The sequence below is a fragment of the Marinactinospora rubrisoli genome, assembly GCF_042664915.1.
GTDB lineage: Bacteria > Actinomycetota > Actinomycetes > Streptosporangiales > Streptosporangiaceae > Marinitenerispora > Marinitenerispora rubrisoli.
The window spans coordinates 399,977-513,898 of the sequence record NZ_JBHTBH010000002.1; the positions used below are offsets into that span (position 1 = coordinate 399,977).

A 113,922-nucleotide genomic window follows, 5' to 3' on the forward strand; every position below is an offset into this window, starting at 1 on the left:
CACCGCGCCGTTCGTCCGCCGCCTGCTGGCCGACGGGCTGGCCCGCCCCAACCACCTCGGCCTCGGCCTGGACACCTGTCCACGGGGCGCCCTGGTCACCCCCTCGGGCCGGGTGAGTCGCCGGCTCTTCGCCCTGGGGCCGATCCGCCGCGGCCAGCTCTACGAGACCACCGCGATCCCCGAGATCCGCGCGCAGGCCGAGCAGCTGGCGCAGCGCGTCGCCGACACCGTGCTGCGCGACCGCGTGGTCGAGCCGACCGTCATCCCCTAGCCAGTGTCCTGAGTCGTTGATTCGATGGTGATCAGGATGCGATGCCCGCATGGGACATTGCGGCCCTGCGAAACCACCATTGTTGATCAGTGACAACGACCGTCGCGCACGTCAGCGGATCGCACGACGGCGGACCTACGCGCGGGTCGTGGCGCGCGCGGATCAGCCCGCGCTGCTGCGATGGCGGATCCGATGCGCGGGCCGCCCGGGAGCCGTATCCGGCCACAGACGGTACGCACGTGGCGCGGCCGCTATCTCGACGGCGGCCTGCACGCCCTCTCCGGATCCAGGCCCTGAACCGGTCGGCGCCGGTCCCGCGAGGTCGCGACGAAAAAGCCGGGACGTGATCCGGGCGACGCTGGAAAAGCCGCCACCCGACGGTGGAACGGCACTGGCCGGCACCGATGGTGGCCGCCCGGTCCGGGCTCGGCCGGACCGCCGCCTGCGGTGATGGATCGACGGCTGGAATGGGGATCCCAGGCCGTTCGGATGGGTGCAGACCGCCGAAGAGATCTTCGAGACCAGCACCGCCCATCTTCGTCGAATCAACGACTCGGAACACTAGATGATCGAGTCCCATGTCTTCAGTGGTCATGGGCGAAGAGCGAGCGTTCGGCCGGGGCGCCGGTCTCCCGGTTGTGCCGGATCGCGGCGGCCGGGGCCAAGAGCCGCTGCCCGGTGCGGGCGAACACTCCCGCCTCAGCGCGCCCACCTTGGGATTCCAGGCCGAGCCGGCCTTTCCATGTGTCGATGACCGCCTCGATCCACGGCGGGACCTGCGCCGTGGCCGGGCACAGCGGTTCGGCGTCGCCGGGTTCGGGCGGGACTCCGATCCTGCGGGGTTCGACTGACGTGGTCGTCGCGGCACACGTGGCAAGCGGTCGGAAGGGTGTCCAGGTCTCGTCTCACCGCAAGATCTTCGGCCCCCTAAGCCGTGTCCGCGACGACGGAGCGCTTGGCCGGGGCCGCGGTCTCCCGGTCGTCCCAGCGCCGGGCACCAGGTGACGGGCACGCCCTCGGCGGTGGTGACCAGGTAGCGGCGGCCCCGGAGGAACCGGGAGGGGGAGCGGCGGTAGCCGTATCCGCGCCAGGGCCGAGTGCTCGACCAGGTCGCGTGCGGCCGTGCACAGCGGCGGGGTGCGGTCGAACAGCCGGAGGTCGTTCAGGCCGGGACGGGCCTGGGCGGGGTCCCGATTCCGCGCGGTGTGGTGACGTGGTCGTCGCGGAGCACCTGGAGTTCGGTCGGAAATGCGTCCAGGTCTCGTCTCACAGCGAGCTCTTCGGGAGCCCGCTTCGCCCACGACCTCCTCGGGCATCGGACTCGGTCGTCCGGCCACCACCGGTCGCCCACCGCGATCGGCGCCCGCCCCATCCCGCGTCACCGGCCCCACGGGACGGAACACCCGGATCCCACCGCCGCGGCCGCCTTCCGGCCACCGCTGGCGCGGCAAACCCGCACCGCGTGGACGGATCGTCAAGAATCCGGCGTCTCCTCGCCGAGGACCCCGCCGCCGGGGCCGTGACATCCTGGCGGCGTCGGCGTGAGATGAGGGCCCTCGCCGCACCGCCCGGGGAGCGCGGACACCTCGCTGGGCGGCCGGCCGGTGCCCGCCGCGGCGGGCACCGGCCGGCTCACCGGGCGCGGCGGGCCGCCGCGCGCAGCTGGAAAGGCCGCAGCGCGGACTCCAGCTGGACGGCGAGGTCCATCTTGCTGGCGCCTTCCTGCCGGTCCTCGAAGTGGATCGGGATCTCCAGCATCTTCTGGCCGCGGCGGTAGGCGCGGAAATGCATCTCGACCTGGAAGCTGTACCCGCTGCTGTGGATGCTGGGGAGGTCGAGCGCCTCCAGAGCCGAGCGGCGCCACAGCTTGTACCCGGCGGTCACGTCGCGGATCGGCATCGCGAGGATCGCCTTCACATAGGTGTTGGCCCAGCTGCTCAGCAGCCGCCGCTGGACGCTCCACTGGTCGGAGAGGCTGCCGCCGGCCACGTAGCGGCTGCCGATGACCACGCCCGCGTTCGTGGACAGCGCGGTGCCGAGCAACTGGGGCAGGTAGCCCGGCGGATGGCTGAGGTCGGCGTCCATCTGGGCGACGAACTCGGCCCCGTCCTGGAGTGCACGGGTCATGCCGGCCACGTAGGCGCGCCCCAGGCCGTCCTTGGCGGTGCGGTGCAGCACGGTGATCCGGTTCCGGCCCGGGCCGGTCCCGTCGCCCGCGTGCTCGGCCGCGAGCTTGTCGGCGACGTCGCCGGTCCCATCCGGGGAATTGTCGTCCACGATGACCAGCCGCAGGTTCGGCAGCCCGAGCCCGAGCACCCGGTCGACGAGCACGGGCAGATTCGCCGCCTCGTTGTAGGTCGGGACCACCACGCTCACCGCGGACCGCGACCAGGGCTCGGGCAGTGTGACCGGGGTGGACATGTGGTGGCCTCCAGGGAAGTCGTCGATCGGCCTCTCGGCTCAGCGGGCAGCGTACGCCCCCGGGCGCGATCCCGGCGGCACTTCCGATTGTCCGGACTGCCCGACATCAGGACGATATGCCATCAGGGCGGTGGGGGATGGTCGTTCCACCGACGCCACCGGCGCCCCGGCTACTCGCCCCGGTCGACCTCAAGGACGGCGACGTGCACGGCCGTCCCCATGTCCTCCAGGGTCATCAGGACCTCGGGGTCGGCGTGGTTGTCGGTGATGAGGTGCGCGATGTGGTCGGACGGCACCGTCTGCACCATCGTGTCCGCACCGATCTTGGTGTGGTCGGCGAGCACGACGACCTCCTGCGCGCAGGCCACCAGCGCCCGGTCCACGCTGGCCACCGCCGGGTTGGGCGTGCTCAGCCCGCGCTCGGCGGTGACGCCGTTGCCCGAGACGAAGGCCCGGTGCACCCGCAGGCCGGCGAGCGACTGCTCGGCCGCGCTGCCCACCAGGGCCAGGATCGATCCGCGCAGCGATCCCCCGGTCATCACGACGTCGACGCCGGGCGCCGCGGCCAGCACTTGGGCGACCAGCAGCGAGTTGGTCACCACGGTCAGGCTCTGCCGGTTGACGAGCTCGCGGGCGAGCGCCTCCGTGGTGCTGCCGGCGCCCAGCACGATGGCGTCGTCGTCCTCCACCAGCCGGGCGGCGGCTTTGGCGATGGCGAGCTTCTCCGGCGCCGCCTGCCGGGCCTTCTGCGCGTAGCTCTGCTCGTTGCCGAGCCGGCCGGGCAGCGCGGCCCCGCCGCGCCGGCGGTCGATCAGGCCCTCGGCCTCCAGCGCCCGCACGTCGCGGCGCACCGTGACCTCCGAGGCGCGGACCTGGGAGGCGATGTCGCGCAGGGCCATGGCCCCGTTCGCGCGTACGAGCTCCAGGATCCGCTCCCGGCGCTCGGCCGCGAACGCCGGCTTGCCCTCGTCCATCGTGCATCCCCTCCGGACCCGCGACCGGCCGCGCACCGGACCGGACCGTGCAGGGGCGGTCCGGCCCCTGCACGATCGATCATAATCGGTCACGTGTCGCCCGGACGCCCCGAAGCCGGGGATCGACGGCGAAACGGGACGAGTCAGCCGGCGCGGAGCCCGCGCGCGGCAAGAGCCTCATCGACGGCGTCGTCGTCGGCCGGCTCCTCGGCCGTGGGCGCCGCGGCGCCCACGGCCAGCGTGGTGATGAACAGTGCGGAGAGAACGGTGAGCGCGACGAGGGTCGCCGCGCCGAACATGGCCATGAGTGACACGCGAAAGCTCCCTCGGCTCGGGGGGGACCCGCTCCCTGTCCGACCCTCCGGACCCGGTGATCCGGAAGATCACTTGACGCATGCCCCGCGCGGCACCCGATTACACCCCGGCGGCCCGCCGGATCCGGCCGCCCGAAGCCGCCGCGCCGTTCGGTCCCCTACGCCACCGGGCACGGAATCGGCCGCACCCGTTGTGGGGGTACGGCCGTTCCGCCGGCCCGCGGGCGCCTCGGCCGGGAGGCGCCCCGGCCCCGCTCAGGTGACGGCGAGGTCGGCCCGCCGCACGGTGTCCGCCGCGCCGAGCCGCCCGGCCGACAGCGCGATGACCAGGGCGAGCATCACCGGGATGGCCAGCGCCACCGGAAGGCTGCTGGAGTGCGCCACCGCGCCGATCGCGACCGGTCCGCTGAGCAGCCCGGTGTACCCCATCGCCGCCGTGAATCCGAGGTTGCGCCCGGCCCGGCGCGGGTCGTGGGTGGTGGCCGCCGTGAAGACCTGCGGGATGACGCAGGACAGTCCGGCGCCCATGAGCCCGAAGCCGACCACCCCGACGAGGGCGGAGGGCACCACCAGCCCCGCGCCGAGCCCGACGGCGGCGGCGAGCGCGCCGACGCGGACGATCCGCACGGCGCCGAACCGGCCCGCCAGCCGGTCGCCCACCAGCCGCCCGCAGGCCATCATGCCCGAGAACACCGAGAATCCGGCGGCGGCGAGTGCCCCGGAGGCGTCCCGGTTGTCGTGCAGGAAGACGGTCGCCCAGTCGGTGGCCGACCCCTCGGCGAGCATGCAGCAGAACGCGATCGTCCCGAACAGCACGACTCGCGGCGGGACGTCCGGCCGCAGCCGCCTTCTGCGCCCGGGCCGTTGCGCGGCGGTGTCGGCCTCGGTTTCGGTTCCGGTGTCCCGGCCGGGCAGCAGGCCGCGCCGCACCGCGAGCGACAGCAGCGCGAGCGCGACCGCCACGATCCAGAAGGTCGTGGCGGCGCTCAGGTCGACGTAGGCGGCGAACCCGCCGATGCCGGCGCCGACGAACCCGCCGATGGGGAACGCCGCGTGGAATGACGCCATGATCGGACGACCGTAGCTGCGCTGGATCCGGGCGGCGTGCACGTTGATCGGGACGTCGATCATGCCGTGTCCGAACCCGACCGCGAACAGCGCGACGAACAGGAACGGGAGCGAGTTGGCGTAGCCGGGGGCGATCAGCGCGAGGCTGCCGAAGAACGCGGCGGGCAGCACGTTGGCCGCGCTGCCGAAGCGGTCGACCATCCGGCCGGCGACCTGCATGGCCGCCAGCGCCCCCAGGGCGAGCCCCAGCAGGGCGATGCTCAGCTCGCCGTCGTTGAGACCGGCCTGTGCCTTGACCGCCGGAACGCGCGCCGCCCAGGCCGCCATGATCATCCCGGAGATGAAGAAGTAGATCCACACGGCGACGCGCGCTCTGCGCATCCGCGGTGTGGGTGAGGAGGGGTCCGGGAGCTGTTCGGACGAGGAGGACTGGATCTCAGACACGTAGTACCGCCACTCCGGAAGCTTGGATTTCGGTCACGTTGTCGTCGGGAGCGTCGGTGTCGGTGACCCGGGGTCCGATCGGGCCGGACGGGCCGGTCCGGCCCGGGTCACCTGGCCGCGCTTGCTGGAACCCGCCGCCACGCCGGCGCGGCGCGCCGGTCTCGTCGCGGCGCGGGTGACGGCGGTCCCGCCCGGGATCCGGGCGGGGCCGCCGTCCCGGACCGACGGCCCGCGGCGGCCGGGCACGACGGTGCCGGGCGGAGCGGAGACGGCCCGTGGGGGCGGCGACGGAAGGGCCCGCGCCGGGCCGCCCGCCGCGTCCTCGACCCGCCGCGGCGCCGCCTCGCCCGCCGGCCGGCCGAGGCCCGGACCGGCGGCCGGTGCGCAGCGCCCGGCGCGCTCCGCCAGGTCCGGCCCGTCCGCCTCGCCGAGGCGGACGGCGGTCGCGTCGACCCGTGCCGCGCTGTCCATGTCACCATTCAAACACGGATCCTGTTCGTTTTGCTTTCGAATTCACGAAAGTTATGTTCGGCCGAACATCGACACCGCACGAACGTGCCACCTCCGGCCCGCCGGAGCGGAGGCGGCGCCGCCGGTCCACAATGGAGCGGTGACGCGACCCTCGACCCCCGTCCGCTGCGACGTCTGGTGGGCGCCGCCCACTCTGGCCCGCCCCGGGCTCCTCGCCGTGCTCGACGACGGCGAGCGCCGGCGGCACGCCCGCTACCGAATCCCCGCCGACCGCGACCGCTACGCCGTGGCACACGCGCTCGCCCGGATCGTGTGCGCCAACGCGGCCGGCTGCGCCCCGCAGGACGTGGCGTTCACGCTGCACTGCCCGCGCTGCGCCGCCGAGGGCGAGAACCGGAAGGAACCGCACGGCAAGCCGGTGCCGGCCGGTCCGGCGCTCGGGCTGGAGATGTCCATCAGTCACTCCGGCGACCGGGTGGCGGTGGCGGTGACGAGCGGGGTCCCGGTGGGGGTGGACGTCGAGTTCGTCCGGGAGGACCGCGACATCGACGGCCTGCTCGACTACGCACTGACCGAGGCCGAGCGCGCGGACCTGGCCGCCGCGGGCCCCGAGCACCGGACCGCCGGGTTCTACACCTACTGGGCCCGCAAGGAGGCCCTGCTCAAGGCCACGGGCGAGGGCCTGTCCGGCGGACTGGCCTCGATCAGCGTGACCGCCCCGGCCGCCCCCGCGGACGTGCTGGCCTGGGACTCCCCGGCCGCTCCCCCGCACGTGCGGCTCGCCGACCTCGCGGCGGGTGCCGACTACCGCGCGGCCCTCGCCGCACTGACCGCCGCCCCGCTGGACGTGCGGGTCCACGACGCCGCTCCGCTGCTCACCGCCGTCACCCACTGAGCCCGTGCTCCGGCGCCGGGACGGCCGGAACCCGGATCCCGGCCGTTCCGGCACGGTGGGCCGCCCGCCGCCGTCGGTGGTGGGCACGGCGAGCCGCCTCGCGCGCCGCGCCGGAAGGAGCGGACCTCGGCGCTGCGCACGCGGGTCTCGACGCCGGCCGGCGTCGAGACCGGCGCCCCGGAAGCCTGCCGCCCGCCCCGGATCCCCCCGGCTCTTCCCGGTCCCCGGCCCGTGCCCGCGGCGCCCGGCCGTGGCCGCGCACGACCCGGGTGCGCCGCCGCCAAACGTTACCTGTTCGCCATATCTGTGGGCTTATGGGTAATGAACCAGCACCTTGACCGGTTTCGAAGATCGCCTGAAGGATGTGATCCGTGCGAGACCGCCCAGCCGCCCCCACCCGTCACCGTCGCCACCGGACCGACCGCCGGGTCCGGGACCGGCGCGGAGGCGTCTCCTGGTGAGTTCCCGGCCCCCGGGCGAGATCACCGCACCCGGGACGGCCGAGGGAGGCGGTGCGGCCGTGGAGATCCTCCACGGCCGGCGGGTGCCCGACCCGTTCCGCTGGCTGGAGGAGCCGGACAGCCCCGCGACGGCCGCATGGCTGGCCGAGCGCGAGCGGGAGTTCGCCGCCGCGGCGCGTTCCTGGCCGCTGCGCACCCGGCTGGCCGAGGACATCCGCACGCACCTGCGCACCGACCTGTGGTCACCGCCGGAGATTCGCGACGGGACCGTGTTCAGCACCCTGCGCCCCGCCGATGGCGAGCATCCGCGGCTGCTGGCGCTGTCCCCCTCCGCGTCCGGAGAGCGCACCGTCTTCGACCCCGCCGTGTTCGATCCCACCGGCCGGACCACGCTGGACGCCTGGGAGCCGAGCCCCGACGGACGGCTGGTCGCGGTGCAGACCTCCCGCGACGGGACCGAGCGCGGCTCCCTGCGGGTGCTGGACGCCCGGTCCGGGCTGCCGGTCGAGGAGCCGCTGCACGGGCTGCGCTACACGCACGTCGCCTGGCTGCCGGCCAGCTCCCCGCCCGCCTTCTACTACGTGCGCCGCGACGACCACGACGGCCGGCGCGGCGTGTGGCTGCACCGCGTCCACGGCGCCGGCCCGCGGCGCGACGTCCTCGTGCACGCCTGCGCGGCACCGCGCACCGTTCCCGGGGTGCGGCTGCGGCACGGGCGCTGGCTGCTCATCACCGAGAGCCACGGCACGGGGCACCGCAACGACGTCTGGATCGCCGACCTCGCCGGCCGCTCACCGGAGCGCCCGCCGCTGGTGCCGGTGCACGTCGGCCTGGAGGCGGAGTCCGAGGCCGACGTCGGTCCGGACGGCACGCTGTACCTGCGCACCACCCTCGACGCGCCACGCCGCCGGCTGTGCGCCACCACGCCGGACGCCCCCAGCCCGGCGCACTGGCGGGAGGTGCTTTCCGAAGACCCCGCGACCACACTGGACGGCTTCGCGGTGACCGGTGCCGCCGGGGGCGGGACCGGCGCGCTGCTCGCGTTGCGCACCCGCCTGGGCATCAGCGAACTGTCGGCGCACGACCCCGGAGACGGGCGGCTGCTGCACCGGCTGCCGCTGCCCGGAGAGGGCATGGTGACCCGCCTGGAGCCCACGGCGGACGGCGGCGCGAACCTGTGCTACGCCGACGTCACCACCCAGCAGGTCGTGCTGCGCTACCGCCCCGGAGACTCCGCGCCGACCCCGTGGCCGGGCCCCGGCACGGCACGCCGTCCGGGCCGGTGCGCCACGGTCCCGCCGGACCCCCGCGCGGTGCCCCCGGCCGAAGACGGCCCGCGACCGGGCGCGCGGGTGGCGCGCCGGGTCCTGTGGTGCCGTTCCGTGGACGGCACGCGAGTGCCGGTCACCGTGCTGTCCCTGGACGGCCGCGGCGGGCCCGGCCCGACGATCCTGCACGGCTACGGCGGGTTCGGCCGCCCCCGCCAGTTCGGGTTCAGCGCCACCGTTCTGGCGTGGCTGCGCGCCGGTGGCCGCTACGCGGTGGCGCACGTCCGCGGCGGCGGCGACGCCGGGCGCGACTGGCACCTGCGCGGGGCACGGCGGGCCAAGATCCGGGCGGTGCAGGACTTCACGGCGGCCGCCGACCGGCTGGTGGCCGACGGCGTGTGCCGGCGCGACCAGCTCTGCCTGTCCGGGGGCTCGGCCGGCGGGCTCCTGGTGCTCGCGGCCGCCGCGCTCCGCCCCGACCTGTGCGCCGCCGTCATCGCGTCGGCCCCGTTGGCGGACATGGTGCGGTTCGAACGACTCGGTCTGGGAGCCATGTGGACCCGCGAGTTCGGCACCGCCGACGATCCCGGCGACTTCGCGGCGCTGCTCTCCTACTCCCCGTACCACCTCGCGCTCGCGGCCGACCGCCCCCGGTGGCCGGCCGTCCTGCTCACCGGCTTCCACGGTGACACCCGCACCGACGCCGCGCATCCCCGCAAGATGTGCGCGGCCCTGCTGGCGACCGGCTCCGGCCCGCGCCCGATCCTGCTGCGCTACGAGCGCGGCGTGGGGCATGGTCCCCGCGCCGTCACCCGCGCCATCGACCTGGCGGCCGACGCGCACGCGTTCGCGGCCGCCGAGACGGGGCTGTCGCCGCGGCGCTGACCCCGGCGGCGGCTCACTCCCCACAGGAAGAGAGGTGAACGCACATGGAGCCGATCGAGATCGAGGTCGAGGACCTCACCGAGGTCACCTCGCGGGACATCACCGCGGGTGGCGACAACGACGGCACGGACTCCAGCTCCGACTTCATCTAGCGACCCCGAGCGGCCGCCGGGGACACCCGCTCCCCGGCGGCCGGCCCGCCCCGTCTCGCGCCCCCGCCGCCCGCAGTCGTTTCGCCGCGCATGTCATCCGGCCAGCAACCGTGGAGGATCACCGCTCGTGACCGATCGCCTGTTCACCGAGACGCTGCGCGCCGCCGTCGGCGAGGACCTGCTCGCGACCCGGCTCTCGTCGGACGTCATCTTCGCCGACCTCGGCGCGGAGACCGTGCGTCCGCTGCTCACCTTCGAGGCCCTCAGCGACCTGCTGACCACCCGCCCGCTGGCGCCGCCGCGGCTGCGGCTGCACCGCCGGGGCGCCCCCGTGCCGCCCGCACGTTACACCGAGACCGGCGAGTCCTCCCGCGCCGCCCGGACGCTGATCCGCCCCGACGCCCTCTATCGCGAGCTACGGGAGGGCGCCAGCCTGGTGCTGGACGCCATCGACCGGCTGCATCCGCCGATCGGCGCGGCGACCGACGACCTGATGCGCCTGGTGCGCGAGCGCGCCCAGGTGAACCTCTACCTGATCTGGGGCGACTCGCACGGCTTCGACACCCACTGGGACGACCACGACACGTTCATCGTGCAGGTCGCCGGGACCAAGTCGTGGCAGGTGCACGGGCCCGGCAGCCGGCGGTATCCGATGAAGGTGGACGCCGACCACACGCACACCCCGCCGGAGGGGACGCTCTGGGAGGGCGTGCTGCGTCCGGGGCAGGTGCTGCACGTGCCGCGCGGCTGGTGGCACACGGTGAAGGGCACCGGGGACGTCAGCATGCACCTGACGTTCGGGTTCACTCGCGCCACCGGGATCGACTGGGCGCGCTCGCTCCTGGACCGGCTGCACGAGGTGGAATCGTTCCGGCGCGACCTGCCGCGGTTCGCGACTCCCGACGAGCGCCGCAAGCACCACGACGAGCTGGTCCGCCTGCTGGCCGAGTCCGCCGAGGGCCACGACCTCGACGCGTTCCTCGCCGAGCGCGACGCCCGTTTCCCGCGACGGCAGTCCTTCGCCCTGCCGTGGGCGGTGGACGACGCCGAACCCACGGCCGACACGGTGGTGGAGTTCGTGCCGATTCTCCCACCGGCGCTGGAGCACGCCGAGGACGGTGCCGGTGTGGCGCTGACGGTGTCCGGGCGGCGGTACCGGCTGCCGGCGGTGGCCGAGCCCGTGCTGGCCGAGCTGGCCGCGGAACGGACGCTGACGGTCGGCGAGCTGGCCGAGCGGTCCGGCACTCCGGCGGCCACCACCGCGCAGGTGCTGCGCGCCCTGGTCCGGCACCACCTGGTGCTGCTCCGGCCGGGGCGGGCCGGCACCTGACCCGGACGGGACCACCGGGACCACACCCTCGCACGGGCGGCCGGCCGCGTTCCGGCCCGCCGCCTGTGCGGTGTCATGCCTGATTGCCGCCCACTTCCGGTTAGGGTAGCCTCAACTAAGAGATCATGGCGCCGGGGCGGTGTCGCCATCGCCGTACCGCCCGTCGCGGCGCCGGTCGATCCGCGTCGCCGGTCGCTTCGGGGCGCGGCACCTCATCCAGTGGCTGAAAGGGCGGACTCCCGCATGGAACGTACGCCGCACCCCCTCCAGACGGTGGTCGAGGCGTGCACGCCGCTGAAGTTCGCGCCACTGCCCGACATCCGCACGCCGGAGGTCCGCTCGGTCCGGGAGCACCCGGGCACCGAGCACTGGTACCGGGCCGACCTCATGGTCGCCGAGGGCATCCTGCCGACGCTCTTCGACCAGATCACCGCGCACCACGGCCCGAACCACAAGCTGCCCGCGGCCACGCACTTCATGCGGGCGCTGCTGCGCGAGCCGATCTTCATGGTGGCCGCCGGCACCTACCTCACCGGCCGCGCTCCCCTGGTCGACGGCGCGCACCTGTGGTTCCCGTGGCGGTCGAACGCCAGCTTCGGCGCGCCGACCGTCACCCGTACCCGGGTCGCCGTGCTGCCCGGCGACGCCTGCGCCGGTCATCCCGATGCCGTCGTGGTCCGCGACGAGGCCGGGCTGGACCGGCTCGCCGCCGAGAGCATGGTCGCGGCGTTCTCCCCCATCCTGGCCGCGCTGCACCGGCACACCCGGGTGGGCCTGCGCACGCTGTGGGGGTGGGTGATGGACACCATGCACTTCTACATGCTCAACCCGGCGCGGTTCCTCGGCCGCGACGCCGAGGCCGCCTGGGAGCGCGCCAGCCGGCTGGGCGACGCGCTGGTGCTCGCCGGCGCCACCACCCGCGCCCGGCCGCGGCTGTTCCCGTTCTGCGAGAACCACCCGCGCGGCACCTGGGCGGTGCGCGGCACCTGCTGCTTCGACTACAAGGGCGACCCCGAGCACGGCTTCTGCACCACGTGCCCGCTCAAGGAGGACGACGAGCGCCGCGCGGAGCTACGGCAGTGGATCCGCAATCCGGCCCTGGCCCCGTGAGGCCACGGAGTCAGCGGCGGCCGTACCGCCACCGCAGAAAGCCGTAACGGCGCTCCACCTCCCGCATCTCCGCGTACAGTCCGTCGGGTTCCTGGGCGGAGACGACGGTGCCGCCGGGCGGCACCGGCCAGCAGGCGAACGCCCAGAACCGCCGGGTGTAGGGACCCCACAGCACCACCCAGGTGCCCTGCTTCTGCCACTCGATGTGCGCCGCCATGCGGCGGCGGTCCGGGTCGATGCCGCGATCCTCGGGCGTCCCGTACGCCGCGGCGTCATCGGTCATCGCGTTCGCCACCGCGCGCTGGAGCGCCGGACGACCGGACAGCGCGCCAGTACCAGCTCGACCAGGCTCACCGGCGTTCCTTCCAGCTTCGGGGCCGCTGAAGAGGCACTGCCTGGGCGCGCCGCCGGCCGCATTGGCGGTGACGATCCGCCCGACAGGTGCATACCCGAAATCGCGGGCGTGATCGGGCCAGAACCGGCCACCGGGCGGCGGGCGGCGCGTCCCTGTTCCCCGCCACCGGCGTCACCGCTCGTCGGCGTGCCTGCGCCGCGACCCCGGTCCGCCGCCGTGCGCGGGCGCCCCGCGCCGTCGGCCGTCCGCCTCTTGACGGCGACCTACCGGCGATCTTCGCGCGGGACACGGACGGCCGTGCCGCCCGGCACGCCGCGGCCGGTTACCGCACCACGGTGCCCGGAACCTGGCCGGAGCCGGGGACCGGCTCGGCGGGGTCGGCGCCGAGGGCGACGATCCGGTTGGCCGCGTCGACGTGCACGACCCTCGGCCGGTGCCGCGCGCGCTCGACCTCGTCGAGCTGGGCGTAGGACATGATGATCACCAGGTCGCCCGGGCGGACGAGGTGGGCCGCCGCTCCGTTGATCCCGATCACGCCGCTGCCGGCCTCGCCGGTGATCGCGTAGGTGACCAGCCGGTTGCCGTTGTCGATGTCGACGACGTGCACCTGCTCGCCCTCGACGATGTCGGCCGCCGCCATCAGGTCGGCGTCGATGGTGATCGAGCCCACGTAGTGCAGGTCGGCCTGGGTGACCGTGGCTCGGTGGATCTTTCCGTTGATCAGAGTGCGCAGCACGTTCCTCATCCTCGGTGCTCGTGTCCTCGAAGGCCCCGTCGGGCTCCCCGGGCGTTGGCCCACCCACCAGGATGCAGTGTCGCCACCGCGGCGGTCCCGGCCGGGGTGCGCTTTCGGTCCCGTGGGCGCCCGCGACGGGACGGCGGCGGGCGCCCACAGGACCGCGGGGTCACCGCCCGCGCCACTCCGGGCGGCGCTTCTCCGCGAAGGCCCGGACGGCCTGCTGGAAGTCCTCGCTGCCGAACGCCGCGGACACGAGGTCGTCGCCGGTCGGCACCCCGGCGCGCCGGAGCCGGTGCACCGCGCGCTTGGTGGCCCACATGGTGATCGGCGCGTGCCCGAGCAGCCGCTGGATCGCGCGGCCGAGGACGGCGTCCAGTTCGGCCGGTTCGGCGAGTTCCGCCACGAAACCGGCGGCGTGCGCCTCGGACCCGGAGTACAGCCGGGCGTTGAGCAGCAGATCGAGGGTCCGCGCCGGTCCGAGGTGGAACACCAGGAGGTTGTAGGTGTTCATCGACAGGCAGTTGCCGAGCGTGCGGGCGATCGGCACCCCGAACCGGGAGCCGGGGGTGGCGATCCGCAGGTCGCAGGCGGCCGCGATCGCCAGTCCGCCGCCCACGCAGACGCCGCGCACCGCGGCGACGGTGGGGACCGTGACGTCGGCGATGCGCTCGATCACCCGCTCGATGCGGCGCTCGTACTCGACGCCGTCGAAGCCGCCCGCGAAGTCGGCGAACTGCCCGATGTCGGTCCCCGCGACGAACGCCTGCTCACCCGCGCCGCGCAGCACCATCGCCCGGATGCCGGGGTCGGCGTCGGCGCGCTCGCAGGCGGCGTACAGGCCGTCGTACATGTCCCACGTCATGGCGTTGCGCTGCTCCGGCCGGTTGAAGGTCACGGTCAGCACCGGCCCCTCGGCCACGGTGATCAGTTCGTCGGTACCGCGCTCACTGGTCATGTCGGTGGTCCCCGTCCTGCCGTCGCATCCGGTCCGCCGCGATCATACGGACGCCGCGGTTCCCGGCGCTCGGCACCCCCGCACGAACGAAAACGATTATCGTTTCCGGTAGAGTGACGGTCCGATCCGACCACGTCCCCACAGGAGGACCCCATGTCCCGCGTCTGCCAGGTGACGGGCCGCGCGCCCGCCTTCGGCAACAGCGTCTCGCACTCCCACCGGCGCACCCGGCGCCGCTGGGACCCCAACGTCCAGAACAAGCGGTACTGGCTGCCCAGCGAGCGGCGGTACGTGCGGCTGCGCGTCAGCGTCAAGGGCATGCGGGTGATCGACCGGCGCGGCATCGAGCGCGTCGTCGCCGACATCCGGGCGCGCGGAGAGCGGGTCTGACCGATGGCGAAGAAGAGCAAGATCGCCCGTAACGAGCAGCGGGCGCTCGTCGTCGCCCGGTACGCCGAGCGCCGCGCCGAGCTGAAGCGCGTGATCAGCCATCCCGGCACCCCGGCCGACGTGCGCGACGCGGCCGTGCGCGAACTGGCCCGGCAGCCGAGGGACGCCAGCCGTACCCGGCTGCGCAACCGTGACGCGGTGGACGGCCGGCCGCGCGGCCACCTGCGCAAGTTCGGCCTGTCGCGGATCCGGTTCCGCGAGATGGCGCACCGGGGTGAGCTCCCGGGCATCACCAAGTCCAGCTGGTAGTCGTAACGGGCGCGGCGGCCGTCGGCGCGCCGGCACACCGGTGCCGGGTGCCGACGGCCGCCGTTGTGTCAGGGGGCGTCAGTCGCGTCCCCCGCCGCGCGGGGTCCCGCGCTCCTGATTCGGGTACGGCAGCAGCGCCATCTCGCGGGCGGTCTTGATCGCTCGCGCGAGGAGTCGCTGCTGGCGTGCGGTGACCCGGGTGACCCGGCGGCTGCGGATCTTGCCCCGGTCGGAGATGAAGGTGCGGAGCAGCCGCACGTCCTTGTAGTCGACGTGGTCGACTCCGTGCAGCGGGTTAGCGAACCGGCGGGTGGATGCCGCCGGGCGCGGGCGTGGAGACATGACGGTGTCCTTTCGGGTCGGGACGGGTCGTGACGCGGGGGTAGGGGCGGCGGGTCCGCTCAGGACGCGATGTCCAGGACCTCGGCGAACGGGTCGTCGGCGCGGGTCCACCGGCGGGACTCGTCGGCCATCTCCTCCTCGGTCAGCAGGCAGGAGTCCAGAATCCCGACCAGGCGGTCCACGTCGAGCCCGACGCCGGTGAACGAGAGGCACTGGCAGCGGTCCCCACTGACCGGGTGCCAGTCGAGATCGGCCGCGGCGCGGCGCTGTTCGGTGACCATGTCCCAGGCGGCGTCGGGCAGCGCGGCCAGCCACGGGCCGGCCGGCTCCAGTGCGAGCGAGGAGCCCGCGGCGTCCCACACCAGCATCGTGTCGGGGTGGCTGGCCAGCCAGAACCGCCCGCGGCTGCGCAGGCCGGCGGCGACCACGTCGTCCAGCGCCGCGTGCAGCCGGGCCGGATGCAGCGGGCGGAACCGCCGCCAGGTGACGGTGCGCACCTCGCCGGCCTCGCACCGCTCGGGCGGCTGGGCCGTGGTGGGGTCGGTACGGGCGGCGGCCGCCGCGACGTCGAAGTGGCCGGCCAGGAGCGGAACCAGCGCGCCGCGCTCGGCGGGCACGACGAGGGCCGCCGGGTTCAGCTGGGAGAGCACGGCCGTGCAGCGCTCCCGCTCGGCCGCGTCCGCCCCCTCGGCGCCGTGCACGGCGAGCGCGGTGGGGTACTCGACCTGCCGCGCGAGCACCTCGGCGACGGTGCGGTCGTCCTCGCTCGCGATGGCCAGCCGCCGGTCGGTCATGTCGTCGGTCGTGGCGAGGTCGGCGACCAGCCGCTCGGCGGCGACCGCGGTGATGACCGCCCCGACGCGCAGCCAGGTGGACACCGGCCGTCCGTTCACCAGCGTGCGGGTCAGCGCCTCGGCGATCTGGCGGGGCTCCACGCCGTCCCAGGACTCCACCACGAACAGCCGGTCCTCCCCCCGTTCGGCGAGGTCGAGCAGGAGCGGCACCAGATCCTCCCGCAGCGTGCAGGAGACGCAGGCGTGCACCAGATCCACCCGGGAGCGGTCACGCTCTCCCCAACGGTCGCGCAGCACCCGCCGGACGACTCCACCGGCGACGTCGCTGAGGTCGTGGTGGACGGCGAGCGCCCCGGGGACCGCGTGCAGCAGTTCCTCGACGACGTGCGCTCGGGCCGCCGCGTGCAGGCCGGAGACGACCACCACCCGGGCGGGCAGGCCTTGGGACATCGGACTCCTCGACTTCCATGGATGAAAATGATTTTCATTTTAACATCGTCCCCACCACCGGCGCCCCTGAGGTCCGGCGGCACGTCCGGACCCGCGCCCCCTCGCCGTGCGTGACGGAGGGTGGGCCGGCCGCACGGAGAACCCGTCCCCCCACCCCGCCGGCCGCCACGCGCCCAGGGAGGGCGGGCGGACCTCCTCGCCACGGCCGGGGGGACTCACCACCGAGCGCACGGCCGGAGCGATCCCGCCGGGCCAGGGACTCGCGACCCGCGCCCGCCGCCGCCTCGGCGCCCGGCAAAAGTCCGGCCAGCAAACCCCAAGAACCCCCGACAAACGACGTTCCGTCACGGTTTAATGACCCGCAGTGGCGAAGGCGGGCACCCGTCCGTCCGAGTGAGGAGAGGGAGAGATCGTGCGGAAACGAGAGCTGGGCGCCCTGATGGCGGCGGTGGCGGTGTCGGCCGTGACCTCGGTGAGCGCCCTGGCGGCACCGGCCGCCGCGGCGGAGCCGACGGCGCGGCTGGAGCTGACCATCACCCCGGAGAACGGCGAGAACCAGCGCAGCGTGGTCCTGGAGTGCGGTCCCGCCGGCGGCAGCCATCCGCGGGCGGCCGACGCGTGCGCCACACTGGCCAGAGCGGACGGCGACTTCGGGCAGGTCCGCGCCCACTCGGGCGCGTGCACGATGGAGTTCGACCCGGGCGTGCTGCGGGCCACCGGCCACTGGAACGGAACTCCGGTGGACTACCGCAAGGACTTCACCAACCCGTGCGTGGCCGGGAACGAGACCGGCGGCGTGTTCGCGTTCTGACGCGCCGGCCCGGTCCGCCCGTGCCGTCCGCAGCGGGCGGCACGGGCCGGCGCCCACCGGGGCGGACGGTCACTCGTAGGGGTCGGGCGGGTTCTCGACCTCGACCATCTCGCTCACCGAGAACCGGTGGTCGCGGATCGCCTGGATGTCCCCTTCCGGTTCCACCCACGTGCCGTCCACCCGCCACCAGCTGTCCTTGGGCGGCTCGGGCTCGTCGGTGATGAGGACCCGGTTGACGATGGCGTCCGCGGCGCAGCACGCCATCTGCAGCCGGGCGAGATACCAGCCCTCGCCCTCGGGGTTGGGCACCACGAAGCCGGTGAGGCGCACCGTCCGCCCGGCCATCGTGCGCTCCTGGTCGGTCCACGCCCGCATCACGAACTCCTGGAGTTCCATCTCGCGCGGCCGGGAGGGGTCGCCCCACTCCTCCTCGTCCAGATCGTCCAGCGACGCGGCGGACTCCCGCGGCGGCCCGGAGGCGGCGCCCGACGCCGTGTAGGCGCCCAGCGCCGGTGGGCTGACGACGAACACCGCGATCACCGGGAGCAGCAGCAGCCAGGCCACCCTCGGGGCGCCGTGCCCGTGACCGTCGTGACCGGCCGCGGCGTGGCCCGCGTGGTCGTGCCCCGGTTCCGCCGCCGGGTCCGGCGTGCGCGCCGAGCGCAGGTCCACCGCGATCGCGACGACGCCGAGCACGAGGAGCACCACGCCGGCCGCGGCCAGGAACGGGCGGAACGCCGACTGCACGTAGTTGAGGTACAGGTCGGAGACGACGGTGCAGCTCAGCGCGGCGGCGCCGAGCAGCACGAGCACGATGCCCTGGGCGATCCGGTTCACAGCAGCAGCCCTCCGACGGCGAAACTGAACAGCAGGGTGAGCAGCAGGGTCAGCGGGACGAACCGCCGCACGAACGCCCAGCCGAACGTGCCGGCCTGCATGGCGATCAGCTTCAGGTCGACCATGGGGCCCACCACGAGGAACGCGAGCTGGGCGGTACCGCTGAACTCGCTCAGGCTCGCGGCGACGAACGCGTCGGCCTCGGAACAGATGGACAGCAGCACGGCCAGCGCGGCCAGGACCAGAACCGAGACCACCGGCAGGTCGGCGACCGCGGCCACCCAGTCACGGGGGACCAGCACGTTCAGGGTCGCCGCCGCGAGCGCGCCCACGACGAGGAAGCCGCCCGCGTGCATGAGGTCGTGCTGCATCGACTCGCGGAACACCGTCCACGGCGACGCGTCGGGGTCGTGGTGCGCGCGGGGCGGACGCAGCCAGGCGCTCCGGCCGAAGCGCGCCCACAGCCAGCCGACGACGACCGCCGCCCCCAGCGAGGCGACCAGCCGGGCGACCACCATCTCGGGCCGGTTCGGGAAGGCCACGGCGGTGGCGATCAGCACCACCGGGTTGATCGCCGGTGCGGCCAGCAGGAAGGTCAGCGCGGCGGCGGGCGCCACCCCGCGCCGGATGAGGCTCCCGGCGATCGGCACCGACGCGCACTCGCAGCCGGGCAGCACGGCGCCCGCCGCGCCCGCCACCGGCACCGCCGCGGCCGGATGGCGCGGTATCGCCCGCTGCCACACCGAGGCCGGGACGAACGCCGTCAGCGCGGCCGACAGGGCGACGCCGAACACCAGGAACGGCATCGCCTGCAGGCTGATGGCGGTGAAGATCGTGGCCCAGGCCAGGAACGCCTCGTGAGTGAGCCGGTCCGAGAGCCAGGCGTTGCCCAGGCCGAGAAGTGCGATGAACGCGGCGAACAGCCACACGGTGGCGGTGCGCCGCGGGCCGGTGGGGCGGCCCCAGTCGGGAGGCGGGAGGTCGTCGTCGCGGTCACTCCACCCGTCGGCGATGCTGTCGCCCAGTGAGGAGGAACGGACCGGGGATCCCGCTGACCTGTCCGGCACGGAAGCGTCCTTGTCGTCGTTCGGCGGTGGGTCCGCTCCGCATAGTACCGAGAATCGTTTTCAGTGCGGGCCGAAACGTCCGGCGCCCGGTACGGCCGCGCGGCCCCGCCCGGCCGCCGGGCTGTCAGGGCGGGCCCTGCGGGACCGGCCCGCTGGTCCCCCGCACCACGAGTTTCGGGTCCAGCACCGCCTCCCGGGGCGGCAGCTCCGGGTCCTCCAGCCGTTCCACGGCGAACCGCACCGCGCGCTCCGCCATGAGCCGGGCGTCCTGGCGGACGGTGGTCAGGCCGACCGGCATCAGGTGGGAGAGGTGACTGTCGTCGTAGCCGACGACGGACATGTCGCGCGGAACCTCCACGCCGCCCCGTGTCAGGGCCATCAGCAGGCCCAGCGCGCACCGGTCGTTGCCCGCGAGGACCGCCGTCGGCAGCCGCAGTCCCCGCTCGCGTTCCGCCAGGAGCAGGCGGCCGGTCTCGATACCGGACTCCTCGGTGTGCCGTCCGGGGATCACCCGCAGTTCGGACTCCAGTCCGTGCCGGCGCATGGCGGCCCGGTAGGCGCGCCGCCGCGCGGCCGAGCCCGGCCCCCGGCCGCCGTCGACGTGCACGATCCGGCGGTGGCCCAGTTCGGCCAGGTGGTCCATGGCCTGCCGGACGCCCTTGCCCTCGGCCGTGTGCACGCTGTCGACGCGGGCGCCGGGCATCGGGCGGCCCACGGAGACGGCGACCGTGCGTTCTCCCAGCGCGCCGAGTTCCGCGAGGTCGGTGTCGGGACCGAGCAGGATGACTCCCTCGCAGCGGTGGGCGAGCAGCGCCTCGACCGCCTTGCGCTCGCCCCGGCCCTGGACGGTGGCGGAGAGCAGGACATCGTAACCGAGCCGCTCGGCCTCGGGATAGATTCCCTCGACGAGATCGGCGTGGAAGGTCTGGTGCGCCGAGAACAGCACGCCGAGCGTGCGGCTGCGCCCGCGGGCGAGCAGCCGGGCCGCGCTGTCGGGCCGGTAGCCGATCTCGTCGGCGACCCGCAGCACGCGGTCCCGGGTCGCACCACTGGCTCCCGGCTGGTTGCGGAACACCACGGAGACCAGCGCCCGGGACACGCCCGCCTTCGCGGCGACGTCCGCCATTGTGGGGCGCTGCCTGCCCGACACATCCACTTTTGAAGCCACCTCCGGCCCCGCCCACCCTAGCGGGCCGCCGCTCGGTCTCCCGACGACCCGCTATTGACAGGACATTCGGACAGATGCAGAGTGATGCCAGTCACTATAGCGCGCTCTAGTAGAGCGCTCCAGCTTCCTGTCGCCCACCGGCCGCACCCCCGATCCGCTCCCTGCCCGGAGGACACGCCGTGTCAACGTCGCCATCCCCGATCCGCACCGTCGCAGGCAACCTCTGCCTGGGCTCCGCCCCCGACTCCTGGGGCGTCTGGTTCCCCGAGGACGAACACCAGGTCCCCTACTCCCGCTTCCTCGACGAGCTCGACGAGGCCGGCTACCGGTGGCTGGAGCTGGGCCCGTACGGCTACCTGCCCACCGATCCGCAACGCCTCAGGGCGGAACTGGACGCCCGAGGACTCCAGGTCTCCGGCGGCACCGCGTTCGGCGCGCTGCACCGCCCGGAGGCATGGCCCGAGACGCTCGACCACGTCCGCCGGGTCGCCGCCCTGACCGCGGCCGCGGGCGCCCACCACCTCGTCCTCATCCCGCCGATGTACCGGGACGAGAAGACCGGCGCGCACACCGAGTCCCCCGAGCTGACACCCGCGCAGTGGGCGGACCTCGGCCGGACGGCCGACCGCCTGGGCCGGCTGCTCCTTGAGGAGTACGACGTCCGGCTGGTCGTCCACCCGCACGCCGACAGCCACGTGCAGACCCAGCCGGAGATCGAGCGGCTGCTCAACGAGTCCGACGGCCGCTACACCAACCTCTGCCTCGACACCGGGCACGTGGCCTACGGCGGCGGCGACAACCTCGACCTGATCCGGCGCTTCGGCGAGCGCGTCGGCTACGTTCACATCAAGCAGATGGCACCCGAGATCCTCGCCCAGGTCGCCGCGGAGAACCTCTCCTTCGGCGAGGCCGTACGGCGCGGCGTGTGCGTGACCCCACCGGCGGGCGTGCCCGACGCGGCCGAGGTGGTGGCCGCGCTCGCCCGCCTCGACGCCGAGCTGTTCGTCATCGTGGAGCAGGACCTGTATCCGTGCGCCCCCGAGGTGCCACTGCCCATCGCGGTGCGCACCCGCGCTCACCTGGCCGACTGCGGCCTCAGCGGCACCCGGCGCCCCGGCGCCGGCCGGTAGGGGGCGGCGATGGACGTCAGGGACGACGCGGCGGGCCACGCCGCCACACCGTCCGGCGCGGACGCGACCCCGCGCGCGGTCTCCCGGCGGCTGCGGGTCATCACCGTGATCGCCACCTTCGGCGGCCTCCTCTTCGGCTACGACACCGGCGTCATCAACGGCGCCCTGCCCTACATGACCGACGACCTGGGGCTGACCCCGGTGACCGAGGGCATGGTCACCAGCTCACTGCTGCTCGGGGCCGCTCTGGGCGCGGTCGCCGGGGGCCGGCTGTCCGACGCCCGGGGACGGCGGCGCACCATCCTCGCCCTCGCCGTGCTGTTCTTCGCCGGGGCGCTGGCGTGCGCGCTCGCGCCGACCACCGCGGTCATGGTCGCGGCGCGGTTCGCGCTCGGCCTCGCGGTCGGCGGTGCGTCGGTGACCGTGCCCGTCTTCCTCGCCGAGATCTCCCCCGCGGAGCGGCGCGGCGCACTGGTGACCCGCAACGAGCTCATGATCGTCAGCGGCCAGTTGCTGGCCTTCTCCACCAACGCGTTCATCGGCCATGTCGGGGGCGAGGCCGACGGGGTCTGGCGCTGGATGCTCGTGGTCGCCACCCTTCCGGCCGTGGTGCTGTGGTTCGGCATGCTGGTGATGCCGGAGAGCCCGCGCTGGCTCGCCGCACGGGGCCGGCTCGACGACGCCCTGGCGGTGCTCCGGCAGGTGCGTTCCCGGCAGCGCGCCGCGGCCGAACTGGCCGAGGTGGCCACGCTGGCCGCCGACGACGAGCGCGAGCGGCTCGGCGGCTGGCGGGACATGCGGGCCGTGCCCTGGCTGCGCCGGCTGATGTTCGTCGGCTTCGGCATCGCGATCGTGCAGCAGATCACCGGCGTCAACACGATCATGTATTACGGCACGCGGATCCTCACCGACGCGGGTTTCACCTCCGACGCCGCGCTGACGGCGAACATCGCCAACGGGGTGATCTCCGTACTGGCCACCTTCGTCGGCATCTGGCTGCTCGGCCGGGTCGACCGGCGCCCGATGCTGATGACCGGCCTGGCCGGCACCACGAGCGCCCTGGCGCTGATCGGCGTCTTCTCCCTGGTGCTGCCGGCGGGCGAGATCCGGGCCTTCGCCGTACTCGCCATGACCGTGGCGTTCCTCGCCTTCCAGCAGGGCGCGATCTCGCCGGTGACCTGGCTGATGCTCTCCGAGGTCTTCCCGATGCGGATGCGCGGCTTCGGGATGGGCGTGGCGGCCGTGGTCCTGTGGCTGACCAACTTCGTGATCGGCCTGGTCTTCCCGTCCCTGGTCGCCGGCATCGACATCTCCAACACCTTCTTCCTCTTCGTGGTGGCGGGCCTGCTCTCCCTCGTCTTCGTCCGGCGGCACGCCCCCGAGACCCGCGGCCGCACGCTCGAAGTCCTGGAGGCCGAGCTGCGCGCCCGCTACTCCTGACCACCCCTCTCCCGCCCTCCTCGGCCCCGGCCCGGCGAGGACCCGGGGACCGCCGCAGAAAGGAGCACCGCCCATGACCGTGCGGGTAGGCGTCATCGGCGCCGGAATGATCGGCCAGGACCATATACGGCGCCTCACCGAAGTCGTCGCCGGGGCCGCCGTCACCGCGGTGACCGACATCGACGGCCCCCGCGCCGCGGAGGCCGCCTCCCGGGTCGGCGCCGCGGTCCTGCCCAGTGGCCGCGACCTGATCGGCTCCCCGGAGGTCGACGCCGTCCTCGTCGCCTCGTGGGGCCCCAGCCACGCCGAGCACGTCCTGAACGCGATCGCGGCCGGCAAACCGGTGTTCTGCGAGAAGCCGCTCGCCACCACCGCCGCGGACTGTCTGCGCATCGTCGACGCCGAACGCGCCCACGGGCGCCGCCTCGTCCAGGTCGGCTTCATGCGCCGCTTCGACGCCGGGTACCGCCGGATGAAGGACGTCCTGGCCTCCGGGGCCCTCGGGGCCCCGCTCATGGTGCACTGCGCCCACCGCAACGCGACCGTGCCGGAGTCCTACACGTCCGTCATGGCCGCCCAGGACACCGCCGTGCACGAGATCGACGTCCTGCGCTGGCTCCTCGATGACGAGATCGTCTCCGCCCAGGTGATCACCCCGCGCCGCACCAGCCGGCGGTTCGAGCACCTTCGGGACCCGCAGATCATGCTGTTCGAGACCGCGAACGGCGTCCGCGTCGATCTCGAAATCTTCGTCAACTGCCAGTACGGCTACGACATCCAGTGCGAGGTCGTCGGCGAGGCGGGCCTGGTCCGGCTGCCCGACCCGGCCGCCGCCGGTGTCCGTACCGCGGGCCGGCACGGCACCGCCGTGCCGCAGGACTGGAAGGAGCGCTTCGGCGACGCCTTCGACGCCGAGTTCCGGGCGTGGACCGCCTCGGTGGCCTCAGGTGCCGAGCCCTGCGGCCCCTCCGCCTGGGACGGCTACGCCGCCGCCGTCATCACCGACGCCGCCGTCCGGTCCCTGGAGTCCGGCGGCGAGGTCGTCGCCGTCGGCCTGAAGCCCCGTCCCGCCTGTTATGGAGGAGCCGCCGCGTGAAGATCGCCCTCGACCCGTACATGTTCCGCGCGCTGCCGATGGACGAGATGGTGCGGACGGTCGCCGAGCTCGGCTACGAGTACATCGAACTCTCGCCGCGCGCGGACTTCATCCCGTTCTTCGTGCACCCGAGGGCCGATGACGAGCGCGTCGCGGCGCTGAAGCGGTCCCTGCGGACGCACGGCGTGCGGCTGTCCTCCGTCCTGCCGCTGTACCGGTGGTCCGCACCGGAGGAGACCGAGCGGCAGGCCGCCGTCCGCTACTGGAAGCGGACGATCGAGATCGCCGCCGAACTCGAATGCCCGTTGATCAACTCGGAGTTCAACGGCCGGCCGGAACGCGCCGCGGAGAGCGAGGCGGCCTTCTGGCGCTCGCTGGAGGAACTGCTGCCGCTGTTCGAACGCGAAGGCATCGCCCTCAACCTGGAGGCGCACCCCGACGACTTCTGCGAGGAGAACACGGCGGCGGTCGACCTCGTCCGCGCGATCAACCGGCCCTGGGTCAACTACCTGTACTGCGCCCCGCACACCTTCCACCTGTCCGGTGCCGACCCGGCGGCGGACGTCGCGGCGATGCTGCGGTACGCCGGTGACAAGCTCCGGCACGTGCACATCGCCGATTCCTTCGACCACAAGGGGTCCTCCGGCCTGCGCTACATCCTCAACCCGCCCGGCACGCCGGCGCGCGTCCACCAGCACCTCGATATCGGGCAGGGCGAGGTCGACTGGGCCGCGTTCTTCGGCACCCTCCGCGAGCTGGGCTTCGACGGCGTCGCCACGGCGTGCGTGTTCGCCTGGGAGGAACGGGCCCGCGAGTCCTCGGCGTTCATGCTGGACCGCATCAGCACGGAGCTGGCCGGGTAGCGAGGGGCCGCACCGCGCACGGGGCGTGAGCCGGGGCCGGCTCACGCCCCGTCCGGCCGCCCGGCACCATGGCCGGTCGCCGCAGGCCGGCCCGCCACGGGTGGTTCCGGCGCACACCGGCCGGCCGCCACATGTGTGCCGCCGCACTATGGGCCAGGTCACAGCGACGGCCTACCGTGACCGGCATGTTCGCCGACTCTTCCGTTCCCGCTCCCGCCGCCGTCGCCCTCGACCTGACCGGCCGCAGTGCGCTCGTCACCGGTGCCGCCGGAGGCATCGGCCGCGCCTGCGCGGTGCGGCTCGCCGCCGCCGGCGCCCGGGTGCACCTGGTGGACGTCGACGCCGGCGCCCTGGCGGCGGTCGCCGACGCCACCGGGGGGACCTGCCACGTGGCCGACCTCACCGACGAGGCCGCGGTCGCCGGCCTGCCCGCCGACGTGGACGTGCTCGTCAACAACGCGGGGACGCAGCACGTCGCCCCGATCGAGGACTTTCCGCCCGAGACGTTCCGCCGCATGCACGCGCTGATGGTCCTGGCCCCGTTCCTGCTGCTGCGGCGCGTCCTGCCGCACATGTACGCGCGCGGATGGGGCCGGGTGGTCAACGTCTCCTCGGTGCACGGGCTGCGCGCCAGCGCCTACAAGTCCGCCTACGTCTCCGCCAAGCACGCGCTGGAGGGCCTGAGCAAGGTGACCGCCGTCGAGGCGGCCCCGTACGGGGTGACCAGCACCTGCGTCTGCCCCGGCTACGTGCGCACGCCGCTGGTGTCCCGGCAGATCGCGGCGCAAGCGGCCGCCCACGGCCTGCCCGAGGAGGAGGTGACCGAGCGGGTGCTGCTCGACCGGCCGGCGCTCAAGCGGCTCATCGAGCCCGAGGAGGTGGCCGAGGCGGTCGCGTGGCTGTGCACGCCGCAGGCCGGCTACCTCACCGGCTCCTCGCTGTGCCTGGACGGCGCCTGGACCGCCACCTGACCGGCCCCACCGGCTCCGCCGGTTCCGTCCGCTCCCCCGTCCCCCGCATCCGTCGAACGAAACGGTGAAGTCAGTGTCCCAGTCCCGCACCCCACCGCCCAACCGGTCCATCGGCAAGGTCGTCGTCGCCAGCCTGATCGGCACGACCATCGAGTGGTACGACTTCTTCCTCTACGGATCGGCCGCCGCGCTGGTCTTCAATCAGGTCTTCTTCCCCGAATCCGAGGCGCTGGTCGGCACCCTGCTGGCGTTCACCACCTACGCCGTGGGTTTCGTGGCGCGCCCCCTCGGCGGCCTGGTGTTCGGCCACTACGGGGACCGGATCGGCCGCAAACGGCTGCTCGTGATCAGCCTGCTGCTCATGGGCGGCGCCACGTTCGCCATCGGCCTGCTGCCGACCTACGCCGCGATCGGCGTCGCCGCGCCGCTGCTGCTCACCGCGCTGCGGGTGGTGCAGGGCTTCGCCCTGGGCGGCGAGTGGGGCGGCGCGGTCCTCATCGTCTCCGAGCACGGCGACGGCCGGAACCGCGGGTTCTGGGCTTCGTGGCCGCAGGCCGGTGTGCCGTGCGGCAACCTGCTGGCCACGGCGGTGCTTGCCGTGCTGGCCGTGGCGATGCCGGACCCCGTCTTCCTGGCGTGGGGCTGGCGGGTGCCGTTCCTGCTGTCCGGGGTGCTGGTGCTGGTCGGCCTGTGGATCCGGCTGGCGGTCGCGGAGTCGCCGGTGTTCCGGGAGGCGGCGGAGCGCGCGGAGGCCACCGGGACCCCGGAGCGCGCCCCGATCCTCGACGTGCTGACCCGGCACTGGCGCGAGGTGCTGGTCGCCATGGGCGTGCGGTTCGCGGAGAACATCTCCTACTACGTGCTGACCGCCTTCATCCTGGTCTACGCGACCGAGCACGCCGGGCTGGCCAACTCCACGGTGCTCAACGCGGTGCTGGTCGCCTCGGCGGCGCACCTCGTGACCATCCCGCTGTGGGGCGCGCTCTCCGACCGGATCGGCCGGCGTCCGGTGATCGCGCTCGGCGCTGCCGGCGTGGCGGGCTGGAGCTTCGCGTTCTTCCCGCTGATCGATGCCGGCACGTTCGGCGCGGTCGCGCTCGCCGCGACCGTGGGGCTGGTGCTGCACGGAGCCATGTACGGCCCGCAGGCCGCGTTCTTCTCCGAGCTGTTCGGCACCCGGGTCCGCTACTCCGGAGCCTCCGTCGGCTACCAGCTCGCCTCCATCTTCGCCGGTGGGGTGGCGCCGCTGGTCGCCACCGGGCTGCTCGCCTCCTTCGGCACGGCGCTGCCGGTGTCGGTCTACGTCACGGCGGCCGGGGTGCTGACGATCGTGGCGGTGTGGGCGTCGCGCGAGACGCGGGGCCGCGACCTCGCCGAGGTCCCGGCCGGGCGGCTCGGCGCGTCCGGCGCGGAGCGGTGACGGGCGGGCCGGGCCGCCGCCCGTGGCCGGTGGTGGTTCCGGTACCGCCCCGGCGGGTGCGACGATCCCCGGTATGAGTTCGCCCGCCCTCACCGCGATGCGCCGCCTGCTCGATCTCCTGGCGGAGAACGGGCCGGTGGCGGAGTTCGGGGCGCCGACCGCGGAGTTGCGCGCGGCCGGCGCCTCGTCCGAGGAGGTCGCCGAGGTGGAGGCGGCGACCCTGGTCGCGCTGCGGGTGCACGGCGCGCTGGCGGGGCACCAGCGGCGCGAGAGCCGGTTGACCGCGCTGCTGGAGACGTCACAGGACCTCGCCGCCTCCCGGAACCTCGACACCGTGCTGCGGGCGATCGTGCGGCGCGCCCGGCAGTTGCTCAGCACCGACACGGCCTACATGACGCTGGAGGACGAGGAGCGCGGCGACACGTTCATGCGGGTCACCGACGGGTCGGTGTCGCCGTTGTTCCAGCGGCTGCGGCTGGGCTACGGCGAGGGGCTGGGCGGCCTGGTGGCCGAGACCGCCGAGCCGTACGCGAGCGCCGACTATCTCAGCGACCCGCGGTTCGCGCACACCGGGACGATCGACCGCGGTGTCGGCGACGAGGGGCTGGTGGCCATCCTCGGTGTGCCACTGCTGCTCGGCGACCGGGTGATCGGCGTGCTGTTCGCGGCCGATCGCGCGCCCCGCACCTTCGGCCCGGACGAGGTGGCGCTGCTGTGCTCGCTGGCCGCGCACGCCGCGATCGCCATCGACAACACCAAGCTGCTCGCCGAGACGCGCGCGGCGCTCGTCGAGCGCAACGCCGCGCACGCGAAGCTGCACGCCCGCACCGTCGCGGGCCGCCGCGCGGAGGAGGCGCACGACCGGCTGACCGGGCTGGTGCTGGGCGGCGCCGGCCTGGCGGAGGTGGGCAGCGCCGTGGCGGCGCTGCTGGGCGGAGGGATCACCGTCACCGACGGCGGCGGCGCCGTGCTGGCCCGGGTCGGTACCCCGGCGGACATCGGGCCCGGCCTGGCGGAGGCGGTCGCCGAGTCCCGAGCGCGGCGCCGGGCGGTGCGGCGTTCAGGGGTGTGGGTGTGCGCGGTGCTGGCCGGCACGGAGCTGCTGGGCGGCCTGGTGCTCACCGGCCGCCCCGACCTGGAGGAGGCGGACCGCCGGCTGTTCGAGCGCGCCGGGGTGGTCACCGCCCTGTCGCTGCTGCTGCGGCGCTCGGCGGCCGAGGCCGAGGACCGGCTGCGCGGCGAACTCGTGGGCGACCTGCTGACCGGCGCCGGCCGCGACCCCGCCGCGCTGGCGGCGCGGGCGCGCCGGCTCGGCGTGGACCTCGGCCGGCCGCACACCGTGCTGCTGGCCTGGGCGGAACGCCGGCCGCGCCGCCGGCTCCTCGAGGTCGCCCGCCGGGTGGCGGCCGGGGCCGGCGGGATCAGCGGCGAGGACCGGGACCGGGCCGTCCTGCTGCTGCCGGAGAACCGCGCGGGAGCGGCGGCCCGCCGGATGGCCGCCGAACTGTCGCGGGCGCTCGGCGCCGAGGTGACGGTGGCGGCGGGCGGGCCGGCCACCGGTGCGGGCGGGCTGCCGGCGGCGCACGCGGAGGCCGAGCGGTGCCTGCGCGCCATGCGCGCGCTGGGCCTCACCGGCCGGGCCGCGGCCATGGACGACCTCGGCTTCGCGGGGCTGCTGCTCGGCGACCGCGGCGGTATCGAGGATTACGTGCGCGGCGTGCTCGGGCCGGTGCTGGACTACGACGCTCGGCGCGGCACGGAGCTGCGCCGCACCCTGGAGAGCTACTTCGCCGAGGGGCGCAGCCCCCGCCGGGCCGGGATCGCGCTGCACGTGCACGCCAACACGGTCGCGCAACGGCTGGACCGGGTGGCCGACCTGCTCGGCGCTGACTGGAACCGGCCGGAGCGCGAACTGGAAGTGCAGCTCGCGCTCCGGCTGTACCGGCTGCGCGGGTGAGCCTCAGTCGCGGGCCGTTCCGGCCTCCTCGCGGACGGGCTCGGGGTCCCAGCACTGCACGCCGCCGATGTCGGGCAGCCGGTCCCGGGTGAAGACCGGCTCGGCTCCGGCGCGCCGCTGCAGGGTGTAGTCCTTGAGCAGCCGGAACGCGATGCCGCCCAGCGGCGCGATGGCCGCGAGGTTGATCAGCGCCATGATGCCCATGGTCAGGTCGGCGAGGCTCCACACCACCTGGACCGAGCCGATGGCGCCGAGGAACACCATGAGACACACCAGGGCGCGGTAGCCGGTGAGCACGCCGGGCGAGGCCGACAGGAACCCGAGGTTGGACTCGCCGTAGTAGTAGTTGCCGAGCACGGAGGTGAACGCGAGCAGGAACAGGATGACGGTCAGCGCGTGGATCGACCAGCCGCCGAGGTTGGCCTCCAGCGCCTCCTGCGTCATGCTCGGTCCGCGGTTCTCACCGTAGACGGGGTCGGAGAGCAGGACGATGAACGCGGTGGTCGAGCAGACGATGAGCGTGTCGAAGTAGACGCCCAGCGTCTGGACGAGCCCCTGCTTGACCGGGTGGCTGACCGACGCGGTGGCGCCCGCGTTGGGTGCCGAGCCGAGGCCGGCCTCGTTGGAGAACATGCCGCGCCGCATGCCCTGCATGATCGCGGTGCCGACCCCGCCGGCGACGATCTCACCCAGGCCGAACGCGCTGGTGACGATCTGCACGATGACGCCGGGCACTTCCTGGATGTTCATGGCGACGACCACCAGGCCGAGCACGATGTAGAGCAGCGCCATGAAGGGCACCAGGGCCTGGGCCACGTGCGCGATCCGGCGGACGCCGCCGAAGATCACCAGACCGGTGACCACGGCCAGCGCCAGGCCGATGACGACGCTCAGCATCGGGCCGGTGCTCTGCACGCCCACCGCCTCGACGGAGCTCGTGATCGCGTCGGCGATGCTGTTGGCCTGCACCGTGTTGAACACGAAGCCGAACGTCAGCGTGATGACGACGGCGAACAGCACGCCCATCCACCTGCTGCGCAGGCCGTACTGCATGTAGTACGCCGGGCCGCCGCGGAAGCCGGTCCGGTCGCGCACCTTGTACAGCTGGGCCAGCGTCGACTCCACGAAGCTGGCGGCGCCGACGACGAGCGCCATCATCCACATCCAGAACACCGCGCCGGGCCCGCCGAGGGCGATGGCGGTGGCCACGCCGACGATGTTCCCGGTGCCGACCCGCGCCGCGGCGGAGATGGCGAACGCCTGGAAGGACGAGATGGCCTTCTTGCCGTCGGGCGCGGTCTCGGCCGGGTTGCCCAGCACCCGGAACATCTCCGGCAGGAGCCGCAGCTGCACCAGGCCGGAGCGCACGGTGAAGTACACCGAGACCACGACCAGCAGGGGGATGAGCAGGTAGCTCCAGTACACGTCGCCGACGGCGACGATGCCGTCGTTCACGGCGTCCACGTGATGACCAACTCCTCGGGGTGGGGCGCGGTGGGGGCGACCGCGGGCATGGGGATGGGATCGGGATAGCCGGAGCGGCCGGCGCGGTCGACACCGCTGACACTGACACCGCCCGCAGAGCGCGGCTAATGCCAATACAGCCGATACAGTCGACAATCACCGAAAGAGCGCGACTTTTCCCAACGAGGCAGGATACTTCGCTCCGCGCGTGGCCGTCACACGGCGGTCACCGAACGCGCACGCCCGAGAAGACGGAATGCCGACCGAAATGGCCACCGCGCAAAGCAGGATTCCACTGCGACATCGGCGGCATAACGGTCCGGAATCGATTTCCGGCGGCGCCGAATGCGGTGAACCGACGGCGTGAGCAGGATCGCGACCGCGCCACGGGATACGGCGAGCCGTTTCCGGGACCGCCGGGATTCGCCTCCCCGGCCGCTTTTCCGGCGTTCCCACCGACGCGCGTGGAGAATGACGCGCCGGGCACACGGCCGGAGCGCACACCGGTACGGCCGGAATCACCGTCCGCCACGAATCCCGGCCATCCGGGGAAACCGGGTCACCACACGGGCCGCCGCCGGCGCGGCGGCGCCCGGGCGTCAGGAGGTCCGGACGAGCATCTTGCCGATGTTGCCGCCGCGCAGCATCGAGATGAACGCCTCCGGGGCACGCTCCAGTCCGTCGACGACCGTCTCCCGGAAGGTGATCCGCCCCTCGGCCACCGCCGGGGCGACGTCACGGTGGAACTCCCCGGCCAGTTCCGGGTCGTCGGAGACGATGAACCCGCGCAGGGTCAGCCGCTTGGTCACGATGAGGCCGAGGTTGCGCGGACCGGACCGCGGGCCGGTCGCGTTGTAGCCGGAGATCGCGCCGCACAGGGCGAACCGGGCGAAGTCCTTCGCCGCCCCGATCGCCGCCTCCAGGTGCTCCCCGCCGACGTTGTCGAAGTAGACGTCGACGCCGTCCGGCGCGGCCTTCGCGAGCTGGTCGGCCACCGGGCCGTCGTGGTAGTCGAACGCGGCGTCGAAGCCCAGCTCACGGGTGACGTAGCGGACCTTCTCCGCCGTTCCCGCGCTGCCCACCACGCGCTCGGCGCCCCACAGCCGCGCCAGTTGACCGACGATGCCGCCCACCGCGCCGGCCGCGCCGGACACGAAGACGGTGTCGCCCTCGCGCAGGCCGGCCTTGTGCAGCAGGCCGACGTACGCGGTGAGCCCGGGCATCCCCAGCACCCCGAGGTAGGCGGTGGCGGGGGTGGCGTCGGTGACGTTCACCGGCCGCACGCCGGCGGCCGGCACGATCGCGTGCTCGCGCCATCCGGCGTTGTGCACGACCACCGCGTTCTCGGGGAACGACGCGTCCCCGGAGGTCTCCACGACCCCGACCGCCGCGCCCTCCATCGGTGCGTGCAGGTCGTAGGGGTCGGTGTAGGTGCGGATGCCGGTCATCTTCCCGCGCATGTAGGGGTCGACCGAGATCGCGAGGTTGCGGACGAGCAGCTCGCCGTCCCGCGGGTCGGGCAGCCGCCGCTCGACGAGCGCGAAGTCGCTCGGTTTCGGCTCGCCCTCGGGCCGCGCGACCAGGTGGATCTCCCGGGTGGTGACTGGCATGGCTCGCCTCTCCCGCCGTAACCTCTCGGCCGCGTGCCCGGCCGCCCTCTGTGAGTGGCCCTGCCCGATCCCGCGCCGGTCACACCGCCCCGGGCACGCCGCCGCCCTCCTGGGGCGCGAACTGGGTCCGGTACAGGTGGGCGTACAGCCCACCGGCCGCGAGCAGTTCGTCATGGCGGCCCTGCTCGACGATCCGGCCGCCGTCCAGCACGAGGATGCGGTCGGCCTCGCGCACCGTGGACAGCCGGTGCGCGATGACCAGCGAGGTGCGGCCGCGCAGCGCCACCGCGAGCGCCTCCTGGACGGCCGCCTCGGAGCCGGAGTCCAGGTGCGCGGTGGCCTCGTCCAGCACCACCACCGCGGGCGCCTTGAGCAGCAGCCGCGCGATGGCCAGGCGCTGCCGCTCCCCGCCGGACAGCCGGTGGCCGCGGTCACCGACCACGGTGTCCAGGCCGTCGGGCAGCTCGGTGAGCAGGTGCTCCAGACGCGCCGCGCGCAGCACCGCCCGGAGGTCGGCCTCCTCGGCTCCGGGCCGGGCGTACCGCAGGTTGGCGGCGATGCTGTCGTGGAACAGGTGCGCGTCCTGGGTGACCACGCCGACCGTGTCGCGCAGGGAGGCGGCGGTGGCCTCGCGCAGGTCGGTGCCGCCGATCCGTACCGTGCCCTCCACCGGGTCGTACAGCCGGGTCACCAGGTGGGTGAGGGTGGTCTTGCCGGCGCCGGACGGGCCGACCAGCGCGACCATCTCGCCCGGCTCGGCGCGCAGCGTCACCTCCCGAAGCACCCACGCGTCGTCCGCCGGGCCGTCCCCACGGGAGGCGGCCGGCACGGCGGCCGTGGACTCCAGCGAAGCCGGCGCCACCTGCGAGGCCCGGGGGTAGCGGAACGAGACCGCATCGAGTTCCACGCCGACCGCGCCCGCCGGAAGCGGGCGGGCGTCCGGCCGCTCGGTGACGGTGGGCTCCAGGTCGAGCACCTCGAAGACCCGGTCGAAGCTGACCAGCGCGGTCATGACGTCCACGTGCACGTTGGACAGCGCGGTCAGCGGGCCGTACAGCCGGGTCAGCAGCGTGGCCAGCGCCACCAGCGTGCCCAGCTCCACCGCGCCGCCCACGGCGAGCCAGCCGCCCACCCCGTACACGACCGCGGTGGCCAGCGCCGCCACCAGGGTGAGGCCGGTGAAGAAGATCCGGCTGTACATCGCCGAGGTGACGCCGATGTCGCGCACCCGCGCCGCCCGGGCCGCGAACTCCGCGGCCTCCTCTTCCGGGCGGCCGTACAGCTTGACGAGCATGGCGCCACCGACGCCGAAGCGCTCGGTCATGAGCGAGCTCATCTCGGCGTCCAGGCTCATCCGTTCCCGCGTGATGCCGGCGAGCCGCCGGCCGAACGCCTTGGCGGGCAGCACGAACAGCGGCAGCAGCGCCAGCACGAGCAGCGTGATCTGCCAGGACAGCACGAGCATGGTCCCCAGGACCAGGGACAGGCTGACGATGTTGGACACCAGCGAGGACAGCGTGGTGGTCAGCGCGCGCTGCGCCCCGATCACGTCGGTGTTCAGCCGGCTGATCAGCGCGCCGGTCTGGGTCCGGGTGAAGAAGGCGATGGACATGCGCTGCACGTGCTCGAAGACCCGGGTGCGCAGGTCGTAGATGAGCCCCTCGCCGATGCGGGCCGAGTACCACCGCTGGGCGAGGGTGAGAACGGCCTCCACGAGCGCGAGCGCGGCGATGCCCGCGGCCAGCCAGGCCACCCGCCGCACGTCACCGGGGACGACGCCCTCGTCGATGACCGCCTTCATCAGCAGCGGGGTCGCCACGACGATGCCGCCGCCGAGCGCGGTCAGGGTGAGGAAGAGCACCAGCGCGCGCAGGTGCGGGCGGGCGTGGCCGGCGATCCGCCGGAGCGTGCCGGGACGCAGCCGGTGGGCGGTGACCCTACGGTCCCGGGAGAAGCTCCGGAAGGTCGCGGTCATTGATGAGGTGGCTCCAGGCGCCTGCATGCGCGTTCCTTCGTCCCGGTGCGGCCGGAGGGGCCGCGGTGCTCGTCCACACCGGTCATACCAGGACACGGCCCCCGTGTTTCACCGGCCCCCGGACGGGAAGGGCGTGCGAGGAGGTGACCGTATGAGCTCAGCCGACGATCGGCCCATCCTGGGCGCGCAGTCCGAAGGCGGCCGCCTGGCCCCGCGCCGTTCCCACCGTGGCCGGTGGACGTCGTGGGCGGCGGTGGTCGTCATGATCGCGGGGTTCACGGCGGCCGGTCTGGGCCTGACGCTCGGACCGTCGTGGGCGCTCGTCGCGGGCGGCACGGCGGTGTTCCTGGCGGGCGGGGCCGGGGCGCTGGCCCTGGGCATCCTGCGCGACGTCGTCCTCGACGAGCCCCGCGCCGAGCGTGAGGAGCCGCACGGCACGCCGTGGCCCCGCCACCAGCACGCCAATCCGGCACGGACCCGCCCGCAGCCCCCGCGCTGACCCCGGTACGCGCCGACGGCCGGGCCCCGGAAGGGGCCCGGCCGTCGGCCGCGACGGGGCGTCAGTGCCGGGAAGTACCCGGACGCTGCCGCTCGCCGTTGCGCTGGTACGGCTTGCGGCCGCCGCCGCGGCGGTCCTCGCCGCGCCACGGCCGGTCCTCACGAGGCGGCCGCCGCTCGCCGCGCTGGCCGTGCTCCGCGTGCTGCCCGTACTCACCGCGGGGGGAACGCCCGCGGCGGTCCTCGGACTCGCGCCGGTCGCCGCGCGGGCGGCCGTAGCCGCCACGCCGGTGGCGGGGTCCGCCCCGGCCGCGCCGGGGGCGCTCCGGCTCCGGCGGCTCCACCCACGGCTCCCAGGACGGCTCGCGGGCACCGGTGACCTCGGCGAGCAGCTCGTCGCCGGGGTTGACCAGGTGCTGCTTGGCGTCGACCCCGGCGTCGCTGAGCAGCCGCCGCGCCTGACGGCGCTGGTTGGGCGCCACGATCGAGACCACGCGGCCCGACTCCCCGGCCCGCGCGGTGCGGCCGCCGCGGTGCAGGTAGTCCTTGTGGCCGGTGGGCAGGTCGACGTTGACCACCAGATCGATGCCGTCCACGTGGATGCCGCGCGCGGCCACGTCGGTGGCGACCAGGGCCTGGATCCGGCCCTCGCGGAACTTGGCGAGCGTCTTGGTGCGCACGCTCTGGGTCTTGCCGCCGTGCAGCGACGCGGCCGGCACGCCGGCGTTCACCAGCTGCTCGCTGATGGTGTCGGCGCGGTGCTTGCTGCGCACGAACAGGATGGTGCGGCCGTCGCGCGCCGCGATCTGGGTGATGATCCGGGTCTTGTCGCGGGGCAGCACCTTGAGCAGGTGGTGCTCCATCGTGGCGACCTGCGAGACCGGCGGGTCGACCGAGTGCGTCTTGGGGTCGGTCATGTAGCGGCGGACCAGCTTGTCGACGTCGCCGTCGAGGGTGGCGGAGAACAGCAGGGTCTGCCCGCCCTCGCGCACCTGGTCCAGCAGCTCGCTGACCTGCGGCATGAAGCCCATGTCGCACATCTGGTCGGCCTCGTCCAGCACCGAGACGACGACGTCGTCCAGTTCGCAGGCGCCCTGCTCGATGAGGTCGCTGAGCCGGCCGGGCGTGGCGACGAGCACGTCGACGCCGCGGCGCAGCTCGTTGATCTGCCGGGTGTAGGAGCTGCCCCCGACGACGTCGCCGACCCGCACACCGAGCGTGTGGGCGTAGGGCTCCAGGGCGTCACGCACCTGGTGGGCGAGCTCGCGGGTCGGGACCAGCACGAGAGCGCGGGGGCGGCGCGCGGCGGCGCGCCGCTCGGCGGCGCGGACCAGCACCGGCAGGCCGAACGCCAGCGTCTTGCCGGAGCCGGTGCGCCCGCAGCCGAGCACGTCGCGGCCGGCGATGGCGTCGGGGATGGTGGCGGCCTGGATGGGGAACGGAATGGTGACACCGTTCTGCGCCAGCTTGTCGACGATCTTCGCGGGCAGCCCGAGGTCATCGAAAGTTGGACATGCGACAGTGTCGATAGCGTCCGTCAAGTGACGTAAACCTTCCTCGTCATCGGCAGCGTTTCGAGGAAGGCTCCGGGAGCACGAGGGCACCACGGAGAGATCGCACAAACGCGCCGGGGTAAACGCGACACGGGGGTCAGCTGAGACCTTCCCCGTCGCCAGGCGGCCCGGCGCGCCGGATGCGCGCAGCACGAGATGACCGCCTGCAGAAGACTACTAGACAACCCGTCATAACCGGTAAGCGGCGTCGGATCCGGCGCGCTACCTGGGACGGCGCACCGCCACGCCGGCCGCCGGGAGGTCCCGGCGGCCGGCGTGGCGCCGGATACGTCCGAGGGTCGCCGGGTCGGCACGGCCCCCAGTGGCAGGGGTACCGGGGGCCGGCGGGAGCGGGGGCCACGGCCGGACGGCCGCCCCCGCACCGACAATCACAACAATACGGACAGATGACTGCAAGCTATGGCCAATGTGGGCCAGCGCGGTCCTGGCGCGGCCGTTGGGGAGCCGCACACCGTCCTCGCCCCGCGCCGGCATGGTGACCGCGGCGACCTCCCGCGGCGCGGTGAGGGCCGTCGCCACCGTGGCACGGGGACGCCTGGCCGGGGTCGCCACCCGGCCGGCCGCGGATCCGCCGCCGGCTGCTCCATCGTGGGGGGTTGGCGCCCGCACCGGGTCCCGGGCCGCCTGCCGTGCTCTTCCCGTCCGCGCCACCGCGCACCCCGTGGTGTCCCGCCGCGTTCTCCGACGCGGGCGGCGCACCGCCGCGGTGAACGGACACCTGGGGGACGACGGCCGGTGTCCGGCCGTGCTCGGGGCGATTCGCTGATCAGTTCTGTGTCCTGCGCGTGGCTCCGCCGCGGCCACGCAGACTCACCCCCGCTTCGGTGAGCAGACGGTGCACGAACCCATAGGAACGGCCTGTCGAGGCGGCCAGGGACCGGATGCTCTCGCCGTCGTCGTACCGCTTCTTCAGCTCGGTTGCGAGCTGCGAACGCTCGGTTCCTGTCACGCGGGTGCCCTTTCTCAGGGTCTCGGCCACGAGTACCTCCTGTGCTCTTGGCGACCGAAGCGACATTGCTGCCAATGATCAGCCATGGCGGGGCGGCTGGCTACCCACTGAGACCGGAAAGGCCGCGTGTCGAGGGTTTCGGGCGTGGCCAATAACGGACCGAAACCAGGAGGCTGTCAACGGATGGACCGGGTCGGGCGTCCCCCCGGTCCGCGCCGGCGAACCGGCAGGTCAGGCGAGTGCGATCAAATCGGCGAACTCCGCGTTCCAGACGTCCTCCACCCCGTCGGGCAGCAGAATGACCCGTTCTGGCTGCAGCGCCTCCACCGCCCCCTCGTCGTGAGTGACCAGCACAATGGCGCCACGGTAGTTACGGAGCGCGCTGAGGATCTCCTCGCGGCTGGCCGGGTCGAGGTTGTTCGTCGGCTCGTCCAGCAGCAGCACGTTGGCGCTGGAGACCACCAGCGTGGCCAGCGCCAGCCGGGTCTTCTCACCACCGGAGAGAACGCCCGCCGGCTTGTCGACGTCGTCCCCGGTGAACAGGAACGAGCCGAGGGTGCGCCGCGCCTCGACCTCGGGCAGGTCAGGGGCCGCGGACATCATGTTCTGCAGCACGGAGCGCTCCAGGTCGAGCGTCTCGTGCTCCTGCGCGTAGTAGCCGAGCCGCAGCCCGTGCCCGGGAACGACCTCACCGGTGTCGGGGGACTCAACGCCGGCGAGCATCCGCAGCAGCGTCGTCTTGCCCGCGCCGTTCAGGCCGAGGATGACCACCCGGCTGCCGCGGTCGATGGCGAGGTCGACACCGGAGAACACCTCCAGCGAGCCGTAGGACTTGGACAGTCCGGTGGCCATCAGCGGCGTCCGGCCGCTGGGCGCCGGGTCAGGGAAGCGCAGCTTGGCGACCCGGTCGCTCTGGCGCAGGCCGGAGACCGAGCCGAGGATCCGCTCGGCGCGCTGTTCCATCTGCTGGGCGGCCTTGGCCTTGGTCGCCTTGGCCCGGAACCGGTCGGCCTGCTTCTGCAGCGCCGCCGCCTGCTTCTCGGCGTTGGCCTGCTCGCGCCGGCGGCGGCGCTCGTCGGCCTCGCGCTGGGTGAGGTAGGCGCGCCATCCCATGTTGTACACGTCGATGCAGGAGCGGTTGGCGTCGAGGTAGAAGACCTTGTTGACGACGTGCTCCACCAGTTCGACATCGTGGCTGATGACGATGAGCCCGCCCTGGTGCGAGCGGAGGAAGTCGCGCAGCCACACGATCGAGTCGCCGTCGAGGTGGTTCGTCGGCTCGTCCAGCAGCAGGGTGTCCGCTCCGCTGAACAGGATGCGCGCCAGCTCCACGCGGCGACGCTGCCCGCCCGAAAGGGTGCGCAGCGGCTGGCCGAGGATCCGGTCCGGCAGCCCCAGGCTGGTGGCGATCGAGGCGGCCTCGGCCTCGGCGGCGTATCCGCCCAGCACGTGCAGCCGGTCCTCCATCCGGCTGTAGGCCCGCACCCCCTGGTCACGGATCCGCGGATCGTCGCTGGACATCTTCTCTTCGGCGATACGCATGCGGCGCAGCACGTCGTCGATGCCGCGGGCCGACAGCACGCGGTCGCGGGCGATGACGTCGAGGTCGCCGGTGCGCGGATCCTGCGGAAGGTAGCCGATGGTCCCGCCGTTGGTGACCGTGCCGGACGCCGGCAGCCCCTCCCCCGCGAGCACCTTGGTGAGCGTGGTCTTGCCGGCGCCGTTGCGGCCGACCAGCCCGATGCGGTCACCCGCGGCGACGCGCAGGGTGGTGGGCTGCAGCAACTGCCGCGCGCCCACCCGGATTTCCAGATCGGAGGCGATGAGCATGAAGGGAGACTTTCTCGCGAGAGCGTGTGCGGGAGAGGGCATCGGGCGCCGGGGAGGCCCGCGCCGGCCCGGGCGCCACCGTCGGGGCGGCTGCGGATCAGGGCCGGCCCCGGCGGCTGCGGGGCGCGGGAGCGGGCGGACGCCCGGCGCGCGGGGGCGGAGGTTCTAGTCCGGAGTCACACACACGCCGTCCAGCCTAACCGTTCCGGCCACGGCACGTGCGTACCCGGGCCCACCGTGCGCGGCGCGCGGCGCGCACGGCGCCGGGAACGCGGGCGGGCCGCCGGAGGGTGACCGGCGGCCCGCCACGGTGCCCGGAAATCCGGACCGGTTCCGGCGCGGATCTAGGCGCCGCGCTCGCCGTTGCCGGCCGGCCGGCCGTTGTCGCGCGCGGGCTCCGCGCCATCGGCCGGTGGCGCGGGCCGTGCCGCCGTCCCTTCCACGGCGGGCCGGGCTCCGCCGCGGGCCGGCGCCACGGGCCGTCCTTCGGCCGGCGCACCGCCCGCCGCGGGCCGGGCTTCCTGCTGCTCCACCTGTTCCTCGGCCTGCACCGCGCCGAAGGGCCGGTTGCGCAGCAGCGCGGCGACCACGGCGGCGATCGGGGTGGCCAGGAAGGTGCCGATGATGCCGCCGATGATGGAGCCGATCGCGATGGCCAGCAGCACCACCGCCGACGGCAGGTCGAGCGCCTTGCCGTACACCCGAGGGGCGAACAGGTGGCTTTCGAGCTGCTGTACCAGCACCACGGCGCCGAGCACGACGAGCGCGATGATCCATCCCTCGGCGACGAAGGCCACGAGCGTCGACAGCAGCCCGGAGGCGAACGCGCCGACCACGGGCAGGAAGGCGCCGATGAAGGTCAGCACGATCAGCGGGATCGCCAGGTTGGTGTCCAGCACGATGAGCAGCACGATGCCGATGAACACCGCGTCGAACAGCCCGACGAGCGCCACCCCGCGCACGTACCGGCCCATCACGTCGTAGGTGAGGCGGCCCGCCGCGTTCAGCGCCCGGCGGGTTCCGCGCGGGAAGAGCTCGATCATCCACTGCGCGAGCTGGTCCCCGGAGTGCACGAAGTACACGGTCAGGACCAGTGACAGCACGACCGCGACGAGCACCTCGCCGACCACCAGCGCGCCGGCCCAGGCGCCGCTGACGAGCTGGCTGCTGTTGTTCTGGACCTCCGCCCAGAGCTGGTCCGTGAGCTGGTTCAGCGTGGGGGTGTCCAGGCCGACCGCGGCCGCCACGCCCTCCAGCTGGGTGAGGGCCTGGGAGACGCTGTCCACGAGGTCGGACACGCCGGCGATGGCCGGCTGCACGACGAGGGTGATGGCCCCGCCGACCACGACCAGCCCGAAGATCACGGAGATGCTCGTGGAGGAGCCGCGGCCGAGCCCCTTGCGGCGCAGCCAGTTGGCGAGCGGCATCAGCAGGGCGGTGAGGAACACCGCGAAGATCACCGGGATCACCACGACGCCGATGTAGGCCATGCCCCACAACAGCAGCGCGATGGCCGCGACCAGCACGAGGAGCCGCCAGGCGGCGTCGCTCAGCCTGCGCAGCAGGTCGTCCTGCGGCGGCTCCTGGGGCGGCGGCGCCTCGGGAGTGGGTGGGGCGGCTGCTGGTGCCATCTTCCGTCTCCTCAGGAACGACCATTGGCTTGGCCGGGTCACTCGCGTGCCGGGTCTCATTCCCCCACTACCTTTCCGCTCCTCCGACCGTCCGGCGGTCCCGGCCGGCTCACGGCGCGCCGACCGGGCTGGTCAGGGCCAGCAGTCTAGGGCTTGGCCGCCGGCCGCGGCCGTCGCGCGCGGCGCGTCCGCTGTGGAGGGTATGCGCGGCCGTGCCCGGCACGGCCGCTCCCGACACAGGGAACAACGGGCGACGGCCCCATGGTGTTTCCGGATGCCCCGGCGCTCCGCCGCCCCGCCCTCCGGGCGCCGCCACGGTCAGATCTGCCACGGCTCCCGGCGGTTCTCGCTGGAGACGATCTCGTTGCCGAAGGGGGCGAGGGCCACCGGGATCATCTTCAGTGACGCCCATGCCATGGGGATGCCGACGATGGTGACGGCCAGGCCGAGCGCCGTCGCGATGTGGCCGATGGTCAGCCACCACCCGGCCACGATGATCCAGATGACGTTGCCCACCTTACTCGCGGCGCCCGCGTCCGGCCGGCGCACGAGTTCGCGGCCGAACGGCCAGAATGCGTAGTTGGCCATCCGGAACGAGGCGACCCCGAACGGGATCGTGACGATCAGGATGCAGCAGATGAGACCGGCGAAGGCGTAGCCGACGGCCAACCAGAATCCGGCCACGAAGAGCCAGATGACGTTCAGAATGAGGCGCAGCAGGGCCACTGTGGTCTGTACTCCTTCTGTCGCGGCGCTCTCGCCGCCGCGGTCGCGATCGTGCACTGTCGTCGCCGGTCCGGCCGGCGCACTCGCTCAGACGCCCGGCCGGGCCCGGTCGTTCCGGACGGCCACCCGCATTCCTCCCCTAGGGGAACCGGTCCACACTCCGCGGTCGCGGACCGGAATCCGCGCCCCGGACCGGAAATCCGGCCGGCTCCGGTGTGGCGTCCGGCCGCCCGGGGCAGGCCCTCTGCCGTGGAGACGACCCGAGATTCCGAGTCCCCCCGCCCCCGGTGCCCCGCCGAAAGCCCTCCGGCGCACCGCACCGTCCCCCTGGACTCCGTGGACGCCGCGACCATGGACGAGCTGCTGCGCCGCGTGCGGCGGCGCGGGAGCCCTGCCGGGCGGGCGGCCGGGGAGCCGCGCCGCGAGGTTAGGGTGGGCGGGGAGCCGGTCGGCGGCGCAGCCGTCCGGCGGACGGACTAGCCGGCGCGGCGAGCGCACGGGATCGGGGGAGGCGGCACCATGCGGATCACCAAACACGGGCACTCCTGCGTGCGGCTGGAGCATGACGGAGCGGTCCTCGTGATCGATCCGGGCGGGTTCAGCGAGCCCGACGCCGCGGTGGGAGCCGACGCGATCGCCGTGACGCACGAACACGCCGACCACCTCGCGCCGGACCGGCTGCTGGCCGCGGCAGAGGCCAGGCCCGGACTGCGCGTCTACACGCACGCCGGCATCGCGGCCGGGCTCGGCGAGCTTCGCGACCGCGGCGTGCGCATCACGACGGTCGCGCACGGCGACGCGCTGGACGTGCTGGGGTTCGACGTGCACGTGTACGGCGAACGGCACGCGGTGATCCACCCCGACATCCCGGTCATCGCCAACGTCGGTTTCCGGGTGGCGGCCGGCGGCGCGTCGGTGTTCCACCCGGGCGACGCCCTCACGGTGCCGGAGGACGGGGTGGACACCCTCCTGGTTCCGGTGAACGCGCCGTGGTCGAAGGTGGCCGAGGTGATCGACTACGCCCGCGAGGTGGGCGCGCCGCGGGCGATTCCCGTGCACGACGGGCTGCTGAACGAGACCGGCCTCGGGGTGTACCGCAGGATGGCCGCGCTGGGCCTGCCGGAGGGCGGGTTCGTTCCGCTCGCGCCCGGTGAGTCGCGGGACCTGTGATCTCCTGGCCCGGGCCGTGAGCCGGCCGCGGGATCGCCGGCCTTTTACTACGCGCGGGCCGTGCGCCGCAAGCCGACACTCGCGCCCCGGCGGCCGCAATCGGTGGTTCCGGTCGGCGCACATCGCCTCGGCCGCGTGGTGCGGCCCGGCCGCGCGGGCCGCGCGTCGCGCACCGGTGTGACCCGTCCGGCAGGCTCGTGCACTGGCCGCGACCGGAAAACCGGCATACCATAGCCCATATCCGACGTAACCGTCGGACCTCCGATTCCACCGAAAACCCGGACAGATACCCCGAGAAGGGGCCGGAAAACCAGGATTTCGGTAACGGTTGAGCGAGTAATTTCCCCACCCCCCGTGCGCGATCGGGAGTGGGGATGGCATGATTACTTACCGGCCGCCAGGGAGAGCGACTGCAACACCGCTCCCGCGGCCTATCGCGTGAGCGCCCGCCGTCTTCGGCGGATCTGCGCCGCCGTGGTCTCAGCCACACCGGGGAACACCGAAGCATCGCATGGCGTTGGCGTCATGCGGGGTAGCTCACGCTGCACGACCTTGTTTGTAACTCGGCTTCCAACAGCTTACTAGCGATTTCAGTAGAGGTGGTTCAACCATGTCTCAGGTACGTCGGCAGGCCGCGCTGCGCCCCCGCCCGAGCTGGGGGTGGCAGGATGCCGCCGCGTGCCGGGGCGAGGACCTTGTGCTCTTCTTCGGCCCGGATGGCGAGCGCCAGCCGGAGCGGGAGATCCGCGAGCGCAAGGCGAAGGAGATCTGCGCTCAGTGCCCTGTCCGCACCGAATGTCTCGACTACGCGATCTCGCGTCCCGAGAAGTACGGCACGTGGGGTGGCCTGAACGAGGACGAGCGCGCGTCCGAGCGGCGTCGCCGCATGCGTCGCGCCAACGCAGCCTGACCCTGATCTGCCGCCCGCCCCGGGCAGAACCGCGGCGTTCACGTAATCCGTGACCCCCTCCCAGCGGCCCTCCCGTCCGCTTCCCGCGGCGCCGCCGACGGCCCCATCCGGCCGTCGGCGGCGCCGCGGTTCTGTATCGGGGGCCCGCTCTCACCGGCGGGGCGGTGCTCACAGGTACCGGCCGAACCACTCGGCCGCGGCGGCGCTCGCCTCGCGCGCCCCCTCGGGACGGCCCAGCAGTCCCTCGGCACCCGGCACCACGCGGATCTCGTGCCGCGCGCCGATCCGGCCGAGCGCCCACTCCGCCAGTTCGCGGAGGAACGACTCGCCGCTCTGCAGCAGGACCAGCGTCGGCGCGCGCACGCCGGGCAGCGCGGTGTCCGCGAGGTCGATCCGGCCGCCGTACGTCACGACGGCCGCGACGTCCTCCGCCCGGTCGGCGGCGGTGATCAGGGCCGGCGCGGCCCCGGCGCCGGCACCGAACAGCCCCACGGGCCGGCTCGCGGTGACCGCCGCCCGGCGCAGCCAGCGCACCGCGGCCTCCAGCCGCTCGGCGAGCACCGCGGTCCGCGGGCCGTCACCGCCCGGCTCCTCCTCGTCGGGTTCCTCGGTATCGGTGAGCAGGTCGAGCAGCAGCGTGGCGTAGCCCGCCCGCCGCATGGCCGCGGCGACCGCGCGGATCCGCGCGCCCGCCCGGCCGCGCCCAAGGGCGAAGACGACCGTGCCGCGTGAGGTGGCGGGGATGACCAGGTCGCCGTCGAGGTGGACGTCGCGCGCCCGCACTCGCACGGCACGCTCGGACTCCGCGCCCGGGCCGAGATCGTGCAGCTCGGCGAGGAGCGCGGTGACCTGGTCGTCGGTGAGCCGGTCGGCGCTGCGGTACCACTCCTCCACCGCGCGGAAGGTGTCCGGGGCGGTCAGCACGACGAGGTGGTCGACCTCCGCGCGAAGCCGCTCCACCGCCGGCTGCGACGCGACCGGGACCGCCAGAACGAGCCGCGCCGGGTGCTGCCGCCGCGCCATGCGGACCGCCGCCCGCGCGGCGCCGCCGGTGGCCGCACCGTCGTCGACCACGATCACGTCGCGCCCGGCCAGCCGGGGAGCCGGGCGTCCCGCGCGGTAGATCGCGAGCCCGCGGGCGAGTTCGGCGCGCTCGGACTCCACCGCGGCGGCGAACCGCTCGCGGGCGACTCCCAGCCGGGCGAGGATCGCGTCGTCGAAGCAGGCGTGGCCGTCCTCCGCGACGGCACCGACGCCGAGTTCGGGGTGCCCCGGCAGCCCGATCTCGCGGACCACGAGAACATCGAGCGGCACCCGGAGGCGGCGGGCGACCTCGGCACCGACGGAGACCCCGCCGCGGGGCAGCGCGACCACGATCGGGTCCGTGACGGCGAGCGCCCGCAGCCGCTCGGCGAGCCGACGGCCGGCCTCGGCTCGGTCGGTGAAAGGCAGCGATACGGGTACCGGGTTCACGGCGTCCTACTGCACGTTTCGGCGCGCGGCCTGCGGATGCGGGATGCCTAGCGGCATACCCGCGCCCGGGAACCCGCCAACCTCGCGAATCCGCAAAAATCAGCCCACGAACCGGTCGCCGGCCGCGGAGCGATCAGCCCACGGCCTTGCGGAAGTCGTGCTCCAGCGCCGCCATCAGCAGCGCGTCGTGCCGGCGCCCCTCCCAGAGCAGGGCGTCGCGCAGCCGTCCCTCCACACTGAAACCGCAGGCGCGGTAGGTGGCGATCGCGCGCATGTTGAACGCGTACACCTCCAGCCAGACCCGGTGCAGCCGGACCCGCTCGAAGGCGTACTGCAGCACCAGACGGGTGGCCTCCTTGCCGAGCCCCTGGCCGGTGAACTCGATCGCCGACAGCGCGATGCGGTATGCGGCGCTCTCGTTCGCGGTGTCGACCTCCATGAGCGACAGGTCGCCGACGAACCGGCCGTCCGGGCGGCTCGTGATCGCCAGATCCAGGCGGTCGGGCTGCTCGGCGCGTTCCCGGCACCACCTGCGCACCTCCTCCCGGCTCCACCGGCGGTGCGTCCCGGTGAGCCGGCGGATCTCGTCGTCGCGCGTCGACGCCAAGAGCGCGTCGGCGTGCTCCTCGGCCAGCGGTACGAGACGGACGCGGTCGCCGCTCAACGTCGGCTTGTCGCGCAGGGCGGTCGGGTCGATCATCGGTGGGGGCTCCGGTCATCGGGCGATGGTCGAGCGGGGTCGATCGCGGGCGGCGTGCCGTGCGACGGCTCCAGGATCATAAGTAGCCCGGACCGTGGGTGCGCAACCCTGTGCGCGGCCCGGAGCGCACCGATTCGGCCGGTCGTGTGCGGTTCCGTTTCCGGGAGCCGTTGACGGGCGCCCCCGAAGCTCCGGGAGCGCTCCCAATGGCCGACCGGCGCCCCCGGCCGCCGGGGGCGCCGCGCCGTCAGCCGCAGGTGTCGAGCATGCCGCTCAGAGCGTCGCGGTCCTCGGTGGCGAGGGCGAGGCCGTACCGGTCGGTGACGTCGATGTAGGCCATCGCGTATGAGCACTGGAAACCGGCGTAGGGCTGCCAGTCGGCCGGGCCGGAGTCGCTCTTCTGCCCGTTGGCCGGGCCGTCGGCGGCCAGCAGGTTGCCGAAGTCGTTGGCGAACTCCACCCGCCGGTCCCGGTCCCACTCGTCGGCGCCCATCCGCCAGGCGAGCGACAGCGGCACGACGTGGTCGATCTGCACCGCCTGCGGATCGTCGCTGGAGAACTCGATACGGTCGCCGGTGTAGGGGTCGTCCAGTACCCCGGCGACCACCCGGCAGTCGCTCTCCACGACGGCGTCGTCGAGGTCCCGGGCGAGCACGTCGTTGCGGGTCGAACAGCCGTTGTCGTCGGTGTCCACCCACCCGCTGCCGAACTCATCGCGTTCGTAGTCGCCGCGCGGCCGGGGTTCGGCGATCTCGATCCCGGCCAGTTGCTCACGCGCCCGGGCGGCGTCGGCCGGGTCGGCGGAATCGCCCGGCTGCTGAGAGGGGGCGGCCGTGCCGCTCTCCGGCGCGGCGCCGGTGAGGTCGCGCAGGCTGGCGAAGAAGTCGCGGCCGCTCAGGGCGGAGATGAGCGCGGCCAGCGCGATCACCGCGACGACCGAGGCGAACACCCCGGCCAGACGCCCCCGGTCGGACGGTCTGGCGGAGGGACGGAAGGAGCGTGGCATGTGGTCTCACCTGGCCGGCGCGGGGGGGGGGGGGGGGGGGGGGGGGGGCGCGCCGGCCCTTCGAGGATGCCGGACCGCGGTGAGAAGTGCCTACTGACGGCCCGGTGCTTCTGCTCTCACTCGCCCCGGCGCGGCGGCGCGGCACCGTCGTCGTCGGCGCCGTCATCGGGCGGTGCTCCCCCGCTGACCGGCGGGTTCGCCGCGCCGCCGGACGCCGGGGCATCGCCCCCCTGGCTCTCGGGGGGCATTGCGGGCGCCGTGGATCCGGGGGAACCGGGCCGGTCCTCCGGCCGCTCCCCCGCCGATTCGGACGGCCGCCGGTCCGGACTCCGGCCGGACCGTTCCGCCGGCGGCTCAGGCGCGGCGTCCGCTTCGGCGACCGTGCGCAGGGCCTCCTCGCGCCGCTGCACCTGCCGGGCGGCGTGGCTGTGCCGGCGGTTCGCCACCTCGGCCCGCGCGGCGGCGGTGGCGGGCGTCGGCCAGGCCGCGTCGATTTCGGCGTTCAGCAGCGCGCCGACGAGCAGCGCGAGCGCCACGACGTAGAACCAGGCGAGGACCGCGATCGGCGCGGCCAGCGAGCCGTAGATCGTGAACCGGCCGAAGGACGCCTCAAGGTAGCCGCGCAGCGCCGCCGACCCCAGCACGAGGACCAGGACGGCGAGCACCGCTCCGGGCAGGTGCCGCCACACGGGGGTGCGCACGGGGACGCTCAGCGCGAACAGCACCGTCACGCACACCAGGCAGACGAGCCCGACCACCGGCCAGTAGGCCAGGTGCAGCAGCGAGGGCACGATGCCGAGGACGCCGGTCGGGGGCAGCAGGTCGCGGACCACGTCCGGCCCGGCGACCAGCACCGGCAGCACCACGAGCGCGAAGAGCAGCCCGCCGAGGTAGCCGACGAAGGCCAGCACCCGCTGGCGGAGGTAGCCGCGCAGCCCCTCCAGCCCGTAGGCGATGGTGATGGCGTCGATGAACACGCTCATCGCGCGCGAGCCCGACCAGAGCGAGACGAGGAAGGTCACCGACAGCACACCGCCCCGCGCGCCCCGGACGAACTCGTCCACCAGCGGGGCGACCACCGATTCGACGACGTCGGCGGTCAGCACCTGGGCGGCGAGGTTCAGCAGCCAGGAGCGGATCTCCCGGACCGTGCCGTCGCCGAGCACCGGCACCAGGTGGCCGAGCGTGCCGACGAGGCCGAGCAGCAGCGCCGGCAGCGACAGCAGCGAGAAGAAGGCGGCCTCGGCGGCGAGGCCGACGACGCGGACCCGCAGTCCCGAGCGGACCGCGCGCACCACGACGGTGGCCGCGGCGCCCGCGGTGGGGTGGGCGTCCCGCCACTCCAGCGCGGCGCGGCGCCGCCGTTCGGTCCAGGCTCGCGCCCGCGGCGCCCAGAGCCGCCAGGGCCGGTTGTCGTCGTCGCGCACGGCGCCACTCTCGCGTCGTTGAAGTCGGGCGCGACCGGTCGGCGCGGGGCGCCCGCGCGGTCGCGCCGGTCGCGGCGAGCGCCCCTTTCATGCCGACCCTAGCGCCAGGCGGCGCCGAGCGTGGCTCGCGCGCGCCCCGCCACCCGGCGGTCCGCCCGGCCTTCTGGTGACGCGGGTCACTCGCGGCCCCCGATCGCCGCGCCTGGACAAAACTCCGCGGCGCGTGTCATTGTCGTTGCTATGGCTGCTGCCCTGGACCCGATGCTCTGCGTGCGCCGGCACGTGGACTTCCTTCGGGTCCGCAGCGCCATCTGTCGTAACGTCGGATAGCCCCGCCGCTGTATCTGATCCGCCCGCCTTCTGGGGCGCCCGCGGCGCCGACGTTCTCCTGAGCACTCGCAGTCCCCGGTCACCGGCACAGTGTCGTGCGCGGCGCGGGGTCCATCGGGGTGCCGTCGGCCGGCACGCCCCGCTACCCGCTCGGAGGACCCCGCGATGCCTCCTGCATCCGCATCGACCGGCCGAACGACCTCCCGACCGCGCCGTGGCGAGGGCCAGTGGGCCCTCGGCTACCGGGAACCGCTGAACAAGAACGAAGAGAACAAGAAGAACGACGACGGGCTCAACGTCCGCCAGCGCATCATCGACGTCTACTCACGGGCCGGGTTCGACTCGATCGACCCGGCCGACCTGCGCGGGCGCTTCCGCTGGTACGGGCTCTACACCCAGCGGGCGCCGGGCATCGACGGTGGCAAGACCGCCGTCCTGGAGCCCGAGGAACTGGACGACCGCTACTTCATGCTCCGGGTGCGCATCGACGGCGGACAGCTCACCGTCGCCCAGCTCCGCGCCATCGCCGAGGTGTCCACGGCCTACGGTCGCGACACCGCCGACATCACCGACCGGCAGAACGTCCAGCTGCACTGGGTGCGGATCGAGGACGTCCCCGCCATCTGGGACCGGCTGGAGGCCGTCGGCCTGTCCACCACCGAGGCGTGCGGCGACACGCCCCGGGTCATCATGGGCTGTCCGCTGGCCGGGATCGCCGAGGACGAGGTCCTCGACGCCTCCGACCAGATCCGCCAGGTCTATGACGAGCACATCGGCAGCCCGCTGTTCTCCAACCTGCCGCGCAAGTTCAAGACCTCGATCTCCGGCTGCTCCACGTACTGCACCAACCATGAGATCAACGACGTCGCGTTCGCCGGGGTGATCGGGCCCGACGGCACCCCGGGCTACGACCTGTTCGTCGGCGGCGGCCTGTCCACGAACCCGATGTTCGCCCAGCGGCTGGGCGCTTTCGTGCGTCCGGACCAGGTCAGCGAGGTGTGGGCCGGCGTCTGCGGCATCTTCCGCGATTACGGCTACCGCCGGCTGCGGCACCGTGCCCGGATCAAGTTCCTGATCAAGGACTGGGGCGCGGCGAAGTTCCGGGAGGTGCTGGAGAAGGACTACCTCGGTTACGCGCTGCCCGATGGCCCGGCCGTCGAGCTCGACCCCGGCACCCGGCGGGACCACGTGGGGGTGCACCGCCAGCGCGACGGACGCTACTACGTGGGCTTCGCGCCGATGGTGGGCCGCGTCTCCGGCACCCGGCTGAGCCGGATCGCCGACATCGCCGAGGCGCACGGCTCGGACCGGATCCGCACCACAGCGGACCAGAAGCTGGTGATCCTGGACGTCGCCGAGGACCGGGTGGACTCGATCACCGCCGCCCTGGAGGCCGAGGGCCTGCGGGTCCGGCCGAGCGTCTTCCGGCGCCAGACCATGGCCTGCACCGGGATCGAGTTCTGCAAGCTGGCCATCGTCGAGACCAAGGCGCGCGGCGCGTCGCTGGTCGAGGAGCTGGAGCGGCGGCTCCCGGACTTCCCCGAGCCGGTGACGATCAACCTCAACGGCTGCCCGAACTCCTGCGCCCGGATCCAGGTCGCCGACATCGGGCTGAAGGGGCAGCTCGTCACCGACGCCGACGGCCGGCAGGTCGAGGGCTACCAGGTGCACCTGGGCGGCGGACTCGGCCTGAACTCTTCGTTCGGCCGCAAGGTGCGCGGGCTGAAGACCACCGCCGAGGAGCTGCCCGACTACGTGGAGCGGGTGCTGCGCCGCTACCTGGACCAGCGGGCCGAGGGCGAGGCGTTCGCCGCCTGGGCGTCCCGCGCCGGAGAGGCGGACCTGCGATGAGCGAACGAGCCGCACCGTACTACTGCCCCTACTGCGGGGACGAGGATCTGGAGCCGCACGAGGCCACCGGCGAGCACGGCGCGGGGTACGCGTGGGCCTGCCGGGCGTGCGCGCGGGTGTTCCAGGTGAGATTCGCCGGACTGCGCGCCGCCGCGGTGGCAGGCGCCGAGGGCACAGGGACGGGTGAGGACGCATGAACGTGACCACGGACGGCGAGGCCCTGGCGGTTCGCGCCGCACAGGAGCTGGAGGAGGCCACCGCCCAGGAGATCATCCGGTGGGCGGCGGACACCTTCGGCGACCGGTTGTGCCTGACCTCGTCGATGGCCGACGCGCTCATGGTGGACCTCGTCTCCCGGGAGCGCCCGGGGGTCGACGTGATCTTCCTGGACACCGGGTACCACTTCGCCGAGACGATCGGCACCCGCGACGCGGTCGCCGCCGTGTACCCGATCAACCTGGTCAACGTGCGCCCGGAGCGCACCGTGGCCGAACAGGACCGCGACCTCGGTCCCCGGCTGCACGGCCGCAACCCCGACATCTGCTGCCACCTGCGCAAGGTGGAGCCGCTGCGCCGCGCGCTCGACCCGTACGACGCCTGGATCAGCGGGCTGCGCCGGGACGAGGCGCGCACCCGGCGCCAGGTCGGCGTGGTGCAGTGGGACCCGCGTCGCAAGATGGTGAAGGTCAACCCGATCGCCCGGTGGACGCAGGACGACGTGGACGCCTACATGGCCGAGCACGGCGTGCTCGTCAACCCGCTGCAGTACGACGGGTACCCGTCGATCGGCTGCGCGCCGTGCACCCGCCGGGTGGAGCCGGGCGCCGACCCGCGCAGCGGCCGGTGGGCCGGCACCGGCAAGACCGAGTGCGGAATCCACCTGTGACGGGCGCCGTGGCGGGCCGGCCGGACGCCGGTCCGCCGCCGCGCCGCGTGCCGCTGGTCGCGGTCGCGCACGGCAGCCGCGACCCGCGGTCGGCGCGCGCGGTCGAGGAGCTGTTCGGCCACGTGCGGGCGCTGCGTTCCGGCCTGGACGTCCGGGTCGCCTACCTCGACTTCGTCCAGCCCGACCCGCGCGCCGCGATCGGCGCGCTGGCGGCGGAGGGCGCGGGTGAGGTGGTAGTGCTGCCGGCGCTGCTCACAGCGGCCTACCACAGCAAGGTGGACCTGCCGGGCGTGCTGCGCACGGTCCGGACCGGCTACCCGTGGCTGCGGGTGCGCTACGGTGGCACGCTCGGCCCGCACCCGCTGCTACTGGACACGGTGCTGCGGCGGCTGGCCGAGGCGGGCGTGCGGGCCGCCCCGGACACCGCGCTGGTGCTGGCCGCCGCCGGCTCCAGCGATCCCGGGGCGAACGCGGTCATCGAGGAGGCGGCGGCCCACCTGGCTGCGCGCGGTCCGTGGCTGCGGGTGCGCGCCGCCTACGCCTCGGCCGCCGCGCCGACGCCGGGCGCCGCGGTCGCGGCGCTGCGCGCGGAGGGTGCGCGGCGGGTCGCGGTGGCCGGTTACCTGCTGGCGCCGGGCTTCTTCGCCGACCGCGTCGCCGAGCAGTCGCTGGCCGCGGGGGCCGAGGCGGTGGTCCCGGCCCTCGGCGCCGCGCCCGAGCTGGCACGGCTGGTGCTGCACCGCTACGACACGGCGCTGCGCGCGGTGCCGGACCGGGAGGTGCCGACCGGACGCCGCTGAACCGGCCGGACCGCTGCGCCGCGGAACACGGGCGCCGGTGCCCGGCACGGGGCACCGGCGCCCGCGTGACGGGATGCCCGTGCCCGGCCGTCTCCACGCCTCACCGACTCGCAGCCGCCGCGCCCGGCCACGGCCCAGACCCTGGCCCGGCTTCACCGGCCGCCTCCGGCACCGGCTTCCGGCACGGCACCGTGCGGATCACCGACTCCACCCCGGTAGAGTGCGGTCGCTTTCGCCCCACGGTGGAAACCCTCCCGCCCGGCCGGACCGGCCGCACACGGCTTACTGCCCCCCACTCGCGTCACCAGGTCCTTGATCGCCTACGACCACCAACCACAAAACAGCCACTCGTCTAGGCTGGGCCCCGCCATACCGAATCCGGTTCGGAACAGAAGGGTCGCGCGATGCCCCCGACGCACGAGGTGGTCAACCAGCCGTCCCCGCTGGAGGACAGCGGGGATTACAACGTCGCCGGCGAGCCCGCGCTGCGCGAGGGACTGGAGCGCGAGGGGGCCGGCTGGGCGGCGCAGGCGCTGGACGAGCTGGGCCGGCTGGCCGGCACGGCTCGAGCGCGTGGGTGGGCCGAGCAGGCCGACGCCAACACGCCGGTGCTGAGGACGCACGATCGCTACGGCCACCGGATCGACGAGGTCGACTTCCACCCGGCCTGGCACGTGCTGCTCGACACCGCCGTCGGGCACGGCCTGCACGCCGCGCCGTGGGCGGAGCAGCGGGCCGGGGCGCACGTCGCGCGGGCGGCCGGGTTCTACGTGTGGTCGCAGGTCGAGGCCGGCCACGGCTGCCCGGTGTCCATGACGTATGCGGCGGTGCCCGCGCTGCGGCACGCGCCCGGCCTCGCCGCCCGCTTCGAACCGCTGCTGACCGCCCGCACCTACGATGTCGGGCTGCGGCCGCCGCAGACCAAGCGCGGCCTGCTGGCGGGGATGTCGATGACCGAGAAGCAGGGCGGCTCCGACGTGCGCGCCAACACCACCCGCGCCGTTCCGGGCCCCGACGGCGGATTCCGGCTGACCGGGCACAAGTGGTTCACCTCCGCCCCGATGAGCGACCTCTTCCTCACCCTCGCCCAGGGACCGGAGGGGTTGTCCTGCTTCCTCGTGCCGCGGGTGCTGCCCGACGGCTCCCGCAACGCGCTGTTCCTCCAGCGGCTCAAGAACAAGCTCGGCAACCGGTCCAACGCTTCGGCCGAGATCGAGTACGAGGGCGCGTTCGCCTGGCCGGTGGGCGAGCCGGGGCGCGGGGTGCGCACCATCGTCGAGATGGTCAACCTGACCCGGCTGGACTGCGTCCTCGGCTCGGCGGCGGGCATGCGGGCGGCGCTCGTGCAGGCGGTGCACCACGCCACCGAGCGGCGGGCGTTCGGGGCGCTGCTCGTGGACCAGCCGCTGATGCGCAACGTGCTCGCCGATCTGGCCCTGGAGTCCGAGGCCGCGACGGCGCTGGCGCTCCGCCTGGCCGGTGCGGTCGACCGCGCCGTGCGGGGCGACGCCGAGGAGCGCGCGTTCCGCCGGATCGCGGTGGCGGTCGGCAAGTTCTGGGTCACCAAGCGCCAGCCGGCGCACGTCGCCGAGGCTCTGGAGTGCCTGGGCGGCAACGGCTACGTGGAGGAATCCGGGATGCCGCGGCTGTTCCGCGAGTCGCCGCTCAACTCGATCTGGGAGGGGTCGGGGAACGTGGCCGCACTCGACGTGCTGCGCGTGCTCTCCCGGGAGCCCGACGCCGCGGCGGCGTTCTTCGCCGAGCTGGACCGCGCCGCCGGGGCCGACGCCCGGCTGGACGCCGCGGTCCGTCGGCTGCGCGGCGAGCTGGCCGATCCCGAAGGCGCCGAGTACCGGGCGCGCGCCGTGGTCGGGCTCATGGCGCTCTGCCTGCAGGCCGCGCTGCTGGTCCGGCACGCCCCCGCCGCGGTGGCCGACGCCTTCACCGCCTCCCGGCTGGACGGCGAGTGGGGGCACGTGTTCGGCACCCTGCCGCGCGCGGTGGACGGCAACGCCGTCGACACGGCCGCGATCCTGGACCGCGCCCGGCCGGGGCTGGATCGTTGACGGGAGTTCGCCGCACCGGATAGCAGGTGCCGCCGCGCCGTATCGCGAACAGCGCGCTGACCCGGTGGCGGGCCAGGTGGAGAAGGGCCTGCGTGTGGGTCTTCCCGCAGGCCCGGCCCCGTGCATCGCAGGCGCGGCAGGCGGGATGGTGCGGGGCGGCGAACGCCGACCGGAACATCGCCCGGTCAAGTCGCCGTTCGCCGCCTCGTGGTGCGTGTTCGCCGTGGGTCCAGGCCCCGCGGAGATTTCGTGGCCGGGGCGAGACCGGCGCGGGAAGCCGGGTGGGCGGCGGTGGGACAGCCGGAAGCGGCGCGTCACCGGCCGTCCGGGGTCCGGGGCGGCAGAAAGCCTCGGGCGTGCCCGGCCTGCTCCGTCGCCGCGCGGGCGCGGGGCGACACGCATCGACGCCACCGACTCGGCACCGATCGCCCCCGGTCGAACGGCATTCCGGACACGCCCCGTCCCGGGCGCGGCTCCGGCGCCCGGCCCTGGCGGGGGTGGCCGCCCGGCCACGATCCGGTGTCGTCTCGTTCGGCGAGGAATACTCTGCGGGGCGGGACGGAAGAACCAGGGGCAGGATGCCGGGCGCCGGTACGGCGCACGAGCGCGGCGGAGGGGGAACGCGCACATGGTGGACGTCTGGCCCGGTGCCGCGTACCCGCTCGGCGCGACCTTTGACGGGTCGGGCACGAACTTCTCGCTGTTCTCGGAGGCCGCCGAGCGGGTGGAGCTGTGCCTGTTCGACGACGCCGGTATCGAGCGGCGCCTCACGCTCGCCGAGAACGACGGCTTCGTGCACCACGGCTACCTGCCGGGAGTGGGCCCCGGTCAGCGGTACGGCTTCCGGGTGCACGGGCCGCACGACCCGGCGAACGGGCTGCGGTGCAACCCGGCCAAGCTGCTCGTCGACCCCTACGCCAAGGCGGTCGACGGCGGCGTCGCCTGGCACGAGTCGGTGTTCGACTACCACTTCGACGACCCGGCGCGGCGCAACGACGGCGACAGCGCGCCGCACGTGCCCAAGTGCGTGGTGGTGAGCCCGTTCTTCGACTGGGGCAACGAGAGCCGCCCGAACACCCCCTACCACGAGACGGTGATCTACGAGACGCACGTGCGCGGGCTGACGATCCGGCACCCGGACGTCCCGGAGGCCGAGCGGGGCAGCTACGCCGCCCTCGCCCACCCCGCGGTGCTCGACCACCTGTCCTCGCTCGGCGTCACCGCGGTGGAGCTGATGCCGGTGCACCACCACGTGGCCGAGCACTCGCTGGTCGCGCGCGGCCTGACGAACTACTGGGGGTACAACACGCTGGCGTTCCTCGCCCCGCACAGCGGCTACGCCGCGGCCGGCTCCCGGGGCGAGCAGGTGCAGGAGTTCAAGTCGATGGTGAAGTCGCTGCACGAGGCCGGCATCGAGGTGATCCTGGACGTGGTGTACAACCACACGGCCGAGGGCGACCACATGGGGCCGACGCTGTCCATGCGCGGCATCGACAACCTGAGCTACTACCGGGTGCGCGACGACGACCGGCGCTACTACCTCGACTACACCGGGTGCGGCAACAGCCTCAACGTCCGGCACCCGCACGCTCTGCAGCTCATCATGGACTCGCTGCGCTACTGGGTGCTGGAGATGCACGTCGACGGCTTCCGGTTCGACCTCGCCGCCGCGCTGGCGCGGGAGTTCCACGACGTGGACCGGCTCAGCACCTTCTTCGACATCGTCCAGCAGGACCCGGTGATCTCCCAGGTCAAGCTGATCGCCGAGCCGTGGGACGTCGGCCCGGGCGGTTACCAGGTCGGTAACTTCCCGCCGCTGTGGACGGAGTGGAACGGCAAGTACCGCGACACGGTGCGCGACTTCTGGCGCGGCCGGCCGGTCGTGCCGGAACTGGCGTCCCGGCTCGCCGGTTCCAGCGACCTGTACCAGGACGACGGCCGCCGCCCGTACGCCTCGGTCAACTTCGTCACCTGCCACGACGGGTTCACCCTCGCCGACCTCGTCGCCTACGAGCGCAAGCACAACGCGGCCAACGGTGAGGAGAACCGGGACGGCACCGACGACAACCGGTCGTGGAACTGCGGGGTCGAGGGGCCGACCGATGACCCCGGCGTCCTCGCGCTGCGCCGCCGCCAGGTCCGTAACCTGCTCGGCACGCTCTTCTGCTCCCAGGGCGTCGTGATGCTGTCGCACGGCGACGAGATCGGCCGCACCCAGCGGGGCAACAACAACGCCTACTGCCAGGACAACGAGGTCGCGTGGGTGGACTGGAGCCGCCTGGGCGAGGAACAGGAGTCGCTGGAGTTCCTCCGCGCCCTGGCCCGGCTGCGGCGGGAGCACCCGGTGTTCCGCCGTCGCCGGTTCTTCCAGGGCGGCTCCCGGCGCGACGGCGAGCTGCCGGACATCGCCTGGCTGCGCACGGACGGCACGCCGCTGTCCGACGGCGACTGGCAGCACGCCGGCCTGCGGCTGGGGGTGTTCCTCAACGGCGACGCCATCACGGAGCCGGACCCGCGCGGCCGGCCGGTCCAGGACGACTCCTTTCTGCTGCTGCTCAACGCCGCCGCGGATCCGGCCGACTTCACGCTCCCGGGCGCCTGCTACGGCGGCGCGTGGCGGCCCGTGCTGGACACTGCGGAGCCGGACGTCACCGGCCGGGCGCCGGTCCCGGCCGGTGGCACCGTGCCGGTCATCGGGCACGCGCTGACACTGCTGTGCCGTGTGGAGCCGGCCCCCTAGCCGGGGCGGTTCGCGCACGGGCGGGCCGCCACGCGCGCCCGGGTCGCGGGCGGCGGCCCGGCAGGCCGTACCCTCGGTGATCATGAGTCCCGCACACACCGTCCCGATCTTCCGCCGCCTGCTGCCCGCCGCCGCAGACGCCGTGGACGGCGGTGACGCCGTCGACCTCGCCGCCGCCTACGCCTACCCCGCCGACCTGGATCGCCCGTGGGTGCGGGCCAACATGGTGGCGAGCGCCGACGGTGGGGCGTGGGGGCCGTCCGGGCGGACGCGTGAGCTGTCCTCGCCGGCCGACCGCGCCGTGATGGGGGTCCTGCGCGGCCTGGCCGACGTCGTGCTCGCCGGTGCCGGGACCGCGCGCATCGAGGGGTACCGGCCGATCCGGCCGCGCCCGGCGTGGCGGGAGCTGCGCGCCGGCCGTCCGGCGGCGCCACCGGTGGCCGTGGTGACCCGGACCCTCGACCTGCAGCCGGGCCTGCTGGCCGAGGCGCCCGGCGGTTCCCGGACGATCGTGCTCACCACGGAGTCGGCGCCGGCGCACCGCCGGGCGGCGGCGGCCGAACACGCCGAGGTGGTCGTGGTGGGCCGGGAGGCCGTGCGGGCCGAGGCGGCGCTGGCCGCGCTGGCCGAGCGCGGGCTGTACCGGGTGCTCACCGAGGGCGGCCCGCACCTGCTGGCGGAGCTGGCCGCGGCGGGCCGCACCGACGAGCTGTGCCTGACCCTCAGCCCGCGGCTGCTCGGCCCGGCCAGCGGGCGGATCGTCGCGGGCGGTGTGCCGTCCCACCCCCAGGACCTGCGGCTGGGCCACGTTCTGGAATCGGACGGCTCACTTTTCCTCCGTTATGTGCGCGAGCCGGAACCGGAGGCGACGGCGACCGGATCAGGCCACCGGAGGTGACTCGGCGCTGACCTCCGGGTATCGGACCGACGGACGCGCCGCCGCGCTGCGCACCTGATTCGGAGCCACCTGGGGTACGCATAACTCTCCCTACAACCGGACATACCCCGTGTGTCAATCGAACGATGGCGCGCGGCGCACGGGGGTACAACCGTCGAGACCGCCCCTCGTCCCCCGGGGCGGACCGTGATCGCGGACGCGTGGCTCCGCGGAACGGCGTGGGCGACGCGGCCACGCAGTCCGGGCGAGAGGATGAACCCAGTGCCGACGTCCGAAAACAGCTCCCCGCCGGTCTACCGAGAAATCGCCGACGCGCTGCGCTCGGCGATCGCCACCGGAGAGCTCTCCGACGGCGACCGGGTGCCCGGTGAGAACGACCTCATGAAGCGGTACGGAGTCGCCCGCGCCACGGCCCGCCAGGCCCTCGCGGTACTGATCAACGAGGGGATCGCGGTGCCGATCCGCGGATCGGGCGTCTACGTGCGGACGTTCCGGCCGGTGCGGCGGCACGGGGCGCGGCGGCTCTCCCGGGACCGGTGGGGCAGTGGACGTGCCATCTGGCAGACCGACGCCGGGGACCGGCCGTTCGAGACCGATGGCGTGGAGGTGGGCGAGGTGCCGGCGCCGGACTTCGTGGCGCGCGCTCTCGGTGTCGGTACGGGCGCGCCCGTGGTGCGGCGCCGGCGGCGCTACCGGCTGGACGGCCGGCCCATCCAGCTCGCCGTGTCCTACCTTCCGGCGGACCTCGTGGCGGGCAGCCGCATCGCCGAGCGGGACACCGGCCCGGGCGGCGTGTACGCCCGGCTCGCGGAACTGGGGCACGCCCCCGCGCGGTTCACCGAGGAGATCCGGGTACGGATGCCCGCCCCTGAGGAGATGGACCGGCTGGAGCTGCGCCCGGGGACGCCGGTCCTGGACGTGATGCGGACCGCGATCACCGACCAGGACCGCGCCGTGGAGCTGAACGAGATGACCCTGGACGGTTCCGCCTACGTCCTGCAGTACGACTTCGACGCCTGAGCGTTCGCGAGCCGGTGCCCGTTGCGTCTAGCATTGCCCCCCATACACCGTGTCATGTCCCGTTCTCCGCGAATCTCCACGCTGCCGGCGTACCGGATCGCCGGACCTGTCCGACGTGATGGGCAGAGCGGGCTTCCGGCGTTCGGTCCCGGATCGAGGTAGCGTCACTGGTATGGACGATGCGAGGTCGCCGGTCGAGAAGACCGAGCGGGAATGGCGGGCGGAGCTCAGCCCGGAGGAGTTCGCGGTGCTGCGTCAGGCGGCGACCGAGCGGCCGTGGAGCGGCGAGTACGTCTCCACCACGACCGTCGGCGTCTACCACTGCCGGGCGTGCGACGCGGAACTGTTCCGCTCCACCGAGAAGTTCGAGTCGCACTGCGGCTGGCCGAGTTTCTATGATCCGGCCGACAGCTCCGCGGTAACCCTGCACGAGGACCGGTCGCTTGGCATGATTCGTACCGAAGTGCGATGTGCCCGCTGCGACTCCCACCTCGGCCACGTGTTCCGTGGCGAGGGGTATCCGACGCCGACGGACGAGCGCTACTGCATCAATTCCGTGGCTCTCCGGCTGGAAGCCGACGACTCGGTGGCATAACATCCTGCTTCAATCACCCCCTGGCCTGATTTCCGGCCTCCCGCCATTCGGCTTTTTCGACGAAAGCTCCCAATGACCGACGACTATCAATCTGTCGCCCCTTTTGCCACGTTTTCGCTGCCACGCATGGCGAGGGGGTCGGCCCCCTGGCTGCTGCCGGCCTGCGCGGTCGCCACGGGCGCCGTACTCGCCGGCCGCCGCTCCCGCACCGCCCGGGCGCTCGCCGTTCCCGCGGTCGGGCTGGCGACCGGCATGGCGTGGTTCTTCCGGGACCCCGACCGCGGTCCCTCGAGCGGGCGGATGCTGTGCGCCGCCGACGGCGTCGTGCAGACCGTCGACACCACGGCGGACGGACGCACCCGCGTCGCCGTGTTCATGAACCCGCTCAACGTGCACGTCAACCGTGCGCCGGTCGCCGGTGTGGTGACCGGGGTTGAGCACCGCCCTGGGGGCTTTCGACCGGCATTCGACAAGGACAGCGAGCACAATGAGCGGGTCATCTGGACCTTCGAGACCGAAATCGGCGAGGTCACGGTCATTCAGATCGCGGGTGCGATGGTCCGGCGGATCGTCCCGTACTTCACGGTCGGGCAGAAGGTGGAGCAGGGCGAGAGGATCGGCCTCATCCGATTCGGCTCCCGCGTCGACGTCTACCTACCTGCCGGAATCGCCCCGGGCGTCGAGGTGGGCCAGAAGGTCAGGGCGGGAGAGACGCGCCTTGACCGCGATTAGGGAGGCGCTTCCGCAGGCCCCCCGCCCGCAGACCGCTCCTCCCGTGCGGCTGGCGCTCGCCGACTACCTCACCCTGGGCAACGCGCTGTGCGGGTTCATGGCGGTCTGGCAGCTCGCCTCGGCCCAGGTCGGCCAGTTGGCGGCCGGTGTGCCCGGCCCCCTGGAGCGGCACGACGTGACGGCTGCGGTCACGCTGCTGCTGATCGCCGCGGTCTGCGACCTGTTCGACGGCCGGGTGGCCCGCAAGCTCGGGGGCAGCGACATGGGCGCCGAGCTGGACAACCTCGCCGACGTGATCAGCTTCGGGTTCGCCCCGGCCTTCTTCGTCGTGGTCTGGGGCAGCACCACCGACGCCGGCCTGCTGCCGATCGGCGCGGCGGCCGCCGTGCTGCTCGCGGTGGTCGTCCGGCTGGCCCGGTTCTCCTGCCAGGCGCCCGGCTCGCGGTACTTCACCGGCCTGCCGAGCCCGCTCGGCGCCGTGGCGGTCATCACCGTCGTCCTGCTGGACCCGCCGGGCTACCTGGGCACCGCCGCCGTCCTGCTGGTGGCCTGGCTGATGGTGAGCCGGGTGGAGTACCCCAAGCCGCAGGGGCGGGTGGCCTACGGGCTGCTCGCGGCGATCCTGGCCGGCGTGGGCTGCCTGAGCGCGTGGGCGGTCGACGCCCCGGCCGGGACGGCGCTGCTGTACTCCGGCTGCGCGCTGCTCCTGCTGGTGGTCCTCACCGTCCCGTTCTACGTGCTGCTGACCCGGCGTGCCGTCCCCCAGGACGACGCGCCGGCCGTGGCGGTGCCGCCCACGCGGGAGGGCTGAGCGCTCGGCGAACCGGCCGCACACGCACAATGAAAAAAAGGGGGCGCGCCCGTCCGGGCGCGCCCCCCTTCGTGCACGGACCGCCGCGGCGGCTCCGCGTCCGGCGTCAGTCCAGCGGCCCCCGGCTCTCGCCCGCGGTCGGCACCGGAGCCGCCGGGCCCTGCCCACCGTCGCGGCGGCGGCGCAGCAACTTGCGCACCCGCACGGCGACGAACCAGAGGAACAGCAGGGCGATGATCACCAGCACCACGTTGCTGATGACGCCGCTCCACTCCTCCAGCACCGGCTTGATCGCGGGGCCGAAGGCGAAGCCCAGGCCGATCCACAGGCTGTTCCAGATGGCGCTGCCGACGAAGGTGTAGACCGAGAACTTCCACAGCGGCATCCGCTCGATACCGGCGGGCACCGAGATGAAGCTGCGCACCAGCGGGACGCACCGGCCGACGAGGACGGCGATGCCGCCCCACCGCTGGAAGAACCGCTCGGCCTTGTAGAAGTCCTCAACCTCCATCAGCGGCATCTTCTCCACGAGCCACCGGGTGCGCTCGCGGCCGAGCAGCGCGCCGATGGCGTAGAAGCCCCACGCCCCGACCAGCGCGCCGAGCGTCGCCGCCAGGATGGCCAGCCACACGTTCATCCGGCCCTCAAAGGCGAGGAAACCGGCGCCGGGCAGCACCGCCTCGCTCGGCATCGGCGGGAAGAACGTCTCGATGAGCAGCGCCAGACCGACGCCGACCTCACCGAGCGTCGTCATGAGGCTGAGCACCCAGCCGATGAAGCCCTCGTATCCGGCGGAGGGGTCGACGCTCTCGGGGGTCGTGGCGGCGAGCGCCGGCCAGTTCACAGGTCCCATTGTCCTCATTGATCTCTCGGGGGACGGTCGCGATCCTCCAGCACGGGATCGCGGGTAACAGCGGGTGTCCGGCCGCCGGAACTGCCCGGGGGCGTCGCCTGCGGCGGATGCGGAGCGCGGCGCCGAGGGGACCGGGACCGCCGCGCGCCACGGAAACGTGGCCGGAGTCCCCGCCGTCCGACAAGTGCGGGCCGCCGACACAATGGCGACCCCGGCATCGCCGCGACCGCGCTGCCGAGGCCGGGCAACGGCCGGAGCCGCCTTCGTGAGCCGGATTCAGTTATACCGTGAATACCGTCGGCTTCGGGGCGGGACCCGCCGATCCGTTGGGATTTGCGCCCCTGTTCGGTGCGTTACGGAAGCGCCTCGACCAACTCAACGGGGCTCTTGCGGCGGCCGGTGTAGAAGGGCACCTCCAGCCGGGTGTGCCGGCGCGCCTCGGCGCCGCGCAGGTGGCGCATGAGGTCGACGATACGGTGCAGCTCGTCGGCCTCGAACGCGAGCAGCCACTCGTAGTCGCTGAGCGCGAACGAGGAGACCGTGTTGGCGCGCACGTCCGGGAACGGCGCCGCCATCCGGCCGTGCTCGGCCAGCATGGCACGCCGCTCGTCGTCGGGGAGCAGGTACCACTCGTAGGAGCGCACGAACGGGTACACGCAGAGGTGGTCGCGCGGCTCCTCCCCCGCCAGGAAGGCCGGCACGTGGCCACGGTTGAACTCGGCCGGCCGGTGCAGGCCCACGGCCGACCAGACCGGCGTGCCGGCCCGCCCGAGCTGGGTGCGCCGGAACGCGGCGTACATCTCCTGCAGCGCCTCGGAGCTATCGGCGATCCACCAGAACATCACGTCGGCGTCGGCGCGGAAGCCCTGGACGTCGTAGCAGCCGCGGGTGGTCACGCCCTTCTCCGCGGCACCGTCGAGCAGCCGCGCAAGCTCGTCGCCGGCGGCCACCCGGTCCACCGCGGTGAGGTCACCGACCCGGAAGACCGCCCACATCGTGTAGCGGATCAGCTTGTTGAGCTCCTCGGCGGCCGTGGCCGCGGAGGTGTCGTGCCCGGTGGTCACGTCGGACTCCTTTGTCGGTCGGTCGGGTGTGCAACGGTGTGCGGCGAAAGACGCCCGCGGTCCGGCGCCGGTCGCGGTCAGTCGGCCGTGAGCCGCGCGGCGGCCTCCGTGCCGCTGGCGACGCAGGCGGGGATGCCGACCCCGTCGTAGGCGGCGCCGCACAGCGCGAGACCGGGCAGTCCGGCCAGGGCGTCGCGGGCGCGGGCCACGCGGGCCGCATGGCCCACAGCATATTGCGGCAGGCCGCGCTCCCACCGGGTGATCCGCTGGTCGACCGGCGGCTCGCCGGTGCCGCAGATGACGGCGAGATCGGCGGCGGCGAGACCGGCGAGTTCGGCATCGGAGCGGCGCAGCACCGCCTGCCCGCCGGTGTCGTCGCCGAACCGGCCGATCGAGCAGCGCACGACCAGCAGGTCCTCATCGGGCCGCGCGGCGCGCAGCGCGTCGGCCAGCCAGGGCCACTTGACGCTGCTGAAGGTGGCGGCCTTGATCGTACGGCCCTCTCCTGCCGGGACGAGGAAGCCGCTCTCGGCCGGCGGCATGGGGAAGGCCGCGGTCCGGTACACCAGCGTCACGATGGCGAGGCCGGCGTAGTCGATACCGGCGAGCTCACCCGCCGCCTCCGGGGCACTGGCGCGCAGCAGCCGCGCGGCTGCGGGGGCGGGGCAGGCGAGCACCACGGCGTCGGCGGTCAGCCGCTCGGGGGAGCTCTCGGGGCCGACGGCGAGCCGCCAGCCGTCCCCGTCGCGGTGCAGCTCGCGGACCGGGGCGGAGGTACGGATCTCGGCGCCGCCGCGCTTGGCGAGGGCGTCGATGAGCTGGACGAGGCCGCCGCGCAGGCCGGCGAAGACGGGTCCGGGCGGGCCGGAGTCGGCCGGTGCCTGCCGGGCGCGAACGGTGCGCACCGCTGCCGCGAGCGAACGTTCGGTGCGGGCGAGCGGCGCGAGCTGCGGCAGCGTCTCGTCCAGTGAGAGCCGGTCGGCGCGGCCGGCGTAGACCCCACCGAGCATCGGCTCGACCAGGCGGTCGACCACCTCCTCCCCCATCCGGAGGCCCACGTAGGTGGCCACCGGAACGTCGGCGCGCACCGGCGTGCGCTGCCAGACCAGGTCCCGGGCGGCGCGCACGAGCCCGGCGGGGGACAGCACCCCGCTGCGGGCCAGCGCGGCGAGGTCGCCGGGGACGCCCATGACGTGGCCGTCGGGGAGGGGGCGCAGCGCGCCACGGCTGTAGACGCGTGGTGCGGCGCCGCTGGGGTGCACGATCTGGTCGGCGAGTCCGAGTTCTCGCATCAGCTCGACCGCCTCGGGACGGCGGGCGAGCACGGACTCGGCTCCGGAGTCCACCGGGACGCCGGCCACGGCGGAGGCGTCCAGCTTGCCGCCGAGCCGGGGGGCGCCCTCCAGCACGGTGACCGGGTGCCCGGCCCGCGACAGGCGGTAGGCGGCCGTGAGCCCGGCCACTCCGCCGCCGACCACTGCGACGTGCGGTTTCGTCTGCATGTCCCCAGCTTCCCAGATGTCCACGCGGGGGCCGCTCCGGCCCCGTGATCGCGAACCGTGACGGCCTCGTGATGGGCCGGCCGCAACGCGGGTCCGCCGGGCGGCGTCGGAGAGGCATGCATCCTTCACGCACGGCCCGGGGCCTGGCGGCTCCGGTGGTCGCATCATTGCTGGCCGGCACGCTGCTGGCGGGCTGCTCGGGAGGCCTCCTGGCGGACCGGGCGTCGCTGCCGGAGAGCGTACCGGCGCCGGCGGAGCAGTCCGCCGCCCGGGACGGGGCCGCGGCGGGCGGTGTCGGCACCGACGTCGATGTGAGCGAACGCACCGTGGCGCACACCGCGGACGTGGGCGTGCGCGTGCCGGACGTGGACGCGGCCGCGGACGAGGCGCGGGCGTGGGTCGCCGCGGCGGACGGGTACGTGGCCTCGGAGTCGCTCGGCGGTGACGGCGGGCCGGAGACCGCCACGTTGTCGCTGCGGGTACCGGTGGACCGCTACGAGGAGGCGCTGGAGATCTTCGGCGGACTCGGCGAGCGGCTCCGGCTGTCCCGCAGCGCCGACGACATGACCGAGGAGGTCGCCGACGTCGAGAGCCGGGTCGCCTCGGCCGAGGCGAGCCTGGAGCGGCTGCGCGCGCTGCTGGAGGACGCCCGCAGCGTCGAGGAGGTCCTGGCGGTGGAGACCGAGATCAGCGGCCGCCAGGCGGACCTGGAGGCGCTCCAGGCCCGGCGGCAGGCGCTGGCGGGTCAGACGGCCTACGGCACCGTGAACCTGGAGCTGGTGCCGCCGCGCACGGCCGCCGGCCGGGACGGCTCGGGGGGCTTCGTCGACGGGGTGCTGGCCGGATGGGCGGCCCTCCTGGCGGTGCTGCGGGGCGGCGCGACCGCGGCCGGCTGGCTGCTGCCGTTCGTCGCCGCCGCGGCGGTGCCGGGGGTCCCCGCCTGGTGGCTGTGGCGCCGCCGCAGGGCCCGTGCGGGCGGAGCCGCCGAGGCGCCGCGAGCCGCGGAGGCCGGGCCCGGCGGCGGGCAGGACGCGGCGGGAGCCGCGGAGGCTGGCGCTCCCCCGCAGGGTCCGGACGCCACGGAGACGGCCACCGCGGACCGGCCGCCGTCCTGACCGCGGAACCGGAGCACCCCCGGGCGGCCCCGGAACGGATTCTCCGGTCCCGCCACGGGGGCGCTCCCCCTCCAGTCAGCCGGTGCGGGCGCTCTGCTCGTGCACGAAGTCGGTCAGCCGGGCCAGCACGTCGGGGTCGGTCGTGGGCAGCACCCCGTGCCCGAGGTTGAACACGTGCCCCTCGGCCGCGCGGCCCCGGGCCAGCACGTCGCGGGTGCGGTCGGCCACCACGTTCCACGGCGCGAACAGGGCCGCGGGGTCGAGGTTGCCCTGCAGTGCCCGGCCGGGCCCCACCCGCCGGGCCGCCTCGTCCAGCGGTACCCGCCAGTCGACGCCGACCACGTCCGCGCCCGCCTCGCCGAGCAGGCCGAGCAGCTCGCCGGTGCCCACGCCGAAGTGGATGCGCGGCACGCCGAGCTCGCCGAGCCGCTCGAAGATCCACGACGTGTACGGCAGCACGCTGGCGCGGTAGTCCTCGGCGCTGAGCGCCCCCACCCAGGAGTCGAAGAGCTGCACGGCGCTGGCGCCCGCGGCGATCTGGACTCGCAGGAACTCCAGCGTCACCGCCGACAGGCGGCGCATGAGCGCGTCCCACAGGTCCGGCGCGCCGTACATCATGGCCTTGGTGTTCTCGTGGTTCTTGGACGGCCCGCCCTCGATCAGGTAGGAGGCGAGGGTGAAGGGGGCGCCCGCGAACCCGATGAGCGGGCGCTCGCCCAGCTCGCCGACCAGTTCACCGACCGCCTCGGTCACGAACGCGACGTCATCTGGCTCCAGGTCGCGGATCCGCCGCACGCCCTCGGCGTCGCGGATCGGGTCGGCGACCACCGGGCCGACGCCGGACTTGATGTCGAGGTCCAGGCCGATCGCCTTGAGGGGCACCACGATGTCGCTGAAGTAGATCGCGGCGTCCACCCCGTACCGGCGCACCGGTTGCAGGGTGATCTCGACGATCATGTCGGGACGCGCGCAGGCGTCCAGCATGGGAACGCCGGCGCGCACCCGGCGGTACTCGGGCAGCGAGCGGCCCGCCTGACGCATGAACCACACCGGCGTGTGCGGCACCGGAAGGCGGCGGCAGGCGCGTAGAAATGGAGAGTCGTGCAACGTCACACCCTCGATCGTGCCATGCGCCGCGGGCTCGTCCGGCCCGCCCTCGACTCCGGCGGCGGTAACGGCTCCATGACGTCACACATCCCAAGATCATCACAAAACACCGACACGCCGGAAAAGCTCCGCAGGGTCGGCCGTGACTCGTGCCACCGTCGAGGGGCGCCCGCCGGTTCTCCGCGACCGGCGGCGCGAAGTGGCGATTCCAAGATTAAGGCTGACGTTTCCATCATGCCCCCTGTCGGAAGGGTCGATGACGCGCCTCCCGCGTTCCAGCGAGCGGTCGAGAGCCTGCGCAGAACGGCCGTACGGCCCGAGGTGAAGGTCGAGGACATCCCGGCCCCGCAGCGGCTCGCCCCGCACGCCGTCGCGATGTCGGCGACCGTCCACGTGGAGGACGACGACGTCGCCTTCGGCCGGCTGATCGTGCTGTACGACCCGGAGGGCACCCGCGAGTGGCCGGGGCCGTTCCGGGTGGTCGCCTATGTCGGTGCGGAGCTGGAGCCGGAGATCTCGGTGGACCCGCTGCTGGGGCAGGTCGCGTGGAGCTGGCTGACGGAGGCGCTCGCCGGCCACGACGCGGGCCACCACGCCCTGAGCGGCACCGTGACCAGGGCCACCACCGAGGGCTTCGGGACCAAGTCGGACCAGCCGACCTCCACCGAGCTGGAGCTGCGCGCCTCGTGGTCTCCCGCGGGCGAGGACCTGTCCGGGCACATGGCGGCGTGGCTGGAGCTGCTGGCGTCGGCCGCCGGGCTCCCGCCGGTGGACGTCACCGACATCTCGCAGCGCCGGCCGCGCCCGGAGAGCTGACGGCTCGGCGGCGGCGCGCCGCGCGAGCCGTCCGGGAGGGTGCCGGGGCGTCGTCCCGTGGCCGGGAGCGCATACCGTAGTGCTGTGGCGAACGTGCTGAACTCGAAGACAGGTGATCCGGAACCCGAATCCCAGGACGGGCGCGACGCCGAGCCGGCGCCTCTCCTACGGGAGCCACGCGAGGGCCTGCCACCGGTCGTCGGCGACGCCGCGCATCTCGCCCGCGTCACCGCGGCGTTCGCCGCCGGGACCGGCCCGGTCGCGGTGGACGCCGAGCGCGCTTCGGGTTACCGCTACGGGCAGCGCGCCTACCTCGTCCAGTTGCGGCGGGCCGGTGCGGGCTCGGCGCTGATCGACCCGATCGCCTGTCCCGACCTGGCCGAGCTGAACACCGCCCTGGCCGGCACCGAGATGGTGCTGCACGCGGCGCACCAGGACCTGCCGTGCCTGACCGAGGTGAACCTGCGCCCCACCCGGCTGTTCGACACCGAGCTGGCTGGCCGGCTGCTCGGCTACCAGCGGGTCGGGCTGGGCTCCATGGTGGAGAGCGTGCTGGGGCTGCGGCTCGCCAAGGAGCACTCCGCGGTGGACTGGTCGGTGCGGCCGCTGCCCGAGGACTGGCTGCGTTACGCCGCCCTGGACGTGGAGATCCTGGTGGAGCTGCGCGACGCTCTGGAGGCCCAGCTCGCGACCGCCGGGAAGCTCGGCTGGGCTCGCGAGGAGTTCGCCGCGGTGCTGTCCACCCCGCCCAAGGAGCCGCGGCCGGATCCGTGGCGGCGCACCTCGGGCATCCACCGGGTGCGCAACCAGCGCGCGCTGGGCGTGGTCCGGGAGCTGTGGCTGGAGCGGGACCGTGTCGCCCGCGAACGCGACCTCTCCCCCGGCCGGGTGCTGGCCGACGCCGCCATCATCGAGGCGGCCCTGGCCATGCCGCGCACCGCGGCGGATCTGACCGCGATCAAGCCGTTCTCGGTCCGGCTGGCCCGCCGGTACGTGTCCACCTGGCTGAAGGCGGTGAACCGGGTCCGCGACCTGGATCCGGCCGAACTGCCGCAGCCGAGCGCCCCCGGCGACGGCCCGCCGCCCACCAACCGCTGGGCGGACCGCGACCCGGCGGCGGCCCACCGGCTGGAGGCCACCCGGGCCGCGGTGAGCGCCATCGCCGAGCGCGTCACGATGCCCACCGAGAACCTGTTGCAGCCGGACGCGGTGCGCCGGCTGGCCTGGACGCCGCCGGCCGAGCCCACCGAGGCGGCGGTGGCCGACCGCCTGCGCGGGCACAACGCCCGCGAGTGGCAGATCGGCCTCACCTCCGGTGCCCTGGCCGAGGCGCTGCGGCGGACGATGGAGTAGCCGGGAAGGTCGTCCGGCGGGAGCGAGGGGCCTCCGGCGGCGGCGGGACGCGGACGTCCGCCGCACGCCGGGGGCCGTCGCGTTTCGTTCTGCTGCGGGGCCGGTCTCCTTCCGGAATCCGGCCGCGCAGTCGTCGCGCGCCACCGGCCTGATCGAGGACGAGCCCGGACACGACGCCGTCGACGTCATCGCCGTCCACCGCGCTGCCGAGATCACGGTCGGCGACCGCACTTTCGCCACGGCCGGGAACCGCGCGCCGGACCGCAACCCCGCGACACGCCTCCCTGCGTCGCCGGACCGCCGGTGGCGGTCTCCGGCGGCGTGGTCCCGCCCTCGTGCCCCGCACCATCGGCGGACTTCTCACCTTCGGCCGCCGGAAGGGGCCGCAGCGACGCTGCGGGCGCATGCCCGTCGCCGGTGCTTCGGGCGGCCGCTGGGCGACGCTGTGACCTGCGCGGTCGCGGGAGCGGGGCGCCGGGCGTGAGCGGCATAAGCACATCCGGAACCCGGGGTACCGGCCCGCCGTAAAAAAGTGAGCGAACTCACCGAGGGTGAAGAGCGAGTAATCGCTTCCAGCACCGCCGAACGCCGACTAATTTACGGAATCGTGTTGTTGTTGATGCGGAACAGCAAGGTGCGGTGGCGAGGTGCGCTCGTGCGCGTCGGGACGGTGAGTGCTGTGTCGCTGTGGCGTTCGCTGCGTCGCCTGGGCGGTGTCGGTGGTCCGCGGACCTCCGGTCCGCACCCGCCGCATCCTCCGGCGGCGGCGCCCGCCGTCGACTCCGGCGCCGGCGAGACCCCGGCGCAGCGCGCGGCGTGGCTGGAGCGGACCCTGCGCGAGTACGTGGAGACCCTCGGGGCCGACCACCCGCGCAGCATCGCCGCACGCAACAACCTGGCCAGCAAGTACGCCCAGATCGGCCGCCGCGAGGCCGCCGTGGAGCAGTTCGAGCGCGCGCTCGCGGACGCGGTCGCGGCGCTGGGCGAGGAGCACTCGCAGACCGACGTCATCCGCGAGAACCTGGCGCTGTGCTATGAGGACGCCCGCAGGTTCGACGAGGCCGGCGCCCAGTGGGAGGTGCTGCTGCAGCAGCGCCAGCACCGGCTGGGGGCCACGGCCGCCGAGACCGTCACGGCGCGCTCGCGGCTGGCGCACGCGTACCGCAGGACCGGGCGCCCCGACGCCGCGGTCGCCCACTACGAACGCGCGATCGAGGACTCCACCGGCGCGCCCGCCGAAGAGCTGGAGAACCTGCGCATCGGGCTCGGCCGCGCCTACCGGTCCGCGGGCCGCCTCGACGACACGGTGCAGCAGTTGCGCATGGTGCTGGCGCAGCGCCGCCGCCGGCTCGGTGCCCGGCACCACGACTCCCTGGTCGTGCACCACCGGCTCGCCCGCGCCTACCGGGAGGCCGGCCGCTTCGCGGAGGGGATCGAGGAACTGGAGGCGGCCTACCGGCACTGCCTGGCGGCCGCCGGCGACCCGGAGGTGCGGATGCTGGCGATGCGGGTCCGCCGGGACCTGGCCGGCGCCTACCGCGCCGCCGGGCGCCCGCGCGACGCCGCCGCGCTGTACTGACCCGCCCGAGCCCGATGCCGCGCGGTGCCCGGGTGGGCATGCCCGTCCGGGCGGACCGGAACGCGTCCGGGCCGGACGGCGGGCACGTCCGCGCGCGGGCGCCGCGGGTTCGCCTTGGCCGCCACCGCCAGCACAGCCTCACCAAATTGCCCGTTTTGCGACTAAGAGGGTTATCCGCGCGATCCATGTGGAATGTTACGCATCGGTTATTCAGCCAACGCGGGACGGAGCACCGTGGAGCGGGTCAGACTGGTCCGGTCAGCCGGGCAGATCGTGGTGGCCGCCGTCCTGGCGGGCGCGCTGTGGTCGGAGGGGCATCCGGTGGCCGCGCTCGCGCTATTCCTGCTGTTCGCCGCGGGCTTCCCGGCCGCGTCCTGGTGGCTGTTCGAGCGGCCCCGGCGTGAGACCGGGTCCTCCGCGCTGCGGCGCCGGCTCGACGCGGACGCGTGCACGCTGGCGTACCACGCCGCACTGCTCGGCCCGGCGCACCCCGCCACCCTGGCCAGCCACGACGACCTGGCCCGGGACCACCTGCTCGCCGGCCGGCCGGAGCGGGCCATCGCGCATTACCAGGTGGCGCTGACCTACGCCATCCACGCCACCGGTGCCGACCATTCCGAGGCGCTGCGCATCCGGCGCGGGCTGGCCGACGCGCACCGCGCCGCCGGCGACCTGCCGGAGGCGATCGCCCATCTGCGCCGCGCCTGCGCCGACGCCGCGCGCCGCTACGGACCGGAGCACCGCACCACGTCGTGCTGCCGGGCGCATCTGGCCGAGATGCGCGCCACCGCGACCGGCGTCCCCGTGCGCACCGGCGGCCACCTCCGTTAACCCGCGCGGCCGCTCCCCGATCCGCTCCCCTGCCCACCCCGGTGACGGTCCCGGGTCCGGACGTGCCGCCGATGTCGCTCGCCCCATTGGTTACTCGCGAGTAGCATGAGGGGAGGATGACCACCGTCACACCCACTGTCCGCTTGAGTGAAGGAGGGCGATCGTGCCGCGAACTGCCCGAGACGTCGTTTTTGTCGACGGGGTGCGCACCCCGTTCGGCAAGGCCGGCAAGGGCCTGTACGCCGAGACGCGCGCCGACGACCTCGTCGTCCGCGTCATCCGCGAACTGCTGCGCCGCAACCCCGGACTGCCGCCGGAGCGGGTCGACGAGGTCGCCATCGCGGCGACCACCCAGATCGGCGACCAGGGCCTGACGATCGGCCGGAGCGCCGCCCTGCTGGCCGGGCTGCCGCGCAGTGTCCCGGGCTTCGCCATCGACCGGATGTGCGCCGGCGCGATGACCGCGGTGACCACCACGTCGGCCGGCATCTCCTTCGGCGCCTATGACGTCGTCATCGCCGGCGGCGTCGAGCACATGGGCCGGCATCCGATGGGCGAGGGCGTGGACCCCAACCCCCGCTTCCTGTCGGAGAAGCTCGTCGACCCCTCCGCGCTCGTCATGGGCAGCACCGCGGAGAACCTGCACGACCGGTTCCCCGGCATCACCCGGGAGCGCGCCGACGCCTACGCGGTGCGCAGCCAGGAGAAGGTCGCCAAGGCCTACGCCGACGGCAAGCTGCAGCCCGACCTGGTGGAGGTCCTCGTCCGCTCGGCCGAACTCGGCTACGGGCTGGCCACCGCCGACGAACCGCCCCGCCCCGGCACCACCATGGCGGGCCTGGCCGGCCTGAAGACGCCGTTCCGCCCGCACGGCAACGTGACCGCGGGCAACTCCGCCGGCCTGAACGACGGCGCCACCGGCGCCCTCCTCGCCGCGGAGGAGGTGGCCGGCGAGCTGGGGCTGACCGCCCGGATGCGGCTGGTGGACTTCTCCTTCGCCGGTGTGGAGCCGGAGGTCATGGGGGTCGGCCCGGTGCCCGCCACCGAGCGGCTGCTCGACCGCCAGAACCTGACGATGGCCGACATCGGGCTGATCGAGATCAACGAGGCGTTCGCCGTGCAGGTGCTGGCGTTCCTGGAGCACTTCGGGCTCGCCGACGACGATCCGCGCGTCAACCCGTGGGGCGGCGCGATCGCCCTCGGCCACCCGCTCGCCTCCTCGGGCGTGCGCCTCATGATGCAGCTCGCCCGGCTGTTCGCCGAGCGCCCGGACGTCCGCTACGGGCTCACCACGATGTGCGTGGGCATGGGCATGGGCGGCACGGTCCTGTGGGAGAACACGAACTGGGAGGGGAACGCCAAGTGAGCAGCCCGATCGACCAGGCCCGCGCGCTGTTCGGCGACGAGGTCGTCACCAGGGCACTCGCCCGGGACGTCGAACTGCCCTACGGCGCGGGCACCGCGGTCCTCATCACCCTGGACAACGGACACGACCACACCCGGCCCAACACGTTCGGGCCGGGCGGGCTGCTCAGCCTGCAGGCGGCCATCGACGCCGCCGCAGCGCGCAGCGACATCGCGGCCGTCGCCGTCACCGGAAAACCGTTCATCTTCGCGGTCGGCGCCGACCTGAACGGGGTCCCCCGGATCGAGAACCGCGACCAGGCCCACGCCATCGCCAAGCTCGGTCACGACGTACTGCGGCGGCTCGGCGAGCTCGACGTGCCGACCTTCGCGTTCGTCAACGGCGCCGCCATGGGCGGCGGTGTCGAGGTGGCGCTGCACTGCACCTACCGCACGGTCTCCTCCGGCGTCCCCGCGTTCGCGCTGCCCGAGACGTTCCTCGGCCTGGTCCCCGGCTGGGGCGGCACCTACCTGCTCCCGAACCTGATCGGCGCCGAGCGGGCCCTCAAGCTGATCATCGACAACCCGCTCGCCCAGAACCGGACGATCAAGGGCCCCGAGGTCTTCGAACTTGGCATCGCCGACGCCATGTTCGAGCCGGCCGACTTCGTCGAGGAGTCGCTGCGCTGGGCGGCGCGGGTCATCAAGGGCGACGTCACCGTGCAGCGCCCCGAGGTGGACCGCGGCGAGGCGTGGGACCGGGCCGTCGCCGGTGCCCGGTTCGCGGTCGAGGGGAGGCTGCACGGCGCGGCTCCGGCGCCGGTGCGGGCGCTGGACCTGGTCGCCGCGGCCAAGGAGCGCACCCGCGACGAGGCGTTCGCCGCCGAGGACGAGGCACTGGCGGACCTGCTCCGCAGCGACGAGCTGCGGGCCGGTCTGTACGCCTTCGACCTCAACCAGAAGCGCGCCCGCCGCCCCGCCGGCGCCCCGGACAAGGCGCTGGCCCGCCCGGTCACCAAGGTGGGCGTCGTCGGCGCCGGGCTGATGGCCGGCCAGCTCGCGCTGCTGTTCGCACGGCGGCTGGAGGTCCCGGTCGTGCTCACCGACCTCGACCAGGAGCGGCTGGACCGCGGGGTCGGATACGTACACGGCGAGATCGACCGGCTGCTGGCCAAGGGGCGGATCTCGCCCGACAAGGCCGCCCGGCTGAAGGGCCTGGTCACCGGTTCGCTGTCCTACGACGCCTTCGCCGATGCCGACTTCGTCATCGAGGCGGTCTTCGAGGAGATGGCGGTCAAGAAGCAGGTGTTCGCCCAGGTCGAGGCGGCGGTCTCCGACGAGGCGGTCCTGGCCACCAACACCTCCTCCCTCTCCATCACCGAGATGGCCGCCGGGCTGCGCCGCCCGGAGCGGGTCGTGGGCTTCCACTTCTTCAACCCGGTCGCGGTGCTCCCGCTGCTGGAGATCATCCGCGGCGAGCGGACCGACGACGCCACCCTCGCCACGGCCTTCGCCACCGCCAAGGGGCTGAAGAAGAGCGCGGTGCTGGTCAAGGACGCGCCCGCGTTCGTGGTGAACCGGCTGCTCACCCTGTTCATGGGCGAGGTGCTGGCCGCCGTGGAGGAGGGCACCGACCTGGAGACCGCGGACCGCGCGGTGGCGCCGCTCGGGCTGCCGATGTCGCCGCTGCTGCTGCTCCAGCTGGTCGGGCCGGCCGTGGCGCTGCACGTGGCGGAGACGCTCGCCGCCGCGTTCCCGGACCGGTTCCGGGTGTCCGCGCAGCACCGCGCGCTGGTCGAGGCCGGAAAGACGGCGATCTACGGCCCGGACTTCCAGATCGACCCGGAGGTGCGGGCGCTGTTCACCGGCGGCGACCGGCCGTCCGCCGAGCCGGAGATCCTTAACCGGGCACTGGAAGCGCTGGCCCGGGAGATCCGGATCATGCTCGACGAGGGAGTCGTGGCCGAGCCCGCCGACATCGACCTGTGCCTGATCGCCGGGGCCGGGTGGCCGTTCCACCTCGGTGGGATCACCCCGTACCTGGACCGCACCGGCATCGCCGAGAAGGTGAACGGCGCCAGGTTCCACCCTGACGGCCTGAAGGCCGGCTAGCCGCCGGTCAACGGAGACGAGCGCGGGCCCGGCCACCACGGAGGTGGCCGGGCCCGTTGCGGTGCGCGGGCGGTGCCGGGCCGGACTCGTGAGCGGAAGCGCCGCCGCGGACGGCGCTCCCCGGGTTGGCGGACGGCTCAGCGCACGGAGGTGACCCGGTCCTCCGCCGGCCGGTCGCTGCCGGCGGTTTCGCCGCCGGACTCCCCCTCGGTGATGCCGACGCGGTCGTGCAACCGGCGCAGTGGCCGCGGCAGCCACCAGTTGGCCCGGCCGAGCAGCCGCATCGTGGCCGGCACCAGCAGCGCGCGGACCAGAGTGGCGTCGACCGCCACCGCCACCGCCAGGCCGACACCGATGATCTTGAGGAAGAGCAATTGTGAGGACCCCATCGCGGCGAGCACCACGACCAGCAGCAGCGCAGCGCTCGTGATGATCCCGCCGGTCCGCTGCAGCCCCACCGCGACCGCGCGCGTGTTGTCGCCGGTGGCCAGGTACTCCTCCCGGACCCGGCTGAGCAGGAACAGCTCATAGTCCATGGCCAGGCCGAACGCCACGATGAGGATGAGCACCAGATAGGTGGGGTCGATGGTGCCCACGGCGTCGAACCCCAGGACCCCCGCGAGGTGGCCCTCCTGGAAGCCCCAGATCACCACGCCCAGCGAGGCGCCGAGGGACAGAAAGCCCATCAGGACGGCCTTCAGCGGCAGCACGAGGGAGCCGAACGCCAGGAAGAGCAGCATAAGGGTGACCGCGATGACGAACACCAGGGTCCAGGGGACGGCGCCGACGATCGCGGCGACGCTGTCGATCTGCTCGGCCGCCGCGCCGCCGACCAGGACCTCCTCCGCGCCGCTGGGCTCCGGTTCGGCACGCACGTCGCGCACCAGGTCGGCCGTCGCCGGGTCGTCGGCCTCGCCCTCGTAGCCGACGGTGACGTGCGCGACGTCGCCCTCCGCGCGCGCCACCGTGGCGCCGGTCGCGCCGTCCAGGGCGTCGAGCCGTTCCAGGTAGTCGGCCATGTCGGCGTCGCCGACCGAGCCGGAGACCGCGACGTCGATCGTGCCGGTGCCCCCGCCGTAGAAGTCCTCGCGCAGCGCCGTCATCGCGGCCCGGCTGTCGGAGTCCTCGGAGAGGTACCGGTGGTCGGTCATGCCGAGCTGGCTGGACAGCAGCGCGGAGGCGGAGACGAGGAGCAGCGCGCCGACGGCCAGTACGTAGCGGACGGGGCGCCGCATCACATTGTGCGCCAGCCGCGCCCACGGGCCGTTGCCGTCGGCGGCCTCGGTGGCGGACGGGGTGCGCGCGCCGGTCCGCGACCGCCGCGGCCAGGGCAGCCGCAGCGCGTCGATCCGCCGCCCGATCACCGCGAGCAGGGCGGGGAGGACCACGAGGGCGGCGACGAGGTCGAAAAGCACCACGGCGATGCCGCCGAGCCCGATGGAGCGCAGCATCGGCTGCGGGAAGAACAGCAGGCCGCCGAAGGCGATGAGCACCGTGACACCGGAGAAGGCGACGGTGCGGCCGGCGGTCGCGAGGGTGACGGGCAGCGCCGCCGCCGGATCACCGCTGCGGGACAGCTCCTCGCGGAACCGGTTCACCATGAACAGCCCGTAGTCGATGGCCAGCCCGAGGCCGAGGATCGTGGCGACGTTCACCGCGAACACCGAGACCTCGGTGACGTAGGTGAGCGCGCGCAGCAGGACGAGGGAGCCGAAGATGGCGAGTCCGCCGACGGCGAGGGGCATGAGGGCGGCGACCACGCCGCCGAAGATCGCCACCAGCAGCACGAGCAGGATCGGCAGCGAGATCAGTTCGGCGCGCACGACGTCGCTCTCGGCGCTGGCCGACAGCTCGCTCTCGATCGCGACCGGGCCGGCCAACCGGGTGTCGAGTTCCCCGGCGTCCAGGTCCTCGTGGATCTCTTCGAAGTTGGCCATCCGTTCCTCGCGGGTGTCCCCGGCCAGGGTGATGGCGACGTAGGTGGCGTGCTGGTCCTTGGAGACCAGGGCGCCGAGTTCGCGTTCGGAGAGTCCTTCGTCGAGGTAGCTGGTGATGGAGGTGGTCGCGTCGTCGGGGATGCGGTCCAGCGCGCGCTGCACGGCCGTGGCGAAGGTGGGGTTGTCGACCGTGATCTCGGAACTGCGGTAGACGGCGATGACGTCGACGGCGTCGTGTCCGAGTTCGTCCTCGATCAGGTCGGTGGCGCGCGACGACTCGGCGGCCGGATCCCGGAAGCCGCCGTCGCTGACCGCTCCGAAGAGCCCGCTGCCCCACCAGACGGCGAACGCCGTGAACAGGACCGTTCCGGCGAGCACCCACACGCGAGCGCGGTAGCCGAAGGCGCCCAGCGCGGAGAACATGGATGTGCCTCCCGGGTGTTAGGTTAGTGAATGGGCGTCATATAAGTAAACGCCGTTAGCATACGGCGTTCACCGGCGTCTGGACACCGACCGAGGGAGGGTCGCGTGCGCCCCGGCCGGGCGGCTCGCGACGGCAGTGAAGGACGGAACGTGGCTGATCAGGCGGCACCGGCCGAGGAGGAGGCGGGCCCGCCCCGCGGCATGTCCCGGCGGGAACGTGTGCGGGAGACCACACTCGCCGAGATCAGGACGATCGCCCGCCGGCACCTCGCCGAGCACGGACCGTCCGGGGTCTCACTCCGGGGCATCGCGCGCGACATGGGCATGACCGCGCCCGGGTTGTACCGCTACTTCGCGAGCCTGGACGACCTCATGCTGGCCCTGCAGGCCGACTTCTTCGCCGAACTCGCCGACGCCGTGCGCGGGGCCGGCGCGGCCGTCCCCGAGGACGACCTCGACGGCCGGATCCACGCCGCGCTGCGCGCCTTCCGCGCCTGGGCGGTCGCCAACACCAGCGAGTTCACGCTGCTGTTCGGGCCCCCGGGTCCCGCACACGTCGGCTGCCCGAACGAGGGCGAGGCGATGGCCGCCGGCCAGGCCTTCGCCGGGATGTTCTTCGCGCTGTTCGACCGGCTGGTGGCGGAGGAACGGTTCCCGGTGCCGGCCGAGAGCGAATTGTCGCCGGAACTGTCCGAACGGCTGCTCGCCTTCGCCGAGCACACCGGCTTCCGGTCCCCGAACGCCTCGCCCGGCGCGCTGTACGTACTCGTCGCCTGCTGGGTGCGGCTCTACGGCCTGGTCTGCATGGAGGTCTTCCAGCAGCTGGCGTTCGTCATGGGCGACATGCGGCCGATGTTCGAGGCGGAGCTGCGCGGCATCCTCGCCACCGTCGGAGTGCGCTACCGGCCGCCGGACGACCGGCCGGTCTGATCGGCGCGCGGAGCGTCAGGTCCGCGGCGCGCGGCGTCGCGTTCGGCGACGAGGTCGGCGACGTCGTCCAGGGTGAACAGCGACCGCGTCGCGTCGGCCACCCGCCAGCCGCTCGCCTCCGGCTCCCAGAACACCTGGACCTCCAGGCCCTCGTGCGGGTCGCCGCCCACGGTGGAGTCCTGGGCGGTCGTGACCCGGACGTCCTCCACCCGGATCCGCCACCCGCTGGAAGCCACCTCGACCACCACCGGCGTGGTGTCGGCGAGGCCGGCGAGGTGGTCACGAAGCGCGCCTACGGTGAGCACGGCCGCAGTATCGCACGGATGCCGCGGACGGCCGCGTGCCGCGGCCACTCTCCCGGCTCCGCGCCGCATTCCGGATCTGGTCAGGGGCTCCGCCGGCGTTCTGCGGCGAATAGAGTGTGAGGCACCCTTCTCCCTGCTCGTGCAGAAAGATCCCCTCCTGTGGACACCCCCCTTGCGGCTCCGCCGGGTCCCGAGCCTGGGGCGGAGCGACCGTCCGCGCCGCCCCCCGTCCCCCGGCCGCGCACCCCGGCGCCGGTCCTGATCGCCGCCGGTGGCTCCGCGGTGGCCGCGCTGGTGGCGCTGGTCATCTGCGTGGCGCTCGTCATCTCCTCGCTCAACACACCGGCGGCCAGCGCCGCGTACAAGCCGAGCGGCGCCATACCGCACCATCCGCACCCCCGCCCGGCCGCGCAGGTGGTCCTGGACGAGCATCCCGTCTACGAACTGCCCGGGCCCCGCAGCACCACCTGCGCCGACCCGCGGCTGGACCCGGACTCCGCTGCCTCCTGGGAGGACTTCAACGCCGAGATCGGCGACTGCCTGGACGAGGCGTGGTTCCCGACCCTGAGCGACCTCGGCGTGCGCCCCGCCTCCCCCACCCTCGTCGTCCTCGACGAGAACGACGTGGACAGCGAGGACGAGGAGGGCATGACCCTCGCCTACTACGACGACGCGGACCAGACGATCAACGTGCTGCTGCCCAGCGTCAGCGAGATGTCGGAGGGCGTGCCGGGCGCCGAGGACGAGGGCGTGTGGGTGGCGCTGCTCGCCCACGAGTACGGCCACCACGTGCAGGCGCAGGTGGGGATCCTCGACCGCTCCTACGTGGAGGAGGAGAAGGCCGAGAGCGAGGAGGCCGGTCTGGAGATGCTGCGGCGCACCGAACTCCAGGCCGAGTGCTTCGGCGGCGCCGCTCTGCGCGCGCTCGGCCTGTTCACCGACCGGGAGGCCGACGCCATCAACGAGGTGTTCAACGGCGGCTCCGACCTGGAGACGCACGGCACGGAGGACAACCGCATGTACTGGTTCCTCCAGGGGTGGAACGGCAGCACCGTGGAGGACTGCAACACCTACGGCGCGGACGAGCGGCTGGTGAAGTGACGGTGGCGGGCGCGGACCGCCGCCGTCTGGTGCGCCGGTCGAGGTTCCTCGCCCGGGTGCTCCGGCACGAGCCCGAACTCCTCGGCCTCACGCTCGACCCGGCGGGATGGGTCGCGGTCGAGGATCTGCTGGCGGCCTGCCGGCGCGCCGGTGTCGGGCTGACCCGCGCCGAACTCGACGAGGTGGTGGCGGGCAACGACAAGCGCCGGTTCGCCTTCAGCGCCGACCGGCGGCGGATCCGCGCCCAGCAGGGGCACAGCGTCCCGGTACGCCTGGACCTGCCGCCGTCGGCACCGCCCGCCGTCCTCTACCACGGCACGGTCGGCCGCTCACTGCCCGCCATCTTCACCGAGGGGCTGCGGCCGATGACCCGGCACGACGTCCACCTCTCCCCCGACCCCCAGACGGCCCGCCGGGTCGGCGCCCGGCGCGGTTCCCCGGTGGTTCTGCGGGTGGCCGCCGGCCGCATGCACGCCGACGGCCACACCTTCCGGGTCACCGGCAACGGCGTGTGGCTGGTGGCAGCGGTGCCCACGACGTACCTGGACGTCCTGCCGGAGGATGCCGTCCAGGGTTTCGGCGGCGACGGCGGACCTTGATGACTCTGCTGCTGACCCGGTCCGAGATCACCCGGCTGCTCGACCCCACCGCCGTCCTGGCCACGCTGCGCGCCGGCTTCCGCGCCACCGCCGCGGACATCGCGCCGCTGCGGTCGCGCACGGACCTTCCCGGTCCGGGGACCGCCACGGCGCTGCTGCCCGGACTCGTCGCGGAGATCCCCGCCTACACGGTGAAGGTCAACGCGAAGTTCCCCGGCGCCGCTCCGGCCCTGCGCGGCCTGGTCCATCTCCACGATCTCGCGGACGGACACCGGGCGTGCCGAGGCGTTCGCCCGCGAGCACGCCGCGCCGCTCGGCGTGCCCGTCGAGACGGTCGGCACGGCGCGCGCGGCGGCCGCCCGCGCGGCCATCGTCGTGCTGGCCACGTGGTCGCGCCGGCCGCTCATCCACGCCGCGGATCTGCGCCCCGGTACGCATTTCACGGCGCTCGGCGCCGACGAGCCCGGCAAGATCGAACTGGCCGGCGACGTGCTGAGGGCCGCCCGGACGGTCGACGACGACATCGGGCTGAGCCTGGACGCCGGCGCGCTCGCCGCCGCGGGGCTGAGGGCGGACGCCGTGCACGCGACCATGGGCGAGATCCTGCGGGGCGAGCGGCCCGGTCGCGTGCGCGCCGACGAGATCACCGTGTACGCGCCGGTCGGCCTGCCCTGGCAGGATCTCGCCCTGGCCTGGCCGGTGTACCGGGCCGCGGTCGCGGCCGGCGCCGGTGTGGAGATCGACTTCCTGTCCTGAGGCCGCCCGCCGCCGGACGGGGGCGCCGTCGGTGCGCTGCGGCCCGCCGCACGCCGACGGCCTGGACGTGGCCCCGCCGCCTGAACGCCCCCGGCCCCGCCGCGGCCGGCGCGTGGCCGGGGGCCGGGGGGCTCGGCGGCGTCAGAGCAGGGTGTGGCCACCGTCCACGGTGATCACCTGGCCGGTCACATAGTTGTTCGCCATGAGGAACAGCGCGGACGCGCCCGCCTCGGCGGGGTCGCCCAACCGGCCGAGCAGGGTCTTCGCACCGTGCTCGGCGGCAGCGGTGTCGCTGTCGAGTTCGAGCCTGTCCCGCAGCAGCGGGGTGTCGAAGGGGCCGTAGCGGACGGTGTTCACTCGCAGTCGGCGGGGTGCGAACTCCACGGCGAGCGCTCTGGTCATCGTTTCGACGCCGCCGGCGACCGCCAGCAGGCCGCTGGTACCGGGGACCGGGCGGACCAGCATGGTGCCGGAGGTGAGCGTGATCGACCCGCCGGCCGGCAGCCGGGTCGCCGCGAGCCGGGCGGCGATCAGGGCGCCCCAGATCCGGTTGTCGAAGGTCGAATGGAGGTCGTCGACGGAGATCTCGCCCACCGGGCCGCCGCCCGCGAAACCGCCCGCCGTCACCAGCACGTGGTCGACCGATCCGGCGCGGTCGAAGATCTCGGCCAGCGCGTCCTCGTCCGCGACGTCGGCGGACGCTCCGATGACCGCGTCCGCGGGACCGTCGCCCCGGACCCGGGCGACGGCGGCGTCCAGCCGGGCCTGGTCGCGGCCGACCAGCACGACCCGCGCGCCGACCTCGCGGAGCAGGATGCCGGCCGCGAGTCCGATGCCGGAGCTGCCGCCGATGATGACGGCCGTGGAGTCGGCGAGTGCGGTCGGCAGGGGTGAGCGCACCGGTATGGGGGTGGCCGTGCCGGACATGGTGCCTCCTCAAAGGAAATAAACCATCTGGTTGGTTTAGAGCATGGCGCACCGCACCCCCGAAGTCAACCGGATGGTTTAATTCAGGGCATGAGCTACGACGCAGAGGCCACGAGGCGGCGGATCCTGGAGGCCGCCATCGCCGAATTCGCCGCGCACGGCCTGGCCGGGGCCCGGGTCGAGCGCATCGCCTCCACCGCCCGGGCCAACAAACAGGCGATCTACCTGTACTTCGGCGGCAAGGAGCGGCTCTTCGGCACCGTCGTGCAGACCAAGGTGGACGAGATCTGCTCTCCCGAGACGCTCACCCCCGACTCGGTGGCCGAGGTCGTCGGGCAGATCTTCGACTGGTACCAGGAGCATCCGGACCTGATCCGGCTGCTCCTGTGGGAGGCCCTGGAGACCCGGGGAGAATGCGTGCACGGCGAGGAGGAGCGCCGGGCGACGTACCGGGACAAGGTCCGATCCCAGATCGAGGCGGGCGCGGGCGCCGACGTAACCGAGCCTGAGCGCACCCGCGTCGTGCAGGACTGGCTGTTCACCATCCTCGGCCTGATCGCCTGGAATTTCGCCGTCCCGCAACTGTGCCGCCTGATCCTGGACGAGGACGACGAGGCCGCCGCCCTCGCCCGGCGCCGCGAGGCCGTGGTGTCCGCGGCCCGCGCGCTCTCCGTGGCCGGCTGAGGCGACCGGGAGCGTCCGGGGAACGTGCTCGCACCCTACGACGGCGCACGCCGGTGTTCCACGCCCGCCGATGCCGGGCAGGTGGATCGCCGATGGCGCGTCGGGGGCCCGGCGTTGACGGCCGTCCGCCCGGCCCACGTCACCGTGACCTCTTCGGAAGCGACCGCCGGCGAGCCGGCATCGCCGCGCCGCGCGGGGTTCCGCGCCGCCGCCACGTTCCCGTTCCGCCCCGAGAATACGGCGGGCCGACCGTAGCGGGTGCGGGGGCGGCCCCGGCTCGTTCGTGACGCACGGCTGGGCGACGGCCGTGCCGCGAGCCCTGCGGCGAGTAGGTCCCGGTCAGGGCCGGTCGTCGAGCACCCGGTCCAGGAACCGGCCGAGGTTGCCGAGGGTGCGTTCGACCTGCTCCTCCAGGGTCAGCGACTCCTCATAACGGTCCACGAGAGCGCCCTTCTTCCTCCCCCGCACGTAGAGCGGGCACGCGAGATCGGCGCACACATAGGCGCCCACCGTGTTGCCCTGACGGCCCGCGGCGCCCACCCGGCGCGCGGTGAGCAGCGACACCCCCGGCCCCGTGTGCGAGGTGATGCAGAACGAGCAGACCGTGGTGGTGGTGAGCCCGCGCTTCACCGCCGGCGGGACCCGCAGCGCCACCCCGACGAGGCCGCCGTCCCGCTCGGCCACGAGGTAGCCGCGCTCCGGCGCGCCCGGGTCGCGCCAGCCCAGGAAGTCGAGGTCCGGCCACGGCAGCTCGTCCAGGCGTTTGGGGAGGCCGAGCCGCCGCGCCTCGCCCTTGGAACAGTTGACGAACGACCGGCGGATTTCCGACTCAGTAAGGGCACGCATGGTGCGGGAACCTAACATCCCGCCGACCGCGCCGTCACCCGATTTTTCGCCGGGGCACCGGCCGGCCTGCTCAGCGCCCGATCGCCTCGAAGAGCTCGTCCCAGCCCAGCAGCTTGACCCGCTCGCCACGCCCGAGGGCGGCGGCGCGGCCGGCCTCCGCCGTGTCGATGGCGAGCCAGTCCTGGTAGTCGGTCGCCCGGGCTCCGGCGTCGGCCAGCACCCGCTCGACCGGCACGTGCGCGCCGCGACGGCCCGCCCGCAGGCCGGGCGCGTCGTCCAGCAGCGCGCGGACGGTGGCGGCGGCGTCGGACTTGTTCGTGCCGATCACCCCGGTTGCGCCGCGCTTCAGCCAGCCCGCCACGTAATCGCCGCGTACCACCGAGCCGTCGGCGGCGAGGACCCGGCCCTCGGCGTGCGGGACCGTGTGCGCGGCCTCATCGAACGGCACGCCCGGCAGCGCCACGCTCGCGTAACCGACCGAGCGCAGCACCAGCCCGACCGGCAGGGACTCGTGCTCGCCCGTACCGGCCAGGCGGCCGTCGGCGTCCAGCTCGGTGCGCTCCACCTCCAGTCCGGTGACGGACCGGTCCCCGAGAATGGCGGTCGGGCGCACCCAGAACCGCAGGTCGACGCGGCGCGGCCGGCCCACCGGCTCGCGGGCGGCCCACTCCTTCATGATCCGCAGGTTCGTGCGGGCGGCGCGCGCGGCGTGCAGCATCTCCTCGCCGTTGGGGTCGATGTCGAGCTGATCCGGCCGTACGACGACGTCGGCGTTGTCGAGATGCCCGAGGTCGCGCAGCTCGTTGGCGGTGAACTTGGCCTGCGTGGGACCGCGCCGGCCCAGCAGGTGGATCCGGCGCACCTTGCTGGCGGCCAGCACGTCGAGCATCGGCTGCGGGATGTCGGTGCCGCGGAGTTCGTCGGCGCTCTTGGCCAGGATGCGGGTGACGTCGAGCGCGACGTTGCCGACCCCGATGACCGCGACCTCCTCGGCGTCGAGCAGGAACCGCTCGACCTCCGCGTCCGGATGCCCGCAGTACCAATTGACGAAGTCCGTGGCGGCCACGCTCCCCGGCAGATCCTCGCCCGGGATGCCGAGCCGCCGGTCCACGGCCGCCCCGGTGGCGTAGACGACCGCGTCGTAGGCGCGGGCGAGGTCGGCGCGGGTGACATCACGGCCGAACTCGACGCCGCCGACGAACCGCACGTCGGGGTGTTCCAGGACCCGCCGGAGCGCGCGCGCCACCCCCTTGATGGTGGTGTGGTCCGGGGCCACGCCGTAGCGCACCAGACCGTAGGGGGTGGGCAGCCGGTCGAGGATGTCCACGGCCACGGCTTCGCGGTTCTGCCGGGTCAGCGCGTCCGCCGTGTAGATACCGGCGGGGCCCGAGCCGATCACCGCCACGCGCAGGGGGTCGGGAGTGGTCATGGGTCCATTGTCCCGCACGTCACGGGGAACGGTGCGACACCGGACCGATCGGCCGGCGCCCCTTCAGAGGGGGCTCGGGGCGTCAGCGGAAGTCGAACTCCCCGGCGCGGACACCGGCGGTGAACGCCTGCCACTCCTCACGGGTGTAGATGATCACCGAACCGTTCGTGCGGCGAGGTCGTCTGGACCTGACCGCGGAAACGCTCCGGCCGTCCACCCGGAGGGGCGGACGGCCGGAGCGGCGGTCTCTGGAGGAGAGGGGGCCGAGGGCGGCGGTCAGGCCGCCGGCTCGTCGGCGGACTCGTCGGCGGCGGATCTCTCGGTGTAGCGGGAGACCGTCTCGGTCAGTTTCCGGGCGAGGTCCTGCGGGGTGAGTCCCATCTCGGCGAGGATGGCGTCGCGCTTGGCGTGGTCGAGGAACTCCTGCGCCACACCGAAGGTGCGCACCGGGATGTCGAGATCGGCGTCGCGCAGCGCCCGGGCCACGGCGTCGCCGACCGCGCCCACCCGGCCGTTGTCCTCCACCACGGCGACCACGGCGTACCGCGCGGCCTCCTCGACCAGCGCCGGGTCCAGGGGCTTGACCCAGCGCGGGTCGAGCACGGTGACGCCGATGCCCTGATCGGCCAGCCGGTCGGCGACCTCGCAGCAGGTCTCCGCCATCGTGCCGACCGCCACCAGCAGCAGGTCCTCCTTACCGTTCACGCCACGGGAGGCCGCGCTGCGCAGCACGTCCATCCCGCCGACCTTGCCGACGGCGGGGATGTCCGGGCCGACCGCCGTCTTGGGGTAGCGCACCACGGTGGGGCCGTCCTCCACCGCCACCGCCTCACGCAGCAGTTCGCGCATCCGGGTGCCGTCGCGGGGCACCGCCAGGCCGAGGTTGGGCACGACCTGGAGGATGGACAGGTCCCACATGCCGTTGTGGCTGGCGCCGTCGTCACCGGTGATGCCCGCGCGGTCCAGGGCGAACGTGACCCCCTGCCGGTGCAGGGCGACGTCCATCAGCACCTGGTCGAAGCAGCGGTTGAGGAACGTGGCGTACACCGCGACCACCGGGTGCAGGCCGCCCATGGCCAGACCGGCGGCCGACGTGGCGGCGTGCTGCTCGGCGATGCCGACGTCGTACAGCCGGTCCGGGTAGGCCTCGGCGAACGCGGCCAGCCCGGTGGGGTGCAGCATGGCCGCCGTGATGGCCACGATGTCATCGCGCTCCGCACCGAGCTTGACCATCTCCTCGCTGAACACCGAGGTCCAGCTCACACCGGACTTCGGCTTGGCGATGCCGGTCTCGACGTCGAAGGCGCCGAGCGAGTGGAACTGGTCCTCCTCGTGGTTCTCGGCGGGCGCGTACCCCTTGCCCTTGCGGGTGATGCAGTGCACGATCACCGGGCTGCCGAAGTCACGGGCGCGGCGCAGCGCCCGCTCCACCGCCTGGGCGTCATGCCCGTCGATCGGGCCGAGGTACTTGAGGCCGAGGTCCTCGAACATGACCTGCGGCTGGATGGCGTCCTTGATGCCCTTCTTCAGGCCGTGCAGCGCCTCGTACAGCGGCGGGCCCACCACGGGGGCGCGGTTGATGGCGGTCTTCGCCATGTCGAGCATCTGCTCGTAGCCCTGGCTGACGCGCAGCGTGGCCAGATGGTCGGCCAGTCCGCCGATGGTGGGCGAGTAGGAGCGGCCGTTGTCGTTGACCACGATGACGACCCGGCGGTTCCTGCCCTCGGCGATGTTGTTCAGCGCCTCCCAGGCCATACCGCCGGTGAGCGCGCCGTCGCCGATCACCGCCACGACGGCGCGGTCCCGCCGCCCGCGCACCTCGTTGGCCTTGGCCAGCCCGTCGGCGTAGGAGAGCGCGGTGGAGGCGTGCGAGTTCTCGATGAAGTCGTGCTCGGACTCGGCGCGCGCCGGGTAGCCGGACAGCCCGCCCGCGCGCCGCAGACCGGAGAAGTCCTGCCGCCCGGTGAGGATCTTGTGCACGTAGGACTGGTGCCCGGTGTCGAAGAGGATCGGCTCGCGCGGGGAGTCGAACACCCGGTGCAGGGCGATGGTGAGCTCCACGACCCCGAGGTTGGGGCCCAGGTGTCCTCCGGTGCGCGAGACCTCCGAGATGAGGAACTCCCGGATCTCGCCGGCCAGCTGGGGGATCTGGTCGGCGGAGAGTCTCTTCAGGTCCTGCGGACTGCGAACCGCCCCGAGCAACGTCACTCTCGTCATTCCCCTCGTCTGCCGGACAGTGTGTCGTGCCAGTGGGCGCGGGCGGCGTCTCCGTGTTCTGCCACGGAGAAGCCTTCTCCGTTCCGCCACGCGGCGGCGATTTCGCGTTCCGTCACGTAGGCGGCCACCCGTGCTCGCACCGGTTACCGAGTGTAGAAGCCGCATTGGGCGGCTTTTGCCCGAACCTATCTCAGCCGGATGACGGCCGTCCCGCTTCCCCGCCGCCGCATTCCGTGGTGGTTCCGTCGGCAATGTCGCCCCACTCGGCCGGGAAGGCGGCGTCGTCCCGTTCCGCCACGGAGGCGGCATCCCCCCGTTCCGCCACGGAGGCGGCATCCCCCCGTTCCGCCACGGAGGCGGCACGACGCAGCCGGGCCAGTTCCTCCGCGATCGTGTCGACGGTCCAGTGCGCGTTCAGCCCGCTGGGGTTGGGCAGCACCCACACCGGTGTGCCGGCGATCCGGTCGGGCTGCGGGCCGACCCGCGCGCGCGGCCGGTCGAACGCCTGCCGGTAGGCGGTGACCCCCAGGACGCCCAGCACCCGCGGCCGGTACTCGCGCAGCAGCCCGGCCAGCCGCCGGCCGCCGGCCCGCAGTTCGGCGGGGGTGAGTTCGTCGGCGCGCGCGGTCGCCCGGCCGACCAGGTTGGTGATGCCGTACCCCCACTGCGGCAGCAGGTACTGCTCGGCCGGGCGCAGCAGCCGTGGGGTGCAGCCGGACCGGTGCAGCGCCGGCCAGAACCGGTTGCCGGGCCGGGCGAAGTGGTGCCCCGTGTAGCCGGAGTACAGCCCAGGGTTGATCCCGCAGAACAGCACGATCATGTCGCGGCCAAGAACGTCGGGGATCGTGCGGCCGTGCGCGGCCGCCAGCTGCTCCTTGGTGGGGCGGGGCGAGGGCGCCGGGGAGGTGGTCATGGAACTCCAGGGTATGCCAGAGCGGCCGGCCGCCCCGGCCCTCAGATCCAGTGCAGCGCGGAGCGCGCGACGAGCAGCGCACCCGAGGCCGCAACGAGCGCCAGCAGGGCGGTCCGCTGGACGGCGCCGTCCAGAATCCGGCGCAGGGGTCCGGCCAGCAGGAAGCCGGCGACGGCGAAGGGGACGAGGGCCGCCCCTGCCGCCGCCTGGCGCGCGTCGAGCTGCCCGCCGACCGCGAGGGCCAGCAGCGATCCCGCCACCCCGATCGCGAAGTATCCGCCGAGGGTGGCGCGCACCGTAGGTCCGCGCTCCCGTTGGTACACGAGGGCGATGGGCGGCCCGCCGACCGACGTCGCGGTGCCGGTCACGCCCGACACGACCCCGGCGACCGCCAGCGTGATCGGGGTCGGCCGCAGCCGGGGCCTGCTCGCCGTCAGCGCGGCGGCCGCCAGCACCAGCACTCCCACGGCGAGGCCGAGCGCGTCGGCCGGGAGCGCGGCCACCACCCACACCCCGGCCACCGTTCCGGGTACGCGGCCGGCGAGTGCCCAGCCGATGCCGCGCCAGTCCATGTGCCGCCACTCGGCCGCGAGCGTCAGCAGAGGGAGCACGGCGGTGACGACCATCACCGATCCGGGCATCAGGCCAGGGTCGAGCAGCGACACCACCGGCGCCGCGACGAGGGCCAGGCCGAGGCCGACCCCGCCCTGGACCATGGCGCCGACCAGCACGGCCGCGCCGGCGATGAGCAGGACCGATGACTCGGGCATAGGCCGGAGATCGTAGCACCGCAGTGCCGGCCCGCCGCGGGGGTTTCCGGGCCACGTGCGAGACACCGCGTGACATCATGTGGCCATGAGTTTGCGAACGCGTGGCTTCATGCCATTGATCCCCCCGTCCGTACTCGCTCTCACGCTCGGATTCGCCGTCGGCTGCGCTCCGGCGGCCGATGTCCAGACCACCTCGGGCGAGCAGGAGACGCCCGCCGCGGCCATCGCCGAGCCCATGCCGGCCGACCCGGTGTGGGACTACCAGATCGGCGGCGGCTACCCGCCGGCCGACGACGTGCAGGTGGTCCTGCGGGACCGCGAGGACGACCCCCAACCCGGGCTGTACAACGTCTGCTACGTCAACGGCTTCCAGGCGCAGGAGCACGAGAACGCGTGGTGGGTGGAGAACCACCGTGACCTGCTGCTGTGGGACGGCAACGGCGAACCGGTCATCGACGACGACTGGGACGAGCAGTTCCTCGACCTGCGGACCGAGGACCAGCGCGAGCGGCTGGCCGACATCATGGGCGGCTGGATGGGCGGCTGCGCCGAGGCCGGGTTCGACGGGGTGGAGATCGACAACCTCGACTCCTACACGCGCTCCGGCGGCCTGATCAGCGAGGAGGACGCGTTCGCCTACGCGACACTGCTCGTCGAGCGGGCGGACGAGCTCGGCCTGACCATCGGGCAGAAGAACGCCGCGGAGGCCACCGGCCTGGGAGTGGAGGCCGGGTTCGACTTCGCGGTGGCGGAGGAGTGCGCGCGGTGGAACGAGTGCGACGACTACGCCGACGCCTACCCGGACCGCGTCCTTGACGTGGAGTACCGCGAGCAGGACTTCGCGCTGGCCTGCGAACGCGACGCCGACATCGTCTCGGTGATCCTGCGCGACGTCGACGTCCTCCCCGAGGGCGAACCGGGACACGTGCGCGAGGTCTGCTGACGGCCGACCGGCGGCCTCCGCCCACCCCGCGGAACGGGGCGGGCACCGGGAACGGGCGGCGCACGAGGTGCGCCGCCCGTTCCGTCCGTCCGGCCGTCTCGCCCGCGTCCGGCGCGGCCCGGCTACAGCTCCCGCTCGGGCGACTCCAGACCGGGAATCTCCCACTGCCAGACCGGGGTGTCCTCGTCCACCGGCACGCGGACCAGATCGATGTCGACGCCGCCTCCGGCGGGCGTCGCGCCCTCGGTGCGGTCCGCCCGCTGCCGCGCCCCCGGCACGGTGATCATCAGACCGGCGGCCCATTCGTTCTGCGTCGCCGTGCGGTGCGATCCCGCCATGTTCGCTCCCCCGTCCCTGACGTGTCGCCGGCCGCTCCCCCGGCCGGCCGCTGCTACCAGCCTGCCCGCTTCCGGGCCGCTCCGAGCAGGGGCGATACCAGAAAATGCCGAGAATCTGGGCCGCGCTCTACCGAAACGGCGGTGCCCCCGGGGGAGCCGTCACCCGGGGGCACCGCGGCCGGTCGCGCCAGCAGGGATGGGAGTGAGGGGACGCGGCGCGACCGGCCCCGCGCGATGCCGGCCGGGGTTCAGCCGCGGGCGTGCGCCCGCCGGCTGCGGCGCGACACCGCGTCCAGGATCACCGCGACGAGCAGCACGGCCGCCGTGATCATGTACCGGACCGAGGAGTCCATCTGCAGCAGGTACAGGCCCGAGGTGATCGCGCCCAGCACCAGACCGCCCAGCAGCGCGGAGTAGGCGCTGCCACGGCCACCGAACAGGCTGGTGCCGCCGATGACCGCCGCGGCGATCGCCAGCATGAGGACGTCGCCGCCGCCGCTGGACTGGCTGACCGCGAAGCCCCGGGAGACGGCGAGAATGCCGCCCACCGCGGCCAGCGTGGAGGCCAGCGCGAACACCGAGATGCGGATCAGGTCGACGTTGATGCCGGCCCGCCGCGCCGCCTCGGCGCTGCCGCCGACCGCGAACACCATGCGGCCGTACCGGGTCTTGCGCAGCACCAGGTCGAAGACCACCACGAAGCCCAGGAAGATGAGGAACGCGAGGGGCACCCCGTTCCACAGGTTGAGCACCGCCACCCCGCCGAACACCGGGACGGCGAGCAGCCCGGCGCGCAGCAGCACCTCGGCGACCGAACGGGCCGGCAGCCCCGCGGCCGTGCGGCGGCGCTCGCCGTACAGGGTGAGCCCGGTGTACAGGCCCACCGCGACCACCGCGATCCCCCAGCCGACGGCCGGCACGAAGTAGGTCTGGGTGAGGTAGGCGATCGCGCCGTCGTAGGGGACGTTGATGGTCCCGTCGGAGCCGAGCAGATAGAGCTGGGCGCCCTGCCACCCGATGAGACCGGCCAGCGTGACGACGAACGCCGGCACGCCGACCTTGGCGAAGATCGTGCCGTGCACCACCCCGATCAGCGCGCCGGTGAGCACCGCCAGCGCGATCGCGACCGGTTCGGGAAGCCCCTGGTTGACGGCCAGTACCGCGAGCACCGCGCCGGAGACCCCGGAGACCGAGCCGACCGACAGGTCGATCTCGCCGAGCAGCAGCACCATGATGACGCCGCACGACATCAGCCCGGTCGAGACCACCTGCAGGGTCAGGTTCGACAGGTTCTGCGGGGACAGGAAGTTGCTGTTCAGCGACTGGAAGACCACGCAGATCACGACGAGACCGACGAGGACCGGCAGCGCCCCGAGCTCGCCGCCGCGCAACCGGCGCAGCCCGGCCTGGACGAGTCCCCTGGGCGAGCCGCCGGCCACGATGGGCCGTGGGTCCGGTGCCGGAACGGTCTCCCCGGCCACGGGCGTCTGCTGGGCCATCACGCTTCCTCCGATCCGGGCACGGCGACGCGTCCGGCCCGCCGCGCCACGGGGTTGTCCGCGGCGCCGGTGATCGCCGCGACGATCTCCTCATAGCTGGTGTCCTCGACCCGGAAGTCGCCGGCGTTGCGCCCCAGCCGCAGGACCACGGCGCGGTCGGCGACCGCGCGCACGTCAGCCATGTTGTGGCTGATCAGGATGACGCCGAGCCCCTGGTCGCGCAGGCGCTCGATGAGGTCGAGCACCTGCGCGGTCTGGGCGACCCCCAGCGCGGCGGTGGGCTCGTCCAGCATCACGACCTTGGGCTCGCCCAGCAGCGAGCGCGCGATCGCGATGATCTGGCGCTGCCCGCCGGACAGCGACGCGACCGGCACCCGCAGACTGGGGATGCGCACCGACAGCGAGTCGAGCAGCTCGCGGGCGCGGCGTTCCATGCCCACCTCGTCCAGCACGCCGGCCGTGGTGCGCTCGCCGCCGAGGAACAGGTTCGCGACGATGTCGAGGTTGTCGCACAGCGCGAGATCCTGGTAGATCGTGGCGATGCCGAGTTGCTGGGCGTCGCCCGGCTTGTTCACCGTGACGGGACGCCCCTCCCACAGGAGGGTCCCGGTGTCGGCGGGGTTGACGCCCGCGATCACCTTGACCAGCGTGGACTTGCCGGCGCCGTTGTCGCCGAGCAGGGCCACGACCTCGCCCGGGTGGACGCGCAGGCTCACGTCGCTGAGCGCCTGCACGGCACCGAATCTCTTGGATATCCCGGACAGCTCCAGGACCGGTTCACTCATCGTCTTTCCTCACCTGCGCCCGGAAGGGGTTGTGCGGCACGCCTGCGTCCGGTCAGGACGAGGCGGCCTCCGTGCAGAAGTCGGTGTCGGCGTAGGCGTCCGTGCAGATCTCCTCGATGGAGTAGTAGCCGTCGGAGATGACGGTGTCCTCGATGTTCTCCTCGGTGACCACCACCGGGTCGAGCAGCACCGCCGGGACGGTCTCGCCTCCGGCGTCCTCGACCTCGATGAGCCCGAACTCCCCGCCGTCGTACTCCTCACCGGTCGCCGCGGCGATGGCCATCTCCGCGGCCGTGCGGGCCTCCGGCTGGATCGCCTTGTAGATGGTCATGTACTGGTCGCCGGCGATGATCCGCTGGATGCCGGCGAGTTCGGCGTCCTGGCCGGTCACCGGCGGAAGGTCGTCCACGCCGGCGCTCTTCAGCGCGGCGATGACACCGCTGGCCATGCCGTCGTTGGCGGAGTAGACGCCGTCGATCTCGTCGGCGCCGATGGAGGTGATGGCCTGCTCCATCTGCTGCTGGGCACGGTCCGGCGACCAGTCGGGGGTGTCGTACTCCATGCCGATGGAGACCTGACCGTCGAGGACCTCGTGCGCGCCGGCCTTGTAGTCGGCGGCGTTGGGGTCGGTCGGCGATCCGTTGATCATGACGATCTCGGCGTCCTCGCCGGCCTCTTCGGCCTCCAGGGCTTCGATCAGCGCCTGCGCCTGCACCGTGCCGATGGTGTGGTTGTCGAAGGAGACGTAGTAGTCGACCCCGCCCTGGGCCAGGCGGTCGTAGGCGACCACGGGGACGTTCTGGCTCTGGGCCTGCTGGACGATGCTGGCGGCGGCCTCCGCGTCGACCGCGTCGAGGACGAGCACGTCGACGCCCTCGGTCAGCATCGCCTCGGCCTGCGACTGCTGCTTGGAGGTGTCCTGGTCGGCGTTCTGGTAGGCGACCGTGCAGTTCGGGCAGAGGTCGGCGATCGCCTCTTCGAAGAACGGCCGGTCGAACTTCTCGTACCGCGTGGTCTTGGACTCGGGCAGCAGCAGCCCGACCTGGAAGCCCTCCTCGACCGAGGCGCTGGGGCCGTCCCCGCCCGCCGCGCCGCCGGTGGTCGTGCCGCATCCGGTGACGGCCAGGGCGAGGATCGCGGCGGCGGCGACGGCGACGCCGGAGAGCGTGCGTCGGCCGCGTGCGGTGGCGGGGGTTCTGCTTGGCGTGTTCACGGGTCTGACCTCCTCGTCGGTCCACCGGCCGGGGGATACCGGAGGCGAGTGTGACCGGTGCAACGTGGGGTGGGTCACTCGGTGGACGTGCGTGCAGTCAAACTCTTCGCCACCTTGACGTCAAGCCTTGAACACATAACCGTAACGTCACAACGCTTACATTCAAGCCGTGAAGGAAAGGTTCGCGCAGCTCACAGCCGGTCCGCGGCGCCGGGCGGACGGAAGGGACCGGTAACGTCAGGTGCCGACGCGGGGGCGCCTCGGTCTAGTCCGCCGCACCGAGCCGTGCCAGCCGCAGCGCGCCGTGCAGCGCGGCCCTGGTGCCGAGGTCGCCACGGACCAGGCGCAGCTGCCGCAGCGCGCTGCCGAGCGTGGCCAGCTCCATGGCCCGGCGCATGGGCTCCAGCAGCAGTTCGCCGGCCTCGGCCAGCTCGCCGCCGACGATGATCGCCTGCGGGTTGAACGCGTTGGCGATGACGGCCACCCCGCGCCCGAGCGCCGTACCGGCCTCGGCGATGATCCGCCGGCACCCGGGGTCGTCGTCCCGGGCGGCCGCCACCAGGCCCGGCAGGGTGGAGGGCGCCACGACGTCGGTGTTGTGCGGGACCATGTTCAGCAGGTAGGGGGCGCCGACCAGCGTCTCCAGGCAGCCCCGGTTGCCGCAGCGGCACACCTGCCCGCGCTCGTCCAGCCCCACGTGGCCGATCTCCCCCGCCGTGCCGCCGGCTCCCCGGAACAGCCGGCCCGCCACCACGAGCCCCGCTCCCACGCCCTCCGACGCGGTGACGTGCACGACGTGGTCCAGGCCCCGTGCCGCGCCTTCGGCGGTCTCGGCCATGGCGGCCAGGTTGGCGTCGTTCTCGGCGACCACCGGCAGCCCGAGGCGGTCCGACAGCTCGGCCGCCGGCCGGAAACCGGCCCACCGGGGCATGCAGGTGATGCCGCCGATCTCTCCGGTGGCGGGATCGATGGGCCCCGGGACCGCCGCGGCCACCGAGGTGACCATGGAGCGGTCCACCCGCGCCGCGATCAGCAGCGTCTCGGCCAGCCACACGGCGCGCCGCACCCCCCGGTCGGGGTCGGCCGCCACGTCGTAGCCGATGGTCTCTTCCAGCAGCACCCGGCCGTCGTTGTCACCGAGGGCCACCTGGAGCCGGCCGTAACCGAAGTCGATGCCGACCACGACCCCGGGCTGACGCACCAGCGAGACCGCCCGCGCACGCCGGCCGTTCGACGAGGTCTCGCGGACCGACACCACGCCGATCCCGCGCAGGTCGCGCACGATGTTGGACACGCTCGCGGCGGACAGGCCGGTACTGCGCGCGATCTCCGCCTGGGTGAGGGTTCCGCCCTCGCGCAGCGCCGCGATCACGCGTTGCCGGTTGGCCCGCCGCAGCGCGGCCTGCGACCCGGGCGTCACCTCGGCGTCCGTGCCCACGGCTCCTCCTGCGTGTGTCGGCGGTCGGCGATGCCGATGACAGCGAGCTTACAAGGCTTGAACCCAGCAGCCGTCACCTACCGCGCCGCGGATCCGCGTCAGTCCGGAGCCGCCAGCCCGTAGAGGTGCCCGAGTGCCGACACCGCGCCGAGCGCCAGCCGGGCGGACTCGGCCGGCCCGGAACGAAGCAAGGCGGCCACCGTGCCGAGCGCACGCCCGAGGCGGGTGCGCTTGGGCCGGGCTCTGGTGATCTCCTCCTCGATGTGGCCGACCGCGGCCAGGTAATCGGCCTGGTCGACATCGTCGAGGCCGAGGTCGGGCAGCGCGTCCCACAGGCGTTCGACCAGGGCGCTGAGTTCGGCGCCCGAGGCCGGCCCGCCCGACCGCCCGGCGCGGCCGTGGGGGCCGACGACGAACTGATTACCGGAACCACTGTTGTGGATCACGGTGTGGTACGTCGGTGCCGGATCGCCGGCACCGCTGTGGTCACGCCAGGCGTTCACGCGCTTCCCCCCGATGGCACGCTCGACGGCAGGGCCCGTGCGGCGGCCGGAGCGCCCTCCCAGTGCGCCGCCACCCCACCTGACCAGCATATTCGTACATGTGTTCGATGTCCAGTCGGGTTACACTTCCGCCATGCCCGTACTCTCCGCCGCGGCCACGACGCTGTGCGCCGACATCGCCGCCCTGCTACGCTCCGCCCCCGCCCGCGCGGGCCGGCACCGCGTCCTGGCGATCGAGGGCCGGTCCGGCGCCGGCAAGTCCTGGCTGGCGAACCTGCTCGCTGAGCGGCTGGCCGCGCCGCTCCTGCGCATGGACGACCTGCACCCCGGCTGGGACGGCCTGGCCGCCGCGGCCCCGCTCGCGCGGCGCTGGATCATCGAACCGCTGCTGGCCGGCAGCACGCCGCGCTGGCGCCGCTACGACTGGGAACGTGGCGAGCCGGGCGCCTGGGAGCACACGCCGGTGGCCGGCACGTTGCTCATCGAGGGGTGCGGCTCGGGCGCCGCCGAACTGCGGGCGCACCTGTCGCTGCTGATCTGGGTGGAGGCGCCCGCCGACCTGCGCACCGCCCGGCTGGCCGAGCGTCCCGACGCGGCCCTCTACTCGCCGTACCAGGAGATGTGGCGGCGCCAGGAGGAGGCGTTCTACGCCCGCCACCGGGTCCGGGAGCACGCCGACGTGATCGTGCACAACGCCACGACCGCCGAATGACCGGGCGGCCGGTTCGATTCCGCGGCGCGGGTAAAGACGTAGAGACACGGTAAGGACGGCGGGCGAGGACCGCGAAAGGACGGGTGACCCCATGCTCTACGGTGCCGAACACGTCAAGCGCTACGTCGAGACCGGCGGCAGGGAGGGCCATGACTGGCGCGGCGCCCAGGTCCTGATCCTCACCACCACCGGCCGGCGGACCGGCAAACAGCACAGCACCCCGCTGATCTACGGCCGCGATGGCGAGAACTACACGGTGGTGGCGTCGCTTGGCGGAGCACCGGACCACCCGCAGTGGTACAAGAACCTGGTGGCCGACCCCACCGTCCGGGTGCAGGTCAAGGCGGACGTCTTCACCGCCGAGGCCCGCACCGCCACGGAGGAGGAGAAGGCCCGGCTGTGGCCGGAGATGGCGCGCATCTGGCCGGACTACGACGACTACCAGGCCAAGACGGAGCGGTCCATCCCGCTGGTGATCCTGCGGCCAGTGTGACCCCGGCGGCACCGGCCGCGGATCAGCGCGCCAGCTCCCACAGGTAGATCCCGCCTTCGCGGTCGCCCACCACGAGCAGGGCGCCTTCGTGGCTGAAGGCCAGTGCGCTCGCGTTGAGTCCGCCCGGGGCGTCCAGTTCGGCCAGCGGCTCCTGGCGGGACAGGTCCCACACGATCGCCGACCGGTCGACGACCTCACCGCCCGAGGTGACGAGCAGCGATCCGTCCGGGCTGAACGCGATCTCGTGGACCGGACCGGAGTGTCCCTGGAGCCGGCCCACCTGGACCCCGCTCTCGATGTCCCACAGGTTGACGACGTGGTCGTTGCCGGCCGTCGCGAGAACCGCGCCGTCCGGGCTGACCGCCACGTCGTTCACGGTGTCGCCGCCGTGTTCGATCTCGGCGATCACGTCTCCGCCGACCGTGGCGTCCATGACGTAGGCGGTGCGCCCCTGGGCGGTCGCCAGCCACGGCTCGGTGGGATGCCAGGCCAGCGCCGGGACGACCGGGCGGCTCCCGGAGAGGTCGATGCTGCCCAGCTGCTCGCCGGTGCGCGCGTCCCAGATCCGGATCACCAGGTCGTCGCCGACACTGGCGAGCCACGCACCGGTGGGGTCGTGGGCCAGGTCCCAGATGCCGTTGGTCACCTGCACGCCCCTCGCGTGAGCGTCGGAGGTCGTCCCGCCGTCCGGGGCGTCGCGTTCGAGGAAGTGCACGATCCCGTCACTGTCGCCGTAGGCGACGTACCGGTCGTCGGCGGACCAGGACACGTTGGAGGCCACCCACCCTCCCTCGATTCCCGTCGAGGCGTCGGTGATCCGCTCGCCCAGCCGAACGTCCCAGATCTCCAGCATGCGGGTGCCACCGACGAGGAGACGTTCACCGTCCGGGCGGAACGCCAGGGACAGGATGGGCTCCGCGCGGGAGTCCTGCACCGTGATGGGTTCGCCGAAGTCGGCCGCGGTCAGCGACGGTTCCGGGAACTCGTGCGGCCGCAGGCCGGCGGGCTGCTCGGCGGTGCCGCCGCCCTGCGCCGCCGCACCGGCCCCGGCCGGCGGCGCGTCCGTGTCACCGGAGTCCCCGCCCCGGCCGGGCAGGCCGCTCAGCGCGACCGCGGTGGCCGCACCGCCCACGAGCAGGGCGGCCGCCGCCGCGCCGGCGATGACCGGCCAGCGGCGGCGCCGCTTCGGCTCCGGCCGCGGTTCGGGCCGTGGCGGGAGCGCGAGGTAGGAGCGCGCCTCGTTCTCCTGTTCGGCGACGAGCCGGGCCGCGGCGTCGGGCAGCCACGAGCCCTGCGCGGGCACCGGCGCGGCTCCGAGCCGCTGCAGCAGCGTGTCCGGGGTCGGCCGCGCGGCCGGTTCCTTCGCCATGCAGGCGGTGACGATCTCCCGGAGCCAGGGTGGCATGCCTTCGGTGTCGGGCTCCGCGGTGGTGATGCGGTACAGCATGGCCGCGGCCGGGGCCTGCCCGAACGGCTCGCGCCCGGTCGCGGCGAAGCACAGCACGGACCCGAGCGAGAACACGTCCGACGCCGGGGTGATCTCGTGACCGTAGGCCTGCTCGGGCGACATGAAGCCGGGGGTACCGACGATCGAGCCGTCCTGCGTGGCCAGGGCGGCCTCGTTGGAGCGGGCGATGCCGAAGTCGATCACCCGCGGCCCGTCGTGCGCCATCAGCACGTTCGCGGGTTTGAGGTCACGGTGCACCAGTCCCGCCGCATGGATCGCCCGTACGGCTTCCGCGAGCCCGAGTGTGAGGACGCGCAGCGTGTCCTCGGGCAGGGGCCCGGCCGCCCGGACGGTCTGGCGCAGCGTGGGGCCCGCCACGTAGCTGGTGACCAGCCACGGCTGAGCGGCGTCGGGGTCGGCCTCGATGACGTCGGCGCTGAAGGCGCCGCTGACCCGCTGCGCGATCGCGACCTCACGGGCGAACCGGCGCCGGTAGCCGTCCTCGTCGGCCAGCCCCGGCTTGATCACCTTGATGGCGACCAGCCGGCCGGAGCGGGTGGCGCCGAGGTAGACGTCGCCCATCCCGCCGGAGCCGAGCCGGGCGACGAGCCGGTGGCCGCCGATGCTCGTGGGGTCGGTGGGGGCCAGAGGTTTCATGGCGAGCGGTACTCCTTGCTCGTGCGGCGGGGGCCGCGTGGGTGGGCACGGGCGGCTCCGGGCCGCGGCACGCGCCCGGTGCGAATCGAACCGGCCGGCGCCTCGGCCGGACCGTCAGGCGTCGTCCGGCAGGCTCCACAGCCGCAGCGAGCCGTCGAAGTAGCCGACGGCCAGCCGGGTTCCGGCGGCGTCGAAGGCGATCCGTCCCGAGGCTCCCGGGACGTCGAGGGCGGCGACCTGCCGGCCGGCGGTGAGGTCCCACAGCCGGACGGTCTCGTCGGCGGCGATGGTGGCGGCCATCGTCCCGTCCGGGGTGAGGGCGATGTCGACGACGGTGTCGGTGTGGCCGATCAGTGCCGCGATCCTGTCGCCGGTGGCGGCGTCGATGACGTTGACGACCTGGTCCGTTCCGCCGCCGACCAGCCGTTCGCCGTCGGGCGTGAAGGCCATCGCCCACGGCGGACGGCCCTCCTGGTCGAGTCGGCCGCGTTCCGCGCCGGTGGCCGCGTCGAGCAGCCGGATCTCCGTACCGACCACGGCGGCGACGGTGGTGCCGTCGGGGTGCAGGGCGAGTTGCCCGGACAGCGCCACATCATCGGGGGAGCCGACGCGGACCGTGTTGCGCGGCTCGCCGGTGGCCGCGTCGAAGAAGTGCACGGCGCCTTCCTCATCGGTGGCGATCAGGCCGGCGCCGTCGGGGGTGAAGGCCATGTCAAGGACCCGCCGGGGGCGTCTCCTCGGCGAGCGAGAGCGGTGCCCGGTCGGCGCCTTCCGGCCCGTACTCCCAAAGGGTCTCCGCGGTGGCGCGGTCGCTGACGTAGATCCAGCCGCCGTTGGTCCCGGCCGCGGCCACGGCGCCGTCGCGGCTGTAGGCGAGGGCGCTGACGTCGGAGGTGCCGGACCGGGCGCCCGGCATCCGTTCGCCGGTCTCCAGGTTCCACTCATCGGTGCCCCCCGGGCCCCCGGCGTACAGCCGTGCCGGGTCCGCGGGGTCGAACCCCAACGGCAGGACCACGGCGTCGCGCGCCGGGACGAAGAGCGTCCCGGCCAGCTCACCGGGGTCGAGGTCCGGGGTGAAGGCCGCGCCGGCCACGGGTGCGGGGTGGGCCGTGGGAGTCGCGCCCTCCGCCACCGGATCGCCCGGGGCGGCGGGCGGCCCGAGCGGCAGCGCACCGGACCGGACGGCGGCGATGCCGCCCGCGATCAGGACCAGGGTGGTGACCGCGGCGGTCCCCGCGATGAGCGCCCGCCGACGGCGGGCCGGCCGCCGCCCGGCCAGCAGCTCGCGTGCCCGCCGCTCGCGGGCGGCGATCGTGTCGAGGACATCGGGCGGCGGCCACGGCGCCGTTCCCGGCGCCGTGGCGGGCAGCGCCTCCAGGATCCGCCCGGGGGCCGGCCGCCGGTCCGGCTCTTTGTCGAGACAGGCCGCGAGGAGACCGTGCAGTTCGGGCGGCACTCCGGCCAGGTCGGGCGGCTGCGTGATCACCCGGTGCAGCACCGCCGGTACCGTGTCGGCGCCGAACGGCGGGCGGCCGGTCGCGGCGTAGGCGACGACGGCACCGAGCGCGAACACGTCGCCGGCCGGGGTGGGCGCGCCGCCGGCGGCCTGCTCGGGCGCCATGAAGCTCGCGGTGCCCTCCAGCGCGGCGGGGAGGGTGGCCGCGGTCGCGTCCACCGGCCGGGCGAGGCCGAAGTCGATGACCCGCGGCCCACCGCGGTCCAGCAGGATGTTGGCGGGCTTGAGGTCGCGGTGCACCAGGCCGGCCCGATGGAAGGCGTGCAGTGCCTCGGCCAGCCCGGCGGTAAGGGTGATCAGCGCGGCGGGTGGCAGCGGCCCGCTCTTCTCCACGGCGGAGCGCAGGTCGGGTCCCGCGACGAACGCGGTGGCCAGCCACGGCTGTGGCGCCTCGGCGTCGGCCTCGACCACCGGCACGCTGACGGCGCCGCCGACCCGGCGCATGGCCGCCACCTCGGCGGCGAAGCGGTCCCGGAACCCCTGGTCGTCGGCGAGTCCGGACGAGATCAGCTTGATGGCGACCAGCCGCCCCGACGGCCCCCGCCCGAGGTAGACCCGCCCCATGGAACCGTCGCCGAGCACCGCGAGGACGTCGTGGTAGCCGATCCGGCGGGGATCGGAGGGGGTGAGCGGGCGCACGGAACCTCTCGGAAATGGGCCGAACGTTCAGGAGGGAGGTCCGAGGCTACCCACTTTTACCGCTATATGTAGCAGAATCCGAGATATCGTCCGATTCCGGCCAGCCGCGCCGGCCGAACCCGAAAAACTCAGCGTCCGCCGACCGGGACCGGATCGCTGCCGCCCCCTCCCGAGGACAACGCCGCCGTTCATCGCCGGGCGGACGCGAACGTGGCCGGTCGCCCGGACGCGCGCAAGCCCCGCCGAAGCGGGGCTTGCGGCCTACGGTCTGCTTTCGGGGGCGGTCGCGGACACGCCCGCACTCCGGAACGAGGCCCACCGGGGAAGGAGCACGGCGCCGCCCCCTTCCCGCGCCGTCCGGGACTACTCCGCGATCAGCTGCCGCAGCACGTACTGCAGGATGCCGCCGTTGCGGTAGTAGTCGGCCTCACCGGGCGTGTCGATGCGCACCACGGCGTCGAACTCGACGCCGCTGTCGGTGCTCACCTTCACCGTGGCGGGCACGCGGCCCTCGTTCAGCTCGGTCACGCCGGTGATGGAGAAGGTCTCCTCGCCGGTCAGGCCGAGGGAATCGGCGGACTGCCCCTCCGGGAACTGCAGCGGCAGCACGCCCATGCCGATGAGGTTCGAGCGGTGGATGCGCTCGTAGGACTCGGTGATGACGGCGCGCACGCCCAGCAGGCGGGTGCCCTTGGCCGCCCAGTCCCGCGAGGATCCCGAACCGTACTCCTTGCCGCCGAGGACCACCAGCGGGATGTCGCGCTCGGCGTAGTTCTGCGCGGCGTCGTAGATGGTGGTCACCGGCGCCGCCGCCGGGTCGTCGGACTGGGTGAAGTCGCGGGTGAAACCGCCCTCGGTACCCGGGGCGATCTGGTTCCGCAGCCGGATGTTGGCGAAGGTGCCCCGGATCATCACCTCGTGGTTGCCGCGCCGCGAACCGTAGGAGTTGAAGTCGCGGCGCTCGACGCCGTGCTCCTTGAGGTAGCGGCCGGCGGGGCTGTCCGGCTTGATGGCACCGGCCGGCGAGATGTGGTCGGTGGTGACCGAGTCGCCGAGCTTGGCCAGGACGCGGGCGCCGACGATGTCGGTGACCGGCTCCGGGGAGGCGGCCATGCCCTCGAAGTACGGGGGCTTACGGACGTAGGTCGACTCGCCGTCCCACTCGAAGGTGTTGCCGGTGGGCGTGGGCAGCGACTGCCAGCGCTCGTCGCCCGCGAACACGTCGGCGTACGCCTGCTCGTACATGTCGGAGGCGATGGCGGTGTCCATGACCTGCTGGACCTCCTCCGGCGACGGCCAGATGTCGCGAAGGAAGACCGGCTGGCCGTCGGTACCGGTGCCGAGCGGCTCGGTGGTGATGTCGACGTCCATGGAGCCGGCCAGCGCGTAGGCCACCACCAGCGGCGGCGAGGCCAGGTAGTTCATCTTGACGTCGGGGTTGATCCGGCCCTCGAAGTTGCGGTTGCCCGAGAGCACGGCGGTGACCGCGAGGTCGTTGTCGTTGACGGCCTTGGAGATCTCCTCCGGCAGCGGGCCGGAGTTGCCGATGCAGGTGGTGCAGCCGTAGCCGACCAGGTTGAAGCCGAGCTTGTCCAGGTACGGCGTGAGGCCGGACCGCTCGTAGTAGTCGGTGACGACCTTGGAGCCGGGCGCCAGCGAGGTCTTCACCCACGGCTTGCGGGTGAGGCCCTTCTCCACCGCCTTCTTGGCCAGCAGGGCGGCGCCGAGCATGACCGACGGGTTGGAGGTGTTGGTGCAGGAGGTGATGGCGGCGATCACCACGGCGCCGTGGTCGATCTCGGTCTCGGTGCCGTCGGCGAGGGTGACCTTGACCGGGTTGTGCGGCCGGCGCACGGCCGGCGTGCCGTCGGCGGCGGAGGCCGACGTGGTCGCCGACGGGCTGACGGCCGGGGCGTCGGAGGCCGGGAAGGACTCGGCGGACGCCTCGTCCACGTGGTTCTCGATACCGTCGTCGTGCACGTAGTCGCGCACGTTGCGGCGCCAGGCCGGCTTGGCCTCGGACAGCGCGATGCGGTCCTGCGGGCGCTTGGGGCCGGCGATCGAGGGCACGACGTCGGCGAGGTCGAGCTCCAGGTACTCCGAGTAGGCCGGCTCGCGGGCGGGGTCGTGCCAGAGGCCCTGCTCCTTGGCGTAGGCCTCGACCAGTTCGGTCTGCGCGGCGCTGCGGCCGGTGAGCCGCATGTACCGGATGGTCTCCTCGTCGATCGGGAAGATCGCGGCGGTGGAGCCGAACTCCGGGCTCATGTTGCCGATGGTGGCGCGGTTGGCCAGCGGCACCGCGGCGACGCCTTCGCCGTAGAACTCGACGAACTTGCCGACCACGCCGTGCTTGCGCAGCATCTCGGTGATGGTGAGCACGAGGTCGGTCGCGGTGGTGCCGGGCTTGAGCTCACCGGTGAGCTTGAAGCCCACCACCCGCGGGATGAGCATCGAGATGGGCTGGCCGAGCATGGCCGCCTCCGCCTCGATGCCGCCGACGCCCCATCCCAGGATGCCCAGGCCGTTCTGCATGGTGGTGTGGGAGTCGGTGCCGACGCAGGTGTCGGGGTAGGCCTGGCCGTTGCGGACCATGGTCACGCGGGCCAGGTGCTCGATGTTGGCCTGGTGCACGATGCCGGTGCCCGGCGGGACGACCTTGAACTCGTCGAAGGCGGTCTGCCCCCAGCGCAGGAACTGGTAGCGCTCGCGGTTGCGCTCGTACTCGATCTCGACGTTGCGCTGGAAGGCGTCCGGGCGGCCGAAGATGTCCACGATCACCGAGTGGTCGATGACCAGCTCGGCGGGCGCGAGCGGATTGATCTTGGCCGGGTCGCCTCCGAGGTCGTTGACGGCCTCGCGCATGGTCGCGAGGTCGACCACACAGGGCACGCCGGTGAAGTCCTGCATGATCACCCGCGCGGGGGTGAACTGGATCTCCTGGTTCGGCTGGGCACTGGGGTCCCAGGCCCCGAGCGCGCGGATGTGCTCGGCGGTGACGTTCGCGCCGTCCTCGGTGCGGAGGAGGTTCTCCAGCAGCACCTTCAGGCTGTAGGGAAGGCGCTCGGAGCCCTCTACGGCGTCCAAGCGGAAAATCTCGTACGACTCGTCGCCAACGCGGAGCGTGTCACGGCTGCCGAAGCTGTTCGCCGACACGGTGTTGCCTCCTGATCTCGCCACTTTCTTCCAGCATCCTGCCCTACCGGCGGCGCTGGAAAATCACTGAGGCTGCCCTAACGAGACGGCCCGGGGCCACCCTCTCGCTGCCGGACCCGGCACCATCATCGCAGTCAGGCCACGAATCGGCGGACAACCCGGCGCGCTCAGTGATTCGCTCGTTTATCTCGACATCAAGCTATCTGACGGATATCTCGACATCAAGTTATCCGCGCGCCGGACCCCCTACGGCACGGGCTTCGCCACCGCCGCGACGCCTACCGACGCCGCTGACCCGGCGCCTCGCCCATTGGCCAGGCGCCGGGCCGTTCGGCGGTCACCGCAGCTGCGGCGCCACTTCCGAGGCCACCAGCTCCAGGTGGTCGAGGTCGGAGAGGTCCAGCACCTGCAGGTACACCGCCTCGGCACCGATCTCGGCGAAGCGGCCGATCTTGTCCACCACCTCGGCCGGGCTGCCGGCCAGGCCGTTGACGCGCAGTTCGTCGACCTCGCGGCCGATCGCGGCGGCGCGGCGGGCCACCTCGGCGTCGTCGCGGCCGACGCACAGCACCTGGGCGGCGGAGTACACCATGGGCGCGCTCCGGCCGGCCGCCCGCACGGCGGCACGGGTGCGGTCGAACGCCGCGGCCGTCTCCTCCGGCACGCAGAACGGCACGTTGTACTCGTCGGCGTAGGTGGCGGCCAGCCGGGGCGTCCGCTTGGCGCCGGTCCCGCCGATGAGCACCGGCGGGCGCGGGGACTGCGCGGGCTTGGGCAGTGCCGGCCCTTCGGCGAGCCGGTAGTGCCGTCCCTCGTACTGGAATGTCTCGCCCGGCGGCGTCGACCACAGGCCGGTGATGACGGCCAGCTGCTCCTCGAAGCGCTGGAAACGCTCGCCGAGGGAGGCCGGGAACGGGATGCCGTACGCGGTGTGCTCCGCCTCGTACCATCCCGCGCCGAACCCGAACTCCACCCGGCCGCCGCTCATCTGGTCCACCTGCGCGACGCTGATCGCCAGCGGCCCGGGGTGCCGGAACGTCGCGGCGGTCATCAGCGTGCCGAGCCGGATCCGTTCGGTGTCACGGGCCAGGCCCGCCAGCGTGATCCAGGCGTCGGTGGGGCCGGGCAGCCCGTCGACGTCGCCCATCTTCAGGTAGTGGTCGGAACGAAAAAATGCCTCGAAGCAGCCCAGGTCCTCGGCCGCCTTCGCCACGGTGAGCAGGGTCTGGTAGCTCGCGCCCTGCTGGGGTTCGGTGAAGATCCTCAAACGCATGGCCCCATTCTCCAACCGCGAGACCCCTCTGGACGCCAGGGACGCCCGGGCGGCACCGTGCCGCCAAGTGCGTGAAATGTCCGCTGTCGGCCGGAAGCGGCCGACAGCGGACGAGAACGTGTATTCCAATGGTGGGCGGTGACAGTTCGTGAGAACGAGTGCGCCGACCTCGACGGGGACAGACACGCAGTGCTACGCATCCATTTCACGCCCGAGGCGCCCGAACGCGTCCGGGCGCTCACCGGGCCCGATCCGATGTGGGAGATCCTGCTGAGCCTGCACATGGTGCAGACCCGCCCGGCGCTCCCGCTGTTCGAGCAGTGGCGGTACCGGGTCCAGTCCGGTATGTCGCGGGAGATGTGGTTCCTTACCGAGCTGGCCCCGCCCGCCGGGTACTCGCCGGACTTCCTGACCCCCATGTGCGGGCCGGACGGGCTGGACCGCGGCATCGACACGCTGCTGCGCACCCCCGGTCCCCGGCTCCGCCGGGAACTCGGTCAGCTCGGCCGGCAACGGCCGCTCTCCCCCGCGGTGCGCTCCCTCGTCCACCACGAGAACGGGCTGCGGCCGGTGGCGGCGACCCTGCGCCGGTACTTCGACCTCGCGCTGGCGCCGGAGTGGGACCGCATCCAGAACGCGGCCGAGCTCGGCCACCGGGACGGCCGCCTCCGGCATCCCACGGCCACCCGGCTGCCGGGCGCGCTGCGGCCGGCCGCGCGCTTCCGCGGCCCGTGGCTGCTGGAGGTCGCCTATCCGTTCCAGCGCGACCTCGACCTGCGGGGACGCGACCTGCACCTCATCCCGTCGGTCTTCTGCCGCCGTTACCCGATCGCGCTGCAGGACCCGGGGCTTCCGCCGGTCGTCGTCTACCCGCTCTCGGCCGCCTCCTACGCGCCCGGCGTGTACGGACCGCCACGGCCGCAACGACGGCGCGCCCTGGAGCGGATGCTCGGCAGTACCCGGACCGCCGTCCTGGAGGCGCTGCTGCAGGGCTGCACCACCGGCGAGCTGGCACGGCGGCTCGGCATCTCCAACGCCTCCGCCAGCGAGCACGCCGCCGTACTCCGCGACGCCGGTCTGGTGACGAGCCACCGTGACCGCAACACGGTACGGCACATCACGACGGACCTGGGGATGGCGCTGTTCCACGGCCCGGACGCGCCCGGCTAGCCGACGCCCCCACCCCGTCCGGTGCTCTTTCGGCGGTGACCGAAAGTCGTTGGTGGCCCGAGGCCCGGCCGCCAGCTCAGCTACGTCGCGGCCGGCTACACCTACAGCGCCGTCTGCCACACGCGGGCGCAGCAGATCACGTACCGCGGGATCACCAGCGACATCTGGATCATGCTGCACCTCAACAGCGGCCGGATCGGCTATGTCACCGCGATCGCACTGGTCGGCGACGAACGCGCGAACCTGCCCATCGGCGGCAACTGCTGACCGGCTCACCGCCGGGCCGGAGCCGGACGGGCGGACGAGGGGCGGTCCCGCAACGGCCGGAAGGCCGCCCCGCGAGAAGGCGGCCGATCCCGGTTCAGCCCCGCTCCAGCACCGCCAGGCACTCCACATGGTGCGTCATGGGGAAGGCGTCGAAGGCCCGCAGATCCACCATCCCGTACCCGGCCTGCGCGAAGGCGGCGAGGTCGCGGGCCAGGGTGGCGGGGTCGCAGGACACGTAGGCCACGGCGCGGGGCCGCAGCGCGGCGAGTGACGCCACCACGGCGGTGCCGGCGCCCGCGCGTGGCGGGTCCAGGACGGCGATGTCGGCTCGCAGATCGGCCCACTCGCGCAGCCGCGATGCGACGTCACCGCGGTCCACCCGCGCCTGCGGGAGGTCGCGCAGGTTGTGCTGGGCGTCGCGGACCGCCTCGGGCTGGCCCTCCACGCCGAGCACGCGTCCCTCCGGGCCGACCGCCTCGGCCAGCGCACCGGCGAACAGCCCGGCGCCGCAGTACAGGTCGAGCGCGGTCTCGCCCGGCTTGGGCGCCAGCGCGGCGAGGACGGCGGCGGTCAGCGTCTCGGCGGCGGCCGGGTGCACCTGCCAGAAGCCGCCCGCGCTGACCCGCCATTCGCGGCCGGCGACCTGCTCGCGTACGCCGCGCCGGCCGCGGATCTGCTGGGTGCGCCCGCCGCGGAACCGGCGCAACTGGGCGGTCGACTCCTTCAGGCTCGGCAGCGCCGGCTGCCGGGCGCCGCGCGGGGTGACGATGATCGCGCGGTCGGCGGTCCGGGTGGAGGCGACGGCCTCCACCTCGGTGATCCCCGGCCAGGACACCTCGGGGACGCCGATGCGGTCCACGCCGGAGTGGGCGATCAGGCAGGAGTCCACGGGCTGGATGTCGTGCGAGCGGTGCCGGCGGAATCCGGCGGTGCCGTCATCGTCGACCGCGTAGCGGACCCGCGTCCGCCAGCCCAGGCCGTCGGGATGGCCCGGCAGCTCCTCGACCTCGACGTCGCGCTCGATGCCGGCGATGCGGCGCAGCTGCTCGGTGACGACGCGCGCCTTGATCCGGCGCTGCGCCTCCAGTGAGGCGTGCTGCCAGTCGCAGCCGCCGCACCCGCCCGGCCCGGCGAAGCGGCACGGGGCGTCGACCCGGTCGGGCGAAGCCTCCAGCACCTCCACGGCGTCGGCCCGCAGGAAACGCTTCGTCTCCTCGGTGACGAGCACGCGCACGCGCTCACCGGGGAGCGTGTGGCGGACGAAGACGACCTGGTCGTCGTGGCGGCCCACGCACCAGCCGCCGTGCGCGACCCCGTCGACGTATAGCTCGATCTGGGTTCCGACGCGGCTCATGTGGGACGACCTCCGGTGGACGGGACTGCTGGGCTCGCTCGGGTGACCCCCTGCAAGCCACCGCCCATCTGCGGTCACTCTAGCCGAGTGCGGGGCGGGCCGTGCCCGGCCGGCCGAGCGCGCACGGGGCCACCGGGTCCGATTCGGGGGACGCGAGGGGTGTGGTTGGGTATAACCGGAGGCCGGAGCGTTCGGGGCGCGGCGGTTCCCGCCGGCCTCTCTTGCCACCTGCTGTCGGGAGCGGATGACCGGTGCACATCGTCATATTGGGCTGCGGGCGGGTGGGGTCCACCCTCGCGCACACGGTGCAGGACATGGGGTACTCGGTCGCGGTGATCGACCGTGATCCCGGCGCGTTCCGCCGGCTGCGCTCCTCCACCGCCAAGAGCGCCGTCACCGGGCTGGGGCACGACCGCGACGTGCTGGTCCGGGCCGGTATCGAGCACGCCGCCGCGTTCGCGGCGGTGAGCAGCGGGGACAACTCCAACATCATCGCCGCGCGGGTGGCGCGGGAGACGTTCGGCGTCCAGCACGTGGTCGCCCGGATCTATGATCCGCGGCGCGCCGAGGTGTACCAGCGGCTCGGCATCCGCACGGTCGGCACCGTGCGCTGGACCGCCGACACCATCCTGCGGCGGCTGCTCCCGGAGTCGGCCGCCGCCGAGGCCCCGCTGTGGCGTGACCCCTCGGGCACGCTGGTGCTGACCGAGATCCCGCTCACCGACACCTGGACGGGCGCACCGGTGCAGCGCCTGGAGAGCGCGCTGCAGTTGCGGGTCGCCTACCTGGATCGTTCCGGGGAGATCGTGCTGCCGCACGGCGACGAGCGGCTGCGCGCCGGCGACGTCGTGCACGTGCTCGTCCGCGCCGACCAGCGGGAGCGCCTGCGTGAGCGGCTGTGGACCCGGAGCGCCGCGGGCTCCGACTCCGCCGCCGGGACCGCCACCGGTGAGGAAGGAAGGTCGCTCTGATGCGGATCGCCATCGCGGGCGCCGGCGACGTGGGCCGGTCCATCGCCGGTGAGCTCACCGGCAACGGGCACGAGGTGCTGCTGATCGACCGCGACCCGCGGGCCGTCCAGGTCGACGCCGTGCCGCGCGCGGAGTGGCTGCTGGCCGACGCCTGCGAGCTCAGCTCCCTGGAGGACGCCCGGCTCGACCAGTTCGACGTGGTGGTGGCCGCCAGCGGCGACGACAAGGTCAACCTGGTCTGCTCGCTGCTGGCCAAGACCCAGTTCGGTGTCGGCCGGGTGGTGGCGCGGATCAATGACCCGGCCAACGAGTGGCTGTTCACCGAGTCCTGGGGTGTGGACGTCGCGGTGTCGCCGCCGCGGCTGATGGCGGCCCTGGTGGACGACATGGCCGGCGTCGGCGACAGCGGCGAACCGCTGGCTCTGATGGCGCTCCCCGACACCGACCTGCTGGAGCTGACGCTGCCGGTGGACGCCCCGCACGCCGACCGCCCGGTCGCCGAGCTGGCCCGGGCGCTGCCGGCGAACGTGGTACTGGTGGCGATCGTCCGGCAGGGGCACGTGCGCGCGCCGCAACCCGAGACCGTGCTGGCCGCCGGCGACGACCTGGTCTTCCTGAGCAGCGCCGAGGACACCGACGCGCTGGCGGCGCTGCTCGGCCCCGGCTGACCGTCGGCCCGGCACGGGCCGGGCCGACGGTCGCGGCGCGGGTCAGCGCTGCCCGGGCTCGCCCTCCTCCGGCTCGCCGGGCGTCTCGATCGGGGTGCGGTCGCGCGAGAGCAGCCACACCATCGCGGCCAGCGCCGCCACCTGCAGCGGCCAGCCCATGGCGATCTTGGCGAGGCCGAGCCAGCCGACGGCGTCGGACCCGCCGAACAGCCACAGCGGGTACTGCACGGCCACGCGCAGCACGCACGGCAGCACCAGCAGCCAGGTGAGCCAGGTACTCAGCCGGACCACCGCCGGGTTCTTCCGCCACGACGTCATGTCGCCGGTGACGGCTCCGGTCACGGCGCCGATGAGCAGGCCGATGGCCGGCCAGCGCACCAGGATGGTGAGGATGAGCACCATGGCGTAACCGGCGTTGTAGATGATGCCGGGCAGGAAGGCGTCCTCGGCCTGCCCGCTGCGCAGCGCGAAGACGGCCGCGATGCCGATGCCGAACAGGCTGTTGAGCACGAACTGCACCGAGGAGCGCTGCACCAGCCGGACGATCGCCAGCAGCACCGCCGCGCCGACTCCGAGCCACAGCGCCATGCGCACCTCGGTGGTGAGCAGGTAGGTGGCGGTGAAGGTGATGGTCGGCACCGCGGCCTCGACCATGCCGCGCTTTCCGCCGAGCGCCTTGGCCAGCTGGCCGCGGATGACCGCCTCGACCGTCTGTTCCGAGACCGGGCGCGCCGTGTCCGGGTCACCGCCGGCGGGGTCGGCGGGCTCCGGGGCGCTCCCGGTGCGGGCGGTCCGATTCTGGTCGGTCATGCTGCTCCCGTTACGGTGATGCCGGTGCCGCGCCGCGTGCGGTCTTTCGGCCTGGTCCGGCTCCAGCCTAGGTGACCGCGCATGCCGGAGCCATCCGAACGGCCGAGGGCCGGGCCTGAGTTTCCCCGGTTTCCGGCGCCCCGGTACCGCAGATCCGGACGGACCGTCTCAGAGCGGCGGGCGCGGCTGCACGGCCACCGCGGCGAGTTGCAGACAGCCGGTCAGGGGGACCAGGAGCGGCGGCAGCGCCCACGTTCCGGCCGCGGCGGTGGCCAGGGCCGCGGCGAGCAGCAGCGAGCCGCGCCGGAAGCCGGCCGCGGCGAGGGCGGCGTGGCCGAGCACCCGCCGCCAGGCGATCCCCGGCCGCCACGCCGCCGCAGCGCGCAGCCCCACGACGCCGGCCGCGCCCGCGGCCACCGCGCATCCGGCCAGGACGGCCGTGCCGCCGGGCAGTCCGGCGCGCACGATGGCCACGTCTAGGGCCAGCACCCCGGCCAGGGCGAGTGCGGCGGCCGACGGCACCGCCGACCCGGGCCAGGCCCGGCGGAACACGGCGAGCAGGTCGGCGACGCGCGTGGAGCCCTCGCGCTCGGCGGTGGTGCGAACGAGGTGGCAGCCGGTGGCGCAGGCCGCGGCGAGGGTGACCAGCGGAAGCGCGAGCAGCACGGTGAGCAGTCCGGCCAGCAGGCACTCGCCGAAGAGCGCCGGCCCTCCGGCGCGGCGCCCGGCGCTGCGGCGGCGCGGCCGGGCGGTGGAGGGGGTCACCGGCCTCACCCCTTGAGTCCGCTGGTGGCCACACCCTCGACCAGCAGGCGCTGGAAGGCGAGGAAGAACAGCACGACCGGGAGCAGCGCGATCACCGACATCGCGATCATCGCGCCGTAGTCGGAGGTGCCGGTCTGGTCGATGAACAGCTGAAGCGCCAGGGGCACCGGGAACTTCTCCGGCGAGTTGAGGTAGATCAGCGGCGCCAGGAGGTCGTTCCACGTCCAGATGAAGCTGAAGATGGCCGCGGTGGTGAAGGCGGGCCGGGACAGCGGCACGATGACGTGCCAGAAGATGCCCCAGTAGCCGCACCCGTCGATGCGGGCGGCCTGGTCGAGCTCGCGGGGCAGCTGGCGCATGAACTGGACCATCAGGAAGACGAAGAACGCCTCGGTGGCGAGGAACCGGCCCACCAGCAGCGGGGCGTAGGTGTCCACCAGGCCGAGATTCTGGAAGATGATGTACTGCGGGATGATCACCACGTGGAAGGGCAGCAGCAGCGTGCCGATCATCAGTGCGAACAGCAGGCCGCGGCCCCGGAACCGCAGCCGCGCGAAGGCGTAGGCGGCCAGCGCCGAGGACGCCACGGTGCCGACGACCGACCCACCGGCCAGCAGCACCGAGTTGCCGAGGAACCGCCAGGTGGAGATCCCGGCGATCCCCTCCGCGGCACGCTGGAAATTGTCCAGCACCGGCGGGAACGCGAACAGTTCGGTACTGCCGACGATCTCCTGCGAGGGCTTGAACGACGCCCCCAGCACCCACGCGAGCGGGTACAGGATGAGGGCCAGCAGCGCGAGCGCCGTCGCATGCCACAGCAGCGGGCGCACCAGGCCCCCGCGGGCGGCCGGATTGCGGTAGGCGCTCATCGGTCATCGTCTCCCGCGTAGTGCACCCAGGCGCGTGAGAGCCGGAACAGCAGGACCACCACGAGGCCGGCGCCGAGGATGAGCATCCAGGCCATGGCCGACGCGTAGCCCATGCGCATCTGGGTGAAGCCCTGCTGGTACAGGTACAGCGTGTAGAAGAGCGTGGCCCCGGCCGGGCCGCCGGTGCCCTGGCTGACGACGAAGGACGACGTGAAGACCTGGAAGGCGTTGACGGTCTCCAGCAGCAGGTTGAAGAAGAGCACCGGCGAGATCATGGGCAGGGTGATCGCCAGGAAGCGCCGGGTGCGCCCGGCCCCGTCCATCTCGGCGGCCTCGTACAGTTCGGCGGGCACCTGCTTGAGGCCGGCCAGGAAGATCACCATCGGGGCGCCGAACTGCCAGACCGCGAGCAGGATCAGCAGCGCCAGCGCGTAGTCGGGGTCGCCGACCCAGCCGCCGGTGTGCACGCCGACCGAGGCGAGCAGCCGGTCCACCACGGCGTCATCGGAGAACAGCGCCCGCCAGACCAGCGCCACGGTGACGCTGGCGCCGAGCAGCGAGGGTGCGTAGAAGGCCGACCGGTACAGCCCCTGTCCCCGGCGCGGGGCGGCCAGCAGCAGCGCGACGGCGAGCGCCACCAGCAGCTTGAGCGGCACCGACACCAGGACGTAGGTGAGGGTGACGCGGACCGAGCGCAGCCACTGCTCATCGCCGAACAGGTCGGTGTAGTTGGCCAGGCCCACCCACTCGGGCGGGGTGAAGAGGTTGTAGTCGGTGAAGGACAGGTAGAGCGAGGCCAGCATCGGCCCCAGCGTCAACCCGAGGAAGCCGAGCATCCACGGGGACAGGAACAGGTAACCGGCGCCCGTCTCCAGGCGGGACGGCGGGCGGCGCGGCGGCGGCCCCGCGGCGCCGCTCGCGGCGGCCCGTTGCCGGGCCGGTGTGGCGGCCATCGGTTCTCCCTCCTCGCCGGGCGCGGGCGCCGGTCAGGAGCTCAGCGTGCGGTCGGCGAAGGCGAAGAACTCTCCGGCGGCGTCCTGCGGTGTCAGCCGGCCGTAGCCGACCTCCTCGGACAGCCGGATGAACTCGGCCTCCAGGGAGCCCATGCCGGCGGGGGGCACCGGGGGGAGTTCCCGCAGATCGGCGGCGCGCTCCTCCTCGTAGTCGGCGATGGCCCGGTCGACCCCGTCGAGCCGGGCGGACTCGCGCTGGACGTTGGTCGCGGGGATGCCGCGGTTCCCGCCGAAGAGCTCGCCGACCTCGGGGGAGTTGATGAGGAAGTCGATGAGCTCGGCCGCCTGCTCGGGGTGTTCGGTCTGGCTGGAGGCGGCCAGCATCATCGAGGGCCGAAGGTACTGGCCGCTGCGTTCGGGGTCGCTGGTCGGCACGGGGGCCAGCGCGACCTCGGCGTCGGCCTCCCCCTCGTAGCGTGCGAGGAAGTTGTCCCAGTTGAACTCCGAGGCGCCGATGTTCGCGCCGAGCGGCGATACGGGCTGCGCCTGCACGTACTGCGCGGCCGGCACGACGATCTCGTCCTCGCGGAAGCCGGCCGTCTCGTTCCAGAACTCGGCGAGCCGGGGTTCGTCGAAGGCGAGCCGGCCGTCCTCGGTGAACAGTTCGCCGCCCTCCTGGCGGAGCTGGAGCTCCAGGGCCCAGATGAGGCCGGTGTAGTCCGCGCCGCCGTAGGGTTCGCCTCCGGTGTGCTCGGTGACGGCGGCGATCGCCTCGTGGTAGTCGTCCCAGGACCAGCCGGGCTCGGGGGCGGGCGCGCCGGCGGCCTCGAACAGCTCGGGAACGTAGAACAGCGCGAAGGTGTTGGCGGCGACCGGGACGGCGTAGCGGGCGTCGTCGATGACGCCGGCCTGCTCGAAACCGTCGACGAGGTCGCCGGTGTCGAGGCCGTTCCCTTCCAGTTCGGAGAGGTCGAGGAGCAGTCCGCGGTCGGCGTACTCCCGGAGGTAGGAGATGTCCATCTGGGCGACGTCGGCCATCCCGCCGCCGGCGGCCTCGGTGGACAGCTTCTCCCAGTAGGCGTTGTACTCGGAGAAGGTGGGGGTGATCGTGATGTCGGGGTGTTCGGCCTCGAACAGGTCGAT

General features: G+C 73.6%; 99 protein-coding genes and 2 pseudogenes (2 of these 101 only partly in view). 47 read left to right on the forward strand and 54 right to left on the reverse strand.

What is annotated here, in order from left to right:
• Positions 1–271, forward strand: partial view of an FAD/NAD(P)-binding protein gene (locus ACFQRF_RS05875; RefSeq protein ID WP_379869483.1) — the end only. It extends 1,130 nt beyond the left edge of the window; only the last 271 of its 1,401 coding nucleotides appear in the window; the start codon falls outside the window, past its left edge; its stop codon occupies positions 269–271.
• A gap of 1,632 nt (positions 272–1,903) precedes the next feature.
• Here ACFQRF_RS05875 and ACFQRF_RS05880 read toward each other — a convergent pair.
• The 4 genes from ACFQRF_RS05880 to ACFQRF_RS05895 all read right to left on the reverse strand — a co-directional run bounded on the left by ACFQRF_RS05880 (position 1,904) and on the right by ACFQRF_RS05895 (position 5,492).
• Entirely contained in the window at positions 1,904–2,692 is a 789-nt protein-coding gene (locus ACFQRF_RS05880; RefSeq protein WP_379869485.1) for a polyprenol monophosphomannose synthase, read from the reverse strand.
• Between the two features lie 170 nt (positions 2,693–2,862).
• Positions 2,863–3,666: a DeoR/GlpR family DNA-binding transcription regulator gene (locus ACFQRF_RS05885; RefSeq protein WP_379869486.1), complete on the reverse strand. Its 804-nt coding sequence runs from the start codon at positions 3,664–3,666 to the stop codon at positions 2,863–2,865.
• Positions 3,667–3,809: 143 nt separating this feature from the next.
• Positions 3,810–3,980: a hypothetical protein gene (locus ACFQRF_RS05890; protein WP_379869488.1), complete on the reverse strand. Its 171-nt coding sequence runs from the start codon at positions 3,978–3,980 to the stop codon at positions 3,810–3,812.
• A 255-nt stretch (positions 3,981–4,235) separates the two neighbouring features.
• A complete protein-coding gene (locus ACFQRF_RS05895; RefSeq protein WP_379869489.1) occupies positions 4,236–5,492 on the reverse strand; it encodes an MFS transporter in 1,257 nt (418 codons plus the stop codon).
• A 610-nt stretch (positions 5,493–6,102) separates the two neighbouring features.
• Between ACFQRF_RS05895 and ACFQRF_RS05900 the strand changes: the two genes are divergently transcribed.
• From ACFQRF_RS05900 to ACFQRF_RS05915, 4 genes are all read left to right on the forward strand, one after another.
• Complete coding sequence (locus ACFQRF_RS05900) at positions 6,103–6,858, forward strand: 4'-phosphopantetheinyl transferase family protein (protein ID WP_379869490.1); 756 nt, start codon at positions 6,103–6,105, stop codon at positions 6,856–6,858.
• 454 nt (positions 6,859–7,312) lie between these two features.
• Entirely contained in the window at positions 7,313–9,472 is a 2,160-nt protein-coding gene (locus ACFQRF_RS05905; RefSeq protein WP_379869773.1) for a prolyl oligopeptidase family serine peptidase, read from the forward strand.
• Between the two features lie 279 nt (positions 9,473–9,751).
• Positions 9,752–10,954: a JmjC domain-containing protein gene (locus tag ACFQRF_RS05910; RefSeq protein ID WP_379869491.1), complete on the forward strand. Its 1,203-nt coding sequence runs from the start codon at positions 9,752–9,754 to the stop codon at positions 10,952–10,954.
• A gap of 243 nt (positions 10,955–11,197) precedes the next feature.
• Positions 11,198–12,064: a (2Fe-2S)-binding protein gene (locus ACFQRF_RS05915; protein WP_379869493.1), complete on the forward strand. Its 867-nt coding sequence runs from the start codon at positions 11,198–11,200 to the stop codon at positions 12,062–12,064.
• Positions 12,065–12,074: 10 nt separating this feature from the next.
• On the opposite strand, the gene ACFQRF_RS05920 is transcribed toward ACFQRF_RS05915, so the two are convergent.
• From ACFQRF_RS05920 to ACFQRF_RS05930, 3 genes are all read right to left on the reverse strand, one after another.
• Positions 12,075–12,347, reverse strand: a complete 273-nt coding sequence (locus tag ACFQRF_RS05920; RefSeq protein ID WP_379869495.1) for a hypothetical protein — start codon at positions 12,345–12,347, stop codon at positions 12,075–12,077.
• A gap of 394 nt (positions 12,348–12,741) precedes the next feature.
• Positions 12,742–13,155: an aspartate 1-decarboxylase gene (gene panD / locus ACFQRF_RS05925; protein ID WP_379869496.1), complete on the reverse strand. Its 414-nt coding sequence runs from the start codon at positions 13,153–13,155 to the stop codon at positions 12,742–12,744.
• A gap of 169 nt (positions 13,156–13,324) precedes the next feature.
• Complete coding sequence (locus tag ACFQRF_RS05930; RefSeq protein ID WP_379869497.1) at positions 13,325–14,113, reverse strand: enoyl-CoA hydratase/isomerase family protein; 789 nt, start codon at positions 14,111–14,113, stop codon at positions 13,325–13,327.
• Between the two features lie 153 nt (positions 14,114–14,266).
• Here ACFQRF_RS05930 and rpmB point away from each other — a divergent pair, with 153 nt between their 5' ends.
• Together rpmB and rpsN are read left to right on the forward strand one after the other, a co-directional pair.
• Positions 14,267–14,503 carry a 50S ribosomal protein L28 gene (rpmB, locus tag ACFQRF_RS05935; protein ID WP_379869498.1) on the forward strand — a complete coding sequence of 79 codons (237 nt, stop codon included), beginning with the start codon at positions 14,267–14,269 and terminating at the stop codon, positions 14,501–14,503.
• Between the two features lie 3 nt (positions 14,504–14,506).
• Positions 14,507–14,812 carry a 30S ribosomal protein S14 gene (rpsN, locus tag ACFQRF_RS05940; RefSeq protein WP_379869500.1) on the forward strand — a complete coding sequence of 102 codons (306 nt, stop codon included), beginning with the start codon at positions 14,507–14,509 and terminating at the stop codon, positions 14,810–14,812.
• A 78-nt stretch (positions 14,813–14,890) separates the two neighbouring features.
• Here the strand turns inward: rpsN and rpsR are convergent, their stop codons facing one another.
• Both rpsR and ACFQRF_RS05950 read right to left on the reverse strand, forming a co-directional pair.
• Positions 14,891–15,154 (reverse strand): 30S ribosomal protein S18, encoded by a 264-nt coding sequence (rpsR, locus tag ACFQRF_RS05945; protein ID WP_379869502.1) that lies wholly within the window; start codon positions 15,152–15,154, stop codon positions 14,891–14,893.
• A gap of 59 nt (positions 15,155–15,213) precedes the next feature.
• Complete coding sequence (locus ACFQRF_RS05950; RefSeq protein ID WP_379869503.1) at positions 15,214–16,398, reverse strand: CobW family GTP-binding protein; 1,185 nt, start codon at positions 16,396–16,398, stop codon at positions 15,214–15,216.
• 412 nt (positions 16,399–16,810) lie between these two features.
• On the opposite strand from ACFQRF_RS05950, the gene ACFQRF_RS05955 reads away from it, so the two are divergent.
• Positions 16,811–17,209, forward strand: a complete 399-nt coding sequence (locus tag ACFQRF_RS05955) for an SSI family serine proteinase inhibitor (RefSeq protein WP_379869505.1) — start codon at positions 16,811–16,813, stop codon at positions 17,207–17,209.
• Between the two features lie 69 nt (positions 17,210–17,278).
• Here the strand turns inward: ACFQRF_RS05955 and ACFQRF_RS05960 are convergent, their stop codons facing one another.
• The 3 genes from ACFQRF_RS05960 to ACFQRF_RS05970 form a co-directional block, all read right to left on the reverse strand.
• Positions 17,279–18,046, reverse strand: coding sequence for a TIGR03943 family putative permease subunit (locus ACFQRF_RS05960; RefSeq protein WP_379869507.1), 768 nt, complete (start codon positions 18,044–18,046; stop codon positions 17,279–17,281).
• Complete coding sequence (locus ACFQRF_RS05965) at positions 18,043–19,113, reverse strand: permease (RefSeq protein ID WP_379869508.1); 1,071 nt, start codon at positions 19,111–19,113, stop codon at positions 18,043–18,045. Before ACFQRF_RS05965 ends, ACFQRF_RS05960 begins: the two co-directional genes overlap by 4 nt.
• 124 nt (positions 19,114–19,237) lie before the next feature.
• Positions 19,238–20,239: a LacI family DNA-binding transcriptional regulator gene (locus tag ACFQRF_RS05970; protein WP_379869510.1), complete on the reverse strand. Its 1,002-nt coding sequence runs from the start codon at positions 20,237–20,239 to the stop codon at positions 19,238–19,240.
• A 242-nt stretch (positions 20,240–20,481) separates the two neighbouring features.
• On the opposite strand from ACFQRF_RS05970, the gene ACFQRF_RS05975 reads away from it, so the two are divergent.
• The 7 genes from ACFQRF_RS05975 (at position 20,482) to ACFQRF_RS06005 (ending at position 29,158) form a co-directional block, all read left to right on the forward strand.
• Positions 20,482–21,411 carry a TIM barrel protein gene (locus ACFQRF_RS05975; protein WP_379869775.1) on the forward strand — a complete coding sequence of 310 codons (930 nt, stop codon included), beginning with the start codon at positions 20,482–20,484 and terminating at the stop codon, positions 21,409–21,411.
• Positions 21,412–21,420: 9 nt separating this feature from the next.
• Positions 21,421–22,851: a sugar porter family MFS transporter gene (locus tag ACFQRF_RS05980; protein ID WP_379869512.1), complete on the forward strand. Its 1,431-nt coding sequence runs from the start codon at positions 21,421–21,423 to the stop codon at positions 22,849–22,851.
• A 73-nt stretch (positions 22,852–22,924) separates the two neighbouring features.
• Positions 22,925–23,947 carry a Gfo/Idh/MocA family protein gene (locus ACFQRF_RS05985; RefSeq protein ID WP_379869513.1) on the forward strand — a complete coding sequence of 341 codons (1,023 nt, stop codon included), beginning with the start codon at positions 22,925–22,927 and terminating at the stop codon, positions 23,945–23,947.
• A complete protein-coding gene (locus tag ACFQRF_RS05990; RefSeq protein ID WP_379869515.1) occupies positions 23,944–24,810 on the forward strand; it encodes a sugar phosphate isomerase/epimerase family protein in 867 nt (288 codons plus the stop codon). Before ACFQRF_RS05985 ends, ACFQRF_RS05990 begins: the two co-directional genes overlap by 4 nt.
• Positions 24,811–24,995: 185 nt before the next feature.
• Entirely contained in the window at positions 24,996–25,781 is a 786-nt protein-coding gene (locus ACFQRF_RS05995; protein WP_379869517.1) for a 3-hydroxybutyrate dehydrogenase, read from the forward strand.
• 73 nt (positions 25,782–25,854) lie between these two features.
• A complete protein-coding gene (locus ACFQRF_RS06000) occupies positions 25,855–27,201 on the forward strand; it encodes an MFS transporter (RefSeq protein ID WP_379869518.1) in 1,347 nt (448 codons plus the stop codon).
• 73 nt (positions 27,202–27,274) lie between these two features.
• A complete protein-coding gene (locus tag ACFQRF_RS06005) occupies positions 27,275–29,158 on the forward strand; it encodes a helix-turn-helix domain-containing protein (protein WP_379869520.1) in 1,884 nt (627 codons plus the stop codon).
• A gap of 3 nt (positions 29,159–29,161) precedes the next feature.
• Here ACFQRF_RS06005 and ACFQRF_RS06010 read toward each other — a convergent pair whose 3' ends face one another.
• The 3 genes from ACFQRF_RS06010 to ACFQRF_RS06020 all read right to left on the reverse strand — a co-directional run bounded on the left by ACFQRF_RS06010 (position 29,162) and on the right by ACFQRF_RS06020 (position 34,207).
• Entirely contained in the window at positions 29,162–30,622 is a 1,461-nt protein-coding gene (locus tag ACFQRF_RS06010; protein ID WP_379869521.1) for an alanine/glycine:cation symporter family protein, read from the reverse strand.
• Between the two features lie 599 nt (positions 30,623–31,221).
• Complete coding sequence (locus ACFQRF_RS06015) at positions 31,222–32,232, reverse strand: NADP-dependent oxidoreductase (protein WP_379869522.1); 1,011 nt, start codon at positions 32,230–32,232, stop codon at positions 31,222–31,224.
• 79 nt (positions 32,233–32,311) lie between these two features.
• Positions 32,312–34,207 carry an ABC transporter ATP-binding protein gene (locus ACFQRF_RS06020; protein ID WP_379869524.1) on the reverse strand — a complete coding sequence of 632 codons (1,896 nt, stop codon included), beginning with the start codon at positions 34,205–34,207 and terminating at the stop codon, positions 32,312–32,314.
• Positions 34,208–34,358: 151 nt separating this feature from the next.
• Here ACFQRF_RS06020 and ACFQRF_RS06025 point away from each other — a divergent pair, with 151 nt between their 5' ends.
• Positions 34,359–34,706: a hypothetical protein gene (locus tag ACFQRF_RS06025; protein ID WP_379869526.1), complete on the forward strand. Its 348-nt coding sequence runs from the start codon at positions 34,359–34,361 to the stop codon at positions 34,704–34,706.
• Positions 34,707–34,767: 61 nt separating this feature from the next.
• Here ACFQRF_RS06025 and ACFQRF_RS06030 read toward each other — a convergent pair whose 3' ends face one another.
• The 5 genes from ACFQRF_RS06030 to ACFQRF_RS06050 all read right to left on the reverse strand — a co-directional run bounded on the left by ACFQRF_RS06030 (position 34,768) and on the right by ACFQRF_RS06050 (position 41,415).
• Positions 34,768–36,246 carry a DEAD/DEAH box helicase gene (locus ACFQRF_RS06030; protein WP_379869527.1) on the reverse strand — a complete coding sequence of 493 codons (1,479 nt, stop codon included), beginning with the start codon at positions 36,244–36,246 and terminating at the stop codon, positions 34,768–34,770.
• A gap of 799 nt (positions 36,247–37,045) precedes the next feature.
• Complete coding sequence (locus ACFQRF_RS06035) at positions 37,046–37,258, reverse strand: helix-turn-helix domain-containing protein (RefSeq protein ID WP_114400380.1); 213 nt, start codon at positions 37,256–37,258, stop codon at positions 37,046–37,048.
• Between the two features lie 201 nt (positions 37,259–37,459).
• A complete protein-coding gene (locus ACFQRF_RS06040) occupies positions 37,460–39,058 on the reverse strand; it encodes an ABC-F family ATP-binding cassette domain-containing protein (RefSeq protein ID WP_379869529.1) in 1,599 nt (532 codons plus the stop codon).
• A 344-nt stretch (positions 39,059–39,402) separates the two neighbouring features.
• Positions 39,403–40,689 (reverse strand): AI-2E family transporter, encoded by a 1,287-nt coding sequence (locus ACFQRF_RS06045; protein ID WP_379869530.1) that lies wholly within the window; start codon positions 40,687–40,689, stop codon positions 39,403–39,405.
• A gap of 318 nt (positions 40,690–41,007) precedes the next feature.
• A complete protein-coding gene (locus tag ACFQRF_RS06050; RefSeq protein ID WP_379869532.1) occupies positions 41,008–41,415 on the reverse strand; it encodes a YccF domain-containing protein in 408 nt (135 codons plus the stop codon).
• A 519-nt stretch (positions 41,416–41,934) separates the two neighbouring features.
• On the opposite strand from ACFQRF_RS06050, the gene ACFQRF_RS06055 reads away from it, so the two are divergent.
• Both ACFQRF_RS06055 and ACFQRF_RS06060 read left to right on the forward strand, forming a co-directional pair.
• A complete protein-coding gene (locus tag ACFQRF_RS06055; RefSeq protein WP_379869534.1) occupies positions 41,935–42,585 on the forward strand; it encodes an MBL fold metallo-hydrolase in 651 nt (216 codons plus the stop codon).
• 610 nt (positions 42,586–43,195) lie between these two features.
• The gene (locus ACFQRF_RS06060) at positions 43,196–43,495 is read left to right on the forward strand and encodes a WhiB family transcriptional regulator (RefSeq protein ID WP_258862676.1); all 300 of its coding nucleotides are present in this window, start codon (positions 43,196–43,198) and stop codon (positions 43,493–43,495) included.
• Between the two features lie 168 nt (positions 43,496–43,663).
• Here the strand turns inward: ACFQRF_RS06060 and ACFQRF_RS06065 are convergent, their stop codons facing one another.
• The 4 genes from ACFQRF_RS06065 to ACFQRF_RS06080 all read right to left on the reverse strand — a co-directional run bounded on the left by ACFQRF_RS06065 (position 43,664) and on the right by ACFQRF_RS06080 (position 48,101).
• A complete protein-coding gene (locus ACFQRF_RS06065) occupies positions 43,664–44,968 on the reverse strand; it encodes a phosphoribosyltransferase (protein WP_379869536.1) in 1,305 nt (434 codons plus the stop codon).
• A gap of 133 nt (positions 44,969–45,101) precedes the next feature.
• The gene (locus tag ACFQRF_RS06070) at positions 45,102–45,668 is read right to left on the reverse strand and encodes a GNAT family N-acetyltransferase (protein WP_379869537.1); all 567 of its coding nucleotides are present in this window, start codon (positions 45,666–45,668) and stop codon (positions 45,102–45,104) included.
• Positions 45,669–45,915: 247 nt separating this feature from the next.
• Entirely contained in the window at positions 45,916–46,674 is a 759-nt protein-coding gene (locus tag ACFQRF_RS06075) for an HNH endonuclease family protein (protein WP_379869538.1), read from the reverse strand.
• A gap of 116 nt (positions 46,675–46,790) precedes the next feature.
• The gene (locus tag ACFQRF_RS06080) at positions 46,791–48,101 is read right to left on the reverse strand and encodes a YihY/virulence factor BrkB family protein (protein ID WP_379869540.1); all 1,311 of its coding nucleotides are present in this window, start codon (positions 48,099–48,101) and stop codon (positions 46,791–46,793) included.
• Between the two features lie 495 nt (positions 48,102–48,596).
• Between ACFQRF_RS06080 and ACFQRF_RS06085 the strand changes: the two genes are divergently transcribed.
• From ACFQRF_RS06085 to ACFQRF_RS06105, 5 genes are all read left to right on the forward strand, one after another.
• On the forward strand, positions 48,597–50,282 hold the full coding sequence (locus tag ACFQRF_RS06085; RefSeq protein ID WP_379869541.1) for a nitrite/sulfite reductase: 1,686 nt from the start codon (positions 48,597–48,599) through the stop codon (positions 50,280–50,282).
• On the forward strand, positions 50,279–50,479 hold the full coding sequence (locus tag ACFQRF_RS06090) for a hypothetical protein (protein WP_379869542.1): 201 nt from the start codon (positions 50,279–50,281) through the stop codon (positions 50,477–50,479). Before ACFQRF_RS06085 ends, ACFQRF_RS06090 begins: the two co-directional genes overlap by 4 nt.
• A complete protein-coding gene (locus ACFQRF_RS06095; RefSeq protein ID WP_379869543.1) occupies positions 50,476–51,168 on the forward strand; it encodes a phosphoadenylyl-sulfate reductase in 693 nt (230 codons plus the stop codon). Before ACFQRF_RS06090 ends, ACFQRF_RS06095 begins: the two co-directional genes overlap by 4 nt.
• Positions 51,165–51,968: a sirohydrochlorin chelatase gene (locus tag ACFQRF_RS06100; protein ID WP_379869544.1), complete on the forward strand. Its 804-nt coding sequence runs from the start codon at positions 51,165–51,167 to the stop codon at positions 51,966–51,968. Before ACFQRF_RS06095 ends, ACFQRF_RS06100 begins: the two co-directional genes overlap by 4 nt.
• 404 nt (positions 51,969–52,372) lie before the next feature.
• Positions 52,373–54,034 carry an acyl-CoA dehydrogenase family protein gene (locus tag ACFQRF_RS06105; protein WP_379869545.1) on the forward strand — a complete coding sequence of 554 codons (1,662 nt, stop codon included), beginning with the start codon at positions 52,373–52,375 and terminating at the stop codon, positions 54,032–54,034.
• Between the two features lie 10 nt (positions 54,035–54,044).
• Here the strand turns inward: ACFQRF_RS06105 and ACFQRF_RS06110 are convergent.
• Positions 54,045–54,330 (reverse strand): annotated as a pseudogene (locus tag ACFQRF_RS06110) (IS110 family transposase); the annotation flags it as partial.
• Positions 54,331–54,662: 332 nt separating this feature from the next.
• Between ACFQRF_RS06110 and glgX the strand changes: the two are divergent.
• The 6 genes from glgX to pssA all read left to right on the forward strand — a co-directional run bounded on the left by glgX (position 54,663) and on the right by pssA (position 60,830).
• A complete protein-coding gene (glgX, locus tag ACFQRF_RS06115) occupies positions 54,663–56,774 on the forward strand; it encodes a glycogen debranching protein GlgX (RefSeq protein ID WP_379869547.1) in 2,112 nt (703 codons plus the stop codon).
• Between the two features lie 82 nt (positions 56,775–56,856).
• Positions 56,857–57,672: a dihydrofolate reductase family protein gene (locus ACFQRF_RS06120; RefSeq protein ID WP_379869548.1), complete on the forward strand. Its 816-nt coding sequence runs from the start codon at positions 56,857–56,859 to the stop codon at positions 57,670–57,672.
• 261 nt (positions 57,673–57,933) lie between these two features.
• The gene (locus ACFQRF_RS06125) at positions 57,934–58,692 is read left to right on the forward strand and encodes a GntR family transcriptional regulator (protein WP_379869550.1); all 759 of its coding nucleotides are present in this window, start codon (positions 57,934–57,936) and stop codon (positions 58,690–58,692) included.
• A gap of 172 nt (positions 58,693–58,864) precedes the next feature.
• Positions 58,865–59,287 (forward strand): peptide-methionine (R)-S-oxide reductase MsrB, encoded by a 423-nt coding sequence (gene msrB, locus ACFQRF_RS06130; protein WP_379869551.1) that lies wholly within the window; start codon positions 58,865–58,867, stop codon positions 59,285–59,287.
• 72 nt (positions 59,288–59,359) lie between these two features.
• Positions 59,360–60,019: a phosphatidylserine decarboxylase gene (locus tag ACFQRF_RS06135; RefSeq protein WP_379869553.1), complete on the forward strand. Its 660-nt coding sequence runs from the start codon at positions 59,360–59,362 to the stop codon at positions 60,017–60,019.
• Positions 60,006–60,830: a CDP-diacylglycerol--serine O-phosphatidyltransferase gene (pssA, locus tag ACFQRF_RS06140; RefSeq protein ID WP_379869554.1), complete on the forward strand. Its 825-nt coding sequence runs from the start codon at positions 60,006–60,008 to the stop codon at positions 60,828–60,830. The genes ACFQRF_RS06135 and pssA overlap by 14 nt, the downstream gene beginning before the upstream one ends.
• 106 nt (positions 60,831–60,936) lie before the next feature.
• On the opposite strand, the gene ACFQRF_RS06145 is transcribed toward pssA, so the two are convergent.
• The 3 genes from ACFQRF_RS06145 to hemG form a co-directional block, all read right to left on the reverse strand.
• A complete protein-coding gene (locus ACFQRF_RS06145; RefSeq protein ID WP_379869555.1) occupies positions 60,937–61,674 on the reverse strand; it encodes a DedA family protein in 738 nt (245 codons plus the stop codon).
• 362 nt (positions 61,675–62,036) lie between these two features.
• Positions 62,037–62,678, reverse strand: coding sequence for a hydrogen peroxide-dependent heme synthase (gene hemQ, locus ACFQRF_RS06150; protein WP_379869777.1), 642 nt, complete (start codon positions 62,676–62,678; stop codon positions 62,037–62,039).
• 146 nt (positions 62,679–62,824) lie between these two features.
• Entirely contained in the window at positions 62,825–64,249 is a 1,425-nt protein-coding gene (hemG, locus tag ACFQRF_RS06155) for a protoporphyrinogen oxidase (protein WP_379869556.1), read from the reverse strand.
• A gap of 116 nt (positions 64,250–64,365) precedes the next feature.
• Here hemG and ACFQRF_RS06160 point away from each other — a divergent pair, with 116 nt between their 5' ends.
• Positions 64,366–65,364, forward strand: a complete 999-nt coding sequence (locus ACFQRF_RS06160; protein ID WP_379869558.1) for a DUF4349 domain-containing protein — start codon at positions 64,366–64,368, stop codon at positions 65,362–65,364.
• Positions 65,365–65,439: 75 nt separating this feature from the next.
• Here ACFQRF_RS06160 and hemE read toward each other — a convergent pair whose 3' ends face one another.
• Positions 65,440–66,414, reverse strand: coding sequence for a uroporphyrinogen decarboxylase (gene hemE, locus ACFQRF_RS06165; protein WP_379869779.1), 975 nt, complete (start codon positions 66,412–66,414; stop codon positions 65,440–65,442).
• A 291-nt stretch (positions 66,415–66,705) separates the two neighbouring features.
• Here hemE and ACFQRF_RS06170 point away from each other — a divergent pair, with 291 nt between their 5' ends.
• The 6 genes from ACFQRF_RS06170 (at position 66,706) to ACFQRF_RS06195 (ending at position 74,506) form a co-directional block, all read left to right on the forward strand.
• The gene (locus tag ACFQRF_RS06170) at positions 66,706–67,287 is read left to right on the forward strand and encodes a DUF3000 domain-containing protein (RefSeq protein ID WP_379869559.1); all 582 of its coding nucleotides are present in this window, start codon (positions 66,706–66,708) and stop codon (positions 67,285–67,287) included.
• 84 nt (positions 67,288–67,371) lie between these two features.
• A complete protein-coding gene (locus ACFQRF_RS06175) occupies positions 67,372–68,640 on the forward strand; it encodes an HRDC domain-containing protein (protein ID WP_379869560.1) in 1,269 nt (422 codons plus the stop codon).
• A 679-nt stretch (positions 68,641–69,319) separates the two neighbouring features.
• Entirely contained in the window at positions 69,320–70,219 is a 900-nt protein-coding gene (locus ACFQRF_RS06180) for a tetratricopeptide repeat protein (protein ID WP_379869562.1), read from the forward strand.
• Between the two features lie 234 nt (positions 70,220–70,453).
• Positions 70,454–71,050, forward strand: a complete 597-nt coding sequence (locus ACFQRF_RS06185) for a tetratricopeptide repeat protein (RefSeq protein ID WP_379869563.1) — start codon at positions 70,454–70,456, stop codon at positions 71,048–71,050.
• Between the two features lie 163 nt (positions 71,051–71,213).
• Entirely contained in the window at positions 71,214–72,416 is a 1,203-nt protein-coding gene (locus tag ACFQRF_RS06190; RefSeq protein ID WP_379869564.1) for a thiolase family protein, read from the forward strand.
• Complete coding sequence (locus ACFQRF_RS06195; RefSeq protein WP_379869565.1) at positions 72,413–74,506, forward strand: 3-hydroxyacyl-CoA dehydrogenase NAD-binding domain-containing protein; 2,094 nt, start codon at positions 72,413–72,415, stop codon at positions 74,504–74,506. The genes ACFQRF_RS06190 and ACFQRF_RS06195 overlap by 4 nt, the downstream gene beginning before the upstream one ends.
• A gap of 137 nt (positions 74,507–74,643) precedes the next feature.
• On the opposite strand, the gene ACFQRF_RS06200 is transcribed toward ACFQRF_RS06195, so the two are convergent.
• Positions 74,644–76,866, reverse strand: coding sequence for an MMPL family transporter (locus ACFQRF_RS06200; protein WP_379869567.1), 2,223 nt, complete (start codon positions 76,864–76,866; stop codon positions 74,644–74,646).
• 201 nt (positions 76,867–77,067) lie between these two features.
• Here ACFQRF_RS06200 and ACFQRF_RS06205 point away from each other — a divergent pair, with 201 nt between their 5' ends.
• Complete coding sequence (locus ACFQRF_RS06205; RefSeq protein ID WP_379869780.1) at positions 77,068–77,796, forward strand: TetR/AcrR family transcriptional regulator; 729 nt, start codon at positions 77,068–77,070, stop codon at positions 77,794–77,796.
• On the opposite strand, the gene ACFQRF_RS06210 is transcribed toward ACFQRF_RS06205, so the two are convergent.
• Positions 77,766–78,101, reverse strand: coding sequence for a hypothetical protein (locus ACFQRF_RS06210; RefSeq protein ID WP_379869568.1), 336 nt, complete (start codon positions 78,099–78,101; stop codon positions 77,766–77,768). The two genes, ACFQRF_RS06205 and ACFQRF_RS06210, sit on opposite strands and share 31 nt — an antisense overlap.
• 159 nt (positions 78,102–78,260) lie before the next feature.
• On the opposite strand from ACFQRF_RS06210, the gene ACFQRF_RS06215 reads away from it, so the two are divergent.
• The 3 genes from ACFQRF_RS06215 to ACFQRF_RS06225 all read left to right on the forward strand — a co-directional run bounded on the left by ACFQRF_RS06215 (position 78,261) and on the right by ACFQRF_RS06225 (position 80,557).
• Positions 78,261–79,202, forward strand: a complete 942-nt coding sequence (locus ACFQRF_RS06215) for a neutral zinc metallopeptidase (protein WP_379869570.1) — start codon at positions 78,261–78,263, stop codon at positions 79,200–79,202.
• Positions 79,203–79,204: 2 nt separating this feature from the next.
• On the forward strand, positions 79,205–79,801 hold the full coding sequence (locus ACFQRF_RS06220) for an RNA 2'-phosphotransferase (RefSeq protein ID WP_379869571.1): 597 nt from the start codon (positions 79,205–79,207) through the stop codon (positions 79,799–79,801).
• Positions 79,802–80,119: 318 nt separating this feature from the next.
• Positions 80,120–80,557, forward strand: a complete 438-nt coding sequence (locus tag ACFQRF_RS06225; protein WP_379869572.1) for a hypothetical protein — start codon at positions 80,120–80,122, stop codon at positions 80,555–80,557.
• A 141-nt stretch (positions 80,558–80,698) separates the two neighbouring features.
• Here ACFQRF_RS06225 and ACFQRF_RS06230 read toward each other — a convergent pair whose 3' ends face one another.
• The gene (locus tag ACFQRF_RS06230; protein WP_379869573.1) at positions 80,699–81,484 is read right to left on the reverse strand and encodes an SDR family NAD(P)-dependent oxidoreductase; all 786 of its coding nucleotides are present in this window, start codon (positions 81,482–81,484) and stop codon (positions 80,699–80,701) included.
• A gap of 90 nt (positions 81,485–81,574) precedes the next feature.
• Between ACFQRF_RS06230 and ACFQRF_RS06235 the strand changes: the two genes are divergently transcribed.
• The gene (locus ACFQRF_RS06235) at positions 81,575–82,168 is read left to right on the forward strand and encodes a TetR/AcrR family transcriptional regulator (protein WP_379869574.1); all 594 of its coding nucleotides are present in this window, start codon (positions 81,575–81,577) and stop codon (positions 82,166–82,168) included.
• Positions 82,169–82,507: 339 nt separating this feature from the next.
• Here the strand turns inward: ACFQRF_RS06235 and ACFQRF_RS06240 are convergent, their stop codons facing one another.
• From ACFQRF_RS06240 to ACFQRF_RS06260, 5 genes and pseudogenes are all read right to left on the reverse strand, one after another.
• Positions 82,508–83,014 carry an FBP domain-containing protein gene (locus tag ACFQRF_RS06240; protein ID WP_379869575.1) on the reverse strand — a complete coding sequence of 169 codons (507 nt, stop codon included), beginning with the start codon at positions 83,012–83,014 and terminating at the stop codon, positions 82,508–82,510.
• Positions 83,015–83,084: 70 nt separating this feature from the next.
• On the reverse strand, positions 83,085–84,443 hold the full coding sequence (locus tag ACFQRF_RS06245; protein ID WP_379869577.1) for an FAD-dependent oxidoreductase: 1,359 nt from the start codon (positions 84,441–84,443) through the stop codon (positions 83,085–83,087).
• A gap of 276 nt (positions 84,444–84,719) precedes the next feature.
• On the reverse strand, positions 84,720–86,651 hold the full coding sequence (dxs, locus tag ACFQRF_RS06250; protein ID WP_379869578.1) for a 1-deoxy-D-xylulose-5-phosphate synthase: 1,932 nt from the start codon (positions 86,649–86,651) through the stop codon (positions 84,720–84,722).
• Between the two features lie 367 nt (positions 86,652–87,018).
• Positions 87,019–87,573: pseudogene (gene mug / locus ACFQRF_RS06255) on the reverse strand (G/U mismatch-specific DNA glycosylase); the annotation flags it as partial.
• A 41-nt stretch (positions 87,574–87,614) separates the two neighbouring features.
• Positions 87,615–88,343 (reverse strand): sulfite exporter TauE/SafE family protein, encoded by a 729-nt coding sequence (locus tag ACFQRF_RS06260; protein WP_379869580.1) that lies wholly within the window; start codon positions 88,341–88,343, stop codon positions 87,615–87,617.
• 85 nt (positions 88,344–88,428) lie between these two features.
• Between ACFQRF_RS06260 and ACFQRF_RS06265 the strand changes: the two genes are divergently transcribed.
• Positions 88,429–89,286 (forward strand): endo alpha-1,4 polygalactosaminidase, encoded by an 858-nt coding sequence (locus ACFQRF_RS06265; RefSeq protein WP_379869581.1) that lies wholly within the window; start codon positions 88,429–88,431, stop codon positions 89,284–89,286.
• Positions 89,287–89,408: 122 nt separating this feature from the next.
• On the opposite strand, the gene ACFQRF_RS06270 is transcribed toward ACFQRF_RS06265, so the two are convergent.
• The 6 genes from ACFQRF_RS06270 to ACFQRF_RS06295 form a co-directional block, all read right to left on the reverse strand.
• Positions 89,409–89,624 carry a hypothetical protein gene (locus tag ACFQRF_RS06270; RefSeq protein WP_379869582.1) on the reverse strand — a complete coding sequence of 72 codons (216 nt, stop codon included), beginning with the start codon at positions 89,622–89,624 and terminating at the stop codon, positions 89,409–89,411.
• 248 nt (positions 89,625–89,872) lie between these two features.
• A complete protein-coding gene (locus tag ACFQRF_RS06275) occupies positions 89,873–91,123 on the reverse strand; it encodes a sugar ABC transporter permease (RefSeq protein ID WP_379869583.1) in 1,251 nt (416 codons plus the stop codon).
• Positions 91,123–91,908 carry an ATP-binding cassette domain-containing protein gene (locus tag ACFQRF_RS06280; RefSeq protein ID WP_379869585.1) on the reverse strand — a complete coding sequence of 262 codons (786 nt, stop codon included), beginning with the start codon at positions 91,906–91,908 and terminating at the stop codon, positions 91,123–91,125. The genes ACFQRF_RS06275 and ACFQRF_RS06280 overlap by 1 nt, the downstream gene beginning before the upstream one ends.
• A 52-nt stretch (positions 91,909–91,960) precedes the next feature.
• On the reverse strand, positions 91,961–93,121 hold the full coding sequence (locus ACFQRF_RS06285; protein WP_379869586.1) for an ABC transporter substrate-binding protein: 1,161 nt from the start codon (positions 93,119–93,121) through the stop codon (positions 91,961–91,963).
• A 265-nt stretch (positions 93,122–93,386) separates the two neighbouring features.
• A complete protein-coding gene (locus ACFQRF_RS06290) occupies positions 93,387–94,559 on the reverse strand; it encodes an ROK family transcriptional regulator (protein WP_379869588.1) in 1,173 nt (390 codons plus the stop codon).
• Positions 94,560–94,657: 98 nt separating this feature from the next.
• The gene (locus ACFQRF_RS06295) at positions 94,658–95,062 is read right to left on the reverse strand and encodes a hypothetical protein (protein WP_379869589.1); all 405 of its coding nucleotides are present in this window, start codon (positions 95,060–95,062) and stop codon (positions 94,658–94,660) included.
• Between the two features lie 133 nt (positions 95,063–95,195).
• On the opposite strand from ACFQRF_RS06295, the gene ACFQRF_RS06300 reads away from it, so the two are divergent.
• On the forward strand, positions 95,196–95,774 hold the full coding sequence (locus ACFQRF_RS06300; protein WP_379869590.1) for a nucleoside/nucleotide kinase family protein: 579 nt from the start codon (positions 95,196–95,198) through the stop codon (positions 95,772–95,774).
• A gap of 91 nt (positions 95,775–95,865) precedes the next feature.
• Positions 95,866–96,267, forward strand: a complete 402-nt coding sequence (locus ACFQRF_RS06305) for a nitroreductase family deazaflavin-dependent oxidoreductase (RefSeq protein WP_379869591.1) — start codon at positions 95,866–95,868, stop codon at positions 96,265–96,267.
• Positions 96,268–96,289: 22 nt separating this feature from the next.
• Here ACFQRF_RS06305 and ACFQRF_RS06310 read toward each other — a convergent pair whose 3' ends face one another.
• The 5 genes from ACFQRF_RS06310 to ACFQRF_RS06330 all read right to left on the reverse strand — a co-directional run bounded on the left by ACFQRF_RS06310 (position 96,290) and on the right by ACFQRF_RS06330 (position 104,952).
• Positions 96,290–98,371 (reverse strand): WD40 repeat domain-containing serine/threonine protein kinase, encoded by a 2,082-nt coding sequence (locus tag ACFQRF_RS06310; protein ID WP_379869593.1) that lies wholly within the window; start codon positions 98,369–98,371, stop codon positions 96,290–96,292.
• Between the two features lie 114 nt (positions 98,372–98,485).
• The gene (locus tag ACFQRF_RS06315) at positions 98,486–99,082 is read right to left on the reverse strand and encodes a WD40 repeat domain-containing protein (protein ID WP_379869595.1); all 597 of its coding nucleotides are present in this window, start codon (positions 99,080–99,082) and stop codon (positions 98,486–98,488) included.
• Between the two features lies 1 nt (position 99,083).
• Positions 99,084–100,526, reverse strand: a complete 1,443-nt coding sequence (locus tag ACFQRF_RS06320; protein ID WP_379869596.1) for a protein kinase domain-containing protein — start codon at positions 100,524–100,526, stop codon at positions 99,084–99,086.
• A 363-nt stretch (positions 100,527–100,889) separates the two neighbouring features.
• Positions 100,890–103,679, reverse strand: a complete 2,790-nt coding sequence (gene acnA / locus ACFQRF_RS06325; protein ID WP_379869598.1) for an aconitate hydratase AcnA — start codon at positions 103,677–103,679, stop codon at positions 100,890–100,892.
• Between the two features lie 337 nt (positions 103,680–104,016).
• A complete protein-coding gene (locus ACFQRF_RS06330) occupies positions 104,017–104,952 on the reverse strand; it encodes an LLM class F420-dependent oxidoreductase (RefSeq protein WP_379869600.1) in 936 nt (311 codons plus the stop codon).
• Positions 104,953–105,141: 189 nt separating this feature from the next.
• Here ACFQRF_RS06330 and ACFQRF_RS06335 point away from each other — a divergent pair, with 189 nt between their 5' ends.
• Positions 105,142–106,122, forward strand: coding sequence for an ArsR/SmtB family transcription factor (locus ACFQRF_RS06335; protein WP_379869602.1), 981 nt, complete (start codon positions 105,142–105,144; stop codon positions 106,120–106,122).
• 361 nt (positions 106,123–106,483) lie between these two features.
• Here ACFQRF_RS06335 and ACFQRF_RS06340 read toward each other — a convergent pair whose 3' ends face one another.
• A complete protein-coding gene (locus ACFQRF_RS06340) occupies positions 106,484–107,743 on the reverse strand; it encodes a class I SAM-dependent RNA methyltransferase (RefSeq protein WP_379869604.1) in 1,260 nt (419 codons plus the stop codon).
• 251 nt (positions 107,744–107,994) lie between these two features.
• On the opposite strand from ACFQRF_RS06340, the gene ACFQRF_RS06345 reads away from it, so the two are divergent.
• Positions 107,995–108,714, forward strand: a complete 720-nt coding sequence (locus tag ACFQRF_RS06345; protein WP_379869606.1) for a potassium channel family protein — start codon at positions 107,995–107,997, stop codon at positions 108,712–108,714.
• Entirely contained in the window at positions 108,714–109,382 is a 669-nt protein-coding gene (locus ACFQRF_RS06350; protein ID WP_379869608.1) for a potassium channel family protein, read from the forward strand. Before ACFQRF_RS06345 ends, ACFQRF_RS06350 begins: the two co-directional genes overlap by 1 nt.
• 42 nt (positions 109,383–109,424) lie before the next feature.
• Here ACFQRF_RS06350 and ACFQRF_RS06355 read toward each other — a convergent pair whose 3' ends face one another.
• The 5 genes from ACFQRF_RS06355 to ACFQRF_RS06375 all read right to left on the reverse strand — a co-directional run.
• Entirely contained in the window at positions 109,425–110,192 is a 768-nt protein-coding gene (locus ACFQRF_RS06355; RefSeq protein WP_379869610.1) for a DUF3159 domain-containing protein, read from the reverse strand.
• Positions 110,193–110,360: 168 nt separating this feature from the next.
• Positions 110,361–110,957: a hypothetical protein gene (locus ACFQRF_RS06360; protein ID WP_379869611.1), complete on the reverse strand. Its 597-nt coding sequence runs from the start codon at positions 110,955–110,957 to the stop codon at positions 110,361–110,363.
• Between the two features lie 5 nt (positions 110,958–110,962).
• On the reverse strand, positions 110,963–111,826 hold the full coding sequence (locus ACFQRF_RS06365) for a carbohydrate ABC transporter permease (protein WP_379869613.1): 864 nt from the start codon (positions 111,824–111,826) through the stop codon (positions 110,963–110,965).
• The gene (locus ACFQRF_RS06370) at positions 111,823–112,779 is read right to left on the reverse strand and encodes a carbohydrate ABC transporter permease (protein ID WP_379869615.1); all 957 of its coding nucleotides are present in this window, start codon (positions 112,777–112,779) and stop codon (positions 111,823–111,825) included. Before ACFQRF_RS06370 ends, ACFQRF_RS06365 begins: the two co-directional genes overlap by 4 nt.
• Positions 112,780–112,812: 33 nt before the next feature.
• On the reverse strand, positions 112,813–113,922 hold the 3' portion of the coding sequence (locus tag ACFQRF_RS06375) for an ABC transporter substrate-binding protein (RefSeq protein WP_379869617.1). 168 nt of this gene lie beyond the right edge of the window; only the last 1,110 of its 1,278 coding nucleotides appear in the window; the start codon falls outside the window, past its right edge; the stop codon is at positions 112,813–112,815.

What these genes read in the sequence shown, in the direction of transcription:
- ACFQRF_RS05995 (WP_379869517.1), top strand. Translation starts at nt 24,996, where the DNA reads ATGTTCGCCGACTCTTCCGTTCCCGCTCCCGCCGCCGTCGCCCTCGAC.
- ACFQRF_RS06170 (WP_379869559.1), top strand. Translation starts at nt 66,706, where the DNA reads ATGCCCCCTGTCGGAAGGGTCGATGACGCGCCTCCCGCGTTCCAGCGA.
- ACFQRF_RS06040 (WP_379869529.1), bottom strand. Translation starts at nt 39,058, where the DNA reads ATGCTCATCGCCTCCGATCTGGAAATCCGGGTGGGCGCGCGGCAGTTG.
- rpsR (WP_379869502.1), bottom strand. Translation starts at nt 15,154, where the DNA reads ATGTCTCCACGCCCGCGCCCGGCGGCATCCACCCGCCGGTTCGCTAAC.
- ACFQRF_RS06060 (WP_258862676.1), top strand. Translation starts at nt 43,196, where the DNA reads ATGTCTCAGGTACGTCGGCAGGCCGCGCTGCGCCCCCGCCCGAGCTGG.
- ACFQRF_RS06075 (WP_379869538.1), bottom strand. Translation starts at nt 46,674, where the DNA reads ATGCCACGCTCCTTCCGTCCCTCCGCCAGACCGTCCGACCGGGGGCGT.
- ACFQRF_RS06005 (WP_379869520.1), top strand. Translation starts at nt 27,275, where the DNA reads ATGAGTTCGCCCGCCCTCACCGCGATGCGCCGCCTGCTCGATCTCCTG.
- ACFQRF_RS06160 (WP_379869558.1), top strand. Translation starts at nt 64,366, where the DNA reads ATGCATCCTTCACGCACGGCCCGGGGCCTGGCGGCTCCGGTGGTCGCA.
- ACFQRF_RS06200 (WP_379869567.1), bottom strand. Translation starts at nt 76,866, where the DNA reads ATGTTCTCCGCGCTGGGCGCCTTCGGCTACCGCGCTCGCGTGTGGGTG.
- ACFQRF_RS06055 (WP_379869534.1), top strand. Translation starts at nt 41,935, where the DNA reads ATGCGGATCACCAAACACGGGCACTCCTGCGTGCGGCTGGAGCATGAC.
- ACFQRF_RS05950 (WP_379869503.1), bottom strand. Translation starts at nt 16,398, where the DNA reads ATGTCCCAAGGCCTGCCCGCCCGGGTGGTGGTCGTCTCCGGCCTGCAC.
- ACFQRF_RS06105 (WP_379869545.1), top strand. Translation starts at nt 52,373, where the DNA reads ATGCCCCCGACGCACGAGGTGGTCAACCAGCCGTCCCCGCTGGAGGAC.
- ACFQRF_RS06025 (WP_379869526.1), top strand. Translation starts at nt 34,359, where the DNA reads ATGAGCTCAGCCGACGATCGGCCCATCCTGGGCGCGCAGTCCGAAGGC.
- ACFQRF_RS06355 (WP_379869610.1), bottom strand. Translation starts at nt 110,192, where the DNA reads ATGACCGACCAGAATCGGACCGCCCGCACCGGGAGCGCCCCGGAGCCC.
- rpsN (WP_379869500.1), top strand. Translation starts at nt 14,507, where the DNA reads ATGGCGAAGAAGAGCAAGATCGCCCGTAACGAGCAGCGGGCGCTCGTC.
- ACFQRF_RS05930 (WP_379869497.1), bottom strand. Translation starts at nt 14,113, where the DNA reads ATGACCAGTGAGCGCGGTACCGACGAACTGATCACCGTGGCCGAGGGG.
- ACFQRF_RS06120 (WP_379869548.1), top strand. Translation starts at nt 56,857, where the DNA reads ATGAGTCCCGCACACACCGTCCCGATCTTCCGCCGCCTGCTGCCCGCC.
- ACFQRF_RS06015 (WP_379869522.1), bottom strand. Translation starts at nt 32,232, where the DNA reads ATGCCAGTCACCACCCGGGAGATCCACCTGGTCGCGCGGCCCGAGGGC.
- ACFQRF_RS05985 (WP_379869513.1), top strand. Translation starts at nt 22,925, where the DNA reads ATGACCGTGCGGGTAGGCGTCATCGGCGCCGGAATGATCGGCCAGGAC.
- ACFQRF_RS06085 (WP_379869541.1), top strand. Translation starts at nt 48,597, where the DNA reads ATGCCTCCTGCATCCGCATCGACCGGCCGAACGACCTCCCGACCGCGC.
- ACFQRF_RS06240 (WP_379869575.1), bottom strand. Translation starts at nt 83,014, where the DNA reads ATGCGTGCCCTTACTGAGTCGGAAATCCGCCGGTCGTTCGTCAACTGT.
- ACFQRF_RS06090 (WP_379869542.1), top strand. Translation starts at nt 50,279, where the DNA reads ATGAGCGAACGAGCCGCACCGTACTACTGCCCCTACTGCGGGGACGAG.
- ACFQRF_RS06305 (WP_379869591.1), top strand. Translation starts at nt 95,866, where the DNA reads ATGCTCTACGGTGCCGAACACGTCAAGCGCTACGTCGAGACCGGCGGC.
- rpmB (WP_379869498.1), top strand. Translation starts at nt 14,267, where the DNA reads ATGTCCCGCGTCTGCCAGGTGACGGGCCGCGCGCCCGCCTTCGGCAAC.
- ACFQRF_RS06330 (WP_379869600.1), bottom strand. Translation starts at nt 104,952, where the DNA reads ATGCGTTTGAGGATCTTCACCGAACCCCAGCAGGGCGCGAGCTACCAG.
- ACFQRF_RS06280 (WP_379869585.1), bottom strand. Translation starts at nt 91,908, where the DNA reads ATGAGTGAACCGGTCCTGGAGCTGTCCGGGATATCCAAGAGATTCGGT.
- ACFQRF_RS06270 (WP_379869582.1), bottom strand. Translation starts at nt 89,624, where the DNA reads ATGGCGGGATCGCACCGCACGGCGACGCAGAACGAATGGGCCGCCGGT.
- ACFQRF_RS06230 (WP_379869573.1), bottom strand. Translation starts at nt 81,484, where the DNA reads ATGTCCGGCACGGCCACCCCCATACCGGTGCGCTCACCCCTGCCGACC.
- ACFQRF_RS05920 (WP_379869495.1), bottom strand. Translation starts at nt 12,347, where the DNA reads ATGACCGATGACGCCGCGGCGTACGGGACGCCCGAGGATCGCGGCATC.
- ACFQRF_RS06095 (WP_379869543.1), top strand. Translation starts at nt 50,476, where the DNA reads ATGAACGTGACCACGGACGGCGAGGCCCTGGCGGTTCGCGCCGCACAG.
- ACFQRF_RS05980 (WP_379869512.1), top strand. Translation starts at nt 21,421, where the DNA reads ATGGACGTCAGGGACGACGCGGCGGGCCACGCCGCCACACCGTCCGGC.
- hemG (WP_379869556.1), bottom strand. Translation starts at nt 64,249, where the DNA reads ATGCAGACGAAACCGCACGTCGCAGTGGTCGGCGGCGGAGTGGCCGGG.
- ACFQRF_RS06235 (WP_379869574.1), top strand. Translation starts at nt 81,575, where the DNA reads ATGAGCTACGACGCAGAGGCCACGAGGCGGCGGATCCTGGAGGCCGCC.
- ACFQRF_RS05970 (WP_379869510.1), bottom strand. Translation starts at nt 20,239, where the DNA reads ATGGCGGACGTCGCCGCGAAGGCGGGCGTGTCCCGGGCGCTGGTCTCC.
- ACFQRF_RS06205 (WP_379869780.1), top strand. Translation starts at nt 77,068, where the DNA reads ATGTCCCGGCGGGAACGTGTGCGGGAGACCACACTCGCCGAGATCAGG.
- ACFQRF_RS06370 (WP_379869615.1), bottom strand. Translation starts at nt 112,779, where the DNA reads ATGGCCGCCACACCGGCCCGGCAACGGGCCGCCGCGAGCGGCGCCGCG.
- ACFQRF_RS06265 (WP_379869581.1), top strand. Translation starts at nt 88,429, where the DNA reads ATGAGTTTGCGAACGCGTGGCTTCATGCCATTGATCCCCCCGTCCGTA.
- ACFQRF_RS06135 (WP_379869553.1), top strand. Translation starts at nt 59,360, where the DNA reads ATGACCGACGACTATCAATCTGTCGCCCCTTTTGCCACGTTTTCGCTG.
- ACFQRF_RS06300 (WP_379869590.1), top strand. Translation starts at nt 95,196, where the DNA reads ATGCCCGTACTCTCCGCCGCGGCCACGACGCTGTGCGCCGACATCGCC.
- ACFQRF_RS06275 (WP_379869583.1), bottom strand. Translation starts at nt 91,123, where the DNA reads ATGGCCCAGCAGACGCCCGTGGCCGGGGAGACCGTTCCGGCACCGGAC.
- ACFQRF_RS06315 (WP_379869595.1), bottom strand. Translation starts at nt 99,082, where the DNA reads ATGGCCTTCACCCCCGACGGCGCCGGCCTGATCGCCACCGATGAGGAA.
- ACFQRF_RS06045 (WP_379869530.1), bottom strand. Translation starts at nt 40,689, where the DNA reads ATGGCACCAGCAGCCGCCCCACCCACTCCCGAGGCGCCGCCGCCCCAG.
- ACFQRF_RS06310 (WP_379869593.1), bottom strand. Translation starts at nt 98,371, where the DNA reads ATGAAACCTCTGGCCCCCACCGACCCCACGAGCATCGGCGGCCACCGG.
- glgX (WP_379869547.1), top strand. Translation starts at nt 54,663, where the DNA reads ATGGTGGACGTCTGGCCCGGTGCCGCGTACCCGCTCGGCGCGACCTTT.
- ACFQRF_RS06365 (WP_379869613.1), bottom strand. Translation starts at nt 111,826, where the DNA reads ATGAGCGCCTACCGCAATCCGGCCGCCCGCGGGGGCCTGGTGCGCCCG.
- ACFQRF_RS05885 (WP_379869486.1), bottom strand. Translation starts at nt 3,666, where the DNA reads ATGGACGAGGGCAAGCCGGCGTTCGCGGCCGAGCGCCGGGAGCGGATC.
- hemQ (WP_379869777.1), bottom strand. Translation starts at nt 62,678, where the DNA reads ATGTGGGCGGTCTTCCGGGTCGGTGACCTCACCGCGGTGGACCGGGTG.
- msrB (WP_379869551.1), top strand. Translation starts at nt 58,865, where the DNA reads ATGGACGATGCGAGGTCGCCGGTCGAGAAGACCGAGCGGGAATGGCGG.
- ACFQRF_RS06245 (WP_379869577.1), bottom strand. Translation starts at nt 84,443, where the DNA reads ATGACCACTCCCGACCCCCTGCGCGTGGCGGTGATCGGCTCGGGCCCC.
- ACFQRF_RS06070 (WP_379869537.1), bottom strand. Translation starts at nt 45,668, where the DNA reads ATGATCGACCCGACCGCCCTGCGCGACAAGCCGACGTTGAGCGGCGAC.
- ACFQRF_RS06020 (WP_379869524.1), bottom strand. Translation starts at nt 34,207, where the DNA reads ATGACCGCGACCTTCCGGAGCTTCTCCCGGGACCGTAGGGTCACCGCC.
- ACFQRF_RS05915 (WP_379869493.1), top strand. Translation starts at nt 11,198, where the DNA reads ATGGAACGTACGCCGCACCCCCTCCAGACGGTGGTCGAGGCGTGCACG.
- ACFQRF_RS06340 (WP_379869604.1), bottom strand. Translation starts at nt 107,743, where the DNA reads ATGAGCCGCGTCGGAACCCAGATCGAGCTATACGTCGACGGGGTCGCG.
- ACFQRF_RS06350 (WP_379869608.1), top strand. Translation starts at nt 108,714, where the DNA reads ATGCGGATCGCCATCGCGGGCGCCGGCGACGTGGGCCGGTCCATCGCC.
- ACFQRF_RS05880 (WP_379869485.1), bottom strand. Translation starts at nt 2,692, where the DNA reads ATGTCCACCCCGGTCACACTGCCCGAGCCCTGGTCGCGGTCCGCGGTG.
- ACFQRF_RS06260 (WP_379869580.1), bottom strand. Translation starts at nt 88,343, where the DNA reads ATGCCCGAGTCATCGGTCCTGCTCATCGCCGGCGCGGCCGTGCTGGTC.